Origin of the sequence: Methylobacter sp. sgz302048, assembly GCF_052162025.1 — a bacterium.
Taxonomy (GTDB): domain Bacteria; phylum Pseudomonadota; class Gammaproteobacteria; order Methylococcales; family Methylomonadaceae; genus Methylobacter.
Genome location: NZ_CP197401.1, coordinates 679,213 through 785,000, shown reverse-complemented (window position 1 = coordinate 785,000; position 105,788 = coordinate 679,213). Strand labels below are relative to the sequence as shown.

The following is a 105,788-nucleotide window of genomic DNA, read 5'->3' as shown; positions in this document are numbered from 1 at the left end:
TATGCGACAGGAATTTATAAGTCAATTAAGCGAAGCGTTCCTTGCAACCAAAGGTTACGGCATCTATGCTTATTTAAACCCAGTAGATGTTAATGACTTGTTTAATCAGTATATTGATCTTGATATTTCCGCCAAAGATTTTGCTCGAAAATTTGTTAAATCAAAATAAGTTAAGGAGCCACCAGCCGCCTTTCACAACATTTTGCAAATCTGATAAAAATAATCGATTAGCGTTTAATCGCAAATCAACAGATCGACTACATTGTTTGCAAATTTTGCAAACCATACTTTGCTATGGAAGCAATTTCCTCATCCTGGTCATTAACAAATTTCTCTAACGCATGCCCTCGCTTCACTAGAATAAAGCGAACATAATCATTTTCGTCCTTAACTAAGGCATCCAGCAGCGTTTTATCATCGCAGTATTTTGCCACTGTCGCACGAACACGCCAATTATCATCATTGACCAGTATTTCATGCCCCACCTTTTTGCGAGCTACCGCAGCCCTTACTAACGCAGATTCATCATTGATCAATGTATTTAAAGCAAAACATAAATCGATACATTCTAATTTGATATATTCATCAGACTCTTTCAATATATCTTCTTCGCTGTAACTTCTACCTGAAATTGTCACTGTTTCATAGTTTGCCATTTTTTCGCCGCCATTAACCTCTGCACTGATTGCACATTTTATTTAAAATAGCCCTATAATTCATTAATTTGTAAGTTTTTTGTGAAAGAAATCACTTTTAATTCTGTTCCAATTTTTTAAATCTTATTTTTATCATTTCTCTTTTGGATCATTTTTAATTACTAATAGTGAGGAGGCGTCTGATCAATGTTCTCTTCTGTATTTACAACATTTAACAGACTCTTAATGCGTTCATTAAGCAATTTGCAAGTTGATTCTAGTCGACTAATTTGCTGTTGGTGTTGACTAACTATTTTATTTAGCTCTTGAATAAGGTCTTCTTGATAAGCTACTTTTATTTCTAGTTCTATTATTCGATCTTTATGCATAATTTATTTATTGAAATTCCTGATTGGCATTGCAATTTTTCTCCCAATTTATTTGATTCATGAGCTTTATTGCCGAGCTAGAATGAAAGACTTGTACTTTCAAATATGCGCTAAATTACAATAACTTTTTTATTCACATGCAGAGTTAGAGAGATAATTTGCATGATCTAGTCTGCCTGAAAAAAATAACGTTTTATTGAATTTATGGTCAAAGAATCACTCACTCAAGCTCAAAATGACTTAATGTTTTAATCTTAATTTTTGAAATGTCCACTCTACTATTTCGACTTACAAATGTTCCCGAAGACGAAGCCGATGAAATTCGTGCATTATTACAATCAAACGGGATTGACTATTACGAGACATCTGCTGGAAACTGGGGCATATCCATGCCTGCACTCTGGCTGATAAAAGATGAAGATCTTTTCAAAGCCCGGCAATTGCTTGATGAATACCAGCATCAAAGGCTGATCACCGAGCGTGAAAAATATCTGCAACTAAAAAAATCGGGAGCAAATGTCTCATTTATCAGCAGCATCAAAGAAAGGCCATTGCGATTTATTGTTTATTTAGGAGCTATCCTGTTTATTCTATATATCTCCGTTAAGATGGTGTTTGAATTTGGCTTGAAATTCTAGCTTTTATCATTCTCATTTCGCCTGAACTTATTAAGCCTCTGCTTGAATTTCTCTTTATTGGAACAGTGGTACAGTAAAATCAAAAGCATAGGCCAAACTAAAAGAAGCAGTAGTTTAAAAACAGTTCCAAAGCCCATAATCGCCACCTTATTTAGTAGGTCCGAAATCTAGTGCGTTGCGTGCTTCCCCATAAACCTATAAATTTTCAAATCAACAAATAAAAACCTAGACCCACCCATGTCAAGATTATCAACCACCAAGACAACCTCAATACTAATAAAAAACATGCCCGCCAATGCGTTTGATAAATATGTAGTTCCTGTATTTGCTGGCTGTCTAGCTCCGCCAACCCTGCATATTGACTTAAAACTTTTTTAAGTTTTCCATTTAGGCATATAGCGCTACCTTTCTGTTGCCTTCTATACGAATCAATCCTTTTTCGAATACCTTGGACAATCAGTTTGATTTCGCTGGGCAACCGGACCTCCCTAATTTCTTTTACTGCTTCATCCTGAACCTTTCGCGATGGCTCTTGATAATTCTGTCTGATCATAATTTATTGATTTCCCATTCGCTTAATGAAAAAAACAATTTTTACAAAACGAAAATCATCAAAGCAAAGACAAAAGCTATAGTCCAAAATAGAGTAAAAACTCTTTTATTGGCAAGCCCTGCTGTTGCTTGCTTCAACTCGACCGGTAATTCATATTTAGTATGACCCGACCTTATGATTCTTCTGCATTGTCCGCGTAATGAGCTTCTTTCTTCCAATGCCAATTCTTCGGCAATAAGCTCTTAAATTTTCGAGTAAAACGCCGTATTCCGAACATTTCAACTCATAGTCACTTCGTCCATGAATACACAATCGTTACTCATCCACCAACTCTTCATAAAACCTTTTTTCACACTCATTTCCTGCCCCTTTAGGCAATCGATACGGTTCCATTTGAATTGATTCAATCCGATATCCTAACATTACAATTTGTCCGTTATATCGCTCATTTCCGGTTGAAGAAAATTCAAACTGAAATAATCGGCACAAATGCATTTTCCCTGTTTTATCTCTTCTTAACTTGAGATCATTTAAAGCAATATAGTCATCTAGCATTTGAACATCCATATCCAAGCAATGCTGCCTGGTCGCTTTAATCGCTATTGATTTTATCTGCTGGACACTAGACCAGTACAGATAAGCCATGATTAATAAGCTGATTAAAACAATATCAATTACCATGCGCTATGGACAGTTAAAGTTCCGGTATGTTGCGCTCATTATATGAAGATTTATCATAAACTATTGTTTCTGGAGACATTATGAAACTCCCTATTACTGGTGGTTGTCTTTGTGGAGCTGTCAGGTATGAAATTTCAGCCAAACCCATAAGCGGTTTTAATTGTCATTGCCGATCATGTCAAAAAGCGCTGGGCGCCCCTTATTTAGCAGCCCTGCTTGTGTCAGCGCCAGATCTTAAGATAACCGGCAACTATAAAGAATACGCAACTATTGCTGCCAGCGGCCATACTGTTTATCGAGCCTTCTGTCCCGAATGCGGGAGTACACTGTTCGGCAGAAACAGCGCTTTTACTGAATTAAGACCAGTTAATGCGGCAACACTGGATGATCCAAGTATTTTTCAACCGCAACGGGATATCTGGGTAGCCGATGCCCAACCATGGGACTACATGAACCCTGATGTAGCAAAATTTGACGGCAATCCATGGCATTAATCACTCATTCTATAAATTTACCAATTTTTAGGCTTACCCATATCATTGTCGAGATAATTTATGACTTCTCAGCTTAATGTAATTGAAACATAGCCTAAATCAACTGTTAAATATCTATCTTCACGGTTTAAAGGCATAGATTGAGATGAAATCATATATCCGCTTTTATGAATCCCATCCTTAGGCAAGCGTGTTGTTCAACAGAAATTCTAACAATTTATGCCCAATAGTTATGGATAAGCCCGTGAAAACCCGAAAAACAGCAATTCAATAAAGCTTCGGGCCTTCACATATTTAAGACCAATTTCCGCAGGTTTTACCTCGATCATAGTATTGAATAAGCGATCCCATATTGAAAATACGGCGCCATAGTTGCGATCATGCTCTTCTCGCCGAACTGAATGATGAGCCCTATGCAAATAGGGAACAATGATAAACTGGCCCAGCCATTTTTCGCCTGGAACTGAAATATCCATATGATGAAATATGACAAATACAGTAATAACAGCTTCACTGATGATCACTACGGCCTTATCCACACCTAATACAATTATATAAAGTGCTTTTATGCCGGTAGTCAGCAACAACTCAACAAAATGCAAGCGAAATGCTGTTGAAGTATTAAAGAAAGGATCGCTATGATGCACTTTGTGAAACATCCACAGGAAGCCAAAGGTATGATTAGCCTTATGCCAGAAATACAAAGTCAAATCGAGAAGCATGAATGACGCCACTATCTTAATAATGGGATTAGAAATCTGGCTCAGCAATCCTCCTGTAGAATACTGATCAGCAATAGTCAATAAAGAGCCAACCGACAAGAGCGACATCACTGCGCTATTGAAAATAAACAGAACGATGTTGGTTAAATAGCTTCGCCGAAAAGTTTTTAACGGCTTCTCACGGGTATAGAAGCCTTCAAATATCAACATGGCGATGAAAGCTATCAGGATCACAAGCAATTGTAGTTGCTCGTAGGTAGTTTCAGGTAAGGACAATTGAACAATAGGAAATGAAAGTTCGGAACAAAATTTTCGCAGCATCATATCCTCCTTATATTTTAAGTACGAATAAACTTACAATTTAAGAAAATTTGACGTCTTAACTAACAATTCACTTGATGCTCTAAAGCTATACTAAAATTATTTACCCTTACAATTCAAAAGGTTAATATTACAAAAAACGCTTAATCTCTTCAATCCTTCTCTTCTACGTTGCGTCATTAATATTACCATTCAATCTAGCAAGCGAACCTTAGTCGCGCCTTATGAGTAAACAGAAAACCTGAATAATTTTTATGCCTTATACTCAAGATGCTGAGGCATAAAAAATGTCCTGCAAATTGACTGCCATTTCATGAAGTTTTCATAATTTGGCAAACAAGTTTTCTATATTCTGCAATTTATCAGTGATTTCTGAGATAAACAGATCTGTCGACAATGGGTGATTCTACAATTGATTATTGCTTTCTAAAGGCAACCGAAACAAGTTAGGAAAATTTTGAGCCTGATTTTATGAAACAACAATCACTCTAAGGCTCAAAAACACCCATTAAGATAACGATATGATCAATTTGCGTTGATTTACCTAGGTATTTGCACCAATTCTACTGCTTCAGAAAATACGCTACATTTTGTCTCAGGAAAAAACTAGAACCTTTGCTTAAGCTTTGGAATTTTTCTACAAGTTCTGGCATTGATTCACTTCATCCAGATTATCTGCATGAAGATTTTTTCCGCTGTATTTGTCAGTTGTGCATAGTTAGGACGAAATTTATGAGAAAAGATAAAGACAACGATAAGGATATCGCTAAAGCAATACCAACCTCGTCGCTCCTGGGCATTGGGTTGATTGCTTTTGATGACTTGGATCGTTGGTTTGACAATCTACTTTCTTGCCGCTGGCCGCAACCGGACCGGAAATTTCCAATTTGGCTGGAAAGAGAATGCTCTCTAAGCCGAAATTTTTCAAGGATTGATATTATCGAGCACGATAATGAAATAAAAGTTCGGGCCGCCCAGTCAAGCGTAAAGAAAGCAAATCCGGACGTTTCAATCAGCAATCAGACTGTCACTATCCGTGCATTTTCCAAGCAGGAAAATGAAACAAAAAACGAGGCTTATTACTGCCAAGCAATAAACCGCGGTGAGTTTCAACGGACTTTATCTTATCTACTCGTGTGGATGGCGAGAAAGCTAAAGCATCATGCAAGGATGACATACTTGACATTACCATACCCAAATCAGAACAAAATAAGCGCAGAAACATTGAAATTATGTGATGTCTGCTTACTTTGAGCTGCTTTTTTCGAAAAAACACTTTTTTTAATACTTTAGGATTCTTGAATTATGTCTACTAATACATCATCTACTACTTCTATTACTGGCACTGTTAAATGGTTTAATGCTGACAAAGGCTTCGGCTTTATTGAACAGGAAAAAGGCCCGGATGTTTTTGTCCATTACAGCAACATTAATAACCCAGGCTTTAAATCGCTCAATGATGGACAAAAAGTACAATTCAACGTTACAAAGGGACAAAAAGGCCTTCAAGCTGAAAATGTAATTGTCATTTGATTTGCAGCCGGGTGCTTTTTATATCCGTTCCGCGTCCGATTTAATGGCGCTAATTTCATCGCCTGAAAGGAGGGTCTGGGTCAGATGGAGACAATAAGAAAAAAAAGCTTATTTATCGCACTCACCCCGACCCGCTCTAGTAGCGAAAGGCAATATCTTCTAGCTGAACGATAGAAAATAGGCGTTGTACCCTGAAGAGAAGATTATTTTATTTAATTCAACTGCGTTATAGGCAATTAATTGAATAGCAACAAAGCTTATCGGCTTTATCTTCTCGAAGGGGGACTTTTATAAAGACGGCGTTGAATAGATCAACAATAATTACAAGCATCTGCCAATTCCAATAACCGAAGCCCATCGTAAAAGGATTCCTTAACATTTGAAAAAATGGAGTGAAAATGACCCGATCACAATTCATAGGAGTCCCCATTGAGTTAGATGTAGATTTGCATGATGGGGAAGAATTTCTGGGGCGATTCAAAACCAGCGCAATCAGCTTCAATGAAATCAAGCTTGCCACCAGAGAAAAGGTACTAGGCGGTCGCCATTGCGTTGACATTACTTTTACGATTAATCACGGCATCAATAAATATTTCAGGATGAAAGGCATACTTTCACATCAACCGGAAAACAGTCTAAAACTGTCTTTTTCTCGCTCTTATCTGAAATACTTTGAGGCAATTAACCAGTTGCTGATGACTATTGACGAACCGGACGCGCAGCCGGTCATAGAGCCAACCAGAAACTTTGATGTGTGCAAAGACTGCACAACCTATTCATCCTGCCTTATGTCCAGTTTGGAAGCCTCCGATCGCCAACAACTGCAAAGCATCATTTCTCAACAATATTATCTGGACAGCGGCCAACATATCTTTCATGCAGAACAGCCATTTCGATACCTGTATCTGGTCCGTTCCGGCACGATCAAATCCTGGTGTGTTTTCGGAGATGGTCACGAACACATCATTCAATTCCATTTTCCTGGCGATATCATAGGATTAAGTGCGATCAGTTCCGGTTTTTATGACTGTAACGCGACAACGCTGAATACCTGCAGTCTTTGTAAAATACCGTTTGATCAATATCAAAAGCTGGCTGACAACGCCCCTTCACTCGGCCATCAATTTGTCAAGCTGATGAGTCGCGAAATCGTTCAGAACAAGCATTTGATGGAATTACGGGGCAATAGAAGCGCGCCCGCACGCCTCGCCATTTTTTTGAATGATCTGTCTCGAAATCTCAGCGAGCGCGGATTCTCCGCAAACTCTTTCAATTTGCCTATGAGCCGACGTGACATAGCTGATTATCTTGGTCTCGCTGAAGAAACGGTAAGCCGGGCTTTTAGTCAACTTCAGGATGAAGGGCTGCTGGACGTCCAGCGCAAATATATCCGCATACTCAACAATAACAATGATATGAAAAGCTTCAATGTCCAATAGCCGCTCCATAATAAGGTATTAACTGCATACTCCTCATCCTGTTTTGGCCGATTCTTTAGATATATGCCTGGAGCAGTTCTTACTTAACTATTGGGTTAAATACCGCTCAACTGAGCTGAATCAGCGTATAAATTCTAACGAAAAGCATAATTAATTTAGAATTTTTGCCCGCATACCGGTTCTAATCTTCAACTTAGAATAAATTTGCCACTAGCAATGAGGTACGGAGCAACTATGAAAAAACAGTTTTTCATATATTCCCTGGCAATTGCTCTAATGACGGCAATATCAGCTCATTTACAGGCAATAGATGCATGGGCTCAAGTTCCTATGAGCAATAACCCTCTGCCGGAAATGCTAAAAAAAGTCATTCCGGCTGTCGTCAATATCTCCACTCGTATACGATTCAGTCAAAGAGAAAATCCTTTATTGAAAGCCCCTTCCTATCGTCATCTATATGACAAGTCAAACAAAGCGATGGAATGGGAAGTCCAAAATCTTGGATCAGGCGTTATCATCGATGCCAGCAAAGGCTATGTCATTACTAATCATCACGTTATTGACAAAGCCGACCAAATAACAGTGACATTGCAAGATAACCGAAGCTATAACGCGACTGTGGTAGGCAGCGACCCAAACACAGAAGTCGCCTTGATTAAAATCAAATCCGACAAATTAGTCGAGCTTCCTCAGGGTAATTCTGATGTATTACAGGTCGGCGATATCGTCGTTGCGATAGGCAGCCCTTTCGGTCTTGGCCAGACAGTCACCTCCGGCATAATCAGCGCATTGGGTCGTTCCAGCCTGGGCCTGGAAGGCTATGAGGACTTTATTCAAACTGACGCATCAATCAATCCCGGAAATTCCGGCGGCGCTCTGGTTAATTTGCAAGGTGAATTGATCGGCATCAATACAGCCATAGTCGGCCCTAATGGCAGCAATGTCGGTATTGGCTTCGCGATTCCTATTAACACGGCTTATCACGTTGTCAATCAAATCATCCAATACGGCAATATTGAGCGAGGCCAGCTAGGGATTCAGATTCAAAGTCTCACCCCGAGCCTGGCTCGGGTGTTTAATATTGATCGACAGGATGGCGCTGTTATTTCGGGTATTGTTCCTGGCTCCCCAGCCGATAAAGCGGGGTTGAGAAAAGGGGATATCGTCATTGCCATTAACGGTCAACCAGTGGATACCTCAACCAAGCTGAGCAACAGCATTGCATTGATGCGAGTGGGCGATAAGGTCATTCTTCATATCTTCCGCCAAGGCGAAGAAAAAACCATAGAAGCCCGAATAGCAAAACCCAATAATAAAACGAAACTTGTTGATCAATATTAGGCCTTTTCCTGACCAGACTTACTCACAAGTTGGTTTAAAAATACTAAGGAATCCGGTTATGAAAATAATAGAGCAACGGTCCATGAATATAAACCAATACCTTGAATCAATGAGTGAAGTTCGGAAAAGCTTTCTATTGATGGCCTGCATTTGGTTTATTTTTATGATAGCGAGCGGGGGACGCATGCCGCTTACCGCTCTACTGATTCAGCATAATCGATTTTTTGCGCTCTTTACCCTGTTCCTGGGCTGCGCCATGGATGCGATTCTAATAGTGGAACTGCTGCGATCGGCATTCCCGAGGACCCGGATATGGAGCGACATCAAACACTTCAGCATTATTGTCATTGTCTGGTTGATTTTGTTGCCGTTGTCGGTTCATGTACTGCTATTACACGCCAGGCCCAGCCTTGGCAGATCATCCGGTGCTCTACCGGGTTCAAGCCAGAATACCGGTATCTATTTTGTAGCCCAGCCACACAGCAGCTATTTCTGTCATTCATACTTTATCTGAGCAGGTGAATAATCATGCAAATCCCATTACAGATTACCTTTCGCGGCATACCTCATTCTGAGGCCGTAGAAGCCAGAATCCGCGAGAAAGTAGCCAAACTGGATAGATTCCATAGCCATATCATGAGCTGCCGGGTTGCCGTAGAGTCAGAGCACCAGCATCATCACCAGGGCAATCAATACCATATTCGTATTGATATCACGACTCCCCGAAAAGAGCTGGTCATCAGTAGGGAACATCACGATAAGCAAGCCCATGAAGACATTTATGTTGCCATACGGGATGCTTTCAGGGCGGCTGTAAGGCAACTCGAAGACTATGCCCGTGTTCAGCGTGGTGAAGTCAAAACTCATGACCTGCAGAAAACAGGAACGGTAGCACGCTTGCTGCCGGAGCAGGATCATGGCTTTATCGAGACAGTAGACGGCCGTGAAATTTATTTCCATAGAAATAGTGTTGTGGGTGAATTTGATCAGTTAGAGTTAGGCAGCCCAGTTCGCTATGTATTAGAAGAAGACGATATCGGCCCTCGGGCCAGCACTGTCTACCTGTAAATTCCTGTTATTGAATAACCTCCCCTTTTGATCTGATCGGCAGGAATATTTTTAAACAGCCGATCAGCCCCTTTCTTGGCATCTGGCAGTAGCTATTAAAAATAGGCTTTCTATCTTAACTACTTACTTTTGAGCTCTTGCCCATCATCTTTACAAACTCGTCATCGTAGAATCTGATTGTCTTGTCTGCTAGTGTAAAAAACTCCGCAGTTTTCATATAAGACAATGCATGGACGCAAGCATAAACCCGAAGCAAAATAATTAAACTATGTTAAATGACTTATTTTTTATGCGCCATATCACGCATTTTTATTTAATGTCCCCGATATATCGACTCTCCAGTAAAGGCAAGTGCTGAAAATCAGGGCATATCACACAAAAAACTATTACATTGGCTAAATACCCAAGTCGTTTTTTGAGAGTTTCTACTTATATCATGTGAAAGCAGCCGCTTCTCTACATGCACCAGAGACGTTGCAATCTCGGTATGCTAATCAGTAAAAATCATACAGTTAGAGATTATTACAATCCATTCAGTTGAAAACCGCCCTTCTCCTAATACCAGCAATTCTTATGGCACGTTTTGTGCTTTTATCTTGAAGTATTAAACACAAGGCAGACGGAGCGATTCGGTACTTCTGCCTTTCACTAAAAATACTATTAACAACAATAAAATGTCCTCGGAGGACTTCAATGCTAAGCTCGACACAATTTAAAAAACTGGCCCTTTGCTCAATGACAACCGCTATATTGGCAGCCAGCCAAAGCGGCTTTGCCCATACGCGGCTGCAAACTTCGACCATTCTTGAAAACACCCGAGTCTACAATAATGTAGTGATTGGACACGGTTGCGGTGAGGCGCCAGTGATGGGCACGAGCGTAGTATTTCCCGACTCAACCGCTACCGTTACTTCCAAACCCGCTGGATCGGCTGCCAATGTTGAACCCAAGGACGCCGGTGCCGTAACGGACTGGATTGAAGGCGCCGGAGAAGGTTATGCCAAGAAAGTCTATAGCAAAGAAATCTTTTCAGCCGAAGGCCAAAAAACTAATCCACAAACAACCAATACGGTCGGATTCTGGACAGGCGGCGGCGCTCTGCCGGCTCACAACTATGTGGGACTGGTCCCCTTTAAGACAGACGCCATCAAGATCAAATCAGCATCTTGCGCCAAGACCGTCACTTTCGTAGTACCTGTCGCCGATGTTTGTAAACTGACCAATGTTGCCGGATTCAGCGACCAAACCGTCAACCTGTGGTCGCCTATGGTTGGTTCTAATTTCGACGGTACAGCGGAACATACCCCGGCTACGCTGAAAGTGGTCAGAAACATAACAGGCACTCCGGCTACCGATACAACTGTTGCAGTTGACCCTAATCCACTGGATCCAAAGTGCGGTGAAGGACTGGACATCACCATCACGCCAACTGCCGACCAGCTTAACCGCGATATGCCGGCTATAGATAACGGCGTGCAAGTATGGCCTGCGCAATAAGGCTGTTTGAGTAACATCCTGTTACCTGCAACCGTACGGCTCAGTTCCTTTATTGCAAGAGCGGTCTGAGCTTTTACCAATCTACGGCGGTGGACATCGCCGTAGATTTTCATTTTAAAGTAAGGCCCTGCCCTTCTTAAAATGCATTGAACTTTTTTCCTAATTTTTCCCTAACGAGGAAAAGAGCCAGATCCTGCGGCCCACGCTACCAAAATTAGCAGCAAGTACAGGTGCTTTATGATTTCATTCCAGTGCTTCAGGCTTTTTATATAATTAGGCATTTGCTCTTTGACGAATAGAGCGTTGTAATGTTTGCCATATTGTGCGAGAGGCTGCCTTGAATTCAACTAAAACCTGGATAACCTGTCTGTTCTTGCTGATTCCCGGGCTATTATCAGCTGCCGGGAACACCAATGGACAGGAAGAACAAAACATCCGGGTAATCATGACCGAAGACGCAGGGGCCAAGTTGCAACTGGAAGCCAGGCAAGCACCCTTGGCACAGGTGCTTAACCGTATCTCAAACCAAACAGGCGTGCGCATAAATTACTCGGTTCTGCCCGAGGGACTGGTGACAGCGACCTGTGTGGGGCCAACCGTAAAACAGGTTCTGGAATGCCTGCTGGCTCGAAAAGCCGACCTTATTTTCCGATACGCATCCCAGACAGCAAAAACCGACTCGCCCAGACAACCCGCCGAAGCCTGGATTCTCGGAGCGAAATTCGACGCAAACCGGACCAATCCCGAGACGTGCTTATCCACTGAAGCTCAGCAACAAACAATGCTGAAAATGAATGAGGCCAAAACGCATGCTTTCCAGATCGAGCCCGAGCCGGATAAAACCGATGAGCTGGTAAAAATGGCAAAGTCAAAAAACCCGGCGGAGCGGGCAGAAGCTGTCGGGCGTCTGATGGCTGCCGGCCGGAAAGGCGACGCCTCCGTCAAAGAAGCGCTGGAAACGGCGCTCACAGATGAAGATGCAACAGTAAGAGTGCGGGCTCTTACCAGCTTATCGTATCGGGAAGGCGCTGGAGCGGCCGCCGCAGTGCGGGAAGCGATTCACGATAAGGACGAAAGGGTGCGGCTGACAGCTGTCGACCGGGCAGGAGACGATGCCGCGCTGCTCCAGCAGGCACTGACTGACGAGGCGGAAATGGTGCGTAAACTGGCCGCAATAAAACTGGAATCGATCTCGAAAACAAATGTTTCTCAATGATTATCCTAATAAACGGCCCTGCTCTTTTCTGAAAACCATGCCCAAACAAACCCATAGTGGATGCAGGAAAATCACATAGGAGAAGAGAAACAAAATAGGTTAGAATCGTCTGTTTACCCATGCCTTTCTATTTTTTAAGAAACGATGGGCTATTAAAAACAGAAATGTTTATTTTGAAACAACTGCATAAATCTGCTAAGTCAAAAATAAACTGTTAATAAATGAAAAGAACTACCGACAATCATAAACTTTAGTCGGCGGTTGTTGATAGTAGATCACTGGCATTAACATTTCTTTTTTCAATAAGAAATGGATTAAAGGGGCAAAAAGATAAATTCCGGTTGCCCAAACTAATAGATCGGTGACGAAATGAGCAGCACTTGCTAAATTAATTTTCCGCTAGCAGCCTGGCGGCACGAGGAGGATATATGAAATTTGCGTCTTTAAAAAAAGCTTTTATAACGGCATCAATTCTGGCCGCTGCCGGCCACATGAATCTCGCTTTGGCTCATGAATATACGGGTATAACAATAGGTACGGGTACCGTTGATTCAGGCGCATCCGATCTGGCTGTCGTCAATTGTGCTCCGGGTACGGATTATTTTGAAGCCCAGGTCAAAGACAGAACCGACCCGGTGCCAGGATTAATGGTTAATCTCCACATTGTTAACGGCACTCAAATGAAGACCATTGCGGATACCGTATCTGGAGATGCAAACTACACACCTTTTATCAAAGTTAGAGGCGGCGCAGGCATGTACTACGTAGCAGTCACTACAACTACTGTAGGGACAAGAGTATTCGATTTAAACTACCATTGCATGGCTGATAACGGAGATCATCCAGATACGGATATCTCAGTGCTGCAAGCCCAATAATTGCTAAATTCGGCGGCCCTTTGCCTGACCGCTGGCGCCGCCTTAAATCATTCATTGCCTGAATGAGCAATTGTCCCAACGCCTATAAAGCAAAAAATCAACAGATGAACCAGCGGATATTCACCTTACTCTGCGCCATGCTGGCGCTCGGTCCAGTTCAAAAGGCAATCGCGGCCGAAGCCGGCAACAAGGCGCCTGACTGCACCTTAGCATCGATCGGCGACGGTAAAAATTACAACTTGCAGCAATTTCAAGGCAAGGTCCTTTACATCGATTTCTGGGCCTCCTGGTGCCCGCCCTGCCTGAAATCCTTTCCTTTTCTGAATGAACTGGAACAGGACCTCAAAGATCGGGGACTGCAGGTCATAGCCATCAATATGGACGAGTCGGCCGAAGATGCCAAGGCGTTTCTGGCTAAAACCCCGGCACAGTTCATTGTAGCGGCCGATTCAAACGAGCAGTGCGCCAGGAGCTTCGATGTCAAGGCCATGCCCTCCTCCTACCTGATCGACCGCAACGGCGTCATTCGTCATGTCCAGTTGGGTTTCCGGCAAGGAGAAGCCGAGGAGCTTCGAAAACTGGCAGAACAGTTGCTGGCGGAAAGCTCAGAGAAGAAATAACGAAGATAGCTACCAATAAACTGCCTTCATTGCGGGCCGCTCTATCGTCTTCTATGTCCTCGGTCGTGGTATAGCTGAATATAAACTCTGACTGTGTTTTATGAACTGGCGGCAGTGCGGTTTGTACAGTTTGATCAGCTGTACCGATCTGATGAGAAACAATAAATGAAAATAATAAAACAAGCGCTACTTCTCGTCGCATGCGCCAGCGTGTCGGGCTGTGCGCAAGTGGCGCCATGGGAGCGCGGCAATCTGGCGAAACCGCACATGGCGCTGGATCCCACTCCCTTGCAAAGCGCATTCCGGGCACATATCTACGGCAGCCGTGAGGCCGCATCAGGCAGCGGCTCCGCTGAGGGAGGCGGCTGTGGCTGTTATTAAACCCAGATCAGCCAGGAACATGTGCAAAAAACAGCGCAAGCCGTCATCACCCATAAACGCTTCGTTACAGGCACTGACCGCCGCGGCCCTGGCCTTGCCGGGCCTGATGCCCGCATCAGCCAACGCCGCCGAGGAAGAAGCCAGCTTTCAATACGGCCACTACCAGGAAGGCAGGCGTGATCTTGCCGGCGTGAACAGCCGCTTCAATCCTATCGAGGTGGACACCATTCAAGGCAGCGGCAAAATCAAACTGTCCGACCGGATCAAGTTCGCATTCGACTACATCCAGGACACCTGGAGCGGCGCCACGCCGGTCGCGACCGCGCCGCTGTCTTTCGGCGGCAATAGAGAAGGCGGCATAATTGCCGGAGCAACGCCCTTTCTGCAAAACAACACGGTCTACTTTGACAGGCAACTGAATCCGCTCAAACGGGATCCATCAACCGGCCAGTTCACAGAAGACACGCAATTAGTGCATACGCTTTCCACCGCCTCGCCGGAAACCCGCAAGCAAGGAAACTTCAAGCTGGGTTATGAATGGGATGAGGCGGCGCTGGACGTGGGCGGCGGCATTTCCACAGAGAGAGACTATGAATCCCGGTTCGGCAGTCTGGCAGGACGTTTGGACTTCAACCAGAAGCGGACCAGCCTGAATCTGGGGTTGAGCTACACCAACAGCGACACCGACGCCATACTCGATCACGATGCCACGCCCTATATCTACGATACAGCCGCGGGTTTGCGCGCCTACAACAGCACCTCCACCAACAGCCAGATCGAACTCGAAGGCGGCAACAAAGTTCTGACCGGCAACAGGCAGGACTGGGCCACGACGCTTGGCCTGACCCAGGTGCTGAACAAAAATGCCCTGATTGAGACCGGCGTAGGTTACACGCGCAGCACCGGCTATCTGGCCAATCCTTATAAAGCTGTGGAAACCGCTTTCATCAATCCTGGACAAACGGGCGATGTATTGAGCGGGCTCTCCATCGGCCTGCTGGAAAAACGCCCCGATGAGCGAGATCAATTGACCGCCAACATGCGTTATGTTCAGTACATTGAAGGCCTGGACGCGGCGGTGCACTTCGATTACCGCTTTTTTCACGACGACTGGGGAATCAACGCCCACACTTTCGAAGCCGATTGGAGCCAGCCGCTGGGCGACGGCTGGACCGTTACGCCCAGGATACGCTATTACTCGCAGGACGCCGCCGACTTCTATACGCCCTACCTGGTCTCCCAGCAGGCCTACAGCCGGCCCGCCGTCGATGCGAACGGCAACAGGATCCTGCTGAATGCCAACGCGCCGAACACGGGACTGGAGTATATTTACGATGCCGGCAGCGGCAATTACGTCGACCAGAACGGCGGGCGGATTCCTGAATCCCAGTTTAACCCGATACCCAAGACCACCTATTTTGATCCTAAAAAGCTGCCCGCCCATTACAGCAGCGACCAGCGCCTGTCGGGCTATGGCGCTTTGAGCGGCGGCATCACCGTCAGCAAGCAATTCGCCAAAGGCGTCAGCCTTGAGGCAGGCGCCGAATACTATACGCACGCCGGCTCACTGAAACTGGACGGCGGCGGCGAAGGCGCCTATGCAGACTTCGATTTTTATATGGTCAACGCGGCGCTGAAAGTGGATCTGTCGGCGCTTTCCCTGTCCGGCGGCGAACATGCCCACCATCATCACGGCCACCACGGCGGCCACGCGCCGGCCGGCGTCATGTTCGACCACATGCTGAGCAAATCCGGCGACTTCATGGTCGGCTACCGCTACATGTACGGCACCCAGGCCGGCGATATGCTGCACGGCTCAAGCGAAATCAGTGACCCGACCATCGTCAGCAACGGCTGCGAAGGCAATCCCTGTTTTCTCGCTCCCAGCGGCATGAACATGCATATGCACATGCTCGATATCATGTATGCGCCGACCGACTGGCTGAACCTGATGCTCATGCCCCAGTTCGTCGCCATGGATATGACCATGCGCAGGCTGGACGGAGCGCCTGCACCTTCTACCGAGACCCAGCGCGAGCTCATCACGCATCACACCCTGCATCAAAGCGAGACAGGCGGCGTCGGCGATACGGGCCTGTATGCGATGTTCAAACTCTTCGACAGACCCAACCATCACCTGCATGCGACCCTGGGTCTCAGCGCGCCGACTGGCGACGTCGGCATCAGGCTCAGGGACACCCATCGCATAGAGGCCGGCTTTATCCATTACGGCATGCAGCTAGGCAGCGGCACCTGGGATTTCAAGCCGAGCCTCACTTACACGGGCCAGATGGACAAGTGGTCCTGGGGCGCACAACTTAGCGGCACCAAACGCCTTGAGGACAAGAATGATTCGGGCTTCGCGTTCGGCGACATCTTCCAGTCCACGGCCTGGGGCAACTACAGCCTGCTGAACTGGCTCTCGGCATCGGTGCGCGGTGTCTACACCATTCAAGGATCGATCCGGGGCCAATACAATGGCGTATTCAATCCGCTGGGGCCGATGGATTCCCCTTCCAGTCATGGCGGGCGGTACTGGGATGTCGGCTTCGGCCTCAACGCCGTCGTGCCCAGCGGCAGTCTTGCCGGCAACCGGCTCGGCGTCGAATGGCTCCAGCCTGTGCATGATGACGTCAACGGCTATCAGCTGCCGCGCGATGGCGCGCTGTCCGCCACCTGGAGCTATGCATTCTAACCCAGGTTATCGAGCGCCTTGGCTAGCATGAAATTTCATCACTGCACATTCAAGGCCATGGGCACGCCATGCGACATCCAGCTCTACGCCAAAACGCAGGCGGAGGCCGAAGAGGTTGCGGACACGGCCATCGCCGATGTCCACCGGCTGGAAGCGCTTTATTCCCGTTACCGGGACGACAGTTTTCTGTCCGCGATCAACCGCGCGGCAGCCGCGGGCGGCCGCATTAAGGTCGACGAAGAGACGGCCGGACTGCTGAATTATGCGGCGACCTGCCATGACCAGAGCGACGGCCTGTTCGACATCACCTCCGGCATTCTGCGCCGCGCCTGGCGCTTTGATCAGGACAGGCTGCCGGACCCGGCGCAGATTCAGGAACTGCTCGAAAAAGTGGGCTGGCGCAAGCTGCGCTGGAATCCTCCGGTGCTCGAATTCCCGATAGCGGGCATGGAAATCGATTTCGGCGGCATCGTCAAGGAGTATGCGGTCGACCGTGCGGCGGCATTATGCCAGGGCGCCGGCATCCGGCATGGCGTGATCAACCTGGGTGGCGACATCAAAGTCATCGGCCCTCGCGCCGACGGCAGCCCGTGGCACATCGGCATACGCGACCCTCGGTGCAAGGAAGCTGTCATGCAGACGCTCTTATTGCGGGAAGGCGCGTTGGCCAGCAGCGGCGATTACGAGCGCTGCCTCATGGTGGATGGCGTTCGCTACGGCCATATACTCAATCCCAAGACCGGCTGGCCGGTGCGCCACTTGACCGCCGTCAGCGTGGTTGCCGATTTCTGCGTCGTCGCCGGCAGCGCCTCGACTATCGCCATGCTCAAGGAAGAGGATGGGCCTGCCTGGCTGGATAGCTTGGGCCTGCCGCATTTGTGGGTGGATGCGCAGGGCAAATCCGGCGGATCGATTGAGATAAGCAACGACCTCTGAACGACTTGAACAGCAGACTTTTATCGGATGGATGACTATCAGGCCTTGGCAGTAAAGCTCAGTATTTTTTCGCCAACCAGAGCCTTTTATCCAAACTACGCCAAATAGCCATCACCGAAGCCCTGCGGTTGGACTGAATTTCACGCCGTTTACGCCACATTTTCGGGATGCCTTTCAGCGAATCCCGCTTGGCCCTCACTATCACCTTGCCTTTCCCATGTATTGAAAAATAAATAATGCTGACAAGGTTTAAAAATACATGAACCGGCAGCAAAATCCAAAATAAGCTTCCCGGCATGTTTTTTATATAGGTCCAAACCAGATTCCGGTGGCCGTGATAGACAGAAAAATCACTATGCTGCCCGCCTGTGCTTGCAGACCCGGCATGATACACGACAGCATCAGGCACATACATCGCGCTGTATCCCGCCAACCTTAAACGGAAACCCAGGTCGACATCTTCGACATAGCAGAAAAAGTCCTCATCAAACCCGCCTGTATTCACGAGCGCCTCACGGCGATAAAGCGCTGCGCAGGCGCAAGGAGAGAAAATCATGTCCGGAACAGCATCGGCAGCGCGCTCAGTGCGCCCATAACCGTTACGCCAAACCAGGCCGGATACATGATAAACATCCCCCAGCCCATCAATTACCTTCGGAAAACGTTGATTCATTTGGCGCGACCCAAAAGCGGCAACGCCAGGACAGGCTTGAGCAGCATTGACCAAGTTCATCAGCCAGTCCTTGCCGGGCGAGGCATCCGGGTTCAACAAAGCCACGAATTCGGTGTCGCATTCGCTCAATGCGCGATTGTTTGCCGCCGCAAAACCGAAATTATCGCCTAGAAAACGAACCGTTATTCCAGGCATTTGCCGGGCGCGCTGAGCGGAACCATCAGTGCTGCCGTTGTCCATCAGTAAAACCTGGGTGGGCGGATAGGACTGCTGTGCCAGGGATGCCAGACACTCATCCAATAAAGTGCCGCCGTTCCAGTTGACAATGATGACGGTAACTTCGCCCATGCGGTTATGACACCTCCATTGACTGCGCCGCTGATTCCCGTCCAGGGCGAGATACTGTTAAGCCTTTCTGCGTTCTTGGCGGCCAGGCCAAGCTGAAATCCTCAAAGTCTAACGTCAAGTTGGGGCTGTAGGCAGGATCGTTTAACAGAAGATTTCCCCAGCGCTGCTTCATATACTGAGTCTCTCTGGCGAAGCGCGCCCGCTTTTCAGGGGTGTCCTCGTAGCCGCGTGTTGCAGACTCATGATGAAATAACTGCGCATGAGGAGTCCAGACATTGCGATAGCCCGCTTTTCGTACACGCAAACAGAAATCCACGTCATTGAAAGCAATCTGCAGATTCGTTTCGTTAAATCCTCCAACTTCCTCATAGATAGCCTTGCGAATCACCAGACAGGCAGCGGTTACAGCCGAAAAAGACTGCATGAGATTTGCGCGCCCGAAATAACCATATTGGTGACGCAGCAGATGCTTATGAGCATGGGATGCCACCCCGCCCACACCTAAAATTACGCCCCCATGCTGAAGAGTATTATCAGGATACCAGAGCTTTGCGCCTACGCTCCCCACATCAGCTTGTAACGCATAACTGACCATTTCCGATAACCAATCCGGCGAGATGACTTCAAGATCATTATTGAGCAATCCCACAATCTCACCCTGTGCCAGTTTTACGGCGGCGTTATTAAGTGCTGAATAATTGAAAGGACGGTCATCGCGCACCACCTTTATCTTTGTCCGCGCGTCAGCTTGCAATTCATCGAAATAGCGAAGCGTTGCGGGATCATCCGAGCCGTTGTCAACGATCAGGATTTCATAATTCAAATAGGTGGTTTTTTTTCTAATACTTTCTACACATTGCCGGATCAGCTGCAGTCCATTTCTAGTAGGAATAATCAGGCTAACCATAGGCAATGAGTCTGGCAAAGCGTAGCGCACCCGGTACATCCCAAAATCCAGCGGACTAGCTGTAGCATTAATGCCTTGCCGTTGGAAATGTTCATTCAATGCCCTTTCTCCTGCAAGCAAAGCATAGGGTTTAGCATTTATGGATTGTGCCGCGCTTTCAGCATGCTTACGCCAGTGATAGAGCACTCGGGGAATATGGTGAATCTGCTTCGGTTGGATTCGCTCAATGCAGCGGAGGGCAAGATCATAGTCCTGCGAGCCTTCCATTCCCTTTCTGAATCCGCCGATTGAATTCAAAAGATCGGTCCGATAGACGCCGAGATGCGAAATCATGTTTTGCGAATAAAACAAATCTGCGTTCCAGTCGCATTTAAAATAAGGATCAAATCTTTTGCCAACTTCATCTACCTTGTCCTCATCCGAATAAATCAGATGAGCATCGGGATTTTGATTGATAGCATCAACCACCCAGAACAAAGCATGTTCACTCAGGAGATCATCATGATCCAACAGAGCCGCCCATTCTCCGCTGGCCAGTTCAAGCGCACTGTTGGACGCTTCAGAAATATGGCCATTGATTTCGCGGAATACAACCTTGATGCGAAGATCCTCACTCGCATACCGCTCCAGTACGGAACGAATCGCTTTATCGGTGGAAGCATCATCGGCGATACACAATTCCCAATGCGGATAGATTTGCTTGCGGACCGATTCTATGGCCTCAATCAGCCATTCCGGTTTAGGGTTATAAGTAGGCATCACTACGGAAATCAAAGGCTGATGAGCAAATTCGGCGATGGATGCATTCATGGTGGCGCGTGTATCATCAGTGAGCGTATCGTAACGTCGAATCCATTCCGCATAATCGTTACGATCAAATCCACCGGAACCCCAAGCCGGAGAAATCTGCTGCGATAAAGCGACAATCCTGAACCCATGCCTGATCCCGGTCAGTCCCTCATGGCGGTATAGATGCATTGCTTTATTGAGCGTGCTTCTTACCCCTCCGCCACGCCGGATAGCCGGCCCAATCAACTCTGCGGCGCGTCGGCCTCGCTTCAGTTGGTGGGAAACGACACGCAACGGCTGTGTAATTCTCCAACTTGTCGTGTTATACAATGCAGCAATATGTGCGTCACGCCCGGCAACCGCCGCATCGCGTTCGGCAACTACCGCATCACGCTCAGCAACCGCCGCATCACGCGCGGCGATGGCTGCATCGCGCTCGGCGATGGCCGCATTCAATTGTGCCTTATGCTCCCGCACATGCGCCATGATATCCAACAAATCTTCACGCTTCCATGCCTTGCGCCACTTTTCAAACAAATCCGCGCTGGCCTGTTGCGCGACCGCAGCATCCGGCCTGACGCCCTGCCCGTACGGCCCTCCAATTCGATAATAAGCGCTAAAGTGCGCTACAAAAATGAAATCACCGAAAGCCGCGGCCTGCAGCCAAAAATCCCAATCCTCATACAAATCAACCGACTCATCCATCCGGCACCCGGCATCCACAATCGACCGTGAAAACAATGCCGAATGGATTGGAAGGTAATTTCCGGCCAGTAATAGCGTTCGATCAAATGGCTGGCAAAAATGGCTGCCGCAGGGCTCCTTTTGTTCATTGACACCCGTCACACAGCTGTAAGCGACTTTTTTGTCCGGATTCCGCATCAGAGCATCCATCAGCATGGCTATATGCTCCGGCATGAACCAGTCATCATCGTCAAGAAAGATCAAATAGTCTCCAGCAGCATTGCTCAAGCCGATATTGGCGGCAAGGCTTCTCCGCAGCATGCTTCCTGTATTCACCACGCGCAACGGGAAATGTCCGCACCATTCGCCAAGCTCAGCATGTCCTTCGCCTTTCGCATTCACCACAAGCACTTCGATATTGGGATAGGCCTGCTGGGCAACTGAATCCAGCGCTTCCGATAACGTGGGCCTGTCCGTGCTGCGGATAATAACAGTCACCAATGGCAAATTCTCGCCCCTGTCCATGGAAAAATCGTTGTTTTTTTGCATAGTTATAGATTATTTGGAATGATTTGAACAAAACGCGGCCGCACCGATCATGGCTTCAGCAGTTTTTCAACATAAGTTCGCAAGGTAAGCAGTCTTTCCGGCATGCCGCGCCAAATGCCATCCTTTTCAGCCTCGACAAAAGCCTCCGCGAATCCGGATTGCCCGTTTCCGGCCAGATAAAGCCCCCGATAGGCGGCCAGGCCCATACTGGCGGAGAGATAATCGCAATGCGCGAGCGGCAGTTCATATCGGGAAAGCGCCGATCGCTTAAGCTCGGCCGCGCTGCTGATATCGACTATCCAAGTGGCAGGAAGCGGGCTCCAGATTTCGTAGAAAAAAGCCCTGGCAGTTCCCTGCCAGCTGCGCCAGCAGGCGCATATCGCCTGGCCGGCTGCGACATGATCGCGGTGATAATCGAGCACCGAAGGCATAAACAGCCAGTCCGGATGAAACTGATCCAGCATTGCCATGATTTTCCGCTCGAACTCGGGCGTATTGCGGAAATGACCATCGGGTTCATCGAGAAATACAATGTCCCCGATGCCGAGCACTGCCAGAGCCGCTATCGCTTCCTTTTTGCGGACAGCTACGGTGCCTTCGGGCAAGCTCCCGGCCCCGCCGCCGTCGGTGACAAAGACCACTTTGATTTCGCAGCCCCTTTGCCGAAGCAATGCCAGAGTCCCGCCGCATCCTATGGTTTCATCGTCCTGATGCGGGGCGAAAACCAGTACTCTGCCATTTTCGGGCAACGCTAATACTTTCGGCAACGGACACGGCCTCAGCCTGGCTATCCGGGCTTGCCGCCATCTATTGATAAATTTTTTCATAATCGTTTGCGATTTCCGCAATGTCCGGCCACGCACTGGCTCTTGCCAAGCCTTTCTGCGCGATTGACTGTCTCAACGCTTTATCGTCCAGCAAGCGCTGCATAGCATCCGTCAGCGCTTCCAGCTCTGGCGGAACCAGCTGCGCACCGTCGCCGACCACTTCCGGCACGCCACCCACCGCCGTGCATAACACCGCCAATCCGGCCGCCATGGCTTCAAACGTGGCAAGCCCGAAAGACTCGGAAGCGGAAGTACTGACATATAAATCGGCTGCACATAAATACAGGCCAATGTCATCAGTAGCGGCGAATTGAATATCTCGCGCAAGCCCTTGTTGCCGCCCTAGGGCCAGCAGGCTACCGTACTCGCCTTCACCCAGGATCACCAGCTGAACATCAGCCTGTTTTTCCAGCCTGGCACAAGCGTGGATCAGCATGGGAAACTGCTTGACCGGCGCAATGCGCCCTACTCCTAGCATATACAGTACATCATCCTGCCAGCCTAACTGCCGCCGCGCTTCTTCGCGGCTGTAGCGGTTCAATGTTGGCCGTGCATGATAGATATGCCGCCATGTCGATGGGACAGGGGCAATATCGAGGCTGAGTATCACCTGTTCCATAGCTTTGCGCGTCGGCGATACGACCCAGGATGCGGCCCGCAATGTGCGCGCCTCCCAGCGCCGCATCCAGTGCATCACACGCGGCCCCATCCGGACGCCATCTGCGCAAATGGCGTCCGTATAGCAGCCAAAGCCGTGCTCGGTCACGCCCCAGCGGACATTAAGCCTTGGATAGAAATGCGAAAAGAAGCTGAATCCTGCGGCAATGATAGGATCATGGCAATGCACATGGGTATGCCCATGCTTTGCCGCTATCTTGGCGGCAATCCGCCCCATGTTCCAACGTTCCAGGATCACATGAACCAGTGTTGAAAAATCGGTATCAGCATTAAATTGTGAAAGCAGGCCGGATAACAGACGATGAAGCCTTTGCTGCCATGCCGTAGCCCTTACGCCTAAATCGCTCTGGCAGGCGTAATCGACCACGATGTTTCTTCGCTGAAATTCGTCGACTAAAGGCGCAAGGCTGCGCCCGAGCCCGTAGCGCCTGTCGGCTTGAGTTTCGCGGGTAACCATGAGGATTTTCAAGATTCAGTCCCCAATGGCTGCCGCGACATTATGGCGGCGAGAATGAAATACCGATTTTTTCGTCATCTGAAATCCGTATCGCCGCCCATCAGCCACCAGCGATCCATCACTTTATCTGCAGAAATGCCCGGCGTCCAACGGTTATAGGGAATGACGATTCCGGTCGGAACAATCTCGCCTGTATCTCCGGCCAATGCATGAGCGTGTTGCTTTGTGATCCAGGCATAAGTCCGAGGCTTGCCGAGATTCCAGGCCAGGCGGCGTAAGCAATGTGTCAACGTGGCCATGCGCTGTGGAGGAGCAATAATATCCAGCAGTTCCACCGCATCTTCCAGGACACGGATCACGATGATACCAATAGGGGTTTGTGTGAATCGGGAGGTAATCAGATAGAGTTGATAGGAGATAGTCGGATGCTGCATATAGCGGCGTTGCACATAAGGCCAATCGCGCACCCCGACGACTTGATCCTGCAAGGCATCGGCCATCTCCAGCCACAGCCGATCAACTGCCGCGCTGTCATTGGTTGATAGCGGCCTAAGGCGCACGCGGTAGCTTGGACGAGTTTGCAAGGCTGGCCAATTGATTTGCGCAAGTTCTCCCACTTTATCATATAGGCCTAGACGTACGCCTAAGCGGAAAGGTCTTTCCGATGGAAAGCCAAATGCGAGCGGAAAGGTTTTCCCATGGCCGACAAAGCGTTCGAGAAAACCCTTAGCGGCCAAGAAAAAAGGACCTTGGCGCGTGAGCATTCCTCGCTCCTCTGGAAGCACCATCACATCGCCGATTTGCACCGCAGTTGCCGGTGAACCGAATAAATGAATAGATCGAGGCATTGCTCCATAAAAAGCGATTGCACGGCCATTATGACGTACTAACGCTCCCAACGTATCAAAAGCATGATACTTCCAGCGCCAAAGTTCGGGATTCATCTGATATCCAAAAGCGGCCCGGAACAAATCTAATAGCTCAGCTTCGTTGGCTTGATGCGCCCAATCTAAATGCAAGATTCTATTCGCGCTCCTGACCTGTTTTGGGGCTAACAATTCCAAGCCCGATTTCGAAATCGATTTTGGTATTTCCCAGGTGAAGTAGCTCCACTGTCCATTTGGGTGCGATACTCTTGCCCAGTAGCGCCCAGCACCCAGCAGGCTCCAGACTGACGATGGGATGCTATGAGAGGCAACGGTACTGCTATGATAAGCGGCAGGGATTAACAGAGGATTAGTACTGAGTTCGAGCAGCCAGCTTCCGCTTTGATGGGTTGGCAGATCAAAGATTGGCGCGGTTGTACAAATGCCAATGTCGTGAAACTTACCGGCTTTGGGCTGAAGTAATTGTTCAAAATTCTGACGCAGCCTATCCATCAGCCAAAAATTTGTAAAATGCTTGCGCATGTAGCGCAAACGCGATTCCACGGTGTATTGCGATTTTATAGGATCGTGCCTCCATTGATGCACCACCTTGGCTTCTGGATCCAGCATCAACTCAAAACCAGCCTTGGTTAAGCGGCGGCAGAGATCTGTATCTTCATAATACATAAAAAAGGCAGGGTCAAAGAGCCCGCCAATGGCATCAATAGCGGAGCGGCGCAGAAACATGTGCCCTCCTGATAACATGCGCTGGCGTACTGGTAAGGAAGCATATAGGCAGCGCAGCGCATATGTCCTAAAGCGCATTGAGAGCCAGCGTCCAAAAGCTGGAAATCGGAGTCCAAGCGCAAGCATCCATTCCCAGGCCGGAGTTTGCATTTGGCCAGGCGGCAATAAAAAAGTCCCTGCTTCATCCCATTGAGCCAGCGGCGATAAGGCGCCGATTTTTGGATGACGCTGTAGAGTACCAACCAGTTGTTGCAGGCAATTGGGTAGAATGAAGGCGTCGGGATTAAGCAGCAATATCCACTCGCCTGCAGCCTGTTCAAACGCCAGGTTACAGGCGCGTCCAAATCCCAGGTTTATCGGGGCAACCACTAATTCGGCTCTGCTGGGCAGAATCTTGCGCAAATTCTCGGCTTCGATCTGATCATTACTGTTATCGACGACAATAACCTGAGCCGAGGGATCGTCAGCTAACACGCTATGCACCGCGTGAGCCGTCAGTGTGTGGCAAAAGTAATTAACGATTAAGACGGATATCATGGCAGTAGGAATTTAGTCGATAGCCTGCGTATGCCAGTGATGCGCTAAATTCACCAGGCCTGGCTCCGGCAAGGAATCTTCAATGTATAGAGTGGCTGCAGCTTGCACACTGTCATAGATGTGTATGGCATCCTCGCAGCCAAGATAGACGTGCACATAATATTCTCCTTTGCGCAAAGGTAGAGAGGGGAAGTCAATAGTCGCTTCGCCTCTGCCGCGCTCGTTCCGTTCGATCAGCACGTTTTCGGAGCGACTTACCACACTGGTCAAGGTCACCAGTGAGCCGTAATTGAGGTACACGCCGAGAGTGGGTGCGGGCAGTTGAGGATCGGATTCAAATTGTAAGCGAATGGATAGATCGTTTTCGCCGGCACGACCTCGCAGCACCCGATCCGTCGTACCGCCTAGCCTGACTTCTACATGAGTAAAGCGAGCATAGCCTCGTGGTGCCGAGGCCAATTGTGGGCTTTCCATCATCGGCGTAGCAAACTTGACATCCTCGCCGTCAAGTAAAAAGACACTATAACGCTGCACCACATCCTGCGGCTCACCCATCTGCATGAGCTCGCCTTGATTTAGCCACAACACTCTGTCGCAAAAAGCTTCCACCTGATACAAGGAATGCGAACAGAATAATATAGTCTTGCCCGCTTTTTTCATAGTACGAATACGGTCGAAGGACTTGCGGGCAAAAGCGCCGTCGCCGACCGACAAGGCCTCGTCTATGACCAGAATATCGGGGTCGACGCTGGTGGCCACCGCAAAGGCTAGCCGCACGTACATGCCGCTGGAGTAAGTCTTGACGGGCTGGTCAATAAAATCGCGGATGCCGGAAAAATCGATGATCTCCTCCAGGCGATCCTGAATCTCCTTTTGAGACAAGCCGAGGATAGTGGCGCTCATGAATATATTCTCGCGCCCGGTGAATTCCGGATTGAAGCCGGCGCCCAGCTCCAGAAGCGCCGCCACGCGCCCCCTGACTGAAACCTCGCCGGTAGTCGGCGTCAACGTGCCACAGATCATTTGCAACAGCGTGGACTTGCCCGAACCATTACGGCCGATGATGCCCACCACTTCGCCTGGCATCACGTCGAAACTGATGTCCTGCAGGGCCGAGAATTCCCGGAAATACTGGCGTTTGCCACGGAACAGCAACTGCTTCAGGCGGTCGCTCGGCCGCGCATAGAGCTGATAACGCTTGCCCAGATTTTTGACGCTAATAGCCGGATCAGAGGACATTGGCCAATCCTTTGCGTTTATTCTCAAATGCAGACGGACTTATCCGGCCAATAACGATAAATAGGAAACGGGAGGTTGTCGGTCGTACTGCCATCATTCGGATATCATGCCGTTATCGATTTCTTCATCAATTAGCCATGATAATTGAAGACTCATAGGTAGCTCAACAGCCACTAAATTAGCTGGATTTATATAACGCGGGGAACTCATCAGCCTGCTTTGCCTAAAATGTTGATCCCGAATTATAGCAAAAAAGAATCAAAAAGCTGGGCAGTAACCCAAACTCTTAATGCTCTCTCATCCATTCCGACGCCAGTCTCTGGGCTTCGCTTATTTGTGCGGGTGTCATTTTCTCAGCCACGATATCCCGGTTTCTTTGCGCCGGCTCATCACCGTTGGCACCGGCGATATTAAAAAACATATGGGCTTTAACATAATCCTGCGGAACGCCTTCGCCGCTGAAATACATATTGCCCAGATTAAACAGCGCATCAACGTTCCCTTGCTCCGCCGCTTTTGTATACCACATGATGGCCTGCGCGTAATCCTGTTGCCTGCCTTGTCCGTTGGCATACATGGTGCCTAAATTGAATTGCGCACCGCTATTCCCTTGTTCCGCCGCTTTCAGATACCATTCGATGGCCTGAGAGTAATTCTGGGGAGTGCCCTGCCCGTTGGCATACATGTTGCCCAAATTGAACTGTGCGCCGGCATTGCCTTGCTCGGCCGATTTGACATACCAGTTGTAAGCCTGCGCATAATCCTGCGGCGTACCTTGTCCATTGGCATACAGGGTGCCCAAATTCAACTGCGCCTCGGCGAGATTTTGTTCCGCCGCTTTGGTATACCACTTCAGTGCTTGAACGTAATCTTGATCCGCACCGTGACCTTCGGCGTACAGCAAGCCTAAATTGAACTGTGCGCTGGCGTTATTCTGTTGCGCGGCTTTGGTGTACCATTTGAGCGCTTGCACGAAATCCTGATCGGTGCCCTGCCCATTGTCATACATAATGCCGACATTAAACTGCGCGTCGCTGTTCCCTTGCTCTGCCTCTTTCTTGCAGGCGATAAAATTGGTCCGATCATCCTTGTTTTCGTCATAACATTCCCCCCAGACATTGATGGAGAATAATGCCAAAAGCAATGCTAGCAATGTTTTCTTCATCGTTTAAACATCATAGTGAGTCTAAGCATCAGTGGATTTCTACCTAAATTGGATTGGCAAAAGCTGTTAATCGTATTTATCAAAATGACGGGCAGATATCCGATTAAAGCACCTGCGCCAAATCTCATCATGCTTTATGTCCCACTATTCGTCATCAGTTCTAGGTAAAGAATAAGGTTAGGCAAATATTGTCTAACAAGCTCCCTGGGCGCATTTTTCAGGGCATGTCTGGAATTTGTGGAGAAATATTTAACCTGAAGCCAAACAAAATCTGATTACCAAGCTTGAATTAGACGAAAAACCACATTCATTCATTCAAAACTAATCGCATTAATTGTCGGACATAAAAAAAGAGCTGTACAGTATACTGCAAGCCCTTTATCTGATTATGGTGCCTCGGGCCGGAGTCGAACCGGCACGGTGTTACCACCGAGGGATTTTAAGTCCCTTGCGTCTACCAATTTCGCCACCGAGGCATCGATAACGATTGTGAAGCGCGTATTATATAGAAACAAAAAAAATAAACTAGCTCTGTATTGAATTTTTTTTATAGAAAGTTCAATTTTTTTAAAATTATGTTATCGGAGGCGCGGCTGCATGGCATTTTATAGGAATAGCTACAGCAGAGAACGTATATTGCGCATGCAGACGCATGATTTTTTCTTATGCCAATCGTTAATGCGCGGTATCGGATTACTTATGAAACTGCTACAAAGCATGTGCGGCGCCGGTAAACTTTCAGCCTGCCTGGCCTTGCTGTTCTCATCCCCTGCGGCGGCGCAAGATTATGAAAAGCTCATGGTCGGCCATTTTTCCGCGGGCTCGCTGGCGCAATGGCAAAGCAAGGCATTCAAAGGCCAAACCGAGTACCGGCTGGCTGAAACTGATGGAACGAAAGCCTTGAAAGCGGTCAGCGACCGCAGCGCTTCGGGGCTGTTCAAAGAGCAGCGCATCGATCTCCGGAAAACGCCATTCATGAACTGGCGCTGGCGCATCGAGAACCGGCTCGGAAACATCAATGAACAGGAAAAATCCGGCGACGATTATGCCGCGCGTGTTTATGTCGTCATCAGCGGCGGTTTGGCGTTCTGGCGAACCAGAGCCATTAATTATGTCTGGGCAAGCACGTCGCCTAAGGGTAGAATCTGGCCCAATGCGTTTGCCGGCGACCATGCCGTCATGATCGCGCTCAGATCGGCCGATGATCGAACAGGCGTCTGGCATACCGAAAAACGCAATATCCTTGCCGACCTGAAACAACAGTTCGACGAAGACATCCAATATATTGATGCCGTTGCCATCATGACCGATACCGACAATGCTCAGGGCAAAGCAACGGCCTATTACGGCGACATTTATTTCAGCAAAGAATGAACACCATGCACAAACCCTTACCGCACATGGAACAGACTGACTTTCCTGCCATTACCAGAAACACGCTGGAAATACTGCAGGTTAATCTGGGCTATCGATGCAACCTGAGTTGCACGCATTGTCATGTCAACGCCGGGCCCAAGCGCACCGAGTCGATGGATAAGGCCGCTATAGACCAGGTTCTGGACTTTATTGAAAAAGAAAACATCCGCACGCTCGACTTGACCGGCGGCGCACCGGAGATGAATCCGCATTTCAAATATCTGGTCAAGCAGACGCGGGCTATGAACGTTACCGTGATTGACCGCTGCAATCTGGTCATCCTGCAGGAATACGGTTTCGAAGACCTGGCCTTGTTTCTTGCCGACAACCAGGTTGTCATTACGGCTTCGCTGCCTTGTTACCTGCAGGACAATGTCGACAAGCAACGCGGCAAAGGCACGTTCATGTCCAGCCTGGCGGCGCTGAAAAAACTGAACCGTTTCGGCTACGGCCAACCGGACAGCGGCCTTCAGCTCAATCTGGTCTATAACCCCCAAGATGCGAGCCTGCCGCCTGAACAGCAGTCGCTGGAACAGGCCTATAAAAAACACCTCAGCGAAGACTACGGCATCGTCTTCAACAAACTGTTCACCCTGACCAACATGCCCATCCAGCGCTTTGGCACTGCACTCGCCAGAAAAGGCCGGCTTAACAGTTACATGCAGCTGCTCAAGGATAGCTACCGCTCAGAAAACCTGGACAGCGTCATGTGCCGCAATACCTTGAGCGTAGACTGGCAAGGCTATGTCTACGATTGCGACTTCAACCAGATGCTGCAACTGCCGCTAGGCGCAAACCCGGACGGCAAAACCCGCCTGAGCGATTTAAACTGCCGCCCTCTGGCCGGCTCGCCCATTACCGTAGGCCAGCATTGTTACGGCTGCACAGCCGGGCAAGGCAGCAGCTGCGCCGGCGCGTTGAGCTAAGCCCTTTAGTCCAGGGTACGCATTGCGTACCCTGGACAAACGATAAACACACTATAACTGCGCAACATCAGCTTCTTATTGGTTTTTATTGTCTAATGCAGTGCTGAAACAAAATATCGACTTTGCCGGTTGAGCAAAGGCCCCATCCCTATTTAAGGAGGCAACATGAGCGACCACGAAGAAGAATTCAAACGGATAATCAGCACGATTGTCTATGATTATAAAACCGTTGCCACCTTGCCCTGCCTTGATCAATACGTAGGCACGGCCATTTATCAAGGGCCTGGACAGGGCTTCAGCTATGAAAACCCGCAAAATGAAAACAATTTCACCCAAAGGCTCGATCTGCCCGAGCACCTGAGCCAGTCAACCGGCCCGCGGCTCGTCCTTGTTCTGGAAAGCCCGCACAAGGATGAGTTCAACAAGCTGACCAAAGCCCCTATCGGCCCTGCCAACGGCATTACCGGCGAAAACATCCGCGTTTTTCTGGCCTACGCGACCAAGAACCTCAATGTTCAGGGCTTTTCCGCACAGCAGCCGTTCGATCTGATTCTGATGAATGCTGTCCAGCATCAGTGTTCGCTGGGCAAGCCGCCGCAAAAATACCGCACCGAAGTCTTTATGAAATGCTGGGACAATCCGGTCATCGGCAAGCGCCATTTCGTCAAACGGCTCCGCGACTGCCTGAAGGAGACCGAGGCTGTCGTGATCAACAGCTGCACTGCCTCGGTCAGAGATCCCGTCGATGAAGCCATCTCCGATGCCATAAAAGCCTCGAATTATTTCCGCCTGTGCCATCCGTCCAGCCCCTGGTGGTCGAGCGGCAAGTCCTGGCTGCCTAAAAAACGGAAAAAAACGTCCTAACCCTGATTGGCAAACTTCCGGCAAAAACCGAGGCTGGAATTAAATATGCCAATGCGCGTTCAAAAACGTGACATCAAGCGAAATATGCGCCATCCAACAAGCAATAATAACGGACCGGACGATATGGCAGACAAAAAGCCCGCAGACAAGATCTCGCGACCGCAAAGCCAGCCGCAACAGCCGGCCGGATGGCACTTTCTTTTGTGGCTCTTGGTAGTGCTGGTGTTTTCGTGGTATTGGGCCGGCCTCGGGCAAATCCAGCACTCATCAACGCTCTCTTATACGGACTTTAAAAGCAAGGTGCGCGCCGATGAAGTCGCGCAGGTGACATTGGAGGGCGATCAGGTCTATGGCATCTTACGCCAAAGCGGCACCGAGAGCGCGCCCAACAAACAACAGGCGCCTAACCGCTTCACAACTACGCTGCCGCCGATAGACGATCCGGAGCTCATCCCCTTGCTTGAAAAACACGGCGTGGAAATGATCGCCAAGTCCGAACAGGCTAATTGGTGGGGACGGGCCTTGATCGGCCTGCTGCCCTGGCTGTTGATCTTCGGCGTGTTCTGGTATTCCAGCCGCAGGATGCAGGAACGTATGGGTGCGGAAAATGGCATTTTCGGCTTCGGCAAATCCAAGGCCAAGCGCTTCCAGCAAGGGGAATCCCATGTAACGTTCGACGATGTCGCCGGCCTGGAAAACGCCAAACGCGATTTGCAGGAAATCACCAGCTATCTCAAGAATCCGGAGCACTACCGAAAGCTGGGCGCCAATATCCCCCGAGGCATTCTGCTCATGGGACCGCCAGGTACAGGCAAGACCCTGCTGGCCAAAGCGGTGGCCGGCGAGGCCGAGGCGTCGTTCTTCAGCATCAGCGGCTCCGAATTTATCGAAATGTTCGTCGGCGTCGGCGCCTCCCGCGTACGTGATATGTTTGAAAGCGCCAAAAAGGAAGCCCCGTCCATCATCTTTATCGATGAGATCGACTCGGTAGGCCGGGCGCGCGGCACCGGACTCGGCGGGGGACATGACGAGCGCGAGCAGACCCTGAACCAGATACTGGGAGAAATGGACGGCTTCGAGGCCCATGAAACGGTGGTCGTGCTGGCCGCCACGAACCGTCCCGATGTGCTCGACCCCGCGCTGCTTCGGCCCGGCCGCTTCGACCGCAAAATCACCCTGGATCTGCCGGACAAAAAGGCGCGCATTCAGATTATGAAAATTCACACCAAAGCCGTGCCGCTGGCGAAAAACGTCGACCTGGACCGGCTGGCGGCACTCACGGCGGGATTTTCCGGCGCCGATCTCGAAAACATGATCAACGAAGCGGCCCTAATGACCGGGCGCGAAGACAAGGACCAAGTCGATATGGCGACGCTGCTGAATGCGCGGGACAAGGTCGTACTCGGCGGCATACGCGAAATGGTCATCGAAGACAAAGAGAAAAAACTGATCGCCTATCACGAGGCGGGGCATGCGGTGACAGCCTGCCTGCTGCCCAACACCGATCCCCTGGACAAAGTGACCATCATCCCGCGCGGGCAAGCCCTGGGCGCGACCGAACAGATTCCCGGCGAGGAACGGCACAATCTGTCGGAAAGTTACCTGCGCGACCGCATCGGCGTGATGCTGGGCGGCCGGGTTTCCGAAAAGCTGATTTTCGGCGAATTCAGCTCCGGCGCCGAGGAAGACCTCAAGCAGGCTACCCGACTGGCCCGTCACATGGTGTCGCATTGGGGCATGAGCGAGAAGATCGGCCCAGTCGCATTCCGCCGGGGCGAGGAACATATTTTTCTGGGCCGGGAAATGACCCAGCAGAAGGATTTCAGCGAACATACCGCGCAGATCATCGATGATGAGATCCATGCGCTGGTTCATGGCATCGAAGAAAAGATCACGGAACTGCTAAAGACGCATCGCCCGCAACTGGAGGCACTGGCCGGGGCTCTGCTGGAGAAAGAAACCCTGGAGGCCGCCGAGATTCAGGCAATCATTGAAGCAAAGACCCAAGCGATTCAATAAAGACGGGCAACCGCGGCGGGAGCGATGCCCACATCGCGACTTGCCGGGCGATTTTAAATCGCGATGTAGGCATCGCTCCCACGGGACGGCAATTGGGGCCAGAAAGAGCCTTAACCTGAAGAAATATCGGAAGTTATTTTTTAGCGAATCCTTAATTTGCAACTAAAAGCCCTGATGTTATTGAGTCCCCGTTTCTAAGCAACATCAAGCTGTTCCCCTGCTTCATGCGATACCTAGATGCCGGCAGCCATTCTTCATCCATAAAACAAGCACCTACTCCTCGATCAATTATGCTTAAATCCACTAGCCCAAATAAAAACAGACTTGCATAACCCCCCTCGCCTTCCCTATAGTGCACAGCTTTTCCGTATTATTCTTCCGCCCGCAGTCAATGGGCCATGATTCATGAACAACCCTAAACAACTGTCCCTTTCCGCTATACGCCACGCATGCAGCGAGAGTTCTTACGAGCGCGGCCGCAATTATTATTTGAAAGGCCAGGTGGTTAAGCTGACTGTCAGCAGCGAAGGCGCTCTTTTCGTACAGCTCAATTCGTCTGTCAAAGGCAGCGTAAAGACCCCGTATAACCAGAATATCCGCATCGTCTGGCGCCCTGACTACAGCGCTGCGACGATTGAAGGCGACTGCTCCTGCCCGGTCGGCTATAACTGCAAACATGTGGCGGCGGTCTGCCTGATGTATCAAGACTCCATTCAAACAGCCCCTCCCGCCGTGGACTCGAGCTGTCTGGACTGGCTTGCCGGCCTTGATAAACCGGAGCAAGCGCCCCAACACGATGCCCATCAGGAATTTATCGCTTATGTCCTGAAGCCCGGCAGACAGCCCTATGAATTCATGATGGAATTTTACCTCACGAAGGAAAAAAAGACCGGGGGCTTGAGCAAAGGCAGGCAAACCACACTGAACAATCTGCGCTACAGCTATATGCATATGCCGGCCATTCAGCCGGAAGATGTTGAAATTACCACCTTGCTGTTCGCGCTGAGCAATGCCCATATCGGCGAGCCGCCGATCAGAGGCGCCGCAGGTTCGATCGCTTTGTCGAAGCTGGCGCGGACAGGACGTCTGTACTGGCAGGACTTTGAACAGTCATCGCCTCTGAAAGCAGCCGACGCGCGGGAATTAAGCCTGGACTGGAAACAGCAACAGGACGGCGCCTGTCAGTTGGAAGTCGCCGTCGAGCCTGAAGCCTTGTTGATACTGACCGATCCGCCTTATTATCTGGACACCGAACTGGGTAGCATCGGCACCGTTGATACGCACAATCTGAGCGCCGACCAGCTCAAGAAGGTTTTATCGGCCCCGCTGGTGCCGCCCGAGCACGTCGAAACATTCAGCGAGCGGCTGATCGTTGAACACCCCGGCCTGCCGCTGCCGCCGCCGAAAAAAATCGAATTGATCGAGGTGAATAACCTTACGCCTACGCCCCGGCTGACATTGCAGGGCCGGCCCATCGATGACCATTACGTACATTTCATGGTTCTGGAATTCGTTTACGGCCAATGGGCGCTGCCAGCATTGGCTCATGAGCCCTACAGCGTGGTCAAGGCCAACCGGAAATTCCTGCGCATCCAGCGCGATACGGCAGCCGAACAGCTGGCCTTCGACCGACTGGCTGAACTGGGGTTTGGCGATGCCGGCGTCGCGCATCCGCGAGAGAGAGTGTTCTTCAGCCGCGCCAAATCCCCGCTGGACATCGCGGCCCATTGGGGCGACTTTCTGCTCAATGTATTGCCCGAACTTGAACAGGAAGGCTGGCTGATCGACACAAACGAGAGCTTTAGGCTTCATTTCCAAGCCGCACAAACCTGGGATGTCGAGATCAGCGAAAGCCTCTATGACTGGTTTGAAATGCGCTTTAACGTCGACATCGACGGCCAATCGCTGCCTTTGCTGCCGCTGATCATGCCGGTTCTGGAATATTACGATCTGGAAGACCTGCCCGAACGGCTCAACCTGCATATCGGCGATCATCGTTATCTGACCTTGCCGTCCGAGAAAATCAAGCCGTTCCTGGCGATTCTGATCGAACTGTTCAACAGCAACAGCGCGCTGGCCAACGACGGCGCGCTCCGGCTGTCGCGCTTCAATGCCGGCAGCCTCGTCGACATGGAAATGCACAACTACGGCCTGTTCAGGCTGTCCGGCGGCGAAGCGCTGCGCGAGCTGGGCCAGAAGCTGAAGAACTTTGCCGGCATCGAGAATGTCGCCCCGCCCGCAGGGCTGAAAGCGGAGCTGCGCAATTACCAGCGGCACGGACTTAACTGGCTGCAATTCCTGCGTGAGTACCGGTTTGGCGGCATTCTGGCCGATGACATGGGGCTCGGCAAGACCGTGCAGGCGCTCGCCCATCTGCTGCTGGAAAAACAGAGCGGCCGCATGACGGCGCCCTGCCTGATCATCGCGCCAACCAGCCTGATGGGCAACTGGCGGCGCGAAGCCGAACGCTTCGCGCCCGACCTGAAAGTGTTGACCCTGCAAGGCTCCGACCGCAAGCAATATTTCGACGAGATCGGCAATTACGACCTGATCCTGACCACGTATCCGCTGCTGCCCCGCGATGAGCAGGCGCTGCTCGAACGGGACTATTACTACCTGATTCTGGACGAGGCCCAGGTTGTCAAAAATCCTTCGGCCAAAGCCGCTCGGATAGTCCGCGAAATCAAGGCACAATACCGCCTGTGCCTGACCGGCACGCCGATGGAAAACCATCTGGGCGAACTCTGGGCGCAATTCGATTTCCTGATGCCGGGCTTTCTGGGCAGCAATGTCATCTTTAAAAAATTGTATCGCACGCCGATCGAAGTCCACGGCGACAGCCAGCAACGCACCCGGCTGACGCAGCGCATCGCGCCATTCATGCTGCGCCGCACCAAGCACGATGTCGTGACCGAACTGCCGCCCAAGACCGAAATCATCCGTTCCGTGCCTTTGGGCGAAAAACAGGCGGCGCTGTACGAAAGCATCCGCCTGACCATGGAGAAGAAAGTCCGCGACGCGATCGCCCTGCGCGGCCTGTCGCGCAGCCATATCACTATTCTCGATGCCCTGCTGAAGCTGCGCCAGACCTGCTGCGACCCGCGCACGCTGCCGCTGGAAAGTGCGCAAAAAGTCAAGCAGTCGGCCAAGCTCGACCTGCTGATGGAGATTCTGCCCGAACAGCTGGAAGAAGGCCGGCGCATACTGGTGTTCTCGCAGTTCACCAGCATGATCGCCCTGATTGAAGATGAACTGAACGCGCGCGCTATTGCCTACAGCAAACTGACCGGCCAGACGCGCAAGCGCGAGGAAGCCATCGAGCGGTTTAAAAGCGGCGCCGTGAACGTGTTCCTGATCAGCCTGAAAGCTGGCGGCGTCGGCCTGAACCTGACCGAAGCCGACAGCGTGATCATTTATGATCCGTGGTGGAATCCGGCCGCCGAAACGCAGGCCGCCGACCGCGCCTACCGGATTGGCCAGGATAAACCCGTGTTCGTCTACAAACTGATCACGGAAAATACGGTCGAAGAAAAAATCCTGGTCATGCAGGAAAAAAAGCGCCAGCTGGCCGAAGGCATTTACAAAGGCGGCGGCGAAGAATCACCGCAGCTGACTGCCGACGACCTGACGGCTTTGTTTGAGCCGTTGTAACTGACTGTAGGGTATGCACCGTGTACCTTTTGGAGCTTCATTCACCTGAACATTTTGGAAAGGTGCGCGATGCGTACCTTACTATTCTGGTTTGAACCTCAAGCGGGCCGGGGTTTACACCCCCGGCCCTAACGTTTCTGCAATGCCTGAGCTGAGTGGCCGTACTTGATCATCGCCAAACATTCGAATGGGGCAACATGCCCCGTCCGGCTGCGCTAACATACAGCCCTGTTTTCAATCGCATGATATTGTTAACATTAATCACCGTACACTATATTAGCGACTGCCATGAAGTTCTCGATCATCATCCCGGCGCTGAATGAAGCACAAAACATCCACGGCTGTTTATCGGCCCTGCAACCTTTGCGCAACGGCTGCGAGCTTATTGTCGTCGACGGCGGCAGTACCGATGACACTCCCGCTATCGCCGAACCGCTGGCCGACCGGGTCGTAAGCTCACCCAAAGGCCGCGCCCGGCAAATGAACGCCGGCGCCAGACAGGCAACGGGCGAAGTGCTGCTGTTTTTGCATGCCGATACTTTCCTGCCCAACAATGCCATTCAACTGATTCGGGAACAGATCAACAGGCCTGCACCCTGGGGACGCTTTGACATTCGCTTGAGCGGTGATCATTTCATGCTCAAAGTCATCGCGCAGATGATGAACTGGCGCTCCCGACTAACCGGCATCGCCACGGGCGATCAGGCAATCTTTGTCACACGTGAAGCGTTCACGGCAGTCGGCAGCTATCCCGACATCAGCCTGATGGAGGACATCGCCCTCTGCAAGGCGTTAAACAAACTCAGCCCGCCATTATGCCTGAAAGCCAAGGTAAACAGCTCGGGCCGGCGCTGGTTGCAATTCGGCCTGTACAAAACCATACTGCTCATGTGGAGCCTGCGCCTGCGTTACTTTTTCGGCGCCGACCCGCAAACACTGGCCCGGCTTTACAGCGGAGGACACTTATGGAAGCCCTGATTCGCCTGTCGGCATCGATCGGCATCTTTTTAACCATGATCGGCTGGGAGCGCATCAGCCCTCGAAGAAAGCTGAATATCAGCCTGCGGCAGCGCTGGTCCGTCAATCTGGGACTGGCCCTGTTCAACATGATGATCATGAGCCTGACGCTGGGCGGCATTGCCTATCTGAGCGCAGTCCATGCCGCCGACAGTTCCTGGGGGCTTCTGAACCAGTGGCGCGCGCCGGTCTGGCTGTCGAGCATCGTCACGCTGCTGTTTCTCGATTTCGCGCTCTATTGCCAGCACATTCTTACGCATAAATGGCCGCCGCTCTGGCGCCTGCACCAGATCCATCATACCGATCTGGAATTTGACGCGACCACGGCCGTGCGCTTCCATCCGCTGGAAATCATGCTGTCGATGCTTTACAAAGTGGCCTGCATTTATCTGATCGGCGCCCATCCCATGACCGTAGTCGCCTTTGAGATCATCCTGAACGGGGCGGCAACGTTCAACCACAGCAATGTCTACATTCCGCCGGCCATCGACAGGAAACTGCGCTGGCTGATCATTACGCCCGACATGCACCGCGTGCATCATTCCACCGTCCCTGTTGAAACGGACAGCAATTACGGCTTTTCCATTTCTTGGTGGGACAGGCTCTGCAAAACCTATACGCCCGACCCCAGATTCGGGCAAACGACCATGCCGATTGGTTTGAATGCCTACCGTCGCCCGAAGGATTTGAGTTTCTCGCGCCTGTTGCTGTTGCCATTCAAGCCGCTGAAACGCGGTTAATCCTATGATTTACAAACACCCGGATACCGTATTGATGATCTTCTGCAAGGCGCCGATTCCGGGCCAAGTCAAAACGCGCCTGATACCGGCATTGACCGCCGAACAGGCGGCCGACCTTCATGTTGAGCTCAGCCAAAGAACGCTGAAGCTGGCGGCGCAAAGCCGGCTATGCCCGGTGCAGCTTTGGTGCGCGCCATCGATCGATCATGAATTCTTCACTGCCTCGGCGGCTATTTATCACCTGGAGCTAAAACAGCAACAGGGCGCCGATCTGGGCGAACGCATGCATCTGGCCTTTGAAGCGGCGCTGGCTGATTACCCGCACGCCCTGCTGATAGGCTGCGATTGTCCGTCATTGACCGAAGCCGATCTGGAAGAAGCCATCACCGCATTGCGCGAAGACCATGACCTGATTCTGGCGCCCGCCGAAGACGGCGGCTATGTCATGATAGGCCTGAACCGGCCCTGCCCGGACTTGTTTACTGACATGGCCTGGGGCACATCGGAGGTATTGGCGCAAACCCGCGCCCGCATCAATCAACTGCATCTTCGTCATCACGAACTGAAGGAGCAATGGGATCTTGATACGGTAACAGATCTGGAGCGTTATCGCGCCTTGCTATTGATTAACTGATGTTGCGCAGTTGTAGGGTCGAATTCATTCGACCTGGGATAAAATCGAGATAGACAAGCAGCGCGAATGTTACACTGCACTTACCTATCTATGGGGGCGACTTAAGCCGCCCTTTCTCCTTTGGCCGCTATTTTCCGGCTCCAGGCAAAGCCCAACCCCAGCAATAAAAAACCAGCTAGAACTGCCAATATTTTCTTGACCGGAATGCCCACTAAAAATACAAAATACTGATGCCGAAGATGGCCCGCATCGTCCTGCATGATCACTTTCAAGGCATAAACGCCGCGTTGCTCGATGGTTTGTTGAATCGAAACAAGCCCTGCCCCGAATTGTCTGGCGGGCTGTTGCTTGATGACCGCAAAAGCCTTTTCGGCATTTAAAAGCCAGTCTGTCCATGAAGACAGCTCCAGTAATTCCAGCGCGATCTGCCTGTTTTCCAGGCCTTCTTCCAGTGGCTCGACCGCGATAATGATCTGCCCGAGTTCAGGGAAAACACGGCAAAAATGCTCGTTCTCCAGCCCCGGCTGAAACTGGTAGCTGCTCAGCCGAAGCCGGGCATCGCCTACATCGGCAAAACAGTTCTGGCTGTGATGCTCGCCGGCATGCGCAAATACGGTCCCGGACATAATAAGACCGAACAGTGCGGCCATGAATAACTTTGCTATCAAACGCGTCAACATACCCATCATTCAATCAAAAAGGCCAGTGTACCATTTTTGGCTTCCCCTAAGCCCCTGCCGGCAAAATTTGATTGGGCCGGGCGCGCAAAATGGTAACATTTCGGTTATTTTCATCTTATCGCCGGAGCAGGTATGGGACCTCACTATCTAAGCCCTTTTTTCACGCCCAAGACAGTGGCTATCGTGGGCGCATCCGAACGCGAGAACAGCGTCGGCTACCGCCTGCTGCTCAATATGCAGGAGGCGGGCTTTGAAGGCGGACTGTATCCGGTCAACAACAAACGCGACACGGTGCTAGGTTTGAAAGCCTACCCTGATTTGATCGCCGTTCCCGAAGATCTGGATCTGGTCGTGATTGCAGTACCGGCCGCCGCTGTGCCGGACATCATGCGCCAATGCGGCGAAAAAGGCGTCACCTCGGTCATCATCATAACAGCAGGGTTCGGCGAACTGGGCGCTGATGGCAAGCGACTGCAACAGGAAGTGCTCGATATCGCACACCGTTACGGCATCCGCATCGTAGGGCCGAACTGCCTGGGCATCGTCCGGCCCAGCGGCCATCTGAACGCGACCTTCGGCGAGGGACCGGTCAAAGACGGCCGGCTGGCGCTGCTGTCGCAGTCGGGCGCCGTCTGCACGGCTATTCTGGACTGGGCCAAATCCCAGGCTATCGGTTTTTCCACGGTAGTTTCGATGGGGGCAGCCGCTGACGTCGACTTCGGCGAGGTGCTGGATTATCTGGCCATGGACGCCAAAACGACCGGCATTCTGATGTATGTGGAAGGCATACGCGATGCCCGCCGCTTTTTAAGCGGCCTGAAAGCCGCCGCGCGCCTGAAGCCGGTAGTCCTGATCAAATCCGGCCGTCATGAGGCGGGCAGCAAGGCGGCCATGTCGCATACCGGCGCGTTGGTCGGCGGCGATAATGTTTTTGATGCGGCCATTGAGCGGGCAGGCGTCGTCAGGGTTTACGGCATCGCCGAACTGTTCTCGGCGGCGCGCGTGTTGGCCAATAATTACATAGTTCGCCAGGACCGGCTGGCGATCATCACCAATGCCGGCGGACCTGGCGTCATGAGCACCGACCGCGCCGAGGATGTCGGCATCAAGATGGCCGAGTTGGGTCCGGAAAGCCTGGAAGCGTTGAACGCGGCGCTGCCGGCGCACTGGTCGCATGCCAACCCTATCGACATTCTCGGCGATGCTACGCCCGAACGTTATAAGCAGGCACTGGACATCTGCCTGAAAGACAAGAACATCGACGGCGTGCTGGTCATTCTGACGCCGCAGGCCATGACGAATCCGACGCAGGTCGCCCAATATATTATCGAAGGCGCCAAGTCCAGCCAGAAGCCGGTGCTGGCTTCCTGGACGGGCGGCGCGCGCGTGCAGGAAGGCCGGAACCTGTTCGGTAACAGTAAAATCGCCCATTTCAACACGCCGGAAGTTGCGGTCGATGCCTTTTCGTTTTTGGCGACCTACAGCCGCAACCAGATTCTGCTCAAGCAAATCCCTTCGCCTTCGGATGAACTGGCGCATCCCGATGTGATCGGCGCACGGCTGATTATCGAGCGCGTGTTGTCGGAAGGCCGTCAGGTTTTGACGACGCAGGAGTCGAAAGCGATACTGGCGGCCTTCCATATTCCGGTCACACAGACCATCAAGGTAGCCAGCGCCAAAGATGCCATGATTGCTGCTGAAACGCTGCGGTTTCCGGTGGTGTTGAAAGTCAACATGGCCGAATTCAGCCATAAATCCGATATTGGCGGCGTCAGGCTTAATATCAACAGCGCGCTGGAAGTTTCCCGCAATTTCACAGAAATGGAATCGGCCATCAAGCGCAAATATCCTGAGATTACAGAAGTCGGCATGACGGTCGAACCCATGTTCCGCTCACCCAGTGGCCGCGAACTGATGGTAGGCGTGGTCAGGGACCCGGTATTCGGCCCTGCCATCAGTTTCGGCCTGGGCGGGACCATGGTTGAGATCGTGCGGGATTCCGCCGTCGCGCTGCCGCCGCTCAATGCCTACATGGTCGAGCATTTAATCGCCAAAACCAAGGCGGCCAAATATTTGCAGGCTTTCCGCCAGTTGCCGCCGGCCCACATGAAAGCCCTGATTGATGTGTTGCTGAATATATCGATCATGGTCAGCGAACTGCCGGAAATCCTGGAGCTGGACATCAATCCGCTGATTGTCGACGAGCACGGCGTCATGGCCGTGGACGCGCGCATCAAGGCCGAAGTCTCGCATCAGCTCATGCCTTATTCGCATATGGCGATCCATCCCTATCCGCATCAATTGACGCAACATTACCAGTTGCCTAACGGCATGAACATTACCATCCGCCCTATTCGACCCGAGGACGCGGACATGGAAAAGGATTTCGTGCATCGCCTGTCGGAGCGCACCAAATATTTCCGCTTCATGCAATCGCTGCAGGAACTGACGCCGGAGATGATCGTGCGCTTTACGCAAATCGATTACGACCGGGAAATGGCCTTTGTGGCCATCACCGATCATGACAACATGCCTGCCGAGCTGGGTGTAGGCCGTTATATGATGAATCCCGATGGCCACTCCGTGGAATTTGCGCTGGTGGTTTCCGATGACTGCCAAGGCATGGGCATAGGCACGCGTATCATGAAAACGTTGATGCAGGCGGCCAAATACAAGGGCATGTCCTTCTTTGAGGGCGAAGTGCTGGCGATCAATAAACCCATGCTGTCTCTGATGAGAAAGCTGGGCTTCAGCATCGAAGCCATTCCCGGCGATAGTGAAATCGTGCGCGTGGTTAAGGATTTAAGGCAATAAACATCCTGCACCGGCATTTTAGCCGGTGCAGGAACGTAAATTTCATTCAGATCATCAACGCCTCAGTCTGGGCTCTTCGCCTTCATTCATGATAACGACGTCCACCCGCCGGTTATTTGCACGTCCGGATGAGGTGCTATTAGTGTCAACAGGATACTCTTCACCATACCCGACATCCGTTATGCGCGAACTTTCCACGCCGTTGGAAATTAAAAAGTTTGCCACGGATTGAGCGCGCATTTCTGACAAACGCTGATTTCTATGGCTTGAGCCGACACTGTCCGTATGCCCTTCAACGACGACCTTGCGATTGGGATTCTCTTTTAAAAAGGATACCAGTCGGTAAAGGTTCTGCGATGCCTCTGGCTTGAGATCGGCTTGACCTGTCTGAAAGAGCGTATCGCCCAAGGTGAGGGTTTGAGCCTTCAAGTCCGTAAGCTCTCTTGTCCTGGCATCCAACTGCATTTGCTTGCTCTTACCGCTTAACTGCTCGAACTCATCATTGCTTATCTTTTCCTGGGCGTTCGCCTCGGCAATCTTTATTTGCTGGTTTGCCATATAAGCCAGATGATCAATATATTCTTCATCTTCATCCTCTTCCCAGGCTTCATGGGCTCTATTAATAGTCTGCTCGGCGTCATACAAGGCAACCTGCGCATTATTGGCTATTTTCGGATCCTGCTTTGCCCGATTCAGATTCTGTGTTGCCTCCTCTAAACCTCTATGCGGCTCTGTAGCACACCCTGCCAGCATGAGTACAGCGCCTATCAGAATTCCCGCCTTACAATAAACTGCAGCTGCATTCCACTTTCTAGTTGACATAGTGTTACTCCTTAATCAAGGTTAACTACCTAACGCTCAAGAACAGTCGCTTGGCGGTTTATTTAATCCATCTATTGCATTTGCCTTTGAGCCCCTATTTCATGGCGTAATGAACTAATGCTTTTCTTTAACTCTTCCAGCTTTGCCGTGGACCTGGCAGCATTGACTTTCGCAGAAGCCAGCTTGGCGTTAATCATTGCCTCGTCAGCCAGTGCTGCCGCTTCTTCATAGTCCTCATCATGCATTTCCGCATGGGCTTTGCTCAATTTCTCCTGAGCAATCCGCATTTCTAACGGAGCATATCTATCGCCATCATCCGCATTGGCCTGATTAAACGACTGCTGTGCAGTTGCCATTTTATCGTTGGGAGGATTACCTGCACAGCCGCCAAGCAGGAAGGCAATGGACAGCAGTAACAGGAGTTTAAATGGGTTAAATTGTAAGGATTCATGTGTCATTGATATTCTCCTTAAATTCATGCTTAGAAAAATTTCCAGATGAAGGGAGGGGAATGCTGAACATCACTCCATATGTTTCCCTCGGTTCATGACATGCATACATTCATTTATACTCAGAAAAGAGTTGGATAAAATTCGTATGAGTACTTATCGTAATGCTTTGATATTGCCGCGATTTTATTGCCGGCTAAAAACTGCTGTGACCATAGCTCATGTTTGTAATCCCGATATTGCCTTGCATCAGGTGTAATTGCTGTTATTCAGCAATGAACTATTGTCGAGTTTTGGGAACAAAAAACCGGCATGTGGCCAGCCGGTTATGGGATTGCGGAACAGGCAATTGATCTGTTTTTCAAGAAGGCCAGGCCAAAAGTGGTAACAGAACCGGAACTGTATGGGTACATCTGCTTATCTCATCGGCCTGTCGTACCCCATCGGCCCGCCCGTATTGCGTTCGTGCCAGCTCTTACTGGGCCTGGCTGAGCCGGAATCGCCACAGGCCCTTGCCTAGCGCCTTGGTCCACCTGTATTACCCTCGTATCAGCGCTTGCCGGGCTGAAGTCAGACTGGACCGGAACAATCACTGGCCGCCTGCTCATCTCATCGGCCAGTCTCTGTTGTGTTCGTACCATCTCCCGCTGGATTGCCACATTGCGTTGAGCGGCTTCAACTTCAGCGGCTTTTAAGTGTGCTTCCCGTCGCTCTTTCGCAATTTCCTCTTTCAACGCTTCTTCCTCCGCCTTCCTAGCCTGCCAATTGCGCAGTCTTTCGGCCGCCGCCGCTTCTTCCGCTACGCTACGGTTTTTCATCTCAATCCGCTGCTCGACGGCAGCGGCGACACAAGGCTTCGCCTGATACAGGGCTCGCTTGGTTTGAGGATCGGTGCATTTGAATACATCCGCTTGGGCTATGGAGGACCAGATAAATAATAATGCAATGAATCGGATATTGTGAGTCATGGCACAGTCCGTAATTGAAGGTTGATTTTTGTTGTTCTTAACTCGAAATCTAGCCCTTTAACCTGAATTTAAGATGAATATTCAGCTTCAAGCTGAGCGGTATTTTTAACATTCAGGGCTTATGCAAACCTGTTGGTGTTTTTCTATCAGATGCAGCCCGTGATTTAAACGAGCGTCATAAATGCCCTGAACTGTGTTCAAAAGGCAGCTTTTCAGCCCAAAGCCGATTCCAGCCTCTCACAGTAGCTTTTCAGCACCTTGATGCGGGCGTATTTTTTATCATTGCCTTCAACCAATGTCCAGGGCGCTGTCTGGGTACTGGTCCGGACAATCATTTCATTGACGGCCAATTCGTATGCGGCCCATTGTTCGCGATTGCGGTAGTCTTCATCGGTTATTTTGTATTGTTTATAGCTGATCTGCTCGCGTGACTGGAACCGTCTCAATTGCTCGTCCTTGTCGATATGCAGCCAGAATTTCAGGATAATGATGCCGGCACGCATCAATTCTTCCTCAAAGTTGACGATTTCCGAATACCCGCGCTGCCATTCACATTCTGCCGCAAAACCTTCGACACGTTCAACCAGCACGCGCCCGTACCAGCTCCTGTCATAAATCGTGATTTTGCCGGCCCTTGGGATATGGCGCCAGAATCGCCACAAATAATGCCGGGAGCGTTCTTCATCGGTGGGTGCGAAAACAGGAATCACGCGATAGTTCCTCGCATCCAGCGCGTGGATTAAGCGCCTGATGGCTCCGCCTTTGCCGCCAGCATCCCAGCCTTCGAAGACTAATATACTGGAGCGCTTTTTCTGACGCGCCAGCCTTGCTAATTTGCTCAGCTTGCCCTGGTAAAAACGCAGTTGCTCATGGTAGGTTTTTTCCTCCAGTTTAAGCGTCAGGTCGAGCGTATCAAGCAGATTATGCTGCGCGATGTTAATGACGCCGGGTGCGGCTGGCTTTTCGATGCCTCCCCTATCTGCGCCTCTCTGTTCAATATGCCTGCTGATGCTGTCCAGCACGTGCCGGCCTATCGCTAAGCGGCGGTAATGCTTGTCCGTACCGTCGATGATCAGCCACGGCGATATGCCGGTGCTGGTTCTGGACAGCACTTTTTCTGCCGCACTGATAAACTCGTCATAGGTTTCCAGATGCTTTTTATCGCGGCTGGTTACCCGCCAACTGGTTTCCGGATTTTTTTCGAGTTTTTTCAAACGTTTTTTCTGTGCCTCCCGGCCAAGATGCAGCCAGCATTTGATGATCAAAGCGCCATCATCTATCAGCAGTTGCTCCAGTTGTCTGATATGCATGAGCCCAGCCTGCAGTTGTTCATCGTTGATTTCCTGATGGATACGCCGCGATAACGGCTCGCTGTACCAGGAACCGGTATAAATGCCGATGGCGCCTTTTGCCGGCAAGGTGCGCCAGAATCGCCAGAATTCAGGCCGCTCCTTCTCTTCATCACTGGGATCATCGAAAGCATTGGTCTGTACATAGTGCGGATCCATCCACTCGTTCAGCAAATTGATCGCCTCGCCTTTGCCGCCTCCATCTACGCCCGATATGAGGATAATGACAGGAAAGTCCATTTGCCGGAGCTTCTGCTGAATTGTCAGCAATTGCCTTCTCAGCTCAGGCAGTTGCTCATCATAATCGGATTTCTTCAAGGTATGGCCCAGTTCCCCGATTTTTTCAAACATTCTGACCTTCCTTCTGCCTCGTCACTGTGAGTTTTTAGTCAACTAAACACCACCTCATGCCTAAAAATATGTTGCAACAGCTTTTCAGGCACGCTGTGGGATAAAAAATAAATTTTTTTTATTATCAATGGCTTATTTATAGAATATTAAGAAATTTACAAAAAAAAAAGGTCAATGTGCAAACTCAAAAAACCAGTAATCAAGATAATTTCATTTTAGTTTTGACACAACACCTTATCTCGTGATAAAAATTAACCCGTCGTTTATAAAAACTTCGACGATCGATTCGGTGATTAAAATAATTACTGAGTTACCCCTTTGAGGAGAGGGGACAAAAAATCATTACTACAATAACTATATGAGGATTTAAAAATGGCTGAAGAACAACAAAGAGATAATTTCTGGCTGTATATCGGCGGAATCATCGTTTTAACTATCGTATTAGTTGTCATGCTCAAATCTAGAGAAACTGAGCATTTGAAAAGCGGCGCCGTAGCTGAGCTTCAAAAAGAAACTTTCCAAGCTATTGACGCAAGAAAAAAAGCAACTAGCAACAAAGCAGAATAATCTGTAAAAGATACTACTTGCTATACCCCCTCGTATATATTCTGCGAGGGGGTATGTTCAGAACTGTTATTAAGCTAGATAACAGTATCCTCTTTCAAATATCCCTATCAGAAGTTTTGACATTGCTGGAGAAATATCCTCCTCAATGAAAGCCCTCAACGGCGATATTTGTTCACCTTTATCCAAAACGTATCTGCTATTCATCCTTCTCAAGAAGGCTGAGTCTCTCTTCTAGGATTTTCACTTTCTTCAATAGCTCAGGCAGTTTGCTGATAGCAACCTGTTCCTTATAGGCTTCTTTCTTATCTTTGGCAGGACTGCCGAATACCTGAGCACCGGCTTTAACATCGCCGGCTATGCCCGAGCGCGCTAGAACTATGGCACCACGGCCGATCGTAACATGATCCGCAACGCCTGCACTGCCGGCCAGAATGGCGTAATCTTCAATCGTACAGGAACCTGATACACCGACTTGACCGCACATGATCACGTGCCTACCGACTTTATTGTTATGCCCGATCTGCACCAGATTATCTATTTTGCTGCCCATTCCGATAACCGTGCTGCCCAATGCGCCTCTGTCGATACAGGTATTGGCGCCGATCTCGACGTTATCTTCGATAATGACATTGCCGACCTGCGGCACTTTAACATGAGCGCCGTTGCGGAATTTGTACCCGAACCCCTCGGCACCGATGATCGCGCCGGAATGTATGATGACGTTATCGCCTATTTCTACGTCGTCATAGATGACGGCATACGGATGAATGCGGCAATTCTTGCCTATTTTTGCGTTTTTGCCGATATAGACGCCAGCCAGGATATCGCTGCCATCTCCGATCACCGCATTTTTACCTATCACGGCATACGGGCCGATATACAGCTCACTGCCTAATGCGACATTATCTTCAAGCACCGCCTGTGGCGAGATTTGTCGACGGTAACTCTTGGCTGGATGCAGCAGTTCAACCGCTTTAATAAAGCTGATCTCCGGGTCGGCGCAGACTAATAACGCCATGCTTGGCGGGACGTTTTCAACAGCAAAACCTTCCGCAATAAAACAAGCGGAAGCCGTCGAATCCTTAATATGCCCGGCATATCGACTGTTAGTCAGCTGTGTGACTTGTCCATTTTGTGCAGCCATGATATCCGCTGCAGAATGAATTAATGCCGATGCATCTCCCCCTTCGATACGGGCTCCGCATAAATCGGCAAGTTCTTTTAATATAACCGGCATATTGTCCCTGCTATTATTTAGTTATAGCGCCAAACTATATGGCACATAGTTACTGAAAAGAATAGTTTAGCAAAAACTTATAATTCAGTATGACAAAATGCCTTTTTGATAGAAAAAATTCCTCGGTATTCAAGGTTGCTTTATTGCTTTCAGTGTTTTGTCGATTTTAACGACCAGATCCTCCACGCCTTTTAAGGTCAATTTTTTATCGCTGCCTTTAATCTCTGAAATGTAGTTTCCTACTAATTGGCTGTCACGCGCGCTAACCAAATGCCCCATAAGATAGACAAACAGGAAACTGGGCTTATGCAGACGCCCGACCAGTATATAGTCGGCACCAGCCTGTCTGGCCAGCTTGGCCGCCACATCATCATGATCAAAAAGATACCCGACACCGGCATTAGCGCTTTGCTGGGCCTCCGAGCTTACCGTTACGACTTCATACCCGGCTTTCACCAGCTCGTTTTCCAACATGGCCTTTATGCCGGCCGTACGTTCGACTTCAGAAGGAATGCCTGGCGCCAGGGTCAGATCCTTCAGCTCGAAATCCAAAACGGCGATACGTTGCCCGGCAAGGCCGTTCAGACTCGCCAGACATAAAGCCGCTAAAACGATCAACTGTCGTATTCGAAAGTTCATGCGTTCTCCTCCGGATTATGAATCGGATTAAAGAGATGATCTGGATAAATACGGTAAATCAACAGTCCAGGCCTGGTTAAAACTGATTCGGCAAATTGGTTAGAGTGCCCAAGCTTGATTAATGCTGCAGTGGACTGAGGTGCTGCTAATGGCTCTCTCCCGAATGGAGAGAGCGCGTTAGTGTCTTTAGTCGAATAGAATGATTATGAATTGAATAAACTCTACGCAGCAGTTGAGTCAATTGGATCTAATACGCGTTTGAATTTGCGATGTTTAGTCACATGACGCGTAACAGTGCGCCCGGCTCGATCGGTCGCACTGTCAACAGCCGCATACATGTTTTCCTCAACATCATCAATAATTACATCTGATTGATGCGGAATCACTACCTGAATATGACAGCGTTTATCAGCTCCGCCTTTGAGGCCATTATCACTGGAAAGGCGTACGATAATGCGCTGGACGGAATCGTTGCTGCTGATTAAAGCGCTATTGATGCGTTTAACGACATAACGTTTCAACGATTCGGTCAAGGAAAAGTTTCGGGCTTGAATATCAATTTGCATACTGCACTCCTACATGAGTATTACCAGATGAGCTTTTAACTTACCTCTTACTGTACCAAATAAAAAGTCGGATATTTTTTATTAATTGATCGAAATACTCGAACTTTTATGCTTTTTTAAAGAAGCAAACATCTGCCAATGCATCAAATTTGTTGAATATAAAAAAAATCATTCGAGTATTATTTAGTGATCATGTTCTAATTGACTGGAATCAGAGCATTAACTGAGCAATATTTATGATTAATTACAAGCATCTCCATTACTTCTGGATGGTCGCCAAGGAAAAAAGCATTGCCCGAGCCAGCGAGCGTTTGAATCTGACACCGCAAACGATCAGTGGGCAACTAAGTTTACTGGAAGAAACGCTAGGTGTGGCTTTATTTGACCGTGTAGGACGCCATCTCGAGCTCACCGATACCGGGCACAGAGTTTTAACTTACGCCGATGAAATCTTTTCGCTAGGCAGCGAATTGGAGAGCATAGTTCACGATAGGCCTACCGAATCGGTATTGACATTTAATGTAGGCATTGCCGACGTCGTGCCTAAATCCATCGCCTATCGCCTGCTGGAGCCAGCCTTGCATATACCTGCCCTGGTACGCATCAATTGCCATGAAAGCAATCTTGACTCGCTGCTGGGCGATCTGGACCAGCACAAGCTGGACCTGGTCATTTCGGACAACCAAGTACCTGCAGATACTAATATCCGGGGCTTCTGCCGGCCGATTGGGGAATCGACGCTGACTTTTTTTGCCGCACCGAAATTGGCAGACACGTTTGAGCAGGCATTCCCGAATTGTCTTGATAAGGCCCCGTTGTTATTGCCGGGCAACGCCAGCGGAATAAGGACTCAGCTTCAGCAATGGTTTGACAGACGGCATATTCATCCGCGCATTGCCGGCGAGTTTGATGACAGCGCACTGATGGAGAAATTTGGCCAGGCCGGCATCGGCATTTTTGCCTTACCGACGGCCATCAAAGAAGAAATAGAAGATAAATGCGAAGTTATTCCCATTGGCGAGGCTGAAGATTTAACCGTTCGGTTCTACGCCATTTCGATGTTGAGAAAAGTATCGCATCCGGCCGTGACGGCCATTACTGCCAAAGCCCGAGGCTGGCTGGCCCGCGGCACGGCAGATTTATAAATGAATTCACCCTGCGTGAGGAATCTTGCCGGCTGCGGCTTTGCCGCCGCAACCGGCAAGAGACTGGACAGTTATGAATCATCAACCTGATCGGCGAGCGTTGTTAACGCTCTAATCAGGTCTGACAGCCTCTCTGAATTTTCCGCGCGCGCTGTCGCGTGGGCGACTTTGCGGCCTTTCCGCGGCGCTTTGTTATAGAGATGCAGGTGTGCGTTCGGAATCTTCAAAACATCGTCGTCAGCCGGCAGGCCGCCGATGAAGTTCACCATAGCCGCCTTGCCGACCGATGCCGTAGAGCCTAATGGCTGATCCAGAATGGCGCGCAGATGATTTTCGAACTGACTGGTTTCAGCGCCTTCAATTGTCCAATGGCCGGAGTTATGCACGCGCGGCGCGAATTCATTGGCGACCAGATTGCCGTCCACATCGAACAGTTCCAACGCCAGCACGCCGACATAATCCAGCGCTTCCATTAACGCAGAAACGTAAGATTCGGCCTGCTTTTGCAGCGCATCGCCATCGCGGCATTCAGAGACCCGCAAAATGCCGCCGCGATGCAAATTCTCGGATAACGGATAGAAAGCGATAGCGCCTGAAACGTTGCGTGCTGCAATAATGGACACTTCGCGTTTGAATGGCACAAAAGCCTCAACGATAGCCGGCACGCCTTGCAGCGATTCCCAGGCCGGCTCCAGGTCGTCAACCGACTTGAGCACGGACTGGCCTTTACCATCATAGCCCAAGGTACGGCTTTTCAAAATGGCCGGCCAACCGATGGTCGACATGGCCTGCTTCAGGTCTTCAAGGCTGTCCACAGCCGCGAAAGCCGGAGTCGGAATGCCGATTTCGCGGAAAAAACTTTTCTCGATGAGTCGGTCCTGAGCAACCGCCAGCGCCTTGGGAGCCGGATGCACCTGGGTCCGCGCCGCCAGAAATTCGGCGACATGTGCCGGCACATTCTCAAATTCATAAGTGACGACATCGGCGCGCTCCGCCAGCTGCGCGAGCAAGGCAGGATCACTGTAATCCCCATGCAGATGCTCGCCCAGTTTGTTGGCGCAGGCATCGGCCGATGGGTCCAGAAAAATAAAATCGAGCCCTAACGGATAACCCGCCAACGCAATCATACGCGCCAGCTGCCCGGCTCCAAGAATTCCTACTTTCATACCCTATCCTCCCGAGGATCTGAATGCTCAAGCACTGTCTCAGTCTGTTCGCGTCGATAGTCGTTTAATGCGGTTCGGTATTCGTTGTGTTTATTGCTGATAATAGCCGTCGCCAGCAAAGCCGCATTGATGGCGCCTGCTTTGCCGATAGCCAATGTACCGACCGGAATGCCGGCAGGCATCTGAACGATCGATAACAAGGAGTCCATGCCGTTCAATGCTTTAGACTGTACAGGCACGCCTAAAACAGGAATGGCGGTTTTCGCCGCTGTCATGCCGGGCAGATGCGCGGCGCCGCCAGCACCTGCGATAATCACTTCCAGGCCTTTAGCTTCTGCCGCTTCTGCATATTGAAACAGTTTGTCCGGCGTCCGGTGTGCCGAAACGACTTCAGCCTCATACGGCACTTTTAGACGATCAAGCGTTTCCGCAGCAAAGCGCATGGTTTCCCAGTCAGAGGTCGAGCCCATAATGATGCCAACCAGTGCTGTCATGTGTTACTCCTTTCAGTATCAGAATAATTCGGACACAACCGGTCCTATGAATAATTAAACCTTAAATTATCGCACAAATGCCGTAATGATGTTTCTTAAGTTTTTGCATAACCTATAAACTACTATTGGTAAAAACACCGCTCGGGAAATTCGTTATGGTGTCATCGTGAATGCAGCAAAGGCTTACCATACATTTAAAGAGTTTTATCCGTTTTACCTCAGCGGGCACGCCAACCGGATTTCCCGTCGGTTGCACTTTGTCGGTGCATCTATAGCCCTGGTGTTGCTCATGAGTGCTTCCATCACTGTAATGTGGAGGCTGGTTGCCGTGGCCTTTGTACAAAGCTACGCCTTTGCCTAGGCAGGGCATTTTTTCTTTGAACACAACAAGCCCGCCATCTTTGTATATCTCTGGCTCAGCTTTCTGGGTGACTGGCGTATGTGGTGGGACATGCTGACCAGCAAGATTAGCTTCTAGTGTTTAATTGCACTAATAAGGGCCCTGAAGTCCAGGAAAGCTGAATACTGGATAACCCAGCGATTGAGCGTGGCATGATACACACTAATGCCTCTTTCTTCCGGAATGTCTTTGAGATCCCGATAGAAAACCGCATAGCGGACATAGAAGAAGACGGCATAGAGCATAACGTCTTTCGGATAGTAAGCACCTTTAAAACGGATCACCCGAGCTTTCAATGCCTAAAACTGGCAATTATCGCCCAGCCTGACAAACTTGGCGACAGAACCATGAATTGCATAAAGATTTGGTTGAATTTCTATAAGTGCTTTTACTATAAGTGCTCATGCAGATTACCTACAGATCAATAGAATTATACAATTTGTCAAAAAATTTCTTAAAGGCTGCTTAATTGCACACCTCCATCCAATTGGATAAATATTGCATGGATCGCACATCTGTCGCCTCATGCTGAGAGTTAGCATCAAAGTTCAATAATTCATCGAATTAACATTAAGCAAATTTAAAGTGATGCAAGAAAAATAAAAAACAGTTGTCCGGAATTGGCTAATCAAGTTACGGCTGACTTCTTGGGGCGTTATTTCAACTCAATCTACAAGGATTGGCAAAAATTATGTCCTTATACTATCCATTGACTAGCGCGCAAACCTCTATATGGTTTGCTCAGATTTACGAACCTGAAAACCCTGCCTATAACATTGGTGAATATATCGAAATTTCAGGAGTTATTGATCCAGACTTGTTCAGATTGGCAGTGAATACTGTCATGGATCAAAGCGATAGCTTCCATCTTCGTTTTATTGCGACTGACGAAGGACCAAAGCAATACTTTTCTAGCGATAAAAACTGGATTATTCATTCTTTAGATTTTAGTGCTGAGACAGATCCCCTCGCCACTGCTAAAGGCTGGATGCGTGATGACATGGCACAAGCTAGCGATATCATCCATGGTCCAATGACTACGTTTGCACTTTTAAAAATACATTCCGATTTTTTTATTTATTATCAACGCACGCATCATCTTATTTCAGATGGATTTACGGGTCCACTTATAGCCCGTAAAGTTACAGATTTATATGCCTCCCTAAGCGGAGTTAATCCGTTAGAACTTAATGATTTCGGTTCATGGCTCGATGTATTGGAGCATGAAAAGAATTACCGTAATTCAGTAAGATACGAGCGAGATCGAGAGTATTGGCTAGCCCAACTGAAAGACAGGCCCGAGCCGGTAACTCTCTCTGGCAAGCAACCGGATCCGATTCCATGCCGCCAGCTTATCCGTAAGACAGGTTACCTGGCCTATTCGACGGCAGAGGCATTACGCAGCCTGGGTGCGGCTCATGGCGCAAGTGTGCCTCAAATCATAACGGCTGCCGCCGCACTTTATTGCATCGATTCACAGGTGAGGAAGATATTGTTGTCGGCATGCCGGCATCCGCACGGATTGGCGCGGCAATGCGCAATATTAGCGGCATGATGTCGAATATCCTGCCGCTGAGATTGAAAGTTGATTCCGGACAAAGTTTTGGGGAGTTTGTCAGTCAAACCACAAGGTCTATGCGAGATGCTTTGCGCCATCAAAGCTATCGAAGCGAAGATATTCGTCGCGATTTTGGTTTACCCCCGAACGGAAGCGACTTCTATGGTATGGCCATCAATGTCATGCATTTCGATTATGTTCAGAGTTTTGCGGGTTATCCGGCACAGAATCATAATCTTTCCACTGGACCGGAGTTCGAACTTTCTCTGAATGTTTATGACAACCAGAGCGGTTTCGACTTGCGCTTCGATTTTATAGGTAATCCTCTGCATTATAGCGAAAAAAGCTTAGCTGCTCATATGCGTCGCCTGCTAGGCCTGCTTACTAGGCTTGCGTCCTCTACGCTCGATGTGCCTATAAGCCGAATAAGTCTGCTGGAGGCTGATGAGAGGCAACGCGTACTGTACGACTGGAACGCCACCGATGCCGATTATCCACACGACCGTTGCGCCCATGAACTGTTCGAAGCCCAGGCGTTGCAAATACCCGATGCCGAAGCGCTGGTTTGGGACGGCGGAAGGCTGAGCTATGCCGAACTCAACGTTAAAACCAATCAGCTGGCGCACTACCTGCACAGTCTGGGCGTGAAGCCCGACGACCGGGTGGCGATCTGCGCCGACCGCGGGCCGAACGTGATCATCGGCCTGCTGGCTATTCTCAAAGCCGGCGGCGCTTACGTGCCGCTGGACCCGGCCTATCCGACCGACCGGCTGGCCTACATGCTGGCCGACAGCACCCCGGCAGTGCTCCTGATACAAAGCGATTTGGCCGAGCGGTTCGCCGACTGCATGCCGGCTATACCGCGCCTGCTGCTCGACGCCGACCCGGCTCCTTGGGCGGCGCAATCCGAAGCCAACCTGGACCGCCAGAGCCTCGGCCTGACGCCGCAGCATCTGGCTTACGTCATTTACACCTCCGGCTCCACCGGCCAGCCCAAAGGCGTGATGATCGAACACCAGGCGCTGGTCAATTATGCACTGGGTGCGGCACAAGTATTTGAACTGACCCGTGCCGATACGGTCCTGCAGCAAAACTCGATCAACTTCGACCTCTCTGTCGAAGAGATCTTCCCGGCGCTGCTGTCAGGCGCGACGCTGGCGCCGAGCGAGCGCCTGTTCGGCATGGACAGCGAGCTGCGCCCGACCTTCGTGCATCTGACCGCGGCGCACTGGCACACGCTGGTGGCCGAATGGGAACGCTCGCCGGAGCGGGCGCGCGCGCAACTGGCCGGCGTGCGGCTGCTCAACGTGACCGGCGACGCGCTGTCGCCGCAGAAGCTGCAAGCCTGGGAAGCGCTCTGCCCCGATAAGCAAACCAAGCTGGTCAACACGTACGGCCCGACCGAAGCCACCGTCTCCTGCACGGCCGCCTACGTCAAACATAATCCCGAGATGGCCAGCGTCACCATCGGCCGGCCGATGGCCAACACCCGCATTTACTTCCTCGATGCGCAGGGCGAACCGGTGCCGGTGGGCGTGGCCGGCGAACTCTTCGTGGCCGGCGACGGCGTCGGCCGCGGTTACCTGAATCGGCCTGAGCTGACTGCCGAGCGCTTCATCCAGGATCCGTTCAGTAACGATCCTCAGGCGCGGCTGTACAAGACCGGCGACCTGGGCCGCTGGCTGGCCGACGGCAGCATCGAATTCCTGGGCCGCAACGACTTCCAGGTCAAGGTCCGGGGTTTCCGCATCGAACTGGGCGAGATCGAGGCCCGGCTGGCCGGCCATCCGGCGGTCCGCGAAACGGCCGTGCTGGCCCGCGAGGACGGCCCCGGCATTAAAAAACTGGTGGCCTACTACACCGGCGACGCCGATCTGACCGTGGACGAGCTGCGCGCGCATCTGGCCGAGACGTTGCCCGAGTACATGGTGCCGGCCGCCTTCGTCTACCTCGAAGCGCTGCCTTTGACTGCCAACGGCAAGCTGGATCGCAAGGCGCTGCCGGCGCCGGACGGCGAGGCCTACGCCGCGCGCGGCTATGAAGCGCCGCAAGGCGAGGCCGAACAAACCCTGGCGGCCATTTGGTCTGAATTGCTCAAAGTCGAGCAGATCGGCCGCCACGATAATTTCTTCGAGCTGGGCGGGCATTCCTTGCTGGCCGTGACCTTGATCGCACGCATGCGCCAGGCCGGCTTGAACATTGATGTGCGGGCCTTGTTCAGTGCGCCGACGCTGGCCGGTCTGGCGGCGCTGGCCGACAACGGCAGCCAGGCCGAGCAAGTGGTCATTCCGGCCAACCGCATCCCTGACGGCTGCACGGCCATTACCCCGGACCTGCTGCCGCTGGTCAGTCTGGCGCAGGCCGATATCGACCGCATCATTGCCGCCGTGCCGGGCGGGGCGGCCAACGTGCAGGACATCTATCCGCTGGCGCCGCTGCAGGAAGGCATTCTGTTCCATCACCTGATGGAGTCCGAAGGCGACGCCTACCTGATGCCGGTGCTGATGGCGTTCGACACGCGCGAACGTCTTGACGGGTTCCTGGCCGCCTTGCAGGCGGCAGTAGCACGGCACGATATCCTGCGCACGGCCGTGGCCTGGGAAGGCCTGCCGGAGCCCGTGCAGATCGTGTGGCGCCAGGCTCCGTTGAAAGTTGAGGAGGTCGCCATAGACGCTGAAGCGGGCGATGCGGCCGAACAATTGGCGGAGCGTTACGATCCGCGGCATTATCGCCTCGATGTGCGAGTCGCGCCGATGATCAACGGCTTCATGGCCTATGACGCCAAGAAGAAGCAGTGGCTGTTGCTGCTGTTGGCCCACCATTTGACCTTCGATAACACTGCGCTGGATATCCTGCTCGAGGAAATCCAGATGCACCAGCTGGGCAAGAGCGACTTACTGCCCACGCCGCTGCCGTTCCGCAACTTCGTCGCGCAGGCACGCCTCGGGACGAAGCCGGAAGCGCACGAAGCCTTTTTCCGCGGCATGCTGGCGGGTGTTGATGAGCCCACGGCGCCGTTCGGCCTGCTCGACGTGCGGGGCGACGGTGCAGGCATCGAAGAAGCGAAGCAAGACCTCGGCCTTGATCTTGCCCGACGTCTGCGCGAACAGGCCAGAGTGCTGGGCATCAGCGCCGCCAGTCTGTTTCACCTGGCCTGGGCCGCCGTGGTGTCAAAGACTTCAGGCCGCGATGACGTGGTCTTCGGCACGGTGCTGTTCGGGCGCCTGCAGGGCGGCGAAGGTGCCGAGCGGGGGCTGGGCATGTTCATCAATACCCTGCCGCTGCGCGTGCAGCTGGCCGAGGGCAGCGTCCTGGAACAGGTCCGTGAAGTACAAACACGGCTGGCCGAGCTGCTGCGCCATGAGCATGCGCCGCTGAGCCTGGCGCAACGCTGCAGCGCCGTGCCCGCGCCGGCGCCGCTGTTCAGCGCACTGCTCAACTACCGGCATAGCCAAACGGAGGCAATGGTCGACGGCGCAAACGCTTGGCAGGGCATCGAAATCCTGTCATCGAGCGAAGAGCGCAGCAATTATCCGATCGTGCTGTCCGTGGACGATCTGGGCGAAAGGTTTGCGCTGTCGGCGCAAACCCTGTCGCCGGTGGCGCCGGAACGGCTGTGCGCCCTGATGCAGACGGCGCTGGACAACCTGATTACGGTCCTGGAGACGGCGCCGGACACGGCCATGCGCCGGATCGGCGTGCTGCCGGAAGCCGAACGCCGCCAGGTGCTTTACGACTGGAATGCCACCGAGGCTGATTATCCGCGGGACCGCTGCCTGCATGAACTGTTCGAGGCGCAAGTGCGCAAGACGCCCGATGCGCCGGCACTGGTGTTCGAAGACCGACAGCTGAGCTACGCCGAACTGAACGCGCGCGCCAACCGCTTGGCGCATTATCTGCGTCGCCTGGGCGTAAAGCCCGACGACCGGGTGGCAATCTGCCTGGCGCGCAGCGTCGAGTTGGTGATCAGTCAGCTCGCCGTGCTCAAGGCGGGGGCGGCCTACGTGCCGCTGGACCCGGCCTATCCGGCAGAGCGCCTGGCCTACATGCTCGAGGATAGCGCTCCGCTGGCGCTATTGACCGACACGGGCCTCAAGGTCCGGCTGACGGAGCGGTCAGCCGGCGCCAGACTGATTGATCTTTTTGCGGATGCGGCGCAGTGGGCTCATCAGCCTTCCGATAATCCGGACCTGGCCGTAGTCGGCCTGACGCCCCATCATCTGGCCTACGTCATCTACACCTCCGGCTCCACCGGCCAGCCCAAAGGCGTCATGGTGCCGCATGCCGGCGTCATGAATCTGGTCTGCTGGCACAACCGGAAATTCCAGGTCAGCGCCGCCGACCGGGCCACGCAACTGGCGGGCCTGGCTTTCGACGCCAGCGCCTGGGAAACCTGGCCGTACCTGTCGGCCGGCGCCAGCCTGCACCTGGTGAAGCCCGAGCTGCTGGGTCAGCCGGAGGCGCTGTGGCAGCAGCTGGCCGACGACTGCATCACTATCGCATTCATGTCGACGCCGCTGGCCGAACTGATGCTGGCTTCGCCCCGGCCCGAGCAGCTGGCCCTGCGCTGCCTGCTGACCGGCGGCGACCGGCTGCACGGCCATCCGCCGGCCGGGCTGCCGTTCGAACTGGTCAACAACTACGGCCCGACCGAGAACAGCGTCGTCTCGACCTCCTGCACCGTGCCGGCGGGAGGCGAGGGGCTGCCGCCGATCGGCAAGCCCATCGCCAATACCCGCGTCTACCTCCTTGATCCACAGGGTGAACTGGTTTCGATAGGGGTCGCCGGCGAAATTCATGTGGCCGGCGACGGCATCGCCCGCGGCTACCTGAACCAGCCCGAGCTGACCGCCGAGCGCTTTATCCAGGATCCCTTCAGTAACGATCCCAACGCGCGGCTGTACAAGACCGGCGACCTGGGCCGCTGGCGGCAAGATGGCAGTATTGAATTCCTGGGCCGCAACGACTTCCAGGTCAAGATCCGCGGCTTCCGCATCGAGCTGGGCGAGATCGAGGCCCGGCTGGCAGCCTGTGCCGGTGTGCACGAGGCCGTCGTCATGGCGCGTGAAGACCAGCCCGGCGACAAGCGCCTGGTGGCCTATCTGACGGCCATGACCGATGCCAGCCTGAACATTGACGAGCTGCGTGCGCAGTTGAAGGCCGGGTTGCCCGAGTACATGGTGCCTGCAGCCTTTGTGATCCTGGAGGCGCTGCCGCTGACCGCTAACGGCAAGCTGGATCGCAAGGCGCTCCCGGCGCCGGATGCCAGTGCCCTGCAAACGCAGCAGTATGAAGCGCCGCAAGGCGAGACCGAACAGGCTCTGGCTGACATCTGGGCCGAGTTGCTCAAGGTCGACCAGGTCGGCCGCCACGACAATTTCTTCGATCTGGGCGGGCATTCCTTGCTGGTAGTCAAGTTGGTGCTTGAAATCAAGCAGCAATTCGAGGTTGAACTGGTGCTGCACGATATCTTCATGACACCAGTACTTTCATTTCTTGCTGAGCAGATCATCGATGCGCAACTGGCTCAGTTTGATGAGGATGATTTAGTGCAAGTTATAAGCTCAATGAGCGATTCTGGCTCTGATTCTGGTTCTATTGCAAGCAGGAATATGTTGGACTAGCGGGAGCATTTGCACAGAGACATACGGTTTGAGTAAATAAGGATAAGGCAATTTAAAATAAAACAATGAGTTATGTATCATGAGTATCATGAGAGCAGAGCCAGAACCAGAACCAGTCATTGTGGATTTCCCACCGCGTGGGGAGTAGGTAGCTGCGCATGCTCCGGCAGAGCGAATACCGAGCCACGATAGCGATCGGCTCGGCCAACGATTCGCATAGGTGAAAGTCCTCTGTTGGAAAATCACCGTCAGAACCCCGTGTTGGTAGTATGACGTTAACAACTAATGGGTCATTCGCTTTACTTGTAGCCATTGAAGCTAATCGGCATTATGGGTACATTTAAACAAACGACACCAAAGTCCCATAGGATTTTTAAAAGCCACAGCTGTCGTGATTTTGAACCAATTTGTACTAGTGGGAGCATTTACGCTGAAACATACGATTTGTGTGAATTAAGACAAGTTCATTTAATAAAAACAACAAGTTATTAGACGACATCGAGCCCGGTGAACTCGCGGAGCAGCGGCATATCGTGCCGAGCTTCTTCCGTGGCAGGATCGGAATACCCAAACCACCGTTGCATCAGATGGATGCGGAGCATGGTTTCCAGTTCGAATGGCCGTCGGTCTCTGCCTGCTGTCGGATAATGCAGTGCGATTCGCCCTGTCCACTACTATTCAAAAAATAATACGGCAATTGAAGCTTTTTAATCATTGAATTGGATGACAGCCCGATTGGGCCATGCCGCAACTGTATTGCGCGCTGGACAGGCGTAGCTTTTGATAGCGTTATGTTAATGTTTATAGTTGCTCAAAAATATTATTAAGCCGGGTTTGAGCAATCGAAACAGCATGGCTGCGGCGAAAACAACGGGAGAGATGGGCAGTATTTTGAAGTTTTTCTGAGTTATATGGCTGTTTCGAAATAACCCTGCAATTGTACGTAACGCTTTTTTACCTATTATCGCTTTCTGGTAATGATCTGGAATACTGCTCCTTGATTTAATAAGATGCGAGACCTACCCTTACTGAACCGTATGCGCATTCGAATAAGGTTGTTACTTACCGTGCCCTATATCTGCAATTAATGATTTTTATCGTTATCTATTTGCTGGCCGGTCTGGGGAAAATTTTGGCAAGATTGAGCCCACTGAGCGCAACGCCGCTTATTTGTTTGCGGAAAAGCCATGTCCTTTTCAAAACGATAAAGCTTTCAAGCGATATCTGAAAAACGAGTGCTGAAGCAGCGCCCGATTTATACCGTCAGAATGAGCAAGAGACCCATCCGGATCTCTTGCCATTCGTCTGTATTGTTAGCCTTTTCCGGGTAACATGCCTACCGAACCAGGCTTAATGCGTTTACAGGTAACGACCATATCTTCCAAATGACATTGAGCCAAGCCTTTGTTGGCGCCATCCGTGCATTCTTCACAGACGGGCGTGCCAAGATTTTTCACTTCTTCGACATGCCAGCCATAACCTTGTGTTTGGCAGAACTTCTTGCTGTATCTGTTCACATTATATTGCTTCGATGCAGTATCAATCGCTGCGGATTTTGCTTCGCACTTTGCAGAAGGCAGCGTATTGGCCATAAGATCCCTGTAAACATACTCCGTCGCCGATGCGCCGCCTGAAAAAAGCGATAATGCCGCCACTAGGCCTATCAAGTTAAGTTTCATAATTCTCTCCTCATTATTTATTATTTTAAGCGATCGTTGATACGCTATATCTTCTATATTGTGTTGCCTTCAGACCATGACATACCGCCTTACTGCAGAAAACAGCAGACGGGGATCACTAAAACATCCTGCGCACCAAGGATTTAGTTTAAAACGCGAATATTCATAAGGGCGGCTTCTTCTTGTATTTGCTCTTTGATCGGAGCAAACTTATCATCCTCGTTTTTCTTAACCAGGATCAAAACCGTCAATAAAGCAAATGTTATGCCGCCAACATATAGCCAGAATTTATCTTTTGTTTGTGATTCATCGTTCATTTTTGCACCTTTATATTTAGCAGTTGTCTGTGGATGCGTCACAGTTAATGAAAAGCTCCGAAATTTAACCTCTACCGGAACTAATATCATTCTTGAAGCATCTTTATTATTTATGTTTCAGCAATTTCCGCAAAGAGAACGTTTTCATACTGATATTGCACGATCATTGGCATTAGTCACGCTCTGCTTTGCTCTAAACCAGTAAGACATGATGGAAATTACCGCCTTCATAAATACCCTCTCACTTGGTAGTGAATCGATACTATAGGAAAGCCCAAGCCTACTGTCAAATAAATATCGAATCAATACTACATGAATTCGATCTTGGTTAACCCCACCTTCAGAGCAATGATCTATTTGGGCTAATCTTTGACTTTTGCAATTGGGGGAGACAGATAGAGTTATCTTTTCCTTACCGAAATCTCGGCCCCTCATGCTTTGTTCAATCACAGTTTGGCGTGATTTTTTAAAAAAATATGTATTGGGCGCAGTTTATATCCATGAAGAGAATGAAACTAAAACGGCTGTTAATTACTCTTTAAGTTTGGAAACCGGTTTCTTTTTTAAATAGCGCTGGAACTTCAGTTTGGAGAATTACCTTAAGCATCTGATGTCACGCACGAATCGATCTCTGTGCTGTTTTAGTTTTATTGTGGTGCAGCTGCGGTGTAAGTGCAAATTGATCCGCACTGTTAGACCGGCACAAATAGTAAACTTTGACTAATTTGGTGAGGCTTTCCAATGTATGACTTCTGCAAAAACGCTTTGTTTAGCTTACTGGCTGTTATCGTGTTTATCAGCTTTATTTTGAGTATGCTTATGGCTTCAATCATTTTATTTATCGGTTTTATGTTACGGTTTACTTGGAATTACGGCAATCTCGCCATACAAAAAAAACTCAATTACCTATTTGAAATTTAGCCATACTTCACAGCCTTCACTAAAACAGTTTTTTATCCCCTAATTTCAGCATCGGGCAGTGAGAAGACAAGATAGTCTCCTATTATTTTTTCCTCAGTAAACGACATTTCATCTGAGTATTATCCTTCCGCATTTCGAATTATCATTCTTCAAACAGGTCAAACAGCTGGGCATGTAATTTCTGTTTAAATATCATTTAGCTTTGTGATACCGTCATGAAGTAACATTTTTATAATGGAGATCAGTACCATGACTAACCAGCGCAGAGTTACCCTAGTTAATGAGGAGACTCAGCCCCTATGTGAGCTGCCTGTTTTATCAGGCACTACGGGGCCCGATGTCATCGATGTCCAAGAACTATATAAACAGACCGGTATGTTCACCTATGATCCTGGCTACACTTCGACGGCCAGCTGTTCTTCCAAGATAACGTATATTGATGGTGAAGCCGGCATATTGTTGTATCGTGGTTATCCCATCGAACAATTGGCGGAACAATGCACTTTTCTGGAAGTTTGCTATTTGCTGTTGAACGGCGAACTGCCAAACAGTGATCAATTGAAGCAGTTTGAAAATGCTATTACCAAGCATACGATGGTGCATGACCAGCTGACCAATTTCTTTAAAGGCTTTCGCCGTGATGCCCACCCGATGGCCATCATCGTCGGCGTAGTTGGCGCCTTGTCAGCCTTCTATCATGATGCCCTGGATATTACCAATAAGAATGATCGCGACCTTTGCGCCATCCGCCTGATCGCGAAAATACCCACTATCGTGGCCATGAGCCATAAATACAGCATCGGCCTGCCGTTCATGTATCCGCAAAACAAGCTGACTTATGTAGAAAACTTCATGCGCATGATGCTGGCCACGCCTTGTGAAGACTTCGAGCCCAACCCGATTCTGGTGAAGGCATTGGACAGAATCCTGATTCTGCATGCCGATCATGAACAAAATGCCTCCACGTCGACGGTACGCCTCGCCGGTTCCAGCGGCGCCAATCCCTATGCCTGCATCACTTCGGGAATTGCCTGTCTGTGGGGCGCCGCGCATGGCGGCGCCAATGAAGCAGTGTTGAATATGCTGGAAAAAATAGGCGATGTTTCGAATATCGATTCTTACATCAAGCGAGCCAAAGATAAAAACGATCCGTTCAGACTCATGGGTTTCGGCCACCGCGTTTACAAGAATTACGACCCGCGCGCCAAACTAATGCGGGCGACCTGCCATGAAGTGCTTAGCGAACTGGGACTGCATGACGACAGGTTATTCAAGCTGGCATTGGAACTGGAACGCATCGCGCTGGAAGACGAATACTTCATCGAGAAAAAACTGTACCCGAACGTCGATTTTTATTCAGGCATCGTGCTCCGCGCCCTGGGTATCCCCAGCAATATGTTTACGGCCTTGTTTGCCATGGGACGCAGCGTCGGCTGGATTTCGCACTGGGATGAAATGATATCTGATCCGGAACAGAAAATCGGCCGCCCCAGACAGCTTTATATCGGACAAACGAGTCGTGACGTTCCGCCTATGGCTGCTCGTTAAACATTAAATATACCGCATAAATGTCTTTGCAAGGGTATCGGCTGATAAAACTCCAGATCTTATCAGCCGCTATATTTCATCGCTTCTGATAGTTCATACGGCTGTCAGGCGGCTATGACCAACTCCATAGAAAAACTGAAATTCGGCTAAGTCATCGCAAAGCATCGGATTCCTATCCGTACCTGGACTATCTGGCGCCCGCCTTTCATTGGCTGCAAGCTGAGGTCAATTTCCAAACCATTCAGCATCAGATCACTCGAATGAAATAAAAGCCTACAGACATAGTCCAATTTTTAAAGCATTATCGAATGTTGGCAGGTATTGCTTTATAATATATTAGTTTTTTATTATTTACTTAAATATAGAGGTTAACCCTATGATCTTCAGGCAACTTTTTGAACCCGACACCTGCACCTACAGCTATCTCATCGGCTGCGAATTCACTCAAAAAGCCGTTCTGATTGATCCTGTCGCAAGCGAAGTGGATAGCTATGTGGCGCTTTTGAATGAACTGAAATTAACGCTGATCTACACGATGGAAACGCATGTCCATGCCGACCATATCACCGGCGCCGGCCAATTGAGAGACACGCTGGGCAGTAAAAGCGTTGTGCACCGCGATGCCGGCGCCATGTGCGCCGATTTGCTGGTCACCGATGGCGTGCCGCTTCAGGTTGGCGAGATTGAAATACGCGTCCTCCACACGCCGGGCCATACTGCGGGCTGCGTCAGTTACGTGATCGGAGACCGTGTTTTTACCGGCGATGCCTTACTTATCAATGGCTGCGGACGCACCGACTTCCAACAGGGCGATGCCGGCATGCTGTATGACAACATCACGCAAAAACTTTTCACGCTGCCGCCTGACACGCTGCTTTATCCAGGCCATGATTACAACGGCAAAACCGTGTCCACGATCAAACAGGAAATAGCGACCAATGCCCGCTTGGGCGGCGGCAAGACGCGCGATGAATTTATCAAAATCATGGCGAATCTGAATCTGGCCTACCCTAAATATATTGATGAAGCGCTGCCTGCCAATCAGGCTTGCGGACAGCCGGATAAACAAAGCCAAGTCGTACAAGGCTAACGATGCTGGTGTTAATTGCGCTTTCCCTATTGATCGGTGTGCTGCTGGGCCTTTTGGGCGGCGGCGGCTCAATACTGACCGTGCCGGTTCTGGTTTATCTGGCCGGCCTATCGGCTAAAAACGCGATCATCACATCGTTAATCGTCGTCTGCCTGACCAGCTTGATAGCCGTAGTCAACCATGCCCGCAGCGGCAAGGTATGCTGGACCACCGGGCTGGCCTTCGGTCTGACCGGCATGATCGGTGCCTTTCTCGGCGGCCGACTGGCGGCCTATGTTCCGGACTCGCTGCTATTGGTGCTGTTTGCAGTCATTATGCTGGCCGCTTCACTGTCGATGCTGCGCAGTAAAAAAACACCTAAGCCTTTACAGCCCAACCGACTACCCTTACAGAAGCCCTGTCCTAAGCATTTGCCGCTCATAGCACTGATGCTTGACGGCTTTCTGGTAGGCTCGGTGACAGGCTTGATCGGAGTAGGCGGCGGTTTCCTGATGGTTCCAGCTCTCAATAATCTGGTGGGCTTACCCATACACGCCGCCATAGGCACATCGCTGTTCATTATGGTGATTCAATCCTCGGCGGCCCTGGCAGGGCACGCCAGCCACATGACCATCGACCTATTTATAACGGCACTGTTTTCAGCTTTCGCCATTATCGGCAGTTTTATCGGCAGCAGTTTGTCCGGCAAGATCCCCGGCCAGCATTTAAAACGCGGCTTTGGCATACTCGTTTTTATCCTAGGCTGTTTTCTGCTCTATCGCGAAATCAACCCGCCAATGATGGCTCAGATAAAAGACCTCGTCATCCGTCATCAGGACTTCATTCTTGGCGCTTCGACCATTCTGGTCATTATGCTGTCTTACCGGCTATGGCTCTGGACACACACATTGCAAAAAAAACAATGATCGTAATCAAACTTGAGCTTTTTATACTTATTGGATAATATTGATTCAATACTACCTGGAGTCCTTAGAGAATGAAAAACACAAAAAAGCTTCTGTCCCAATCAGTCATTGCCGGTTTAACGGCTCTCGTTTTACCTTTAGCCGTACAGGCGAAATCCGATGACAACATGCACCAGTTGTATCAAGACAACTGCGCGAGCTGTCACGGCGCCGATCATGGCGGCTATCTGGCGCCGGCATTGAATGCCGACACCCTGAAAGGCCGCAGCCCTACCGCTCTGCGCTCGCTGATCATGACCGGAAGCTTCGATACGCTGATGCCTCCGTTTTACGGCCGCTTAACGGACGACCAGATCCGAGGCCTGGTCAGCCATCTGCAAAAAACCCCCAAGCTGGATAACCCGGCCTGGACAATTGACGATATAAAATCGTCATTGAAAGTCTACGTCAAAGACGAAAGCACATTGCCTGACAAGCCGACTTATGAGATCAACAGCATGGATGACGTCATCGGTGTGGCAGCGCGCGGCAAATACGGACGCGGAGAAGGCTCCAAGGCCGTCTTCATCAACAGCACGACGCATAAACAAATCGGCGAAATCCCGACCGTCACAGCGGCGCATATCATCGATTACAATCCTGCCAATCCACGCTGGGCTTACGTAAAAACCGACACGGCGGAAATTTACAAAATCGACCTGTATTCCATGAAGGCCGTACGCAGCGTCAAAACCGGCTTTAACGGCCCGGGCATGGGCGTATCGCGCGACGGCAAATACATCATGGCCGGCTCATTTGTGCCGCACAACGCCGTCATTCTGGACGCCGACACGCTGGAACCTTTGAAGACCTTTGAACTGGAAGGCGTCGATCCGGACGGCAAAATGGTGACTTCCGATTCCGGCATGGTTATCGGCACGCCTTATGACGACATTTTCGCCATTGCCCTGGAAAATGCCGGCCAAGTCTGGGTGGTGGACCTGAAAAAAGATCAGGATTTCCCTGTCACTAAAATCACCGATGTCGGCCGCCATCTGCACGATGCGTTCCTGACCCATAACGGCCGCAAACTAATGATCGCTTCCTATGACGACAGCATCGTTGCCGCGATCGACCTGAAAGACCGCAAAATCATCAAGAAACTGGAAGCGGGCTGCGTGCCGCACGTAGGCGGTGGTTCGGCTGTAAAGGTTGACGGCCGCACGCTGGGCTTCGGCACCAACTTCGGCGATTGCGACAAAACGGTCGTCAGCGTCTGGGATCTGGATACCATGGAAGTGGTCAAGCAGATTCCTGTGTCCGGCGGCACCGAATCACCGGCCGCACATGCTAACGCGCCTTACGTAGCCGTGGACATCATCAGCAAAGACAGGCGCGCGCGCACTGTGCAGCTGATCGACAAGAAAACGCTGGAAGTTGCTAAAACTCTGGATGTCGGCGGTCATGCCTACTTCCCTGAATACAGCGCAGACGGCAAATTCCTGTATGTCAGCGCCGGTTACAGCGGCGATGAAGTCGTGGTCTACGATTCCAACTCGCTGAAAAAAGTCGCTTCTGTCCGGATGGAAAGCCCGGCCGGTATTTTCTCGCACGGCCGTGTTAAATACATGACTCGCGGTCTTTCTCCGGATGAAATGGAAGGGGCGAAATAATGAGAATATTTGCTCTCTCCAGCGTGTTGATCGCAGGTCTGGCCGTCGCCCAAAGCGCTAGTGCGGCTAGCATCTATGCGGGCCACGCGATTGCGGCTTCCACCTGCGCACAGTGCCACGGCGTTACCACCCCGTCCTCCGGCGCGCCTTTTCCGCCGCTGGCCGGACGCGATGCCGAGTATCTGAAATCGGCACTGAAGCAATACCGCGACAAGACGCGCGTATCGGACATCATGAATAATATTGCCGGTTCATTAAGCGATAATGATATCGACAATGTAGCCGCCTATTATTCAAAGCTGAAACCGTAAGTACGCATGAGAAAACTGCTGCTGTTAATATGGGTTTCCGGTACAGCACTTGCCGGCGAACCGTCAACAGACAGGCAAAACGCGCTGCGCAACATGCTCAAGCATGATTGCGGAGCGTGTCATGGTTTGACGTTAAAAGGCGGCCTGGGCCCTGCCCTGTTGCCTGAGGCATTGGCCGGGAAATCGGATGATTTTCTGGCCGATACCATTCTTAACGGCCGCCAAGGCACAGCCATGCCGCCCTGGCAACAATTTATCAACCGCGATGAAGCGCTCTGGCTGGTTAAAGTTTTACACAATCCCGAGCATTAATCCATACTAAGCAACAGGATGCGTCCGCGCATCCTGCCTTGTCCAAAACTTTAAAGTGCGCAAGCGCACTATTTTATTCATATGAAAAAGCTAATCCCCATTCTAGGCCTCGCATTTTCCCTCAACACCGTTGCTGAACCGCGCGCTACAGGCGATTTAGGCGTCGTTATTCAACGCGAAAACGGCAAGACGCTGATCATCAACAGTACTGAGCACAAACAGCTGGCTGAAATCGAAGGACTGGGGGATTTATCGCATGCCTCGGTCGTTTTCTCGCGCGACGAACGCTATGCCTATGTTTTCGGCCGCGACGGCGGATTGACCAAAGTCGATCTGCTCAATGACGCCATCGCCAAACGCATCGTCCAGGCCGGCAACAGCATCGGCGGCGCTATCTCTCAGGATGGCCGCTTTATCGCCGTATCCAATTACACGCCCGGCGGCGTCAAGGTTTTTTCTTCCGACACGCTGGAACTGGTCGCCGATATCCCGGCCGAATATGACGACGGCAAACTGTCCAAAGTGGTGGGCATCGTCGACGCCCCCGGACAGCGCTTTGTCTTCAGCCTGTTCGATGCCGGCGAAATCTGGGTGCTGGATCTTAAAAATCCGAAACAGCCCGACGTACAAAAATTCAAGAATATAGGCAAGCAGCCGTATGACGCCTTGATTTCGCCGGATGGCCGTTACTACATTGCCGGCCTGTTCGGCGAGCCCGGCCTAGCCTTGCTGGATTTGTGGGACACCTCGAAAGGCACCAAGCACATACTGCCGGAATACGGCAAAACCGATGAAAAACTGCCGGTTTTCAAAATGCCGCACCTCGAAGGCTGGGCCATGGCCGGCGATTATCTGCTCGTGCCCGCCATCGGCAAACACGAAGTGCTGGTGATAGACAAGCGCCAATGGCAATTGGTGAAAGCCATTCCGGTGGCCGGGCAGCCGGTTTTCGTCAGAGCCAGGCCCGATGGCCGGCAAATCTGGGTGAATTTTGCTTTCCCCGATAACAGTCTGGTGCAGGTCATTGACACCAAGAACCTGAGCATCAGTAAAACCCTGACGCCGGGCAAAGCGGTCCTGCATATGGAATTCACGCCGCGCGGCGAACAGGTCTGGGTAGCGGTTCGGGACGACAACCAGCTGGTCGTTTACGATACCGAAACACTTGCCGAAATCGCCCGTCTGCCGGCAAAAACGCCCAGCGGCATTTTCTTCAGCTCGCGAGCGCACCAGATAGGGCTGTAACGCCATGCTGACGTTTTTGCACAAGCGGTTGCTGAACGATTTCCAGCATGACTTCCCGCTCACGGAGCGCCCCTATCAGGCCATTGCCGATACACTGGGCGTTACCGAGGATGATGTAATTTCAGCTTTGAACGATCTGCATGACAGCCACTTTATCAGCCGCATAGGACCTGTCATTCCGCCCAACCACATCGGTGTCAGTACCTTGGCCGCGATGGCCGTGCCTGAAGAGCGGCTGCAGGAAGTCGCCGACAAAATCAGCGCCTATGCGGAAGTCAACCACAATTACGAGCGCGAGCACCGGTTCAACCTTTGGTTCGTCATCATTGCCTCCGATGCCGCCCACCTGCAGGATGTGATTGCCTCCATCGAACAGGAAACCGCTTACAAAGTCATGCAACTGCCCTTGCTGGATGATTTTTTTATCGATTTAGGCTTTAAGCTGGACCTGAATAATGATTGACAGCCGTGATCTTGAACTGCTAGGACGCATACAGACGGGCCTGCCCGTCTGCCCCCGGCCTTATGCCGAAATCGGGCGCTGCTGCGGCATGCCCGAATCGGAAGTGATCGAGCGCCTGGCCCGGTTGAAGCAGCAGGGCTTCATCAAGCGCATGGGCGTCATCGTCAAGCATCGGAAGCTGGGCTACCGCGCCAATGCCATGGTTGTCTGGAATATACCCGACGATCAAGTCAAGCAGCTGGGCGCCCGCATGAGCAGTTTTCCGTTCGTGACGCTCTGCTATCAGCGCCCGAGACGGCCGAGCTGGCCTTATAATCTGTTTTGCATGATCCACGGCAAGGACAGAGCCACGGTGTTGCAACAACTCGAACAGCTTGCCGACGCTTGCAGTCTGGCGGGCTTTGACCATGAAGTTTTGTTCAGCCGCCGCTGCTTCAAGCAGCGCGGCGCTGTCTACAAAAACATCGTAACTGTAGCTGACGCGGAAGCAGCCCATGGATAATCTGGACAAAAAAATCATCAATGCGTTGCAAGGCGGTTTTCCAATTTGCGATGCGCCCTACCGGCAAGTCGCTTTGGCGCTCAATATCACGGAAGCCGAACTGCTGACCCGGCTTCAAAACCTGCGCGCCAACGGTATATTGACGCGCTTCGGACCGCTTTATAACGCCGAACAGATGGGCGGAGCGCTTACTCTGGCCGCCGTTAAAGCGCCTGAAGACCGGTTTGATGAAATCGCCGATATCATCAATGCCTTTCCTGAAGTAGCTCACAACTACGCGCGCCGCCACACTCTGAATATGTGGTTCGTGATTGCTACGGAAACGCCCGAACAGGTCCAGCAGACCATTGAAGCGATAGAGCGCCAAACCGGGCTGACCGTCTACAATATGCCGAAAATAAAAGAGTATTTCGTCAACCTGAAGCTGGAAGCCTGATTATGCTCGATGCCACAGACCGCAAACTTATCGAGGCCACACAGGCCGGCCTGCCTTTGACGCCGGAGCCTTATCAAACCATTGCCGAAAAGCTGAATCTGACTGCCGATGAGGTCATGGCACGCCTGTCGGCCATGCAGGACAGCGGCGTCATCCGCCGCATCGGCGCCGTGCCCAATCACTATAAACTGGGTTACCGTTACAACGGCATGACCGTCTGGGACCTGCCCGACGATAAGATCGACGAATTGGGACAGCAAGTCGGCCAACTAGCATTCGTCAGTCATTGCTACCACCGTCCGCGGCATCTGCCCGACTGGTCTTATAACCTGTTTGCGATGGTGCATGGCAAAACCCAGGCCGACGTTGACCGGCAGATCAAGCAAATTGCCGATCTGCTCGGCGACCATAACCGCGGCTGCGATGTGCTGTACAGCACAAAAATCCTGAAAAAGACCGGTTTTCGCAGCCGCTCTAAAAGTACCCCATCCGATTCCGTAGACCCATAATATGTTCAGACTCAGCCACTATATGCGGGAACTGATCAGCCCGACGCCGATAAAACCAGCCCGCAAGCCGGCCGCGCCCGTCGTCATCTGGAACCTGATCCGCCGCTGCAACTTGGCCTGCAAGCATTGCTACACGACTTCGGCCGATATTGATTTTCCCGACGAATTGAGCACACAGGAAATCTACACGGTCATGGACGACCTGAAGGCGTTCAGAGTGCCGGTACTGATCCTGTCGGGCGGCGAACCGTTGCTGCGCCCCGATATCTTCGACATTTCGCGCCGCGCCAAGGACATGGGCTTTTATGTCGCGCTGTCGAGCAACGGCACGAAGATTACGGCCGGCAATATCGATGAAATTGCCGCGATCGATTATCAGTATATCGGCGTCAGCCTGGACGGCATCAAGGATACGCACGACCAGTTCCGCCGCATGCCGGGCTCGTTTGACGAGGCGTTGCGCGGCGTGCAGCTATGCCTGGAAAAAGGCATCAAGGTCGGCATCCGCTTCACCCTGACGCAGGACAACTATCAGGACTTTCCGGCCCTGCTGCAGTTAATGGACGACCATGATATCGACAAGTTCTACCTGTCGCACCTGAACTACGGCGGCCGCGGCAATAGAAACCGCAAGGATGACGCGCATTTCCAGATGACCCGGACCGCCATGGATCTGCTGTTCGAAACCAGCTATGAATGGCTCAAGGCCGGCAAGGACCGCGAATTCGTCACCGGCAATAATGATGCCGATGCCGTCTACTTCCTGCACTGGGTCGCCCGGAAATTCCCCGACAAAATCGACCATATCAAGGCCAAGCTGGAGCAATGGGGCGGCAATGCCTCCGGCGTCAATGTGGCCAACATCGACAATCTCGGCAATGTCCACCCGGACACATTCTGGTGGCATTACGATCTGGGCAATGTCAGACAGCGCCCTTTTTCTGAAATCTGGATGGATGTCTCCGATCCGCTGATGGCCGGGCTTAAGCAGAACCCGAGACCGCTGGAAGGCCGCTGCGCAACTTGTCATTTGCAGCGCATCTGCAACGGCAACACCCGGGTCAGGGCCCAGCAGACATCGGGCAATGCCTGGGCTGAAGATCCGGGCTGCTATCTGACTGATGAGGAAATTGGAATTAATTCTGGGAAACAGGTTGAGTAAGGAATGGAAAAAATATAATATTGAATCGAAATTTTAATCCAAATAACTAAAACAATAAGGATCAGAAGTTATCATGTCCCTTAACTTAACAAGAATTCTCCTGCTCACTGCGGCGCTTTCCACTTTTTCTATTAACGCTCAGGCAACCGAACATGCCAGGCCCGCTTTTACAGCATTGTCCGAAGTAAGCGGTTGCAGCTTCATAAGCGAAATAAAGATCTCATCCGATTACAACAAACATATTGACTGGCGCTCGCATTCGAAACATAAAGTCTTGCTGAAAGCCGAAGATATGGGCGCGACGCACATCGTCATACAAAGCATACAAGCAATCGGCGCATTTAACGGCATAATCGATGCCAATGCGTATCAATGTAAAGGCTAAACTCATGCCGCCTCTTGATTAAGCTCAATAAGAGGCCGTTCATCATTCAACCTTTAATGACAACGTACTCACAATCTCGTTATTTTCCCGTTTAGGATCGACTGCAGTATCGAGAATAAACACACGGTCATTCTCTATGCCGCCTTGCTGAACGAGATATCTTGCAATCGCCTGAGCCCTGTCCGCGGCCAGTTCTTTAAGCCGCCGTTCTTCCGGCTGGATGGCGGCGGTCAGCTTCTGCTTGGCAACTTCATAAAAATCGCCGCCTTTCGAATCCTTTAAGCGCGGCGCACCAAAAAACGATTTTTCCGCCAGCAACGGAAACTTCTCTATAAACATATCCGCGAGCAAGCGCTTGTATTGCTCGTCGGATAGTTCAATATACTCTGCAAGAATTTTTTTGCTGCCCTCTTTGTCTATCTCGGCGGCCCGCCTTTTTTTAAGCTGATCCAATAGCGCATCATCGGTCAGGGCAGGCCAATCCTGCTCCAGAAAAGCAGCGCCTTTAATGTCGACATTCAGCGCTGGCCGCTCATGGAGCGCTTTGGCTATTTTCTTCAGCTTGGCTTGTTGCTGTTCATCCAGCTCGGCCTTGCCGGCGGCAAAACTGACCTCGCTCAGGTCCTCCCCGCCGTTAACCAATGAAGCTAACGCATTAAACGGCGACTTGATCACTTTAGTGATGACATTCACCAGGGCATCCCTAATGATTGCACCGATACTGAATTTAGGGTCTTCGAGACTGCCGGTGATCGGCACATCGATTTTTATTTTGCCTTCTGAATCTTTCAGCAGCGCTACGGCCAATTCAAGCGGCAAGGACACGGCATCGGGATTTTCCACTTTCTCACCTAACGTTAACTGGTCTATCAGAATGCTGTTCGAGGCAGTCAGCTTGCCGTCCTCGACGGTGTATTTCAGCCCCAGCGTCATCTTGCCTTTCTCAACCTTATAACCGGCAAATTCCACCATATAAGGCGAAATCAGCGGCATCGGCATGCCGCGAAAATTCATTTGCAAATCGAAATCGCCTTGATACGGACTGACTTCCCCTTTGATGTCGACAGGTGCCAGATCGTAGGCCCTGCCTTTCAAAGCGACATTGATACGAGACTTTTCTTCCGAGGAGAATCCGCCGGCGCCGCCATTGAGGTCGGTAATTTTTGCCGCAAAAGGCAATATCAACGATAAGTCGGCGAAGTCAGACGAGCCGTCTGTCACCCGAATCCGGTCGATTTTAAAATAAAGCTTTTTATGATCGGCCGATCCCTTTGTTTTAGCCGGCGATGCTTCTTTAGCCTTCAATGCTTTTTTTGCTTTTTTGGCAGCCGGCGCCGTTTCGGATTTTTTGCCGTCAACGATAACGTCGTTAAAATTGATCGACTTGTCCTTCTCAATGATTACCCTTGCGTAAGGTTTATCGATAGCCAGTGTGCCGGCCGTATAACGCTCCGCCAGCATGTCCGCCTTGACATCTTTCAAGGCCAGATTTTTCCATTTGATAAAATCTTTATTGACCAGCTGATCGCGTGTCAATAGATCGGCAATGCCGGTTTCGCCTTCAAACTTGATATCCGGCGGCTTTTGTTCCTGTAGCGCGACCGACAGCTTGCCATCCATATAGAACTTGCCGTCCATGAGATCGAGCCGCACAAACTTTTCCCAATAAGACTGAAAGGGCTTCAGACCGATATTCTTGACATCGACGGATGTACGGGCAGAAAAAGGCTTCATGACCATATCGCCTTTGAGCGCTATCGATCCATTCTTATTAACATCGGTGTTGAGCTGAAAAGGCAGGCTGTTTCCATCTTCAGTGCTGAAATTGTTCAGCTTGAAATTGACGCCGGACAGTTTCACTGCAACAGGGTTTTTCAGCGTTCTATCTTCAAAAGCCAGCGCTGAGTTATTGAGTGCAATGCTGTTGATTTTAAGCTTCCAGGGCGCTTTTTCAGCGGCTGCCGGTTGAGGTGCGGAATTGGGAGCTTGAATTTCATTCCCTTTATTAGGCGCAAACAAAGCTTGGTAATTGACCATGCCATCGGCGTTCAGCCAGGCCTGCACATCGGCGCCATCGGCTGAAACAGAATCAATTCCGACCTGTTGCCGGTTTAGGTCCAGATCGATTCCGCGCACCGAAAAGCTCGGCACTTTAATCAGGGCTTTGTCCTGCTTTTGTTCCAAGAACTGGAAATCTCGGATGCCAAACCGCCCTTGGCTGACCACCAGCTTGAGTTTGTCGTTCGTATAACTGGCTTTGTAATCGACTTCGAGCAGTTCCTCGCCTTTTAAATTAAAGAGCACAGTATCCTGCACCATCAGCTGCTGGACTCTTTCAAGCGTCACCTTTTCCAGCTTGATATGGCCTTCCGAGGACAAAGGCTCGGTATTTAGCGTTCCCCGCCATTCCAGATGCTCGCCTGTATTCAACACTAACGACAAGTCTATGCCGAAGCGCCCCTTTTCCTTTAACGAATGGATCTTGTAAGTGACTGTCAGCAGTTCATCGCCTTTTAATTCAATCGGAGCGTTTTTCTGTCTGCCCAACGCCAGGATTTTTTGCAATTTGATCTTGTCGAGCTTGATACTGCCTTCCGAGACAGCCGGATTAACGCCAGCCGTGCCCTGCCAGTCAAACTGACCGCCCGGCGACAGCATGAGCGACAAACTTAAGTTGAACAGCTTATCGACCACTGTCGAGAAATTGTCTATCTGGAGATTGATCGGGAAAATCTGTTCTTTTATCGGCCGGCTGCCCGATGCATCTTCATAAGCCAGTTTTCCTTCCGCCACGGACAGTACTCTGATCGTTACAGGAAATATTTCGCCTTCTTCCTGTTGGGTTTCAGCCTTTTCCTTGATTAAATCTGTAAAGTTGAAGTCTCCGCTTTTTTGTCTGGCGATATGGACAAAAGGCTTTTCCAGCCGCACGTCATCAATAACCAATACGGATTGCTTGATGGATTCAAGCGCGTTGACATTGAAATGAAAACGATCGAAAGCGGCAAAAGGCTGGCCATTTTTCTCCTGAACCTCGATGCCTTCCAAACTGGCAAACAGTGAAAACGGGTTAAACTGAATCTTTTCGATGGATGCTTTCCTGCCGGTTTGCTGCTCAATGATGTCAGGCAGCTTCGACTTCAATACCGCCGGCACAACATAAAAACCGGCCACGGCATAGACAGCCAGCACGATAGCGATTGCCAATAAAACCTTTGCAATGATGGATACTGTTTTCCGTGTCTTTATCATAAGCCCCTGCGCTCAGATCAGCTTCATCTGCAACCATTCTAAACAAAAAAGGCGACCTCTACCGCCGCCTTTTTTGTGACAAAACACTGAGATTTAACTTATAGATCCTGATAGCCGGTCTCTTCGTGCAACACAATGTCCAGCCCCTGCACCTCCTCATCGGCAGTTACCCGCAGGCCTATCAGTTTATCCAGCACTTTCAATATCAGATAACTGAATACAATGCTCCAGGCTGCCGTTACGGCAATCGCCAAAGCCTGAACACCAACCTGATCCATAATCGATACGCCGTCAGCCAGTCCCAGGCCGCCCAGACCGCTTGCCGCAAACACGCCGGTCAACAACGAGCCCGTAACGCCGCCCACGCCATGTACGGGAAACACGTCCAATGAATCGTCGATTTTCAGCGTGCGCTTCACATAGTGCGTTGCGTAGAAACACACAATGCCAGCGGTAATGCCGATGACCAGAGCGCCGGTGGGGCCTATGAAACCGGAAGCCGGCGTAATCGTACCCAGCCCGGCCACCATGCCGGTCACAATGCCTAAGACACTGGGTTTGCCAAAATGTTGCCATTCGATAAACATCCAGGTCAAAGAACCGGACGCCGCGCCGATATGCGTGACCAGCATCGCCATGCCGGCATTGCCGTTGGCCGTCAAGGCGCTGCCGGCGTTGAAACCGAACCAGCCGACCCACAACATGCCCGCGCCGGTCACCACCATGGTCATATTATGCGGCGGCATGGCCGTGGTTGGAAAACCGCGCCGGTTCCCCAGCACCAGCGCCGCCACCAGGGCCGCAACGCCGGCATTGACATGGATCACAATGCCGCCGGCAAAATCCATTGCGCCCAGGTCGGCCAGCCATCCGCCGCCCCAGAGCCAATGGCAGACCGGCAGATAACAGAGAATTAACCATAAACCGCTGAACCAGAGCATCGCCGAAAACTTCATGCGTTCGGCAAAACCGCCGACGATCAATGCCGGCGAAATAATCGCGAATGTCATTTGAAACATGAAATAAACTGTTTCAGGGATATCGCCTGTCAGTGACTCGGTACCGATACCCGGTAAAAACAATTTGGATGTGCCGCCTATCAGCTTTTGCAGATCGCCGCCATCGGCAAAAATCAGGCTATAGACGCCGGCCAGCCAGAGTATGGAAACCAGGCAGGTAATTGCAAAGCACTGCATCAAAACCGACAGCACGTTCTTGCTTCTGACCAGGCCGCCATAAAACAGCGACAATCCCGGTATCGTCATAAACAATACCAGCGTCGTGGATGTTAACACCCAGGCCGTATTGGCCTGGTTCAACTCGCCGGCTACAGCCAGTTCCGGCATTAATAATAAAACTAAAGACAGTTCACCCGATTTAAATGACATTCTATTCCTGACATAATTAGATAGCGTCCTCCCCGGTTTCGCCCGTTCTGATTCGAATCACCTGTTCCAAATTGGAGACAAAGATTTTCCCATCACCGATTTTGCCGGTACTGGCCGCTTTTACGATTGTTTCTACTGCTTTATCCAAAATACTGTCCGGCACCGCGATTTCCAGCTTAACTTTAGGCAGAAAATCCACCACATACTCTGCCCCCCGGTAGAGCTCGGTATGACCTTTTTGACGGCCGAAGCCTTTAACTTCGGTGGCCGTCACGCCGGAGACGCCGATTTCAGATAACGCCTCTCTTACGTCATCCATTTTGAACGGTTTAATGATTGCTGTGATTAATTTCATGATTTCTCTCGATTATTAAAAGAAAATTAGGGATAACATCAACAGCCATCATAGTGAATTATCAGTCAACATACAATTGCCCGGCCGCCAGGGCATGCCGGGAAGCCCGTATCAATCCAAACGAAAACGGGCGCATGACGCGCCCATCTTCTATCCGATGTCTATGACTTTTATTCACCGTTTCATAATGCTTCAAAGACCGCTTCAACCGATCCCGAAGCTCCTAGAAATTAAAGGTTATAGGCCGATTCGCCATGCTCCGAGACATCGAGACCTGCACGCTCAACCTCTTCGCTGACTCGCAATCCGATCAGCATATCCACGATCTTATAGGCGATGAAGGACACCAAGCCGGACCAGATGATCGCCACGCCAACGCCCCATGCCTGGCTTGCGAGCTGGCTGGCCATACTGTATTCGGCCACGCTGTTGGTGACATAGTCCCAAACGCCGGTGCCGCCTAATGTCGGGCAGGCAACAATGCCTGTGCCCAGGGCGCCAATAATGCCGCCGATGCCATGCACGCCAAATGCATCCAGCGAGTCATCATAGTCGAGCCGGCTTTTCAGGCTGGTTACCGACCAGAAACAGATAGCGCCAGAAACCAGTCCAAGGGCAATAGCGCCCATAGGGCCGGACCAGCCGCAGGCGGGCGTAATGGCGACGAGCCCAGCAATAGCGCCCGAAGCCGCGCCCAGCATGCTGGGCTTGCCCCGAGCCGCCCATTCGGCCGTCATCCATGCCCAGGCTGCGGCCGCGCTGGCCAGCAGCGTATTGACAAAAACCAGGGCGGCCAAGCCGTTGGCTTCCAGATTGGAACCCACATTGAAGCCAAACCAGCCGACCCAAAGCAAGGCCGCACCGACCATAGTCATCGTGACGCTATGCGGCGCCAGGGATTCTTTTTTATAGCCGATACGCTTGCCGATCATCAGGCTGCCAATCAGGCCGGCTATGCCGGCATTGATATGTACAACCGTACCGCCGGCAAAATCCAGCGCACCTTTCTGGAACAGGAACCCTGCCGTAGCACCGGCGGCTTCAGCGGCATTTGCATCGGTATAGGCGTCAGGGCCCGCCCAGTACCAGACCATATGAGCCATAGGCAAATAGGCGAAAGTAAACCAGATCAGCATGAACAGCAGTACGGCTGAAAACTTGACACGCTCGGCGAAGGCGCCAACAATCAACGCGGGTGTGATGCCGGCAAAGGTAAGCTGAAAGGCAACATAAATATATTCAGGCACATAGACGCCCTTGCTGAACGTCCCGACTGCCGAGTCCGGTGTTATGCCTTTAAGAAACATCTTGCTGAACCCGCCGAAGAAAGCGTTGCCTTCTGTAAATGCGATGCTGTAACCGTAAATCGCCCACAGCAGCGCCATCATCGAAAAAATCACGAACACCTGCATCAGCATGGACAGCATATTCTTGGCCCTCACCATGCCGCCATAGAATAACGCCAGGCCGGGCACAACCATCAGAACGACCAGCACAGTCGCCACAATCATCCAGGCGGTATCGCCCTTTTCGATCGGCGTGGCTACTGCTGGCGCGGTTTCCACTAACACCGCTTCCGTTTCCGCGACTGAAAGCCCCGCAAAACTCAGCAACATAAACAGTACAAAGGTGTGTAAGAGTCTTTTCATATTTCCCCCTAAATTACAATGCTTCATCGCCGGTTTCGCCGGTGCGGATCCGGACCACCTGCTCCAGATTGGTGACGAAAATCTTGCCGTCTCCGATTTTGCCTGTGCTAGCCGCTTTGGTGATCACCTCTACGGCCTGATCGAGCAACTGATCGCCTACCGCGACTTCCACTTTGGCTTTAGGCAGAAAATCAACCACATACTCAGCTCCACGGTAAAGTTCGGTATGTCCTTTTTGGCGGCCAAATCCTTTGACTTCGGTCACTGTGACACCGGAAACGCCTATATCGGAAAGGGCTTCGCGGACGTCGTCCAGCTTGAAGGGTTTGATAATAGCGGTTATCAGTTTCATACAACACCTCATTGCTTACGTTAACTGTTGGAATATCCAATGCACAGACTGTGCCAAGAAAAAAATCCCGATAAATGCTGATAAAGCTGAGGTTTTTTGAAAAAAGGCCGCACAACTCCAGTGCAAATAGGGATTTGTAAGCACCATTTTGAAGCTTAAATACCGTATTAAGTCATCCGAGCTTTATACTCGCCCTGAACCATGTATGCCTAAAATCATCGCAAAGCTCTTCCGACCAATTGATTTGCTTTGAAGCGTAGCTAACGCCGATAATGATTCAACTTAATATCTGCAGTGAAACAAAAAATTCATTGGCATAACTTATGTTCTGCGCACTCCTTGTGACTGAAATACAGAGTCAGCCAGTAACACCTTATGCACCAAACTGGATCAAATAAATTTTTTTTGCACCATTTTGATTCAAACCGATAATATTAATTCTGCCTGATTCTTTATATTTATCAAGGCAATCCTGCTTAAGCATATTTGGCCCGCATCTTGCATTTATGATCTTAAGTGTATTAATAAAACCACATTTTGGGATACAAACAACTATATTTGAAATTAGTTTTACCAATGGACTTAAAATTTAGATTAACTTGGCATCCCAAGTTTATGATTTTCTTGGGATGCTTGATAAGAACCTGACAAAAGGCAATATTTATGCTGACTCATCACAAAAAATATAACGGCTGGCCGCTTACCTTATGCAGCGCCCTGCTTTGCTCATCACTGGCACAGGCGGACGACAAAGGGGCGGTTGAAAGCCTGACCGGTTTCAATATTAATGAAACAGCGCCCATGAAAAACCTGGGCATCAATGTCGGCGGCTGGGTCTCGGCCGGTATCGCGGGCAATCCTGATGATCCTGAAAGCAGAACAAACGGCCCTGTCACATTCAACAATCGCGCCAACGAATTCAATGCCCATCAATTGTACGGCTTTATCGAAAGAGCCGTTGACGCCGAAGGCAGCCAATGGGATGTGGGGTTTCGGGCCGATATCGCCTATGGCATAGACGCCTTCTACACCACGCAAGCCAACTTTGACGACAACCTGATCACGGATGGCTCCTCGCGCCTCTACAAACTCGCGTTCCCGCAAGTCTATGCGACGGTTTTCGCGCCTGTCGGCAACGGCATCACGACCAAAATTGGCCATTTCTATACGCCCCACGGCTTCGAGGTTGTCACCGCGCCTGATAACTTTTTCTTCTCTCATGCCTACACGATGCAATATGGCGAACCATTTACGCATACCGGCATCCTGTCGTCTTATCCTGTTAACGAAAACATCAGTATTTCCGCCGGTGTTGTATCGGGATGGGATTCATTCTTTCAGGAACCGGCTAATTTCCTAGGCGGGGCTACTTACACGACCGACGATGAAAAAACATCATTGACATTTACCTTGATTACCGGCGATGTCAACAAAAATGACGAACACAACCGTACGCTGTATACCATATTGCTAAGCCATGACATCACCGACAAGCTGCATTACAAACTGCAACACGATATGGGTATAGAAGAAAAATCGCAAAGCGCTGACCCAGCAAAATGGTATGGCATCAACCAGTACCTGACTTATGATGTGTCCGACAAAGTTGGCGTTGGCGCACGCTTTGAATGGTTCCGCGACGAAGACGGCATCAGGGTCAACGGCAACAAAGGCCATTATCTGGCGGCCACTGTAGGCATGAACTACAAACCCATGTCCTGGCTGACGTTACGCCCTGAAGTCAGATACGATCATTCAAATGGAAATGCGGCATATAATGATGGCTTAAGCTATAACCAAGTCCTGATTTCAGCCGATGCAATCGTTCGCTTTTAATCCCCCGACTCTTAATTTTATGCAACACAAGGACGTGTTTCATGTTTCAGGCGACGCACTAACACCGGGCTTGTTGCGCCCTTTTTTAGTGGCTAAGCTATAAAAAAAAAGGTATGTTATACCGTTTGCCTTTTATAATAATCCGTTCAAGACCATCCAGGAGACAAAGTAAATGTCTGTAGAAAAAGTACTTAAAATGATCAAAGAAAACGACGTGAAATTCGTCGATTTTCGTTTTTGTGACACACGCGGCAAAGAGCAGCATGTCACATTCCCTGCTCATACTATTGATGAAGATACCTTTGAAGAAGGGAACATGTTCGACGGTTCGTCAGTTGCCGGCTGGAAAGGCATCAATGAATCCGACATGATCCTGATGCCCGATCCAACTACTGCGGTCATGGATCCGTTCTTTGATGACAACACGCTGATCCTGCGTTGCGACATCATCGAGCCAAGCAACATGCAAGGTTACGAGCGCGACCCTCGCTCTATCGCCAAACGTGCGGAAGCCTACCTGCAATCAACCGGCATCGCCGATACCGCTTTCTTCGGTCCTGAAAACGAATTTTTCATTTTCGATGACGTCCGCTGGAACGCCGACATGAGCGGCTCTTTCTTTAAAATCGATTCACAGGAAGCCGGCTGGAACTCGGAAAAAGTCTATGAAGACGGCAACATCGGTCACCGTCCAGGCGTTAAAGGCGGTTACTTCCCTGTGCCACCGGTTGATTCATTCCAGGACATGCGTTCTGCAATGTGCCTGACGCTGGAAGAAATGGGCATGCAGACTGAAGTTCACCACCACGAAGTGGCAACAGCGGGCCAATGCGAAATCGGCGTAAAATTCAATACGCTGGTTAAAAAAGCCGACGAAGTACTGCAACTGAAATATGTTATCTCGAACATCGCGCATGCTTATGGCAAAACGGTCACTTTCATGCCTAAACCCCTGGTTGGCGACAACGGCAGCGGCATGCATGTACACCAATCCTTGTCTAAAGGCGGCGTAAACCTGTTCTCAGGCGACTTATACGGCGGCCTGTCTGAAACAGCCCTGTACTACATCGGCGGTATCATTAAACACGCAAAAGCCCTGAACGCCTTCACAAACGCGTCAACCAACAGCTACAAACGCCTGGTTCCAGGCTTTGAAGCGCCTGTTATGCTGGCTTATTCCGCGCGTAACCGTTCTGCTTCCATCCGTATTCCTTACGTACAAAACCCTAAAGGTCGTCGTATCGAAGTACGCTTCCCTGACTCAACCGCAAACCCATACTTGGCATTCTCAGCAATGATGATGGCTGGTCTGGACGGCATTCAGAACAAGATCCATCCTGGCGATGCCATGGATAAAGACCTGTACGACCTGCCGCCGGAAGAAGAGAAAGAAATCCCGCAAGTCTGTCACGCCTTTGACCAAGCTTTGGATGCTCTGGACAAAGACCGTGAATTCCTGACCCGCGGCGGCGTATTTACTAACGATGTGATTGACGGCTACATTGAACTAAAAATGCAAGAAGTCACTCGTCTGCGTATGAGCACGCATCCTGTAGAATTTGATATGTACTACAGTTTGTAAGCCCAGCGAAGCGATCAACTGATCCGCTTTATAAAGCCTACACAAAAACGCCCCATTTTGGGGCGTTTTTCGTTTCAGCGATTTGCATTGCCGTTCCGGCGTTTTATCATAGCGACAAAGCAGCCCCGCCTGTTCACTGAAACTGCTTCTCCAAAAACTGTTTAAACACAACCCAAGCGACATGGTCTGATAATTGCTTGGATTAAAGCACAGCATCAATACAGCCCCTAGAGGAACCGTGTATAAACGCATACTTGAACATCTTAACGAAGCCATTTTGCTGTTTGATCATGAGTTGAAGCTCACCTACATCAATACAGCAGGCGAAATATTGTTAGCCGACAGTGCGCGTCATTTGATAGGCCTTACTGCTCAGGATTTGTTCAGGTCTTCCGATCCGGCTCTGCTCCTGAACCTGCAGCAATGTCTGACGATGGAGGAACCGCTGTTCGATCGCGAGCTGACCCTGGACCGCATGGCGCAGACTGTCACGATCAACTTCAGCGCCACGCCGCTCATCAAGGAGCAGCAACTGGAGGAAGTCCTGGTAGAACTGCAACAGGTCGACACCCACCTGCGCATATCGAAAGAAGAACAGCAACTGCATCAGCAAAACACAGCCCGACTGCTGGTCAGAGGGCTGGCCCATGAAATCAAGAACCCGTTGGGCGGCCTGCGCGGCGCGGCGCAACTGCTGGACCTGGAGCTGCACGAGCCGGAGCTCAAGGAATACACGCATATCATCATCGCCGAATCGGACCGGCTGCAGGGACTCATGGATAAAATGCTGGGCCCCAACAAGTTGCCTGATAAAAAAGCCTTGAACATTCATGAAGTACTGGAGCGCGTCAGGCAGCTCGTGCAAGCCGAGTCCGCCGGCCTCAAGGTCAAGCATGACTATGACCCCAGCATCCCCGAGATTCAGGCCGACAGGGACCAACTTATCCAGGCCATCCTGAATATCGCCCGGAACGCCGCACAGGCTATGGAAGGCAAAGGTGAAATCATGATCAAAACGCGCATACACCGGCAGATGACCATAGGCCGGAAGCGCTACAAACTGGCCGTCAAAATCGACATTATCGACTACGGCCCCGGCATAGACGCCGACCTGCTGAACCAGATCTTTTATCCGATGATTACGGGACGCGCGGAAGGCACCGGGCTGGGTTTATCGATAGCGCAATCCCTGATCAATCAGCATAACGGCCTGATCGAATGCAGCAGCGAACCGGGCCATACTGTGTTTTCGATCTTTTTACCCGTGGAGCCCGGCCATGAATAATCTTGACACCGTCTGGATCGTCGATGACGACAAATCCATACGCTGGGTTCTTGAAAAAGCGTTTGAAAAAGCCGCCATCATGACGCGCAGCTTTTCCAGCGCGCAAGAATTGCTGGAGACCTTGCAGCATGAATCGCCTGATGCCTTATTGACCGACGTCCGCATGCCCGGCATGGATGGCTTGAAATTGCTCGATAAAATCCAGCACAGCCATCCTGACCTGCCGGTTATCGTCATGACCGCGCACTCCGATCTTGAAAGCGCGGTCTCGGCATTTCACGGCGGCGCCTTCGAGTATCTGCCCAAGCCCTTCGATATCAAGGAAGTTGTCGATCTCGCGCATCGCGCCTGTGTGCATAGCCGCCAGCAGCGGGAACGGGCACGCGGCCATGAAGAAACCGCCCTGATCGAAACTCCGCCAGAAATCATCGGCGAGGCGCCGGCCATGCAGGAAGTCTTCCGCGCCATCGGCCGGCTGGCCCGCTCCCATATCACCGTGCTGATCAATGGCGAATCGGGCACCGGCAAGGAACTGGTTGCCAAAGCCCTGCACCGGCACAGCCCGAGAGCCCAGAAACCGTTTATCGCCTTGAATATGGCCGCCATCCCGAAAGACCTGATGGAATCGGAACTGTTCGGTCATGAAAAAGGTTCGTTTACCGGTGCGCAAGCCCGGCGGGCCGGACGCTTCGAACAGGCCAACGGCGGCACGCTGTTTCTGGACGAAATAGGCGACATGCCTGCCGAACTGCAAACGCGCCTGCTGCGCGTACTGGCCGATGGCGAGTTCTATCCGGTCGGCTCTCACTCATCTGTAAGAGTCGATGTACGCATCATTGCCGCCACGCACCAGAATCTGGAAGCGCTGGTCAATGAAGGCCGTTTCCGCGAAGATTTGTTCCATAGGTTAAATGTCATCCGTATCCATATTCCGCCATTGCGCGACAGGAAGCAGGACATCCCATTGCTGCTGCGCCATTTTCTGAGCCAGGCTGCGCTTGAGCTGAACACTGAAATCAAAACGTTAAAACCTGAAGCCGAGGCTTTCCTGAGCTCGCTGGAATGGCCCGGCAACGTCCGGCAACTGGAAAACTGCTGCCGCTGGATGACGGTCATGGCATCGGGCCGCGAAATCCATATCCATGACCTGCCGCCCGAACTGCTGCATATTCAATCGGAGAAAGACACCACAAGCAGCGATTGGCAGTCGTTGTTAAGAACCTCGATAGATCAACAGCTGCTGGCCAAAAAGCCTGAAATCGCCAAACATATCATTCCGGCCGTTGAAACGCTGCTGATTAAAGCCGCATTAGACTATACGCACGGCAAGCGCCACGAAGCGGCGATTATGCTCGGCTATGGGCGCAATACCCTGACGCGGAAAATAAAGGAACTGGGTATAGAGGATGAATAACATCCGCTGTGAAAATAGCGGGATGATGACGCGCAAAGCCGTTATATCTCAGTATTTCACCGCTCTTTTGTACACCGGCGCCCTTTGTTTTATCCGAGGATTTGAAAAATGAGGATTGTAGAGCAGATTAGATGCTCAAACACTATGCCATCAGCCTAATGAGGCGGACAATGCCCCCTAGTGAAACACCACTAGGGAAAGCCCGCAGTACCGCTTTGAAAAATCACCGGCATTTTGCCTCAGGCTCCCTGTAGATCCGCTGACTTAGCCATAGCAAACCGTAAAGCGTATACCGTTCCTTGTCAATTCTCCCTTGGTTGTGCATTCCGATTCAAATGGCTGAGGCCCCGTTACCCGCTGCCCCAAGCAGAACCTAGGTATTCTCAACAGTTGTTTTTTCAATCCCTTAAGCGTAGCTTAATAACGAGGAGGTTGGGTTACCTGAGTAGGCATTGTTCAGATGAAATGCTTAAAAATTTTAAATTCAGCCTCCTGCACGTTTCAACATACAGCTTTTCCTTTTTTGATCGCCTCATTCTTGCCTTCTACCGACAGGTAAAAGGCAAAATGTGGAAGTCCTCAAATTCAGCATTAAAATTAGAGGTAACGATATGATTATTAAGGCAAGCCAAACCTTGATCGCCACACCGGCTGCAGCCATTCCACTACTCCTCTCTTTCAGCACGACTGCAGCCGCGCTCACACCTTTAGAACAACTGGGCAAGAATGTATTTTTCGACAAGATATCCAATCCCGGCACGCTGGCCTGCGCCTCATGCCATGATCCGGCAGTAGGCTGGGTCTTGCCGGATTCTAACATTAATAACACTATAGTGGTGGCGCCAGGCGCAGCACCCCAGGCGCTAGGCGTCATCAAACCACCGAGCAACGCTTATGCAATATTTTCTCCGCCTTTTAGTTTCCAACGCCTTGATAATTTTGAAGCCATAACAGAACCTGCACAAGTGGAAGCGCTGATAGGCAGAAACTTCCAGGGTGGAAGTACCTGGAACGGTTTCGCCGAAGGCTTCGGAAAAACATCCCCATCGGCCAGCCCTATTGGGGACGGCGGGGCCAGCGCTACGGTTACAGTGGATGACATCCCGCCGGCAAAGCAGGCCGAGTATGCAAAATTTCTTGGCCCTTTGGCAGATCAAGCCCTGAATCCCTTTACGAGTATTATTGAGCATAACATCAGCAAAGAGGGAGTTTGTGAGGCAATCCGAACGGCTGCATACAAAGATTTGTACAATGCCGCTTATGATGAAGCTATAGACTGTGCCGGAGGGCTTGAGACTAGTTTCAAGCGAATTGCACTGGCGCTCGCAGCCTGGGAGGCTTCGGACGAAGTCAACCAGTTCAGTTCCAGGCGCGACCAGGCGCTCGCAACCGATGCCGACAAAAAGTTCCCGCTGGACGGCTTTACCGCTCAGGAAAACCTGGGACACGATCTGTTCTATGGCCGCAACGATTCAGGCCAAAACCCTGAGGGTAAAAGCGCTGGCTGCTCTGAATGTCACAACAGCGGCGCTGCCGATTCCGATGGTACGGAGCCGGACCAGCTTTACACCGACAACCGCTATCACCATACTGGCCTGCCTTTTAATCCTGAAATCCCCGGAGTGGGAAAAGGGGTTATAACGGGTTTGACCGCACACATAAGTACTGCCAGACCGGAGCTCATTGGTCAATCGGCTCTCATTTCCGTCCCGCCGGGACCTAACAGAGCCCCAACGTTGCGCAATGTAGCCGCCCCGGACGGGTTTATAAAAGCCTATGGTCACAACGGCTATTTCAAGAGCCTGGAGCAGATCGTTCACTTCTACAACACGTCCTTGGTCTTCAAAGCGGGCTGTGCCAGCATCAGCATCTTTTCCTCCTCGACGCCAGTCTGCACGGATGACCCCAACGCCACGCCCGACCCGAATAGCACAGCCGCAACGTGGCCCGGAGGTCCGATCACCCGTTGCCCGGGCGACATGAAGGCCAGCGAGGCGATTGCGGCTAACTGCTGGCCGGAACCCGAGTTCCCGAATGCCACGACTCAAAGTATTAGTGTGATAGGAAATCTGCACCTAACTCAAGCTGAGGAGGAAGCGGTCGTGCAGTTCGTCAGAACTTTCACAGACCAAAATCCAGTCACGAGGCCATAGACTTTAGTTGACCGGAAACTGATAAGGTAGTCGAGCGCTCACGGCACGCAATAAGGCGCCGTGAGCTGACATATTGAGTTCATTTAGGACAGCACTATCCGGCAAATGAAACCTGGAAGTAGAGCATTTATCTGTTACCTAAGATCAAGCCGTATTGCTAAAATGGGGCTTCATTGAATGAGAATGACCGAAGATGCCCAAACCTTACTCAGAAGACTTGCGCTTGCGTGTCGCGAAGGCTGTTGACAGCGGCAAAACGACACGCGAAGTCAGCGCGCACTATCAAGTCAGCCCCTCCTTTGTCTCCAGAGTGCATCAACTCTGGAAAAACACCGGCGGCGTTCAGAGCAAGCCGATCGGTGGTTACAGACGGGCCCTGTTGGAACCCTATGCAGCCGCCATCAAGGAACAGTTGGCGAACAGCCCATCGATGACCTTGAAGGAACTGCAGGATTGGCTGGAAACTGAACAAGCCCTGAGTGTATCGATTTCGGCCATTGATAAGTTTATCCGGCACAAACTGGGCTATCGCTATAAAAAAAACGGTCGTTGCCAGTGAACAGCAGCGCGAGGATGTCGCCAGGGCTCGCGAGCAATGGCAAGCCTGGCAGCAAACCTGCGATCTGTCGAAGTTGGTGTTTCTGGACGAAACAGGGCTATCTACCAACATGATCCGTCGTTATGGACGGGCCTTGGGTGGTGCTCGCTGCCGGGATGCTGCCCCAGCTGGTCACTGGCAAACGCTGACTTTTATTGCCGGCTTGCGTGCCGACAAACTCACGGCACCCTGGTGTGTGGATCAAGCCATGACGGGCGAAGCCTTCAAGGAATACCTGCGTTCGCAGCTGGCGCCAACTTTGAAACCCGGTGATATTGTTATTTGTGACAACCTGCCTGCGCATAAGGTGGCGGAAGTCCGGGATATTGTTGAAGCACACGGGGCGACGATCAAATACCTGCCGCCTTACAGCCCTGATCTGAATCCGATCGAGCAGGTTTTCGCCAAGCTGAAGGCGCTTTTGCGCAAGGCAGCGGCACGAACTTATGACAATCTCTGGCGCACTGTCGGCCAATTAATGGAGCGGTTTCATCCCGACGAATGCCTGAACTTCTTCAGGCATTCAGGCTATGTTTCTGACTAAAAAATAAATGCTCTAGCTGGAGTATTTCAAAGTGCCGATTACTTTTACAATACCCCTACCGCACGCCGCAGGCGCAGAGCAGCCTGTGCAGCATCGTAATTGGCATTGTTGAAATTGTCATGTGAAGTGGTGCGCAGATCTTCGGCTTTCAATACATCGGTATTGGTCGACAGGCCCTGCTGATAGCTATCGGTGGTCACTCTCATGTTTTCTTCAGCCTGCTCGATGGCTTGTTGGGTCACGGCGACGCGTTTTTGGGCTTCCTGATAGTCCAGCCAGGCCTGGCGTACTTGCAGGCCGATAGCGCTGGTCAAGTCGTCGCGCTGTTCCTTCAGGGAGATGGCCTGCCGGCTGATGGCATCGCTCTGGTGGCGCGTGCTGCCGTCGAACATTTTCCATTTGACACCGGCATTGACCAGCCACATGCTTTCAGCCGCCTGATAGCGGTTTTCCTGATACTGATAGCCGCCGTTGATGGCAACCTGCGGCAACACGCCGGCCTTGACGCTCTGTGCCTGTTGTTCCAGAGATTCGATTTGCCGCGTCAGCACAGCCAGCTCGGAACGCTGCTTCAAAGCATCATTATTCAGCGCTTTCAGGTCTTCCTTGGGCATTTCCGGAAATTGTTTTACCAGCTTGACCTCATCTTCAAGATTGCGGTCCAGCAAACGGTTGTAGCCGGCCTTGGCGATATCGAGCCGGTTGCCGGCCTGCACGACCTGCTGCTCCGCATTGACCAGTTCCACGTTCGCCGCCAGCACGTCATTGCGGGCCACCATGCCTTGATCGAACAGATTATTGACATCGATAACATGCGCTTTCAGACTGTCAACATGGCTTTTTGCGACTTGCAGCGAGCTTTCGGCGCGCAATACCGCGATATAAGCCTCGGCCACCTGCATTTTTATATCCAGCTGGGCCGTGGTTTCATTGTGCTGCGCGGCCTGAAGGGATGCCTCGGCGGCATTGATGTCGTGACTGATGCGGCCGCCGGTATAAATGGGCAGCGTCGCGATGGCCTGCGCATCCATATTGCCCGGCTGCTGGGTATTGAACTGGGCCGTTCTGCCGTCTATTTGCGTCACGGCACCCGGCGTTTCACTGCGCTGGGTATAACCGCTGCTGACATTAAGTTCCGGCAGCCGCTGTCCCTTCGCTGAATTCAACTGCTCTTCGGCTGCCGATGTATCGATTTTGGCAGCCTTGATCTGATGGTTATTATCAATGGCGCTGTTCCAGGCCTCTTCCAGCGTTTCGGCCGATACGGCAGGCGCAGTGGTCACCAAAACACTGATTAGGCTGGCACACAGAGGTTTATTATTGGTCAGCATGCAAAATGCCCTGCAGATAAAAAGGAATGACTTCATTGATCACACGGTTTTTTTCGTCGCCCAAAGGCAACGGCCTGATTCCCAGCAAGCAAGGAAAATACAAGTCGCCTTTCAGCAAGTTGAAAAAGGCATTCGCCGCAAACGCCGGATCAGCAATGCTAAAGCGGCCGTCGTCATTCAGCCGGCGCAGATAATTTTCCAGCCCGGTCAAGGCCGGCAATGCGCCGCTTTCATAAACCAATTGCCCCAGTTCGGGAAAATCGCGGCTTTCGGTAATGAAAAGCCGGTAGCCGGCCATCCCGTCTTCCGAAAAAAACAGATCCATAAACGACGCGGCGATTTTTTTCAGGTTCTTTTCGACATCATCCGAGTCGATTACAGCCTCGCTCATGGTTTGCAGCAAAGAAGCGCATAGATTTGAAACGACAGCGGCCAGCAGCGCATTCTTACTGTCAAAATGATTGTACAGCGTGGCTTTGGAAACAGGCGCGGCCTGTGCAATTTTATCCATGCTGACATTCCGGTAGCCATGCGCCAGAAACATGCGTGTGGCCGCCTCAATAATGGCTTGCCGCTTGGGATCAATGGATTTTGAAATCATCGAAAGAAAACTATTTTGATAAATAAAACGGATGAGCTAGACTAAACTAAACCGTTTAGTTTATCAAGGTAGTTTATGCAACGCTCCCGATCCATTTTATTAGGCTTACTGTTTATTGTTGTCATCGTCGCCGCGGTCGGCTATTGGCTGCTTGACCGCCGTCAGTATGAAGCCACCGACAATGCCTATTTGAGATCCAATATCGTGCTGATCAGTCCCAAGGTAGAGGGCTATGTGACGGAACTGGCCATCGATGACAATCAGGCCGTCAAACAGGGCGATGTGCTGGTTACGATAGACGACCGCGATTACCAAGCCAAAGTCGCTCAGGCCGAAGCGGACATTGCGGCCGAAATGGCGCATATCGACCGCCTGCGGGCCATGAAGACATCACAGCATGCCCGCATAGAGGCCGTCAGGGCCAACATAACCGCATCGCAAGCGAAGCAGGAACAAACCCAGAAGGATTTATACCGCTTTACCAATCTGATCAACCGAGGCTCGGCCCCTGCCCAGTCGCTCGACAAGATCCAGTCGGAATCCAAGCAAACCGGCGCCGAACTCAAAGCCACGCATTCGACGCTGACGGCGGAACGCAATCAGCTGACTACGTTCGATATTGAAATCGCCGAAACCGAGGCGCGCCTGAAAAATATCCAGGCCCGATTGACGCTGGCCCAAATAGAACTCGACCATACCAAAGTACGCGCACCGGCCGACGGCATCATCGGCAAGCGCGGCGTGCAGCGCGGGCAACTGGTCCGTCCGGGCATTACGCTGGCCTACCTGATAGAAAATCATAAAATCTGGGTCGAAGCCAATTTCAAGGAAACCCAGCTGGAACACATGCGCGTGGGACAAGCCGTGTCGATTAAGGTGGATGCCTATCCCGGACTTGAGCTGCACGGCAAAGTCGACAGTTTTGCGCCGGCCAGCGGCTCCGAATTCAGCATCCTGCCGCCCGAAAACGCTACCGGCAATTTCACGAAAATCGTACGCCGCGTACCGGTCAAGATTGTCTTCGATGCCGGCCAGGACATCAGCCTGCTGAAACCGGGCCTATCCGCCGAAGCCAAGGTTAAAGTCCTGTAGCTTATGTCAGCGCAATTACAAGAGCAGCAGGAATTACCAAACCAGCCGGAGGAAGCACAAAGCCGGATTGAAGAAGCCGGACTGACCACGACGCAGTGGATCGGCTTTTTCAGCATGGCGGTCGGCGTTTTCATGGCGGTGCTGGACATTCAGATCGTCGCCAGCTCGCTCAAGGAAATACAGGCCGGGCTGTCCGCCACGCAGGATGAAATCGCCTGGGTGCAGACCTCCTATCTGATCGCCGAAGTCATCATCATTCCCCTGTCCGGCTGGCTGGGACGGGTCTTTTCGACGCGCTACCTGTATGCCATCTCGGCCGGCGGGTTCACATTGGCCAGCCTGTTCTGCGCGTTCGCCTGGAACCTGCCGTCCATGGTCATCTTCCGCCTGATACAGGGCTTTCTGGGCGGCGCGATGATTCCGGTCACCTTCACGGTCATCTTCATCCTGTTCCCGCCGCGCCTGCAGCCGACCATGACCATCGTACTGGGTCTGATCGTCACGATCGCACCGACCGCCGGCCCGATTCTGGGCGGCTATCTGACCGAAACCTACAGCTGGCAATCGCTGTTTCTGGTCAACGTGGTGCCCGGCATTTTGGTCTGCATACTGGTCTGGCTGACTGTCGATATCGACCGGCCGGAATGGCATCTGCTGCAGAAAATCGACTTCATCGGCATCGCCCTGATCGCGGTTTGCCTGGGCTGCATGCAATATGTGCTGGAAGAAGGCGTGCGCTACCAGTGGTTTGAGGATCGCCTGATCATGACGCTGACCCTGATCGCGGCGGTCAGCGGCATCGCCATGCTGATCTGGGAATTAAAAAACCCGCATCCGATCATCGATCTGCGCGCCTTCCGCAATGTCAATTTTGCCGTCGGCTGCCTGTACAGCTTCGTGCTGGGCATCGGGCTTTTTTCGATCATTTATTTGGTGCCGATTTACCTGGGCAGCGTCAAAGGCCTCAACAGCCTGCAGATCGGCTATTACCTGATGGTGGTCGGCCTGTTCCAACTGCTGTCGGCGTTCATCGCAGGCCCCTTGGAGAAGAAAATGGATTTGCGCTGGATGCTGTGCCTGGGCTTTGGCCTGTTTGCGCTGGGCTGCTGGCTGAACGCCGGGCTGACGGCCGAATCGGGCTATTGGGAATTCTTCTGGCCGCAGGCTATTCGCGGCACCGCGCTGATGCTGTGCTTTCTGCCCATCAATACGCTGGCGTTAGGCCTGCTGCCGGTCGAAGAAGTCAAAAACGCCAGCGGCCTTTATAACCTGATGCGAAACCTGGGCGGCGCGATCGGGCTGGCCGTGGCCAATACGCTGGTCAGCTATCTGACGAAGAGCCATTACGCGGACTTGCGCGAATCGATGACAGCCACCAACTATCCGGCGCAGCAGTTGTGGGAAGGGCTCGCCGAATCGATGGGCCAATTTAACTTATCCGAGCCCTCCTCGGCGGCACTGAAACAGATTACCGCATTGGCCATGCGTGAAGCGGAAGTCATGACCTTCAACAATCTGTTTCAGCTCATTGCTTTGATTTTTCTGGGCTCGCTGCTCATTGCGCCGTTTCTGAAAAAAGTGGACCAAGAAAAAGCCGCTTCGATTCAGATGGAATAATCCGCTTAATTCTTTATACTGTAAAAACCATTCATTTTTACCTGGAGCATCATGACCGCCAGCTCATCCCTACAACGTCTCGCCTTGACGCCGGGCGAACCCGCCGGCATCGGCCCCGATCTCTGCGTTCAGTTGGCCCAGCAGGATTTGCCGTGTGAAATCGTCGCCATCGCCAGCCCGGATTTATTGGAGCAACGTGCCCAGCAATTAGGCCTGAAAATCAGTATAAAAACCTTTGACAGCACACTGCCGCCCAGCCCCCAGCAGGCCGGCAGCCTGACCGTGCTGCCCGTTGAACTGGCGGAACCGGCCCAGTGCGGCCGCTTAAACCCGGCCAACAGCCGCTACGTCCTGAAAACGATCACGAAAGCGACCAAAGGCTGCATGGAGGGTTTATTCGATGCGCTGGTGACGGGTCCCGTGCACAAAGGCATCATCAATGACGCCGGTTTCACGTTCAGCGGCCATACCGAATACATTGCCGACATGACCGGCGGGCATCCGGTCATGATGCTGGCCACGCCCGGCCTGCGCGTGGCGCTGGTCACGACCCACCTGCCCTTGTCGGAAGTCAGCGCGGCCATCACTCATTCGCGGTTAAGGGCCGTGCTGTGCATACTGGATCAGGACCTGCGCTCGCGCTTCAAGCTGGACAATCCCCGCATCCTGGTCTGCGGCCTGAATCCTCACGCCGGCGAGAGCGGCCACCTCGGCCGCGAGGAAATCGAAGTCATTGAGCCGGTGCTCGACAGCCTGCGCAAACAGGGCCTGAATCTGCAAGGCCCGCTGCCGGCCGATACGCTGTTCACGCCGAAATATCTGGCATCGGCCGATGCCGTATTGGCGATGTACCACGATCAGGGACTGCCCGTGCTCAAGCACATGGGCTTCGGGCAAGCCGTCAACATCACGCTGGGCCTGCCGATCATCCGCACCTCGGTGGACCACGGCACGGCCCTGGATCTGGCCGGCACCGGCAAAGCCGAAATCGGCAGCCTGCTCAGCGCCATCCAAACCGCATTACTCATGGCAACCAACACGACCCGATAACATGGCCCATATACCACGCAAACGCTTCGGTCAGAACTTTCTGCACGATTACCGGATTATTTACGACATTATTTCCAGCCTGCAGGCTCGGCCCGGCGACCATTGGGTCGAAATCGGCCCGGGCCAGGGCGCACTGACCGAACCGCTGCTGAAAGAGGGCGTGCACCTTGATGTGGTCGAACTCGACAGGGACCTGGTCGCGCTGCTCAGGGAAAAATTCAAGCAGCGCGACAACTTGCGCATCCACAGCGCCGACGCCCTGACATTCGATTTCGCGACGCTGGCCGACGACAGCCGGAAACTGCGCGTCGTCGGCAACCTGCCCTACAACATCTCCACACCGCTGATGTTCCATCTGCTGGATAATGCATCCTGCATACAGGACATGCATTTCATGCTGCAGAAGGAAGTCGTCGACCGGATTTGCGCCGCGCCCGGCAGCAAGAAATACGGCAGGCTCAGCGTCATGATGCAGTATCACTGCGCAACCGAACTTTTATTTGATGTCCCGCCCGAAAGCTTCGATCCGCCGCCCCAGGTCATGTCGGCGATCGTGCGCTTGATTCCGCATCAGCAGCCGCCTGTCGAAGTGCATGATGTCGCCAAACTCAACAAAGTCGTCACGCAAGCCTTTTCGCAACGGCGCAAGACGCTGCGCAATTCCCTGAAAACACTTATTGCCGAGGAAGATATAGAAGCCCTGAACATAGATCCGACGCTACGGGCCGAAATGATTTCGCTGAGCGATTTCGCCAAACTGAGCAATCTGTTGCAAAACGATGCTGCCTGAGCTGCGACAATCCGTCACGCGACAATCTGTCACATTCTAAAGAATATTATTTATTGCTAATATAATCTCAATTCTTGAGATGCACTCTCTTTTTAGAGACTTTAGAATTAATCCTCCTTTTAAATGCGACCTTAATGGTCGCATTTTTTTTGCCTGTCGTTTCAATTTCTTGTGAGAGCGACCGGACTTCTGCGATCCTGCTTCCGCCTATCACCGTGACGCGCACCTTTTCCTTTGCTTCAGAACTACCAAATCGCTGGGAATTTGCATTCAGATGTTTTCCAAACCCATTCCATGAGTCGCTTACAGGAATGCACTGGGTTGGATTAAATCTCCATAACGATCAATAATCTCTATTATGAGTGCGTATGAGTGCGGAGTCAGTAGAATCACCTATACTCATACTTTGGAAGACTGGTTATACTTGTCAGCCGTTATCGATTTTTATTATCAATAAATAATCACTGACCGAAGAATAAGCCAAAAAGGCAACAGTTAGGGAAGTTTATCCCTTGGATATAAAAGGTCATCTCAGAAAACTTCTTTCATAGCCTGCTCGCCATCAGCTCTAACAAACCAAAGCTGATAATGAGCAAGTTATATCCGAATAGTTCGAGATATTTTATAACCGCGAACGTCCTCGCGCCGTTGATGTCTAAAGGTCATTCATAGATTACAAAATGCGGTGAAAAGTAACTTAAATTTTGTGTCCGGATAGATATTGATATCTTTAAGATTAGGATGAACTTAGCCACGGCCTCCTCTAAAAAAATCAGTAACTGTTGGATTCGGTCTGAATTTACAAATTACTAAAAGTATCGAGATCGTGTTTATTTTTATTTTGCCCGGTAATTGAACCGCTTATATCAGTGAAAAAAAACTCGTCAGTTGACAAAACATTCCCCATTGTGGGTATAGGGGCTTCGGCAGGCGGCCTGGAAGCGCTGCAGGAGTTCTTCAGCGCCATGCCCCCCGATAAGGAATTCGCCTTTGTTGTAGTCGTGCATTTGGATCCCAACCACGTCAGTCTGTTGCCTGATTTATTGCAAAAACACACTTCGATCAAGGTCTACCAAATTTATGACGGCATGCAGGTTGAGCCGAATAAAATTTACGTCATCCCGCCCAATAAAAGCTTATCCATCCTCAACAAAAAATTGCATCTGTCGGAAATGGAATCTCCTCATTTTAGCCACTTACCCATCGATGTTTTCTTTCGTTCACTTGCTCAGGATCAGGGCGACAAGGCCATTGGTATCGTTCTATCGGGCACTGGTTCCGACGGCAGCCTTGGACTGACAGAAATAAAGGCGGCAAACGGGCTCGTGATAGTACAGGATGAGTCTTCCGCCCAATATAACGGCATGCCGAAAAGTGCCGTTAATACAGGCACTGCCGACTATATACTGCCGCCCGGCAAGATGCCGGCCCAGCTAATTCAATATACCCAATACCGGGGCGATATAAGCGACCGCCGTCTCAGTCAACATATAAATATTGACGGTCTTTTGCAAAAAATATTTTTTCTGATCCACAATCAGACTGGCCACGATTTCTCGATGTATAAAAAAAACACAATCTGCCGGCGCATCGAACGGCGCATGCAATTGCACCAAATTTCAAGTATGTCGGATTATGTCGTTTTTTTGCAAAAAAGCGAGCAAGAGATTGATATATTGGCCAATGAATTGTTCATCGGCGTGACCAGTTTTTTTAGAGATCCCGACGCCTATAATAATCTCCAGCACAAGATTTTACCGACATTTCTTAATCAAAAACCCAACAATTATACCCTGCGGGTCTGGGTTCCCGGATGCAGCACGGGAGAAGAAGCGTATTCGATCGCGATCATTATTCAAGAATGTCTGGATAACATAAAACAGCATATCAATGTTCAGATTTTCGGCACTGACATTAATGAACAGGCCATTGAAAAAGCCCGACGCGGACTTTACTTGCCCGGCATCGAGAACGTCGATGTCAGCCTTGAGCGTCTTAAACGTTTTTTTATCAAGGAAGACAATAACTACCGGATTAAAAAATCAATCCGGGAAATGGTGGTTTTCGCCCCTCAGAATATTATTAATGACCCGCCCTTTACCAAGCTGGATATTATCAGTTGCAGAAATCTATTGATTTATTTCAGATCGGAACTGCAAAGAAAAGTCCTGCAAACCTTTCATTACAGCTTAAAAGAAGATGGCATCATGTTCCTAGGACCTTCGGAAACAACCGGTCAATCCGATCATTTCTTTTCCGTATTGGACAAAAAGTGGAAAATTTTCCGTCGAATTAATGCGGCTGAGACTATTCCCAGATCCTTGCATCTTCTTGAACCGGCTCATCCGGTCATCACCGATGATATAAAAATGCCCAACGTCATTCAGAAAGCGGAAGAATTGAGCGTCATGCAGTTGGTTGAAGCCATTCTCAGGCATAGTACGGTGCCGCCATGCGCCATTATCGACGCCAAAAGCAACATCATCTATGTGCATGGCAGATTGGGCAAGTATTTAGAACCTGCGGAAGGCAAAATCAGCGTCAATATTGTCGATATGGCCCGCTTTGGATTAAAAACGGAATTGGCGGCAGGGATTCGCCAGGCGTTTCAGGCCAAGAAGAAAGTGCAGAAAAAGGTCTATGCCATCCAGCCGGATGGCAGCCAGATCAGCGTGGACATGGCGATTACCCCCATTCTGGAGTATTCGTCCATTCCCGGACTCGTTATGGTGACTTTCGAAGATGCGCCAACGGAAATCCTGATAAAAACGGCAAAATCAACCCCTTTACCGACAACGGCAGAAGAAATCGCGAAACTGCAACAGCAATTGGATTTCACTAAAGAAAGCCTGCAGACCACCATTGAAGAGCTGGAAACATCGAATGAAGAGCTCAAATCGACCAACGAAGAACTCCAGTCTACCAATGAGGAATTGCAAAGCACCAATGAAGAACTGGAAACGTCGAAGGAAGAATTGCAATCACTGAATGAAGAAGCCGTGACCGTCAATGCGGAACTGCAAAGCCGAATCGACGAATTACAGTCCGCTAATGACGACATGAAAAATCTGTTTGACAGCACCCAGATTGCCACGCTTTTTCTGGATACCAAATTCTGCATCCGTCGTTTTACACCCAAAGTAAAGGAACTCATTAATCTGGAAGCAAGCGATATCGGCCGCCCGGTTACTCATTTCTCCTCATCTTTACAAAATCCGAATTTAACAGGTCTTGCCAGCGAAGTGCTGAAAACCCTCGATAAGCATGAATCTGAAATCTGCGATGATAAAGGCCGTTGTTTTTATACCCGCATCCTGCCTTATCGGACCACCAATAATATCATTGATGGCATAATCATCACCTTTGAAGACATTACCGTTAGAAAAAAGACTGAACAAGCCCTAATAAATAATGAAAAACGCTATAAGCGCATGATCGATTTTAGTCCTGTTCCAATGTGGGAATACGATTTTTCCAAAGCTGACTTGACCTTGCATGCGCTTCGTGACCAAGGCGTAACCGATCTTGGCGAATACTTAAACAAGCATCCGCAGGAGCTGGAAGAACTGTTAAAAAAGGTACAGGTTTCCCATATCAATAATGCGGCCATGGTGTTATTTAAAGCGGATAGCAAGGAAAAGCTGGCATTAAGCATCCAGAAATTACTAACCCGGCGTTCAGTCCAGTCCTTTATAACGCAACTGCTAGCCATCTGGAACCGAAAAGACAAAATCAGCTTTGACTGCCATTGCGAAGACCAGCAGGGGAATCCATTGACTTTAAATCTGGAATGGGTAGCGCCTAGTGATGAGGGCCAATTAAATTACGGCAACGTGATTGTGGCGCTGGCGGCACGATTGCGTTAACAGAAAATATCAATGTACCAGGATTGCGCTTATGCTAAATAAACTGGATAAATTCTACGAATTGAGGCGACGGGCAGAAGCGTTATTATCCGCGCCCCATCAATTGTCAATTCCTTATTCAATGGAAGAGCTTGGTGAGCTGTTGCACGAACTTGATACACATCGCATCGAATTGGAGTTGCAAAACGATGAGTTGCTTAGAACCCAAAAACAACTCCAGGATTCAAATCAGGAATATCTCGACTTTTATCACTATTCGCCGGTCGGTTACCTCACCCTCAGCAGTGAAGGCATCATTCTTAAAGCCAACAAGAGACTGACCGACATGCTCGGCGTAGAAAGCAAGGCTATTAGCAATAAACCTTTTTCTGATTTTGTGCTGGATCTCGATCAGGATGTTTTATATTTCTATCGTCAAGCTTTGTTAAATCATCAACACATCCAAAGCTGCGAATTACGCTTGCTCATCAAAAGTAATGGCCAAACTTTATGGATCAAGCTGGATGGGCTGTCTCAGAAAGGGCATGATTTTAGGCTGGCGCTCACGGACATCCATCATTTAAAAGAAACGGAATCAATGCTGAGCAAAAGCGAAGCGAATTTACGCGCCATTTTTGATAACGTACTCGATGGTATTATCAAGATTGACGAACACGGCATCATCAAATCGGCTAATGCCGCCATCGAGAGTATTTTCGGTTTTTCCATTGAAGAATTGTCCGGCAGCAGTATCAGTAGATTAATGCCTAACCTAGACTGGAGCGAATATGAAGACCAACTAGTCCGCCACAGAAACGATAGTAAAGGCCAGATTATCGGCATCAGACGCGAACTGGAGTGCCTTAAAAAAGACGGCGCATTGTTTTCTGTAATCCTCGGCATCAGTGAAATCAGCAACAGCCAGCCTCGCTGTTTTATTATCACCATCCATGACATCACCGAACGCAAGCAGATGGAAATAGCGCTTCGGCAAGCCGATCATCAGAAAAATGAATTTCTGGCCATGCTGGGACACGAACTCAGAAATCCTCTGGCCCCTATCCGTAATGCCGTGCAGGTGTTGAAAACTCAAGGTTCCGTGAACCCCACGCTGGACTGGTGCGGCAAGATCATCGACCGGCAGGTCAATCATATGGCATTATTGCTCGACGATTTGCTGGACGTAGCCCGCATCATGCGGGACAAAATCACGCTTAAGATTGACCTTGTCGACTGCAACGAGATTATAGACAGTGCCGTAGAAATCAACTTGCCGCTGATACAGTCCCGCCAACAGGAGCTGGTCGTTTCCCGCCCGGAAACACCGATGTGGATCGAAGGTGATCGTGTCCGATTGACTCAGGCGCTGTCCAATCTGTTGAACAACGCCACCAAGTACACCGATGAGAAAGGCAGGATCATCCTGAAGGTAATGCAGGAAAATGGCGGCTTGGTGATTAAAGTACAAGACAACGGATCAGGCGTTTCGCCGGAGATACTGCCCCATATTTTTGAACTTTTTACTCAGGCCGACTCTTCTTTGGCCCGATCTCAAGGCGGTCTGGGCATCGGACTTACGCTGGCGCGCAGGCTAGTTGAAATGCATGGAGGAACGATCAGTGCATCCAGTGCGGGCAGTCAGCAGGGTAGTGAATTCATTATGCGTCTGCCATTATCCGATGCGTCTGCGGCTGTCGAATCAACACAAACCGACGCTGCTCTGCCAAAAGACAGGCTGCGTATCTTACTGATAGATGATAATGCCGATGTCGCGGAAAGCCTTGCCCTCCTGCTGCAGATAGAAGGGCATGAGGTCGATACTGCAGACTGCGGCTTAAAAGGCATAGAAAAAGCACAGGCTTTCCGGCCTCAAGCTGTCCTGCTGGACATCGGCCTTCCTGATATTAGTGGTTATGAAGTTGCCAGACGGTTGCGCGAGTTGCCGGAAACACGACAAGCGTGCTTAGTCGCCATCAGCGGCTATGGACAGCCTGAAGATCACGAGCAGTCAAAGTCCGCCGGCTTCGACCATCATCTGCTCAAACCAGTAGATCCCTCGAATTTATTTACTTTGTTGGCGACTTTAAAGAACCAAACCTAAATTTTTGGCAGTTATTAAGCATCACTGTGCCGCCTCTAGTTATCGCTTTCAAGCCGCTTGCCAAGGCTAACAACGTTATCATTTTTATAGCCTATCGCCTCGTAGAACTTGATCACGTCAGTATTGGTCTGACGGACCTGAAGATTTATTTTGGGGCAGCCTTTCTGCTTGATGAGCCCTTCAACAAACGCCACGAGCTGACGGCCGTAGCCTTTTCGCTGATGCGCCGGCGCAACAGCCAGATAGTTGATCCAGCCCCGATGGCCTTCATAGCCGCCCATGACCGTTGCGATAATACCGCCCGCTATCTCGCCGACAATAAACAGATCCGGGTCCACTTTCAGTTTTCTCTGAATGTCCTTGTAGGGATCGTTCCACGGCACAACCAGATTGCACTCATGCCATAGCTTGACAACACTATCTTGGTCTTTCGCCTCAAACGTCCGTATTTGCATAGGCTGACTCCTGATGACGGCTAACCTGGCGCATCCGGCCCGCTGGCCCCGTTATCGCTAAAATAAAATGTTTCATTATTCACTTGCCTTAATCAATAAATTGCCGACTTGAAAAGCGCGCGCCTCGCCAAGAACGCTTACCCGCCTGTTAAATTCATGGACAAAAACGTGCTTTAGCCCTGCGGCAATCTGTCACGCGACAATCTGCCACATTCCAGCACTTATCATTTGCCGCTAATATACTCTCAATTCTTGAGATGCGATCTCGTATAGAGACTTTAGAATTATATCCTTCTTCAAATGCGGCTTTAACGGCCGCATTTTTTTGCCTGCCGTTTTTGCTCCGTGAGCTTGAACCGCCTGTCCGCGCCTACTGTGCGTTTATCCTGACTTAATAAGGCATAGCCCCTACTTGCGTTTTTTCTACCAATAAGTTTATCCTGATAACCGCTGATCAGGCATGATCTTCTGGACGGCATTTTTGCCATGCGGCAAGGCGCATGCGCCCTCTTGCCAAGACGAAATATTTTGGTATTTTTTCTGGCATTGTTAATAATATCGATTATTTTCTTGTAACGTCGCAACAAGCATTGAGGTAACACCATGACAACAGTAGCAGACCCTATTATTGGAAGCTGGTATAAAGACGTAGAGAACAATCTGATGTTTAAAGTCGTTGCGATTGAAGAAAGCGACGATTCAATCGAAGTCCAATATTATAACGGCGATATCGGCGAATACGATCATGACAGCTGGTATAACTCGACCTTTGATTATATCGAGGACCCAGAGGACTGGAGCGCGCCGTTTGACGATCTCGAAAACGACGATCTGGGTTATACGGACCCTGACGACCATCGGCCTAGCCCTGACGATATGGATATCGAAGATTATCTGGATTAATTAGGAATTTATCACATGAAAATGAGTCCCCGGGAATTCCTGGACTGGCAAACGAAAAGAGTTACCCTGCTGGCAATGTCCGGTGCGGGGAAAACCACGCTGGCTAATAAGCTGCCGAAATCCAAATGGTTTCACTATTCCGGCGACTATCGGATAGGCACGAAATACCTGGAAGAGCCGATCTTGGACAATATCAAGCGCCAGGCCATGCGTGTGCCGTTCCTGCGCGAGTTGCTGCTGTCCGATTCCATTTATATCGCCAACAAGATAACCGTGGACAACCTCGCGCCTGTATCGACTTTTCTCGGCAAGCTTGGGAATCCCGAACTGGGCGGTTTATCCTTACAGGAGTTCAAGCGCCGGCAAAAACTGCATCATCAGGCTGAAATCGCAGCCATGAATGATGTGCCGGAGTTTATTCACAAGGCCGAAGACATCTACGGCTACAAGCACTTCATCAATGACGCCGGCGGCAGCGTTTGCGAACTGGACAGCCCGGAAGTGCTGGAGACCCTGGCCCAAAATACCTTGATCATCTATATCAAAATTCCGCCGGCCATGGAGCAGATCATCATCGAGCGCGCCAAAACCGATCCCAAGCCGCTCTATTACCGGGAAGCGTTTCTTGATGAAAAGCTGGCCGAATTCATGTCGCTGCATGGCTACGCTGATCCTAATGCCATACCGCCCAATGAATTTGTCACCTGGGTTTTCCCTGAATTGTTCAAATCCCGTCTGCCCCGCTATGAAGCGATCGCCGAACAGTATGGCTATACCGTCGACGCGCGCGATGTCGCCGAAGTGAAAGACGAAGACGACTTTATCAGATTGATTGCCGATGCGATTGCCAGGCAGCAATCCAATTAACGAAGAAAAACTATGCCATTAGTCGCTCACTCTGACTTACCGACTTTCCAGCGTCTTCGAGAAGAAGGCGAAGAAATCCTGGCGCCGGACCGTGCCAGTCATCAAGACATACGGGAGATGCATATCGGCCTGCTCAATATGATGCCCGACGCTGCGCTGGAAGCCACGGAAAGACAATTTTTCCGGTTGGTCGGCGCTTGCAATCAGATCACGCAATTCCATGTTCATCCATTCACGATCGATGGTCTGCCCAGAGGCCCCGAGGCGCAAGCCCACATCGACAAATACTATGAGCCATTTGAAAAAATCAAACAGGATGGCCTGGACGCATTGATCATCAGCGGCGCTAACGTGACGCACCCAAGATTGCCTGAAGAGGACTTCTGGCAGCCGCTAACGGAGGTGTTTTCCTGGGCCAAGGAAAACGTAACCTCGGTGCTCTGCTCCTGCCTCGCCACGCATGCCTTGATCCAATACTGTTATGGCATAGAGCGTACGCGCCTGCCGGCCAAGCGTTGGGGCGTCTTTGCGCATAAAGTCACCGATCGCAAGCACCCGTTAGTGGCTGAAATCAATACGCGCTTTGATGTGCCGCATTCCCGTTTCAACGAAATATTCCAGACCGATATGGAACAGCATGGGCTCAAGGTCCTGGTTGTCAGCAAGGAAGCCGGCGCACACTTGGCCGTCAG

89 protein-coding genes, 1 tRNA gene and 5 pseudogenes (2 of these 95 only partly in view) are annotated in these 105,788 nt (G+C 51.0%); 60 read left to right on the top strand and 35 right to left on the bottom strand.

From position 1 onward, the window contains the following. On the top strand, window positions 1–169 hold the 3' portion of the coding sequence (locus tag ACTNE6_RS03890) for a hypothetical protein (RefSeq protein WP_194970496.1). 35 nt of this gene lie to the left of the window's left edge; only the last 169 of its 204 coding nucleotides appear in the window; its start codon lies beyond the left edge, outside the window; its stop codon occupies window positions 167–169. Between the two features lie 88 nt (window positions 170–257). Here ACTNE6_RS03890 and ACTNE6_RS03885 read toward each other — a convergent pair whose 3' ends face one another. Then, on the bottom strand, window positions 258–656 hold the full coding sequence (locus ACTNE6_RS03885; RefSeq protein WP_442498671.1) for a hypothetical protein: 399 nt from the start codon (window positions 654–656) through the stop codon (window positions 258–260). 161 nt (window positions 657–817) lie between these two features. Beyond that, window positions 818–1,024, bottom strand: coding sequence for a SlyX family protein (locus ACTNE6_RS03880; RefSeq protein ID WP_194970498.1), 207 nt, complete (start codon window positions 1,022–1,024; stop codon window positions 818–820). A gap of 266 nt (window positions 1,025–1,290) precedes the next feature. On the opposite strand from ACTNE6_RS03880, the gene ACTNE6_RS03875 reads away from it, so the two are divergent. Continuing rightward, entirely contained in the window at window positions 1,291–1,662 is a 372-nt protein-coding gene (locus tag ACTNE6_RS03875; RefSeq protein WP_194970499.1) for a DUF6164 family protein, read from the top strand. Between the two features lie 205 nt (window positions 1,663–1,867). On the opposite strand, the gene ACTNE6_RS03870 is transcribed toward ACTNE6_RS03875, so the two are convergent. Beyond that, on the bottom strand, window positions 1,868–2,215 hold the full coding sequence (locus ACTNE6_RS03870) for a DUF2956 family protein (protein WP_194970500.1): 348 nt from the start codon (window positions 2,213–2,215) through the stop codon (window positions 1,868–1,870). 315 nt (window positions 2,216–2,530) lie between these two features. Then, entirely contained in the window at window positions 2,531–2,896 is a 366-nt protein-coding gene (locus ACTNE6_RS03865; RefSeq protein WP_442498670.1) for a DUF3301 domain-containing protein, read from the bottom strand. Window positions 2,897–2,976: 80 nt separating this feature from the next. Between ACTNE6_RS03865 and ACTNE6_RS03860 the strand changes: the two genes are divergently transcribed. Next, on the top strand, window positions 2,977–3,390 hold the full coding sequence (locus tag ACTNE6_RS03860; RefSeq protein WP_442498669.1) for a GFA family protein: 414 nt from the start codon (window positions 2,977–2,979) through the stop codon (window positions 3,388–3,390). A gap of 230 nt (window positions 3,391–3,620) precedes the next feature. On the opposite strand, the gene ACTNE6_RS03855 is transcribed toward ACTNE6_RS03860, so the two are convergent. Further along, window positions 3,621–4,436 carry a sterol desaturase family protein gene (locus tag ACTNE6_RS03855; protein ID WP_442498668.1) on the bottom strand — a complete coding sequence of 272 codons (816 nt, stop codon included), beginning with the start codon at window positions 4,434–4,436 and terminating at the stop codon, window positions 3,621–3,623. A gap of 729 nt (window positions 4,437–5,165) precedes the next feature. On the opposite strand from ACTNE6_RS03855, the gene ACTNE6_RS03850 reads away from it, so the two are divergent. The 13 genes from ACTNE6_RS03850 to ACTNE6_RS03790 all read left to right on the top strand — a co-directional run bounded on the left by ACTNE6_RS03850 (window position 5,166) and on the right by ACTNE6_RS03790 (window position 18,037). Next, window positions 5,166–5,687 carry an Hsp20/alpha crystallin family protein gene (locus ACTNE6_RS03850; RefSeq protein ID WP_434482208.1) on the top strand — a complete coding sequence of 174 codons (522 nt, stop codon included), beginning with the start codon at window positions 5,166–5,168 and terminating at the stop codon, window positions 5,685–5,687. Between the two features lie 51 nt (window positions 5,688–5,738). Further along, window positions 5,739–5,966, top strand: a complete 228-nt coding sequence (locus ACTNE6_RS03845) for a cold-shock protein (protein WP_194970503.1) — start codon at window positions 5,739–5,741, stop codon at window positions 5,964–5,966. Window positions 5,967–6,364: 398 nt separating this feature from the next. Further along, window positions 6,365–7,405, top strand: coding sequence for a helix-turn-helix domain-containing protein (locus ACTNE6_RS03840; RefSeq protein ID WP_228779127.1), 1,041 nt, complete (start codon window positions 6,365–6,367; stop codon window positions 7,403–7,405). 234 nt (window positions 7,406–7,639) lie between these two features. After that, complete coding sequence (locus tag ACTNE6_RS03835) at window positions 7,640–8,746, top strand: Do family serine endopeptidase (RefSeq protein WP_442498667.1); 1,107 nt, start codon at window positions 7,640–7,642, stop codon at window positions 8,744–8,746. A gap of 58 nt (window positions 8,747–8,804) precedes the next feature. Then, window positions 8,805–9,260 (top strand): hypothetical protein, encoded by a 456-nt coding sequence (locus tag ACTNE6_RS03830; protein WP_442498666.1) that lies wholly within the window; start codon window positions 8,805–8,807, stop codon window positions 9,258–9,260. Between the two features lie 14 nt (window positions 9,261–9,274). Further along, window positions 9,275–9,814: an HPF/RaiA family ribosome-associated protein gene (locus tag ACTNE6_RS03825; RefSeq protein ID WP_442498665.1), complete on the top strand. Its 540-nt coding sequence runs from the start codon at window positions 9,275–9,277 to the stop codon at window positions 9,812–9,814. 693 nt (window positions 9,815–10,507) lie between these two features. Then, entirely contained in the window at window positions 10,508–11,311 is an 804-nt protein-coding gene (locus ACTNE6_RS03820) for a hypothetical protein (protein ID WP_194970508.1), read from the top strand. A 337-nt stretch (window positions 11,312–11,648) separates the two neighbouring features. Further along, window positions 11,649–12,527 (top strand): HEAT repeat domain-containing protein, encoded by an 879-nt coding sequence (locus ACTNE6_RS03815; protein ID WP_442498664.1) that lies wholly within the window; start codon window positions 11,649–11,651, stop codon window positions 12,525–12,527. A gap of 428 nt (window positions 12,528–12,955) precedes the next feature. After that, entirely contained in the window at window positions 12,956–13,405 is a 450-nt protein-coding gene (locus tag ACTNE6_RS03810; protein WP_442498663.1) for a hypothetical protein, read from the top strand. 104 nt (window positions 13,406–13,509) lie between these two features. Further along, window positions 13,510–14,025, top strand: coding sequence for a TlpA family protein disulfide reductase (locus tag ACTNE6_RS03805; protein WP_442498662.1), 516 nt, complete (start codon window positions 13,510–13,512; stop codon window positions 14,023–14,025). A gap of 165 nt (window positions 14,026–14,190) precedes the next feature. Next, window positions 14,191–14,406, top strand: a complete 216-nt coding sequence (locus ACTNE6_RS03800) for a DUF4266 domain-containing protein (protein WP_194970512.1) — start codon at window positions 14,191–14,193, stop codon at window positions 14,404–14,406. Next, window positions 14,393–17,101, top strand: a complete 2,709-nt coding sequence (locus ACTNE6_RS03795; protein ID WP_442498661.1) for a DUF3570 domain-containing protein — start codon at window positions 14,393–14,395, stop codon at window positions 17,099–17,101. Before ACTNE6_RS03800 ends, ACTNE6_RS03795 begins: the two co-directional genes overlap by 14 nt. Before the next feature lie 27 nt (window positions 17,102–17,128). Then, window positions 17,129–18,037, top strand: a complete 909-nt coding sequence (locus tag ACTNE6_RS03790; protein WP_442498660.1) for an FAD:protein FMN transferase — start codon at window positions 17,129–17,131, stop codon at window positions 18,035–18,037. Window positions 18,038–18,095: 58 nt separating this feature from the next. Here the strand turns inward: ACTNE6_RS03790 and ACTNE6_RS03785 are convergent, their stop codons facing one another. From ACTNE6_RS03785 to ACTNE6_RS03750, 8 genes are all read right to left on the bottom strand, one after another. Then, window positions 18,096–19,058 (bottom strand): glycosyltransferase family 2 protein, encoded by a 963-nt coding sequence (locus ACTNE6_RS03785; protein ID WP_442498659.1) that lies wholly within the window; start codon window positions 19,056–19,058, stop codon window positions 18,096–18,098. A 4-nt stretch (window positions 19,059–19,062) separates the two neighbouring features. Further along, on the bottom strand, window positions 19,063–21,987 hold the full coding sequence (locus ACTNE6_RS03780) for a glycosyltransferase (RefSeq protein WP_442498658.1): 2,925 nt from the start codon (window positions 21,985–21,987) through the stop codon (window positions 19,063–19,065). Window positions 21,988–22,034: 47 nt separating this feature from the next. Then, complete coding sequence (locus ACTNE6_RS03775) at window positions 22,035–22,814, bottom strand: PIG-L deacetylase family protein (RefSeq protein ID WP_442498657.1); 780 nt, start codon at window positions 22,812–22,814, stop codon at window positions 22,035–22,037. Next, the gene (locus ACTNE6_RS03770; protein WP_442498656.1) at window positions 22,795–23,949 is read right to left on the bottom strand and encodes a glycosyltransferase family 4 protein; all 1,155 of its coding nucleotides are present in this window, start codon (window positions 23,947–23,949) and stop codon (window positions 22,795–22,797) included. Before ACTNE6_RS03770 ends, ACTNE6_RS03775 begins: the two co-directional genes overlap by 20 nt. 74 nt (window positions 23,950–24,023) lie before the next feature. After that, on the bottom strand, window positions 24,024–26,099 hold the full coding sequence (locus ACTNE6_RS03765; RefSeq protein ID WP_442498655.1) for a GNAT family N-acetyltransferase: 2,076 nt from the start codon (window positions 26,097–26,099) through the stop codon (window positions 24,024–24,026). 12 nt (window positions 26,100–26,111) lie between these two features. Next, entirely contained in the window at window positions 26,112–27,338 is a 1,227-nt protein-coding gene (locus ACTNE6_RS03760) for an ABC transporter ATP-binding protein (protein WP_442498654.1), read from the bottom strand. 286 nt (window positions 27,339–27,624) lie between these two features. After that, window positions 27,625–28,503, bottom strand: a complete 879-nt coding sequence (locus ACTNE6_RS03755) for a tetratricopeptide repeat protein (protein ID WP_442498653.1) — start codon at window positions 28,501–28,503, stop codon at window positions 27,625–27,627. A 389-nt stretch (window positions 28,504–28,892) separates the two neighbouring features. Beyond that, window positions 28,893–28,979, bottom strand: a tRNA-Leu gene (locus ACTNE6_RS03750). A gap of 223 nt (window positions 28,980–29,202) precedes the next feature. Here ACTNE6_RS03750 and ACTNE6_RS03745 point away from each other — a divergent pair. The 8 genes from ACTNE6_RS03745 (at window position 29,203) to ACTNE6_RS03710 (ending at window position 39,770) form a co-directional block, all read left to right on the top strand. Beyond that, entirely contained in the window at window positions 29,203–29,877 is a 675-nt protein-coding gene (locus ACTNE6_RS03745) for a DUF3047 domain-containing protein (RefSeq protein ID WP_442498652.1), read from the top strand. 5 nt (window positions 29,878–29,882) lie between these two features. Further along, window positions 29,883–30,845: an arsenosugar biosynthesis radical SAM (seleno)protein ArsS gene (arsS, locus tag ACTNE6_RS03740; RefSeq protein WP_442498651.1), complete on the top strand. Its 963-nt coding sequence runs from the start codon at window positions 29,883–29,885 to the stop codon at window positions 30,843–30,845. A gap of 165 nt (window positions 30,846–31,010) precedes the next feature. Then, window positions 31,011–31,709, top strand: coding sequence for a hypothetical protein (locus ACTNE6_RS03735; protein ID WP_442498650.1), 699 nt, complete (start codon window positions 31,011–31,013; stop codon window positions 31,707–31,709). Between the two features lie 123 nt (window positions 31,710–31,832). Next, window positions 31,833–33,728, top strand: a complete 1,896-nt coding sequence (ftsH, locus tag ACTNE6_RS03730; protein WP_442498649.1) for an ATP-dependent zinc metalloprotease FtsH — start codon at window positions 31,833–31,835, stop codon at window positions 33,726–33,728. Between the two features lie 405 nt (window positions 33,729–34,133). Continuing rightward, complete coding sequence (locus ACTNE6_RS03725; RefSeq protein WP_442498648.1) at window positions 34,134–37,379, top strand: DEAD/DEAH box helicase; 3,246 nt, start codon at window positions 34,134–34,136, stop codon at window positions 37,377–37,379. 288 nt (window positions 37,380–37,667) lie between these two features. Beyond that, window positions 37,668–38,357, top strand: a complete 690-nt coding sequence (locus ACTNE6_RS03720) for a TIGR04283 family arsenosugar biosynthesis glycosyltransferase (RefSeq protein ID WP_442498647.1) — start codon at window positions 37,668–37,670, stop codon at window positions 38,355–38,357. Continuing rightward, window positions 38,345–39,136 carry a sterol desaturase family protein gene (locus ACTNE6_RS03715; protein ID WP_442498646.1) on the top strand — a complete coding sequence of 264 codons (792 nt, stop codon included), beginning with the start codon at window positions 38,345–38,347 and terminating at the stop codon, window positions 39,134–39,136. Before ACTNE6_RS03720 ends, ACTNE6_RS03715 begins: the two co-directional genes overlap by 13 nt. Window positions 39,137–39,140: 4 nt before the next feature. After that, the gene (locus ACTNE6_RS03710; protein WP_442498645.1) at window positions 39,141–39,770 is read left to right on the top strand and encodes a TIGR04282 family arsenosugar biosynthesis glycosyltransferase; all 630 of its coding nucleotides are present in this window, start codon (window positions 39,141–39,143) and stop codon (window positions 39,768–39,770) included. 101 nt (window positions 39,771–39,871) lie between these two features. Here ACTNE6_RS03710 and ACTNE6_RS03705 read toward each other — a convergent pair whose 3' ends face one another. After that, window positions 39,872–40,420 (bottom strand): hypothetical protein, encoded by a 549-nt coding sequence (locus ACTNE6_RS03705; protein ID WP_442498644.1) that lies wholly within the window; start codon window positions 40,418–40,420, stop codon window positions 39,872–39,874. Window positions 40,421–40,582: 162 nt separating this feature from the next. Between ACTNE6_RS03705 and ACTNE6_RS03700 the strand changes: the two genes are divergently transcribed. After that, complete coding sequence (locus tag ACTNE6_RS03700; RefSeq protein WP_442498643.1) at window positions 40,583–43,264, top strand: bifunctional acetate--CoA ligase family protein/GNAT family N-acetyltransferase; 2,682 nt, start codon at window positions 40,583–40,585, stop codon at window positions 43,262–43,264. Window positions 43,265–43,318: 54 nt separating this feature from the next. Here the strand turns inward: ACTNE6_RS03700 and ACTNE6_RS03695 are convergent, their stop codons facing one another. From ACTNE6_RS03695 to pap, 4 genes are all read right to left on the bottom strand, one after another. Then, entirely contained in the window at window positions 43,319–44,086 is a 768-nt protein-coding gene (locus tag ACTNE6_RS03695) for an OmpA family protein (protein ID WP_442498642.1), read from the bottom strand. 71 nt (window positions 44,087–44,157) lie between these two features. Next, window positions 44,158–44,544, bottom strand: coding sequence for a DUF4398 domain-containing protein (locus tag ACTNE6_RS03690; RefSeq protein ID WP_442498641.1), 387 nt, complete (start codon window positions 44,542–44,544; stop codon window positions 44,158–44,160). Between the two features lie 413 nt (window positions 44,545–44,957). Continuing rightward, window positions 44,958–45,503, bottom strand: coding sequence for a hypothetical protein (locus ACTNE6_RS03685; protein WP_442498640.1), 546 nt, complete (start codon window positions 45,501–45,503; stop codon window positions 44,958–44,960). Between the two features lie 212 nt (window positions 45,504–45,715). Next, entirely contained in the window at window positions 45,716–47,203 is a 1,488-nt protein-coding gene (pap, locus tag ACTNE6_RS03680; RefSeq protein WP_442498639.1) for a polyphosphate:AMP phosphotransferase, read from the bottom strand. A gap of 372 nt (window positions 47,204–47,575) precedes the next feature. On the opposite strand from pap, the gene ACTNE6_RS03675 reads away from it, so the two are divergent. Continuing rightward, window positions 47,576–47,770, top strand: coding sequence for a hypothetical protein (locus ACTNE6_RS03675; protein WP_442498638.1), 195 nt, complete (start codon window positions 47,576–47,578; stop codon window positions 47,768–47,770). Window positions 47,771–47,966: 196 nt separating this feature from the next. On the opposite strand, the gene lpxD is transcribed toward ACTNE6_RS03675, so the two are convergent. The 3 genes from lpxD to ACTNE6_RS03660 form a co-directional block, all read right to left on the bottom strand. Further along, the gene (gene lpxD / locus ACTNE6_RS03670; RefSeq protein ID WP_442498637.1) at window positions 47,967–49,007 is read right to left on the bottom strand and encodes a UDP-3-O-(3-hydroxymyristoyl)glucosamine N-acyltransferase; all 1,041 of its coding nucleotides are present in this window, start codon (window positions 49,005–49,007) and stop codon (window positions 47,967–47,969) included. 129 nt (window positions 49,008–49,136) lie between these two features. After that, entirely contained in the window at window positions 49,137–49,646 is a 510-nt protein-coding gene (locus ACTNE6_RS03665) for a DUF2380 domain-containing protein (protein WP_442498636.1), read from the bottom strand. A gap of 221 nt (window positions 49,647–49,867) precedes the next feature. Beyond that, complete coding sequence (locus ACTNE6_RS03660; RefSeq protein WP_442498635.1) at window positions 49,868–50,212, bottom strand: HPF/RaiA family ribosome-associated protein; 345 nt, start codon at window positions 50,210–50,212, stop codon at window positions 49,868–49,870. Window positions 50,213–50,448: 236 nt separating this feature from the next. On the opposite strand from ACTNE6_RS03660, the gene nhaR reads away from it, so the two are divergent. Continuing rightward, complete coding sequence (gene nhaR, locus ACTNE6_RS03655) at window positions 50,449–51,357, top strand: transcriptional activator NhaR (protein WP_442498634.1); 909 nt, start codon at window positions 50,449–50,451, stop codon at window positions 51,355–51,357. Between the two features lie 71 nt (window positions 51,358–51,428). Here nhaR and ACTNE6_RS03650 read toward each other — a convergent pair whose 3' ends face one another. Together ACTNE6_RS03650 and purE are read right to left on the bottom strand one after the other, a co-directional pair. After that, window positions 51,429–52,523, bottom strand: a complete 1,095-nt coding sequence (locus ACTNE6_RS03650; protein ID WP_442498633.1) for a 5-(carboxyamino)imidazole ribonucleotide synthase — start codon at window positions 52,521–52,523, stop codon at window positions 51,429–51,431. Next, window positions 52,520–53,017 (bottom strand): 5-(carboxyamino)imidazole ribonucleotide mutase, encoded by a 498-nt coding sequence (purE, locus tag ACTNE6_RS03645; protein ID WP_268118098.1) that lies wholly within the window; start codon window positions 53,015–53,017, stop codon window positions 52,520–52,522. Before purE ends, ACTNE6_RS03650 begins: the two co-directional genes overlap by 4 nt. A gap of 166 nt (window positions 53,018–53,183) precedes the next feature. Here purE and ACTNE6_RS03640 point away from each other — a divergent pair. Then, window positions 53,184–53,495: pseudogene (locus ACTNE6_RS03640) on the top strand (Mpo1-like protein). Window positions 53,496–53,536: 41 nt separating this feature from the next. Here ACTNE6_RS03640 and ACTNE6_RS03635 read toward each other — a convergent pair. Beyond that, window positions 53,537–53,701, bottom strand: a pseudogene (locus ACTNE6_RS03635) (IS6 family transposase); the annotation flags it as partial. Between the two features lie 407 nt (window positions 53,702–54,108). Here ACTNE6_RS03635 and ACTNE6_RS03630 point away from each other — a divergent pair. The 3 genes and pseudogenes from ACTNE6_RS03630 to ACTNE6_RS03620 all read left to right on the top strand — a co-directional run. Beyond that, window positions 54,109–55,373 (top strand): annotated as a pseudogene (locus ACTNE6_RS03630) (condensation domain-containing protein); the annotation flags it as partial. A 12-nt stretch (window positions 55,374–55,385) separates the two neighbouring features. Beyond that, window positions 55,386–56,945 (top strand): annotated as a pseudogene (locus ACTNE6_RS03625) (non-ribosomal peptide synthetase); the annotation flags it as partial. Beyond that, the gene (locus ACTNE6_RS03620; RefSeq protein ID WP_442499668.1) at window positions 56,940–60,599 is read left to right on the top strand and encodes an amino acid adenylation domain-containing protein; all 3,660 of its coding nucleotides are present in this window, start codon (window positions 56,940–56,942) and stop codon (window positions 60,597–60,599) included. The pseudogene ACTNE6_RS03625 and the gene ACTNE6_RS03620, both read left to right, overlap by 6 nt. 491 nt (window positions 60,600–61,090) lie before the next feature. Here the strand turns inward: ACTNE6_RS03620 and ACTNE6_RS03615 are convergent. The 3 genes and pseudogenes from ACTNE6_RS03615 to ACTNE6_RS03605 all read right to left on the bottom strand — a co-directional run. Next, window positions 61,091–61,264, bottom strand: a pseudogene (locus tag ACTNE6_RS03615) (transposase); the annotation flags it as partial. 648 nt (window positions 61,265–61,912) lie between these two features. Continuing rightward, the gene (locus ACTNE6_RS03610) at window positions 61,913–62,278 is read right to left on the bottom strand and encodes a hypothetical protein (protein WP_442498632.1); all 366 of its coding nucleotides are present in this window, start codon (window positions 62,276–62,278) and stop codon (window positions 61,913–61,915) included. Between the two features lie 143 nt (window positions 62,279–62,421). Next, window positions 62,422–62,685: a hypothetical protein gene (locus ACTNE6_RS03605; RefSeq protein WP_442498631.1), complete on the bottom strand. Its 264-nt coding sequence runs from the start codon at window positions 62,683–62,685 to the stop codon at window positions 62,422–62,424. Window positions 62,686–63,765: 1,080 nt separating this feature from the next. Here ACTNE6_RS03605 and gltA point away from each other — a divergent pair. The 13 genes from gltA (at window position 63,766) to ACTNE6_RS03540 (ending at window position 74,036) form a co-directional block, all read left to right on the top strand. Then, window positions 63,766–65,064 (top strand): citrate synthase, encoded by a 1,299-nt coding sequence (gene gltA, locus ACTNE6_RS03600; RefSeq protein WP_194969755.1) that lies wholly within the window; start codon window positions 63,766–63,768, stop codon window positions 65,062–65,064. 376 nt (window positions 65,065–65,440) lie between these two features. After that, window positions 65,441–66,154, top strand: a complete 714-nt coding sequence (locus tag ACTNE6_RS03595) for an MBL fold metallo-hydrolase (protein WP_442498630.1) — start codon at window positions 65,441–65,443, stop codon at window positions 66,152–66,154. A 2-nt stretch (window positions 66,155–66,156) separates the two neighbouring features. Next, window positions 66,157–67,059 (top strand): sulfite exporter TauE/SafE family protein, encoded by a 903-nt coding sequence (locus tag ACTNE6_RS03590; protein ID WP_442498629.1) that lies wholly within the window; start codon window positions 66,157–66,159, stop codon window positions 67,057–67,059. 71 nt (window positions 67,060–67,130) lie between these two features. Beyond that, on the top strand, window positions 67,131–68,711 hold the full coding sequence (locus ACTNE6_RS03585; RefSeq protein WP_442498628.1) for a cytochrome D1 domain-containing protein: 1,581 nt from the start codon (window positions 67,131–67,133) through the stop codon (window positions 68,709–68,711). Then, window positions 68,711–69,022 carry a c-type cytochrome gene (locus ACTNE6_RS03580; protein WP_442498627.1) on the top strand — a complete coding sequence of 104 codons (312 nt, stop codon included), beginning with the start codon at window positions 68,711–68,713 and terminating at the stop codon, window positions 69,020–69,022. Before ACTNE6_RS03585 ends, ACTNE6_RS03580 begins: the two co-directional genes overlap by 1 nt. A gap of 6 nt (window positions 69,023–69,028) precedes the next feature. Then, the gene (locus tag ACTNE6_RS03575; RefSeq protein WP_442498626.1) at window positions 69,029–69,334 is read left to right on the top strand and encodes a c-type cytochrome; all 306 of its coding nucleotides are present in this window, start codon (window positions 69,029–69,031) and stop codon (window positions 69,332–69,334) included. Between the two features lie 81 nt (window positions 69,335–69,415). Further along, window positions 69,416–70,579, top strand: a complete 1,164-nt coding sequence (locus ACTNE6_RS03570) for a cytochrome D1 domain-containing protein (RefSeq protein WP_442498625.1) — start codon at window positions 69,416–69,418, stop codon at window positions 70,577–70,579. 4 nt (window positions 70,580–70,583) lie between these two features. Beyond that, entirely contained in the window at window positions 70,584–71,042 is a 459-nt protein-coding gene (locus ACTNE6_RS03565) for an Lrp/AsnC family transcriptional regulator (RefSeq protein WP_442498624.1), read from the top strand. Further along, window positions 71,035–71,544 carry a siroheme decarboxylase subunit beta gene (gene ahbB / locus ACTNE6_RS03560; RefSeq protein WP_442498623.1) on the top strand — a complete coding sequence of 170 codons (510 nt, stop codon included), beginning with the start codon at window positions 71,035–71,037 and terminating at the stop codon, window positions 71,542–71,544. The genes ACTNE6_RS03565 and ahbB (ACTNE6_RS03560) overlap by 8 nt, the downstream gene beginning before the upstream one ends. Continuing rightward, window positions 71,537–71,980, top strand: coding sequence for an Lrp/AsnC family transcriptional regulator (locus tag ACTNE6_RS03555; protein ID WP_442498622.1), 444 nt, complete (start codon window positions 71,537–71,539; stop codon window positions 71,978–71,980). The genes ahbB (ACTNE6_RS03560) and ACTNE6_RS03555 overlap by 8 nt, the downstream gene beginning before the upstream one ends. Before the next feature lie 2 nt (window positions 71,981–71,982). Beyond that, a complete protein-coding gene (gene ahbB, locus ACTNE6_RS03550) occupies window positions 71,983–72,489 on the top strand; it encodes a siroheme decarboxylase subunit beta (protein WP_442498621.1) in 507 nt (168 codons plus the stop codon). Window position 72,490: 1 nt separating this feature from the next. Next, window positions 72,491–73,651 (top strand): heme d1 biosynthesis radical SAM protein NirJ, encoded by a 1,161-nt coding sequence (gene nirJ / locus ACTNE6_RS03545; RefSeq protein ID WP_442498620.1) that lies wholly within the window; start codon window positions 72,491–72,493, stop codon window positions 73,649–73,651. A 73-nt stretch (window positions 73,652–73,724) separates the two neighbouring features. Continuing rightward, window positions 73,725–74,036: a hypothetical protein gene (locus ACTNE6_RS03540; RefSeq protein ID WP_442498619.1), complete on the top strand. Its 312-nt coding sequence runs from the start codon at window positions 73,725–73,727 to the stop codon at window positions 74,034–74,036. Between the two features lie 42 nt (window positions 74,037–74,078). On the opposite strand, the gene ACTNE6_RS03535 is transcribed toward ACTNE6_RS03540, so the two are convergent. The 5 genes from ACTNE6_RS03535 to glnK form a co-directional block, all read right to left on the bottom strand. Next, window positions 74,079–77,288: a DUF748 domain-containing protein gene (locus ACTNE6_RS03535; protein ID WP_442498618.1), complete on the bottom strand. Its 3,210-nt coding sequence runs from the start codon at window positions 77,286–77,288 to the stop codon at window positions 74,079–74,081. Window positions 77,289–77,386: 98 nt separating this feature from the next. Then, window positions 77,387–78,676, bottom strand: a complete 1,290-nt coding sequence (locus ACTNE6_RS03530) for an ammonium transporter (protein WP_442498617.1) — start codon at window positions 78,674–78,676, stop codon at window positions 77,387–77,389. Between the two features lie 16 nt (window positions 78,677–78,692). Next, complete coding sequence (locus ACTNE6_RS03525) at window positions 78,693–79,031, bottom strand: P-II family nitrogen regulator (protein ID WP_194969769.1); 339 nt, start codon at window positions 79,029–79,031, stop codon at window positions 78,693–78,695. 230 nt (window positions 79,032–79,261) lie between these two features. Continuing rightward, window positions 79,262–80,680, bottom strand: a complete 1,419-nt coding sequence (locus ACTNE6_RS03520) for an ammonium transporter (protein ID WP_442498616.1) — start codon at window positions 80,678–80,680, stop codon at window positions 79,262–79,264. Window positions 80,681–80,693: 13 nt separating this feature from the next. After that, window positions 80,694–81,032 carry a P-II family nitrogen regulator gene (gene glnK / locus ACTNE6_RS03515; RefSeq protein WP_194969771.1) on the bottom strand — a complete coding sequence of 113 codons (339 nt, stop codon included), beginning with the start codon at window positions 81,030–81,032 and terminating at the stop codon, window positions 80,694–80,696. A gap of 663 nt (window positions 81,033–81,695) precedes the next feature. On the opposite strand from glnK, the gene ACTNE6_RS03510 reads away from it, so the two are divergent. From ACTNE6_RS03510 to ACTNE6_RS03480, 7 genes are all read left to right on the top strand, one after another. Further along, complete coding sequence (locus tag ACTNE6_RS03510; RefSeq protein ID WP_442498615.1) at window positions 81,696–82,868, top strand: porin; 1,173 nt, start codon at window positions 81,696–81,698, stop codon at window positions 82,866–82,868. 172 nt (window positions 82,869–83,040) lie between these two features. Next, the gene (glnA, locus tag ACTNE6_RS03505; RefSeq protein WP_442498614.1) at window positions 83,041–84,450 is read left to right on the top strand and encodes a glutamate--ammonia ligase; all 1,410 of its coding nucleotides are present in this window, start codon (window positions 83,041–83,043) and stop codon (window positions 84,448–84,450) included. Between the two features lie 238 nt (window positions 84,451–84,688). Further along, a complete protein-coding gene (gene glnL, locus ACTNE6_RS03500; RefSeq protein WP_442498613.1) occupies window positions 84,689–85,735 on the top strand; it encodes a nitrogen regulation protein NR(II) in 1,047 nt (348 codons plus the stop codon). After that, the gene (gene ntrC / locus ACTNE6_RS03495; RefSeq protein WP_442498612.1) at window positions 85,728–87,149 is read left to right on the top strand and encodes a nitrogen regulation protein NR(I); all 1,422 of its coding nucleotides are present in this window, start codon (window positions 85,728–85,730) and stop codon (window positions 87,147–87,149) included. Before glnL ends, ntrC begins: the two co-directional genes overlap by 8 nt. Window positions 87,150–87,760: 611 nt before the next feature. Next, complete coding sequence (locus ACTNE6_RS03490) at window positions 87,761–89,302, top strand: cytochrome-c peroxidase (protein WP_442498611.1); 1,542 nt, start codon at window positions 87,761–87,763, stop codon at window positions 89,300–89,302. 193 nt (window positions 89,303–89,495) lie between these two features. Continuing rightward, window positions 89,496–89,861, top strand: coding sequence for a helix-turn-helix domain-containing protein (locus ACTNE6_RS03485; protein ID WP_442496983.1), 366 nt, complete (start codon window positions 89,496–89,498; stop codon window positions 89,859–89,861). Beyond that, window positions 89,800–90,444: an IS630 family transposase gene (locus ACTNE6_RS03480; RefSeq protein WP_442496982.1), complete on the top strand. Its 645-nt coding sequence runs from the start codon at window positions 89,800–89,802 to the stop codon at window positions 90,442–90,444. Before ACTNE6_RS03485 ends, ACTNE6_RS03480 begins: the two co-directional genes overlap by 62 nt. A gap of 44 nt (window positions 90,445–90,488) precedes the next feature. Here ACTNE6_RS03480 and ACTNE6_RS03475 read toward each other — a convergent pair whose 3' ends face one another. Further along, complete coding sequence (locus ACTNE6_RS03475) at window positions 90,489–91,775, bottom strand: TolC family protein (RefSeq protein WP_442498610.1); 1,287 nt, start codon at window positions 91,773–91,775, stop codon at window positions 90,489–90,491. Continuing rightward, window positions 91,762–92,376, bottom strand: a complete 615-nt coding sequence (locus tag ACTNE6_RS03470) for a TetR/AcrR family transcriptional regulator (RefSeq protein ID WP_442498609.1) — start codon at window positions 92,374–92,376, stop codon at window positions 91,762–91,764. The genes ACTNE6_RS03475 and ACTNE6_RS03470 overlap by 14 nt, the downstream gene beginning before the upstream one ends. Before the next feature lie 75 nt (window positions 92,377–92,451). Between ACTNE6_RS03470 and ACTNE6_RS03465 the strand changes: the two genes are divergently transcribed. From ACTNE6_RS03465 to ACTNE6_RS03440, 6 genes are all read left to right on the top strand, one after another. Next, window positions 92,452–93,468: an HlyD family secretion protein gene (locus tag ACTNE6_RS03465; protein ID WP_442498608.1), complete on the top strand. Its 1,017-nt coding sequence runs from the start codon at window positions 92,452–92,454 to the stop codon at window positions 93,466–93,468. A 3-nt stretch (window positions 93,469–93,471) separates the two neighbouring features. Then, complete coding sequence (locus ACTNE6_RS03460) at window positions 93,472–95,085, top strand: DHA2 family efflux MFS transporter permease subunit (RefSeq protein WP_442498607.1); 1,614 nt, start codon at window positions 93,472–93,474, stop codon at window positions 95,083–95,085. A 51-nt stretch (window positions 95,086–95,136) separates the two neighbouring features. Beyond that, a complete protein-coding gene (gene pdxA / locus ACTNE6_RS03455) occupies window positions 95,137–96,135 on the top strand; it encodes a 4-hydroxythreonine-4-phosphate dehydrogenase PdxA (RefSeq protein ID WP_442498606.1) in 999 nt (332 codons plus the stop codon). A gap of 1 nt (window position 96,136) precedes the next feature. Beyond that, window positions 96,137–96,925 (top strand): 16S rRNA (adenine(1518)-N(6)/adenine(1519)-N(6))-dimethyltransferase RsmA, encoded by a 789-nt coding sequence (gene rsmA / locus ACTNE6_RS03450; protein WP_442498605.1) that lies wholly within the window; start codon window positions 96,137–96,139, stop codon window positions 96,923–96,925. An 869-nt stretch (window positions 96,926–97,794) separates the two neighbouring features. Next, a complete protein-coding gene (locus ACTNE6_RS03445) occupies window positions 97,795–100,791 on the top strand; it encodes a chemotaxis protein CheB (protein WP_442498604.1) in 2,997 nt (998 codons plus the stop codon). 31 nt (window positions 100,792–100,822) lie between these two features. Further along, a complete protein-coding gene (locus tag ACTNE6_RS03440; RefSeq protein WP_442498603.1) occupies window positions 100,823–102,871 on the top strand; it encodes a hybrid sensor histidine kinase/response regulator in 2,049 nt (682 codons plus the stop codon). Between the two features lie 35 nt (window positions 102,872–102,906). Here ACTNE6_RS03440 and ACTNE6_RS03435 read toward each other — a convergent pair whose 3' ends face one another. Beyond that, entirely contained in the window at window positions 102,907–103,326 is a 420-nt protein-coding gene (locus tag ACTNE6_RS03435) for a GNAT family acetyltransferase (RefSeq protein ID WP_194969784.1), read from the bottom strand. 603 nt (window positions 103,327–103,929) lie between these two features. Between ACTNE6_RS03435 and ACTNE6_RS03430 the strand changes: the two genes are divergently transcribed. The 3 genes in view from ACTNE6_RS03430 to metA are tightly spaced (at most 15 nt apart) and all read left to right on the top strand, a layout consistent with a single transcriptional unit that may run on beyond the window. Then, the gene (locus tag ACTNE6_RS03430) at window positions 103,930–104,229 is read left to right on the top strand and encodes a DUF6763 family protein (RefSeq protein ID WP_194969786.1); all 300 of its coding nucleotides are present in this window, start codon (window positions 103,930–103,932) and stop codon (window positions 104,227–104,229) included. Window positions 104,230–104,244: 15 nt separating this feature from the next. Then, window positions 104,245–105,096 carry an ATPase gene (locus tag ACTNE6_RS03425; RefSeq protein WP_194969787.1) on the top strand — a complete coding sequence of 284 codons (852 nt, stop codon included), beginning with the start codon at window positions 104,245–104,247 and terminating at the stop codon, window positions 105,094–105,096. Window positions 105,097–105,108: 12 nt separating this feature from the next. Continuing rightward, a protein-coding gene (gene metA, locus ACTNE6_RS03420) for a homoserine O-succinyltransferase MetA (protein WP_442498602.1) crosses the window boundary here: on the top strand, window positions 105,109–105,788 show its 5' portion. Its footprint extends 385 nt past the window's final position; the window shows 680 of its 1,065 coding nt (coding positions 1–680); its start codon is at window positions 105,109–105,111; its stop codon lies off the right edge, out of view.

What these genes read in the sequence shown, in the direction of transcription:
- ACTNE6_RS03885 (WP_442498671.1), bottom strand. Translation starts at nt 656, where the DNA reads ATGGCAAACTATGAAACAGTGACAATTTCAGGTAGAAGTTACAGCGAA.
- ACTNE6_RS03880 (WP_194970498.1), bottom strand. Translation starts at nt 1,024, where the DNA reads ATGCATAAAGATCGAATAATAGAACTAGAAATAAAAGTAGCTTATCAA.
- ACTNE6_RS03875 (WP_194970499.1), top strand. Translation starts at nt 1,291, where the DNA reads ATGTCCACTCTACTATTTCGACTTACAAATGTTCCCGAAGACGAAGCC.
- ACTNE6_RS03870 (WP_194970500.1), bottom strand. Translation starts at nt 2,215, where the DNA reads ATGATCAGACAGAATTATCAAGAGCCATCGCGAAAGGTTCAGGATGAA.
- ACTNE6_RS03865 (WP_442498670.1), bottom strand. Translation starts at nt 2,896, where the DNA reads ATGGTAATTGATATTGTTTTAATCAGCTTATTAATCATGGCTTATCTG.
- ACTNE6_RS03860 (WP_442498669.1), top strand. Translation starts at nt 2,977, where the DNA reads ATGAAACTCCCTATTACTGGTGGTTGTCTTTGTGGAGCTGTCAGGTAT.
- ACTNE6_RS03855 (WP_442498668.1), bottom strand. Translation starts at nt 4,436, where the DNA reads ATGATGCTGCGAAAATTTTGTTCCGAACTTTCATTTCCTATTGTTCAA.
- ACTNE6_RS03850 (WP_434482208.1), top strand. Translation starts at nt 5,166, where the DNA reads ATGAGAAAAGATAAAGACAACGATAAGGATATCGCTAAAGCAATACCA.
- ACTNE6_RS03845 (WP_194970503.1), top strand. Translation starts at nt 5,739, where the DNA reads ATGTCTACTAATACATCATCTACTACTTCTATTACTGGCACTGTTAAA.
- ACTNE6_RS03840 (WP_228779127.1), top strand. Translation starts at nt 6,365, where the DNA reads ATGACCCGATCACAATTCATAGGAGTCCCCATTGAGTTAGATGTAGAT.
- ACTNE6_RS03835 (WP_442498667.1), top strand. Translation starts at nt 7,640, where the DNA reads ATGAAAAAACAGTTTTTCATATATTCCCTGGCAATTGCTCTAATGACG.
- ACTNE6_RS03830 (WP_442498666.1), top strand. Translation starts at nt 8,805, where the DNA reads ATGAAAATAATAGAGCAACGGTCCATGAATATAAACCAATACCTTGAA.
- ACTNE6_RS03825 (WP_442498665.1), top strand. Translation starts at nt 9,275, where the DNA reads ATGCAAATCCCATTACAGATTACCTTTCGCGGCATACCTCATTCTGAG.
- ACTNE6_RS03820 (WP_194970508.1), top strand. Translation starts at nt 10,508, where the DNA reads ATGCTAAGCTCGACACAATTTAAAAAACTGGCCCTTTGCTCAATGACA.
- ACTNE6_RS03810 (WP_442498663.1), top strand. Translation starts at nt 12,956, where the DNA reads ATGAAATTTGCGTCTTTAAAAAAAGCTTTTATAACGGCATCAATTCTG.
- ACTNE6_RS03805 (WP_442498662.1), top strand. Translation starts at nt 13,510, where the DNA reads ATGAACCAGCGGATATTCACCTTACTCTGCGCCATGCTGGCGCTCGGT.
- ACTNE6_RS03800 (WP_194970512.1), top strand. Translation starts at nt 14,191, where the DNA reads ATGAAAATAATAAAACAAGCGCTACTTCTCGTCGCATGCGCCAGCGTG.
- ACTNE6_RS03790 (WP_442498660.1), top strand. Translation starts at nt 17,129, where the DNA reads ATGAAATTTCATCACTGCACATTCAAGGCCATGGGCACGCCATGCGAC.
- ACTNE6_RS03785 (WP_442498659.1), bottom strand. Translation starts at nt 19,058, where the DNA reads ATGGGCGAAGTTACCGTCATCATTGTCAACTGGAACGGCGGCACTTTA.
- ACTNE6_RS03780 (WP_442498658.1), bottom strand. Translation starts at nt 21,987, where the DNA reads ATGCAAAAAAACAACGATTTTTCCATGGACAGGGGCGAGAATTTGCCA.
- ACTNE6_RS03775 (WP_442498657.1), bottom strand. Translation starts at nt 22,814, where the DNA reads ATGAAAAAATTTATCAATAGATGGCGGCAAGCCCGGATAGCCAGGCTG.
- ACTNE6_RS03770 (WP_442498656.1), bottom strand. Translation starts at nt 23,949, where the DNA reads ATGGTTACCCGCGAAACTCAAGCCGACAGGCGCTACGGGCTCGGGCGC.
- ACTNE6_RS03765 (WP_442498655.1), bottom strand. Translation starts at nt 26,099, where the DNA reads ATGATATCCGTCTTAATCGTTAATTACTTTTGCCACACACTGACGGCT.
- ACTNE6_RS03760 (WP_442498654.1), bottom strand. Translation starts at nt 27,338, where the DNA reads ATGTCCTCTGATCCGGCTATTAGCGTCAAAAATCTGGGCAAGCGTTAT.
- ACTNE6_RS03755 (WP_442498653.1), bottom strand. Translation starts at nt 28,503, where the DNA reads ATGAAGAAAACATTGCTAGCATTGCTTTTGGCATTATTCTCCATCAAT.
- ACTNE6_RS03745 (WP_442498652.1), top strand. Translation starts at nt 29,203, where the DNA reads ATGAAACTGCTACAAAGCATGTGCGGCGCCGGTAAACTTTCAGCCTGC.
- arsS (WP_442498651.1), top strand. Translation starts at nt 29,883, where the DNA reads ATGCACAAACCCTTACCGCACATGGAACAGACTGACTTTCCTGCCATT.
- ACTNE6_RS03735 (WP_442498650.1), top strand. Translation starts at nt 31,011, where the DNA reads ATGAGCGACCACGAAGAAGAATTCAAACGGATAATCAGCACGATTGTC.
- ftsH (WP_442498649.1), top strand. Translation starts at nt 31,833, where the DNA reads ATGGCAGACAAAAAGCCCGCAGACAAGATCTCGCGACCGCAAAGCCAG.
- ACTNE6_RS03725 (WP_442498648.1), top strand. Translation starts at nt 34,134, where the DNA reads ATGAACAACCCTAAACAACTGTCCCTTTCCGCTATACGCCACGCATGC.
- ACTNE6_RS03720 (WP_442498647.1), top strand. Translation starts at nt 37,668, where the DNA reads ATGAAGTTCTCGATCATCATCCCGGCGCTGAATGAAGCACAAAACATC.
- ACTNE6_RS03715 (WP_442498646.1), top strand. Translation starts at nt 38,345, where the DNA reads ATGGAAGCCCTGATTCGCCTGTCGGCATCGATCGGCATCTTTTTAACC.
- ACTNE6_RS03710 (WP_442498645.1), top strand. Translation starts at nt 39,141, where the DNA reads ATGATTTACAAACACCCGGATACCGTATTGATGATCTTCTGCAAGGCG.
- ACTNE6_RS03705 (WP_442498644.1), bottom strand. Translation starts at nt 40,420, where the DNA reads ATGGCCGCACTGTTCGGTCTTATTATGTCCGGGACCGTATTTGCGCAT.
- ACTNE6_RS03700 (WP_442498643.1), top strand. Translation starts at nt 40,583, where the DNA reads ATGGGACCTCACTATCTAAGCCCTTTTTTCACGCCCAAGACAGTGGCT.
- ACTNE6_RS03695 (WP_442498642.1), bottom strand. Translation starts at nt 44,086, where the DNA reads ATGTCAACTAGAAAGTGGAATGCAGCTGCAGTTTATTGTAAGGCGGGA.
- ACTNE6_RS03690 (WP_442498641.1), bottom strand. Translation starts at nt 44,544, where the DNA reads ATGACACATGAATCCTTACAATTTAACCCATTTAAACTCCTGTTACTG.
- ACTNE6_RS03685 (WP_442498640.1), bottom strand. Translation starts at nt 45,503, where the DNA reads ATGACTCACAATATCCGATTCATTGCATTATTATTTATCTGGTCCTCC.
- pap (WP_442498639.1), bottom strand. Translation starts at nt 47,203, where the DNA reads ATGTTTGAAAAAATCGGGGAACTGGGCCATACCTTGAAGAAATCCGAT.
- ACTNE6_RS03675 (WP_442498638.1), top strand. Translation starts at nt 47,576, where the DNA reads ATGGCTGAAGAACAACAAAGAGATAATTTCTGGCTGTATATCGGCGGA.
- lpxD (WP_442498637.1), bottom strand. Translation starts at nt 49,007, where the DNA reads ATGCCGGTTATATTAAAAGAACTTGCCGATTTATGCGGAGCCCGTATC.
- ACTNE6_RS03665 (WP_442498636.1), bottom strand. Translation starts at nt 49,646, where the DNA reads ATGAACTTTCGAATACGACAGTTGATCGTTTTAGCGGCTTTATGTCTG.
- ACTNE6_RS03660 (WP_442498635.1), bottom strand. Translation starts at nt 50,212, where the DNA reads ATGCAAATTGATATTCAAGCCCGAAACTTTTCCTTGACCGAATCGTTG.
- nhaR (WP_442498634.1), top strand. Translation starts at nt 50,449, where the DNA reads ATGATTAATTACAAGCATCTCCATTACTTCTGGATGGTCGCCAAGGAA.
- ACTNE6_RS03650 (WP_442498633.1), bottom strand. Translation starts at nt 52,523, where the DNA reads ATGAAAGTAGGAATTCTTGGAGCCGGGCAGCTGGCGCGTATGATTGCG.
- purE (WP_268118098.1), bottom strand. Translation starts at nt 53,017, where the DNA reads ATGACAGCACTGGTTGGCATCATTATGGGCTCGACCTCTGACTGGGAA.
- ACTNE6_RS03610 (WP_442498632.1), bottom strand. Translation starts at nt 62,278, where the DNA reads ATGAAACTTAACTTGATAGGCCTAGTGGCGGCATTATCGCTTTTTTCA.
- ACTNE6_RS03605 (WP_442498631.1), bottom strand. Translation starts at nt 62,685, where the DNA reads ATGATATTAGTTCCGGTAGAGGTTAAATTTCGGAGCTTTTCATTAACT.
- gltA (WP_194969755.1), top strand. Translation starts at nt 63,766, where the DNA reads ATGACTAACCAGCGCAGAGTTACCCTAGTTAATGAGGAGACTCAGCCC.
- ACTNE6_RS03595 (WP_442498630.1), top strand. Translation starts at nt 65,441, where the DNA reads ATGATCTTCAGGCAACTTTTTGAACCCGACACCTGCACCTACAGCTAT.
- ACTNE6_RS03590 (WP_442498629.1), top strand. Translation starts at nt 66,157, where the DNA reads ATGCTGGTGTTAATTGCGCTTTCCCTATTGATCGGTGTGCTGCTGGGC.
- ACTNE6_RS03585 (WP_442498628.1), top strand. Translation starts at nt 67,131, where the DNA reads ATGAAAAACACAAAAAAGCTTCTGTCCCAATCAGTCATTGCCGGTTTA.
- ACTNE6_RS03580 (WP_442498627.1), top strand. Translation starts at nt 68,711, where the DNA reads ATGAGAATATTTGCTCTCTCCAGCGTGTTGATCGCAGGTCTGGCCGTC.
- ACTNE6_RS03575 (WP_442498626.1), top strand. Translation starts at nt 69,029, where the DNA reads ATGAGAAAACTGCTGCTGTTAATATGGGTTTCCGGTACAGCACTTGCC.
- ACTNE6_RS03570 (WP_442498625.1), top strand. Translation starts at nt 69,416, where the DNA reads ATGAAAAAGCTAATCCCCATTCTAGGCCTCGCATTTTCCCTCAACACC.
- ACTNE6_RS03565 (WP_442498624.1), top strand. Translation starts at nt 70,584, where the DNA reads ATGCTGACGTTTTTGCACAAGCGGTTGCTGAACGATTTCCAGCATGAC.
- ahbB (WP_442498623.1), top strand. Translation starts at nt 71,035, where the DNA reads ATGATTGACAGCCGTGATCTTGAACTGCTAGGACGCATACAGACGGGC.
- ACTNE6_RS03555 (WP_442498622.1), top strand. Translation starts at nt 71,537, where the DNA reads ATGGATAATCTGGACAAAAAAATCATCAATGCGTTGCAAGGCGGTTTT.
- ahbB (WP_442498621.1), top strand. Translation starts at nt 71,983, where the DNA reads ATGCTCGATGCCACAGACCGCAAACTTATCGAGGCCACACAGGCCGGC.
- nirJ (WP_442498620.1), top strand. Translation starts at nt 72,491, where the DNA reads ATGTTCAGACTCAGCCACTATATGCGGGAACTGATCAGCCCGACGCCG.
- ACTNE6_RS03540 (WP_442498619.1), top strand. Translation starts at nt 73,725, where the DNA reads ATGTCCCTTAACTTAACAAGAATTCTCCTGCTCACTGCGGCGCTTTCC.
- ACTNE6_RS03535 (WP_442498618.1), bottom strand. Translation starts at nt 77,288, where the DNA reads ATGATAAAGACACGGAAAACAGTATCCATCATTGCAAAGGTTTTATTG.
- ACTNE6_RS03530 (WP_442498617.1), bottom strand. Translation starts at nt 78,676, where the DNA reads ATGTCATTTAAATCGGGTGAACTGTCTTTAGTTTTATTATTAATGCCG.
- ACTNE6_RS03525 (WP_194969769.1), bottom strand. Translation starts at nt 79,031, where the DNA reads ATGAAATTAATCACAGCAATCATTAAACCGTTCAAAATGGATGACGTA.
- ACTNE6_RS03520 (WP_442498616.1), bottom strand. Translation starts at nt 80,680, where the DNA reads ATGAAAAGACTCTTACACACCTTTGTACTGTTTATGTTGCTGAGTTTT.
- glnK (WP_194969771.1), bottom strand. Translation starts at nt 81,032, where the DNA reads ATGAAACTGATAACCGCTATTATCAAACCCTTCAAGCTGGACGACGTC.
- ACTNE6_RS03510 (WP_442498615.1), top strand. Translation starts at nt 81,696, where the DNA reads ATGCTGACTCATCACAAAAAATATAACGGCTGGCCGCTTACCTTATGC.
- glnA (WP_442498614.1), top strand. Translation starts at nt 83,041, where the DNA reads ATGTCTGTAGAAAAAGTACTTAAAATGATCAAAGAAAACGACGTGAAA.
- ntrC (WP_442498612.1), top strand. Translation starts at nt 85,728, where the DNA reads ATGAATAATCTTGACACCGTCTGGATCGTCGATGACGACAAATCCATA.
- ACTNE6_RS03490 (WP_442498611.1), top strand. Translation starts at nt 87,761, where the DNA reads ATGATTATTAAGGCAAGCCAAACCTTGATCGCCACACCGGCTGCAGCC.
- ACTNE6_RS03485 (WP_442496983.1), top strand. Translation starts at nt 89,496, where the DNA reads ATGCCCAAACCTTACTCAGAAGACTTGCGCTTGCGTGTCGCGAAGGCT.
- ACTNE6_RS03475 (WP_442498610.1), bottom strand. Translation starts at nt 91,775, where the DNA reads ATGCTGACCAATAATAAACCTCTGTGTGCCAGCCTAATCAGTGTTTTG.
- ACTNE6_RS03470 (WP_442498609.1), bottom strand. Translation starts at nt 92,376, where the DNA reads ATGATTTCAAAATCCATTGATCCCAAGCGGCAAGCCATTATTGAGGCG.
- ACTNE6_RS03465 (WP_442498608.1), top strand. Translation starts at nt 92,452, where the DNA reads ATGCAACGCTCCCGATCCATTTTATTAGGCTTACTGTTTATTGTTGTC.
- ACTNE6_RS03460 (WP_442498607.1), top strand. Translation starts at nt 93,472, where the DNA reads ATGTCAGCGCAATTACAAGAGCAGCAGGAATTACCAAACCAGCCGGAG.
- pdxA (WP_442498606.1), top strand. Translation starts at nt 95,137, where the DNA reads ATGACCGCCAGCTCATCCCTACAACGTCTCGCCTTGACGCCGGGCGAA.
- rsmA (WP_442498605.1), top strand. Translation starts at nt 96,137, where the DNA reads ATGGCCCATATACCACGCAAACGCTTCGGTCAGAACTTTCTGCACGAT.
- ACTNE6_RS03440 (WP_442498603.1), top strand. Translation starts at nt 100,823, where the DNA reads ATGCTAAATAAACTGGATAAATTCTACGAATTGAGGCGACGGGCAGAA.
- ACTNE6_RS03435 (WP_194969784.1), bottom strand. Translation starts at nt 103,326, where the DNA reads ATGCAAATACGGACGTTTGAGGCGAAAGACCAAGATAGTGTTGTCAAG.
- ACTNE6_RS03430 (WP_194969786.1), top strand. Translation starts at nt 103,930, where the DNA reads ATGACAACAGTAGCAGACCCTATTATTGGAAGCTGGTATAAAGACGTA.
- ACTNE6_RS03425 (WP_194969787.1), top strand. Translation starts at nt 104,245, where the DNA reads ATGAAAATGAGTCCCCGGGAATTCCTGGACTGGCAAACGAAAAGAGTT.